The organism is Tahibacter harae, assembly GCF_024437735.1.
Taxonomy (GTDB): Bacteria; Pseudomonadota; Gammaproteobacteria; order Xanthomonadales; family Rhodanobacteraceae; genus Tahibacter; species Tahibacter harae.
The window spans coordinates 57,672-173,014 of record NZ_JANFQO010000004.1; the positions used below are offsets into that span (position 1 = coordinate 57,672).

The 115,343-nt window shown below is 68.6% G+C and carries 90 protein-coding genes, 1 tRNA gene and 1 pseudogene (2 of these 92 cut by a window edge); 48 read left to right on the plus strand and 44 right to left on the minus strand.

The window, feature by feature from the left end:
* Together NM961_RS05300 and NM961_RS05305 are read right to left on the minus strand one after the other, a co-directional pair.
* Positions 1-374: the beginning of a sigma-54-dependent transcriptional regulator gene (locus NM961_RS05300; RefSeq protein WP_255912370.1), read on the minus strand. It extends 1,012 nt beyond the left edge of the window; 374 of the gene's 1,386 nt are visible here — the first part of the coding sequence; its start codon is at positions 372-374; its stop codon lies beyond the left edge, outside the window.
* 119 nt (positions 375-493) lie between these two features.
* Complete coding sequence (locus NM961_RS05305) at positions 494-985, minus strand: hypothetical protein (RefSeq protein ID WP_255912373.1); 492 nt, start codon at positions 983-985, stop codon at positions 494-496.
* Positions 986-1,222: 237 nt separating this feature from the next.
* On the opposite strand from NM961_RS05305, the gene NM961_RS05310 reads away from it, so the two are divergent.
* Positions 1,223-2,632, plus strand: coding sequence for a hypothetical protein (locus NM961_RS05310; protein WP_255912375.1), 1,410 nt, complete (start codon positions 1,223-1,225; stop codon positions 2,630-2,632).
* A 353-nt stretch (positions 2,633-2,985) separates the two neighbouring features.
* Here the strand turns inward: NM961_RS05310 and NM961_RS05315 are convergent, their stop codons facing one another.
* Positions 2,986-4,665 carry an ArnT family glycosyltransferase gene (locus NM961_RS05315; protein ID WP_255912378.1) on the minus strand — a complete coding sequence of 560 codons (1,680 nt, stop codon included), beginning with the start codon at positions 4,663-4,665 and terminating at the stop codon, positions 2,986-2,988.
* 140 nt (positions 4,666-4,805) lie between these two features.
* On the opposite strand from NM961_RS05315, the gene NM961_RS05320 reads away from it, so the two are divergent.
* A complete protein-coding gene (locus tag NM961_RS05320) occupies positions 4,806-5,582 on the plus strand; it encodes a glycosyltransferase family 2 protein (RefSeq protein WP_255912380.1) in 777 nt (258 codons plus the stop codon).
* A 121-nt stretch (positions 5,583-5,703) separates the two neighbouring features.
* Here NM961_RS05320 and NM961_RS05325 read toward each other — a convergent pair whose 3' ends face one another.
* The 8 genes from NM961_RS05325 to def all read right to left on the minus strand — a co-directional run bounded on the left by NM961_RS05325 (position 5,704) and on the right by def (position 15,563).
* Positions 5,704-6,177, minus strand: coding sequence for a hypothetical protein (locus NM961_RS05325; RefSeq protein WP_255912382.1), 474 nt, complete (start codon positions 6,175-6,177; stop codon positions 5,704-5,706).
* 249 nt (positions 6,178-6,426) lie between these two features.
* Positions 6,427-8,142, minus strand: coding sequence for an ArnT family glycosyltransferase (locus tag NM961_RS05330; protein WP_255912393.1), 1,716 nt, complete (start codon positions 8,140-8,142; stop codon positions 6,427-6,429).
* Positions 8,143-8,212: 70 nt separating this feature from the next.
* Positions 8,213-10,012, minus strand: coding sequence for a DUF885 domain-containing protein (locus tag NM961_RS05335; RefSeq protein ID WP_255912395.1), 1,800 nt, complete (start codon positions 10,010-10,012; stop codon positions 8,213-8,215).
* 107 nt (positions 10,013-10,119) lie between these two features.
* On the minus strand, positions 10,120-12,282 hold the full coding sequence (locus NM961_RS05340; RefSeq protein WP_255912397.1) for a sensor histidine kinase: 2,163 nt from the start codon (positions 12,280-12,282) through the stop codon (positions 10,120-10,122).
* Positions 12,258-12,836, minus strand: coding sequence for a DUF4390 domain-containing protein (locus NM961_RS05345; protein ID WP_255912399.1), 579 nt, complete (start codon positions 12,834-12,836; stop codon positions 12,258-12,260). Before NM961_RS05345 ends, NM961_RS05340 begins: the two co-directional genes overlap by 25 nt.
* A complete protein-coding gene (gene rsmB / locus NM961_RS05350; protein ID WP_255912401.1) occupies positions 12,811-14,115 on the minus strand; it encodes a 16S rRNA (cytosine(967)-C(5))-methyltransferase RsmB in 1,305 nt (434 codons plus the stop codon). The genes NM961_RS05345 and rsmB overlap by 26 nt, the downstream gene beginning before the upstream one ends.
* Positions 14,112-15,056, minus strand: a complete 945-nt coding sequence (gene fmt, locus NM961_RS05355) for a methionyl-tRNA formyltransferase (protein ID WP_255912403.1) — start codon at positions 15,054-15,056, stop codon at positions 14,112-14,114. The genes rsmB and fmt overlap by 4 nt, the downstream gene beginning before the upstream one ends.
* Before the next feature lie 6 nt (positions 15,057-15,062).
* The gene (gene def / locus NM961_RS05360; protein WP_255912406.1) at positions 15,063-15,563 is read right to left on the minus strand and encodes a peptide deformylase; all 501 of its coding nucleotides are present in this window, start codon (positions 15,561-15,563) and stop codon (positions 15,063-15,065) included.
* Between the two features lie 215 nt (positions 15,564-15,778).
* On the opposite strand from def, the gene NM961_RS05365 reads away from it, so the two are divergent.
* The 5 genes from NM961_RS05365 to NM961_RS05385 all read left to right on the plus strand — a co-directional run bounded on the left by NM961_RS05365 (position 15,779) and on the right by NM961_RS05385 (position 23,158).
* Positions 15,779-16,936: a LysM peptidoglycan-binding domain-containing protein gene (locus tag NM961_RS05365; protein WP_255912409.1), complete on the plus strand. Its 1,158-nt coding sequence runs from the start codon at positions 15,779-15,781 to the stop codon at positions 16,934-16,936.
* Between the two features lie 104 nt (positions 16,937-17,040).
* Entirely contained in the window at positions 17,041-18,183 is a 1,143-nt protein-coding gene (gene dprA / locus NM961_RS05370; RefSeq protein WP_255912412.1) for a DNA-processing protein DprA, read from the plus strand.
* 496 nt (positions 18,184-18,679) lie between these two features.
* Positions 18,680-21,235, plus strand: a complete 2,556-nt coding sequence (locus NM961_RS05375; RefSeq protein ID WP_255912415.1) for a DNA topoisomerase I — start codon at positions 18,680-18,682, stop codon at positions 21,233-21,235.
* Between the two features lie 9 nt (positions 21,236-21,244).
* Positions 21,245-21,805: an L-threonylcarbamoyladenylate synthase type 1 TsaC gene (tsaC, locus tag NM961_RS05380; RefSeq protein ID WP_255912417.1), complete on the plus strand. Its 561-nt coding sequence runs from the start codon at positions 21,245-21,247 to the stop codon at positions 21,803-21,805.
* Positions 21,806-21,817: 12 nt separating this feature from the next.
* The gene (locus NM961_RS05385; protein WP_255912429.1) at positions 21,818-23,158 is read left to right on the plus strand and encodes an AMP-binding protein; all 1,341 of its coding nucleotides are present in this window, start codon (positions 21,818-21,820) and stop codon (positions 23,156-23,158) included.
* Between the two features lie 339 nt (positions 23,159-23,497).
* On the opposite strand, the gene NM961_RS05390 is transcribed toward NM961_RS05385, so the two are convergent.
* A complete protein-coding gene (locus tag NM961_RS05390; RefSeq protein ID WP_255912431.1) occupies positions 23,498-25,300 on the minus strand; it encodes a glucan ABC transporter ATP-binding protein/ permease in 1,803 nt (600 codons plus the stop codon).
* A 269-nt stretch (positions 25,301-25,569) separates the two neighbouring features.
* Between NM961_RS05390 and purD the strand changes: the two genes are divergently transcribed.
* Together purD and NM961_RS05400 are read left to right on the plus strand one after the other, a co-directional pair.
* On the plus strand, positions 25,570-26,850 hold the full coding sequence (purD, locus tag NM961_RS05395; RefSeq protein WP_255912433.1) for a phosphoribosylamine--glycine ligase: 1,281 nt from the start codon (positions 25,570-25,572) through the stop codon (positions 26,848-26,850).
* 77 nt (positions 26,851-26,927) lie between these two features.
* Positions 26,928-27,440 carry a DUF4124 domain-containing protein gene (locus tag NM961_RS05400; protein WP_255912435.1) on the plus strand — a complete coding sequence of 171 codons (513 nt, stop codon included), beginning with the start codon at positions 26,928-26,930 and terminating at the stop codon, positions 27,438-27,440.
* A gap of 141 nt (positions 27,441-27,581) precedes the next feature.
* Here the strand turns inward: NM961_RS05400 and NM961_RS05405 are convergent, their stop codons facing one another.
* Entirely contained in the window at positions 27,582-29,246 is a 1,665-nt protein-coding gene (locus NM961_RS05405; RefSeq protein ID WP_255912437.1) for a tetratricopeptide repeat protein, read from the minus strand.
* 270 nt (positions 29,247-29,516) lie between these two features.
* Here NM961_RS05405 and NM961_RS05410 point away from each other — a divergent pair, with 270 nt between their 5' ends.
* The 3 genes from NM961_RS05410 (at position 29,517) to NM961_RS24120 (ending at position 35,057) form a co-directional block, all read left to right on the plus strand.
* Positions 29,517-31,406, plus strand: coding sequence for an MFS transporter (locus NM961_RS05410; RefSeq protein WP_255912439.1), 1,890 nt, complete (start codon positions 29,517-29,519; stop codon positions 31,404-31,406).
* Positions 31,399-32,529, plus strand: coding sequence for an MGDG synthase family glycosyltransferase (locus tag NM961_RS05415; protein ID WP_255912441.1), 1,131 nt, complete (start codon positions 31,399-31,401; stop codon positions 32,527-32,529). The genes NM961_RS05410 and NM961_RS05415 overlap by 8 nt, the downstream gene beginning before the upstream one ends.
* Before the next feature lie 356 nt (positions 32,530-32,885).
* Positions 32,886-35,057 (plus strand): HzsA-related protein, encoded by a 2,172-nt coding sequence (locus tag NM961_RS24120; protein ID WP_255912443.1) that lies wholly within the window; start codon positions 32,886-32,888, stop codon positions 35,055-35,057.
* 90 nt (positions 35,058-35,147) lie between these two features.
* Here the strand turns inward: NM961_RS24120 and NM961_RS05425 are convergent, their stop codons facing one another.
* The 5 genes from NM961_RS05425 to NM961_RS05445 form a co-directional block, all read right to left on the minus strand.
* A complete protein-coding gene (locus NM961_RS05425) occupies positions 35,148-36,020 on the minus strand; it encodes a cobalamin biosynthesis protein (RefSeq protein ID WP_255912445.1) in 873 nt (290 codons plus the stop codon).
* Between the two features lie 71 nt (positions 36,021-36,091).
* The gene (gene nudC / locus NM961_RS05430) at positions 36,092-37,066 is read right to left on the minus strand and encodes an NAD(+) diphosphatase (RefSeq protein ID WP_255912456.1); all 975 of its coding nucleotides are present in this window, start codon (positions 37,064-37,066) and stop codon (positions 36,092-36,094) included.
* A gap of 7 nt (positions 37,067-37,073) precedes the next feature.
* The gene (gene erpA / locus NM961_RS05435) at positions 37,074-37,436 is read right to left on the minus strand and encodes an iron-sulfur cluster insertion protein ErpA (protein ID WP_255912458.1); all 363 of its coding nucleotides are present in this window, start codon (positions 37,434-37,436) and stop codon (positions 37,074-37,076) included.
* Between the two features lie 55 nt (positions 37,437-37,491).
* Positions 37,492-37,914 carry a bactofilin family protein gene (locus NM961_RS05440; RefSeq protein WP_255912460.1) on the minus strand — a complete coding sequence of 141 codons (423 nt, stop codon included), beginning with the start codon at positions 37,912-37,914 and terminating at the stop codon, positions 37,492-37,494.
* Positions 37,904-38,611 (minus strand): DUF6776 family protein, encoded by a 708-nt coding sequence (locus NM961_RS05445; RefSeq protein ID WP_255912462.1) that lies wholly within the window; start codon positions 38,609-38,611, stop codon positions 37,904-37,906. Before NM961_RS05445 ends, NM961_RS05440 begins: the two co-directional genes overlap by 11 nt.
* 190 nt (positions 38,612-38,801) lie before the next feature.
* Here NM961_RS05445 and NM961_RS05450 point away from each other — a divergent pair, with 190 nt between their 5' ends.
* The 3 genes from NM961_RS05450 (at position 38,802) to NM961_RS05460 (ending at position 44,482) form a co-directional block, all read left to right on the plus strand.
* Positions 38,802-39,233: a CopD family protein gene (locus NM961_RS05450; protein WP_255912464.1), complete on the plus strand. Its 432-nt coding sequence runs from the start codon at positions 38,802-38,804 to the stop codon at positions 39,231-39,233.
* Between the two features lie 91 nt (positions 39,234-39,324).
* Complete coding sequence (locus tag NM961_RS05455) at positions 39,325-41,994, plus strand: EAL domain-containing protein (RefSeq protein ID WP_255912466.1); 2,670 nt, start codon at positions 39,325-39,327, stop codon at positions 41,992-41,994.
* A 64-nt stretch (positions 41,995-42,058) separates the two neighbouring features.
* On the plus strand, positions 42,059-44,482 hold the full coding sequence (locus tag NM961_RS05460; protein ID WP_255912468.1) for an ATP-binding protein: 2,424 nt from the start codon (positions 42,059-42,061) through the stop codon (positions 44,480-44,482).
* Between the two features lie 72 nt (positions 44,483-44,554).
* On the opposite strand, the gene bfr is transcribed toward NM961_RS05460, so the two are convergent.
* From bfr to NM961_RS05475, 3 genes are all read right to left on the minus strand, one after another.
* Positions 44,555-45,025 (minus strand): bacterioferritin, encoded by a 471-nt coding sequence (gene bfr, locus NM961_RS05465; protein WP_255912470.1) that lies wholly within the window; start codon positions 45,023-45,025, stop codon positions 44,555-44,557.
* Between the two features lie 174 nt (positions 45,026-45,199).
* Complete coding sequence (locus NM961_RS05470; protein WP_255912472.1) at positions 45,200-45,406, minus strand: (2Fe-2S)-binding protein; 207 nt, start codon at positions 45,404-45,406, stop codon at positions 45,200-45,202.
* Between the two features lie 65 nt (positions 45,407-45,471).
* On the minus strand, positions 45,472-46,023 hold the full coding sequence (locus tag NM961_RS05475) for an RNA pyrophosphohydrolase (protein ID WP_255912474.1): 552 nt from the start codon (positions 46,021-46,023) through the stop codon (positions 45,472-45,474).
* Between the two features lie 144 nt (positions 46,024-46,167).
* On the opposite strand from NM961_RS05475, the gene NM961_RS05480 reads away from it, so the two are divergent.
* The 4 genes from NM961_RS05480 (at position 46,168) to NM961_RS05495 (ending at position 47,920) form a co-directional block, all read left to right on the plus strand.
* Positions 46,168-46,244, plus strand: a tRNA-Met gene (locus NM961_RS05480).
* Positions 46,245-46,293: 49 nt separating this feature from the next.
* Positions 46,294-46,650: a 6-carboxytetrahydropterin synthase QueD gene (gene queD / locus NM961_RS05485; protein ID WP_255912484.1), complete on the plus strand. Its 357-nt coding sequence runs from the start codon at positions 46,294-46,296 to the stop codon at positions 46,648-46,650.
* A 130-nt stretch (positions 46,651-46,780) separates the two neighbouring features.
* Positions 46,781-47,353: a chalcone isomerase family protein gene (locus NM961_RS05490; protein ID WP_255912486.1), complete on the plus strand. Its 573-nt coding sequence runs from the start codon at positions 46,781-46,783 to the stop codon at positions 47,351-47,353.
* 168 nt (positions 47,354-47,521) lie between these two features.
* The gene (locus NM961_RS05495) at positions 47,522-47,920 is read left to right on the plus strand and encodes a phasin family protein (RefSeq protein ID WP_255912488.1); all 399 of its coding nucleotides are present in this window, start codon (positions 47,522-47,524) and stop codon (positions 47,918-47,920) included.
* Between the two features lie 105 nt (positions 47,921-48,025).
* Here NM961_RS05495 and NM961_RS05500 read toward each other — a convergent pair whose 3' ends face one another.
* The 4 genes from NM961_RS05500 to NM961_RS05515 form a co-directional block, all read right to left on the minus strand.
* Entirely contained in the window at positions 48,026-48,415 is a 390-nt protein-coding gene (locus NM961_RS05500) for an MAPEG family protein (RefSeq protein WP_255912498.1), read from the minus strand.
* 204 nt (positions 48,416-48,619) lie between these two features.
* On the minus strand, positions 48,620-49,231 hold the full coding sequence (locus NM961_RS05505) for an STAS domain-containing protein (protein ID WP_255912500.1): 612 nt from the start codon (positions 49,229-49,231) through the stop codon (positions 48,620-48,622).
* A 4-nt stretch (positions 49,232-49,235) separates the two neighbouring features.
* Entirely contained in the window at positions 49,236-50,402 is a 1,167-nt protein-coding gene (locus tag NM961_RS05510) for an FHA domain-containing protein (RefSeq protein ID WP_255912502.1), read from the minus strand.
* Between the two features lie 18 nt (positions 50,403-50,420).
* A complete protein-coding gene (locus tag NM961_RS05515) occupies positions 50,421-51,431 on the minus strand; it encodes a cyclic nucleotide-binding domain-containing protein (protein ID WP_255912504.1) in 1,011 nt (336 codons plus the stop codon).
* Between the two features lie 190 nt (positions 51,432-51,621).
* On the opposite strand from NM961_RS05515, the gene NM961_RS05520 reads away from it, so the two are divergent.
* From NM961_RS05520 to NM961_RS05570, 11 genes are all read left to right on the plus strand, one after another.
* Positions 51,622-52,539, plus strand: coding sequence for a CE1 family esterase (locus NM961_RS05520; RefSeq protein WP_255912506.1), 918 nt, complete (start codon positions 51,622-51,624; stop codon positions 52,537-52,539).
* Between the two features lie 169 nt (positions 52,540-52,708).
* A complete protein-coding gene (locus NM961_RS05525; protein ID WP_255913091.1) occupies positions 52,709-53,047 on the plus strand; it encodes an ATP synthase subunit I in 339 nt (112 codons plus the stop codon).
* An 11-nt stretch (positions 53,048-53,058) separates the two neighbouring features.
* Positions 53,059-53,880, plus strand: a complete 822-nt coding sequence (atpB, locus tag NM961_RS05530; RefSeq protein WP_255912508.1) for a F0F1 ATP synthase subunit A — start codon at positions 53,059-53,061, stop codon at positions 53,878-53,880.
* Between the two features lie 69 nt (positions 53,881-53,949).
* The gene (atpE, locus tag NM961_RS05535) at positions 53,950-54,216 is read left to right on the plus strand and encodes a F0F1 ATP synthase subunit C (RefSeq protein ID WP_255912510.1); all 267 of its coding nucleotides are present in this window, start codon (positions 53,950-53,952) and stop codon (positions 54,214-54,216) included.
* A 100-nt stretch (positions 54,217-54,316) separates the two neighbouring features.
* Positions 54,317-54,787 (plus strand): F0F1 ATP synthase subunit B, encoded by a 471-nt coding sequence (locus NM961_RS05540; protein WP_255912512.1) that lies wholly within the window; start codon positions 54,317-54,319, stop codon positions 54,785-54,787.
* Positions 54,788-54,790: 3 nt separating this feature from the next.
* Complete coding sequence (locus NM961_RS05545; protein WP_255912522.1) at positions 54,791-55,324, plus strand: F0F1 ATP synthase subunit delta; 534 nt, start codon at positions 54,791-54,793, stop codon at positions 55,322-55,324.
* A 54-nt stretch (positions 55,325-55,378) separates the two neighbouring features.
* Complete coding sequence (gene atpA, locus NM961_RS05550) at positions 55,379-56,926, plus strand: F0F1 ATP synthase subunit alpha (protein WP_255912524.1); 1,548 nt, start codon at positions 55,379-55,381, stop codon at positions 56,924-56,926.
* An 82-nt stretch (positions 56,927-57,008) separates the two neighbouring features.
* On the plus strand, positions 57,009-57,872 hold the full coding sequence (gene atpG, locus NM961_RS05555) for a F0F1 ATP synthase subunit gamma (protein ID WP_255912526.1): 864 nt from the start codon (positions 57,009-57,011) through the stop codon (positions 57,870-57,872).
* A 154-nt stretch (positions 57,873-58,026) separates the two neighbouring features.
* Entirely contained in the window at positions 58,027-59,433 is a 1,407-nt protein-coding gene (gene atpD / locus NM961_RS05560; RefSeq protein WP_255912528.1) for a F0F1 ATP synthase subunit beta, read from the plus strand.
* A gap of 182 nt (positions 59,434-59,615) precedes the next feature.
* A complete protein-coding gene (locus NM961_RS05565; RefSeq protein ID WP_255912530.1) occupies positions 59,616-60,038 on the plus strand; it encodes a F0F1 ATP synthase subunit epsilon in 423 nt (140 codons plus the stop codon).
* A 296-nt stretch (positions 60,039-60,334) separates the two neighbouring features.
* Entirely contained in the window at positions 60,335-62,086 is a 1,752-nt protein-coding gene (locus NM961_RS05570) for a carboxypeptidase regulatory-like domain-containing protein (protein ID WP_255912532.1), read from the plus strand.
* Here the strand turns inward: NM961_RS05570 and NM961_RS05575 are convergent.
* The 3 genes from NM961_RS05575 to NM961_RS05585 are packed head-to-tail and all read right to left on the minus strand — an operon-like array spanning position 62,078 to position 63,836.
* The gene (locus NM961_RS05575) at positions 62,078-62,332 is read right to left on the minus strand and encodes a hypothetical protein (RefSeq protein WP_255912534.1); all 255 of its coding nucleotides are present in this window, start codon (positions 62,330-62,332) and stop codon (positions 62,078-62,080) included. The two genes, NM961_RS05570 and NM961_RS05575, sit on opposite strands and share 9 nt — an antisense overlap.
* Positions 62,333-62,386: 54 nt before the next feature.
* Positions 62,387-63,073, minus strand: coding sequence for an ABC transporter ATP-binding protein (locus NM961_RS05580; protein WP_255912536.1), 687 nt, complete (start codon positions 63,071-63,073; stop codon positions 62,387-62,389).
* 1 nt (position 63,074) lies between these two features.
* Positions 63,075-63,836, minus strand: a complete 762-nt coding sequence (locus NM961_RS05585; RefSeq protein ID WP_255912538.1) for an ABC transporter permease — start codon at positions 63,834-63,836, stop codon at positions 63,075-63,077.
* Positions 63,837-63,955: 119 nt separating this feature from the next.
* Here NM961_RS05585 and NM961_RS24125 point away from each other — a divergent pair, with 119 nt between their 5' ends.
* The 11 genes from NM961_RS24125 (at position 63,956) to NM961_RS05640 (ending at position 79,588) form a co-directional block, all read left to right on the plus strand.
* Positions 63,956-66,535 (plus strand): glycosyltransferase family 4 protein, encoded by a 2,580-nt coding sequence (locus NM961_RS24125; protein WP_255912546.1) that lies wholly within the window; start codon positions 63,956-63,958, stop codon positions 66,533-66,535.
* Positions 66,536-66,563: 28 nt separating this feature from the next.
* Positions 66,564-67,931 carry a bifunctional UDP-N-acetylglucosamine diphosphorylase/glucosamine-1-phosphate N-acetyltransferase GlmU gene (glmU, locus tag NM961_RS05595; RefSeq protein ID WP_255912548.1) on the plus strand — a complete coding sequence of 456 codons (1,368 nt, stop codon included), beginning with the start codon at positions 66,564-66,566 and terminating at the stop codon, positions 67,929-67,931.
* Between the two features lie 14 nt (positions 67,932-67,945).
* Positions 67,946-68,326 (plus strand): thioredoxin family protein, encoded by a 381-nt coding sequence (locus NM961_RS05600; RefSeq protein ID WP_255912550.1) that lies wholly within the window; start codon positions 67,946-67,948, stop codon positions 68,324-68,326.
* A gap of 155 nt (positions 68,327-68,481) precedes the next feature.
* Positions 68,482-71,472, plus strand: coding sequence for an ExeM/NucH family extracellular endonuclease (locus NM961_RS05605; protein ID WP_255912559.1), 2,991 nt, complete (start codon positions 68,482-68,484; stop codon positions 71,470-71,472).
* A 155-nt stretch (positions 71,473-71,627) separates the two neighbouring features.
* Complete coding sequence (locus NM961_RS05610) at positions 71,628-72,191, plus strand: ECF-type sigma factor (RefSeq protein ID WP_255912561.1); 564 nt, start codon at positions 71,628-71,630, stop codon at positions 72,189-72,191.
* Positions 72,188-75,088, plus strand: coding sequence for a tetratricopeptide repeat protein (locus tag NM961_RS05615; RefSeq protein WP_255912563.1), 2,901 nt, complete (start codon positions 72,188-72,190; stop codon positions 75,086-75,088). The genes NM961_RS05610 and NM961_RS05615 overlap by 4 nt, the downstream gene beginning before the upstream one ends.
* Positions 75,089-75,279: 191 nt before the next feature.
* Positions 75,280-77,346: a DUF7452 domain-containing protein gene (locus NM961_RS05620; RefSeq protein ID WP_255912565.1), complete on the plus strand. Its 2,067-nt coding sequence runs from the start codon at positions 75,280-75,282 to the stop codon at positions 77,344-77,346.
* Positions 77,347-77,440: 94 nt separating this feature from the next.
* Positions 77,441-77,992 (plus strand): hypothetical protein, encoded by a 552-nt coding sequence (locus tag NM961_RS05625; RefSeq protein WP_255912567.1) that lies wholly within the window; start codon positions 77,441-77,443, stop codon positions 77,990-77,992.
* 124 nt (positions 77,993-78,116) lie between these two features.
* Complete coding sequence (locus NM961_RS05630; RefSeq protein ID WP_255912569.1) at positions 78,117-78,695, plus strand: LOG family protein; 579 nt, start codon at positions 78,117-78,119, stop codon at positions 78,693-78,695.
* 3 nt (positions 78,696-78,698) lie between these two features.
* Positions 78,699-79,136 (plus strand): hypothetical protein, encoded by a 438-nt coding sequence (locus tag NM961_RS05635; protein WP_255912571.1) that lies wholly within the window; start codon positions 78,699-78,701, stop codon positions 79,134-79,136.
* Between the two features lie 227 nt (positions 79,137-79,363).
* On the plus strand, positions 79,364-79,588 hold the full coding sequence (locus NM961_RS05640; RefSeq protein WP_255912573.1) for a hypothetical protein: 225 nt from the start codon (positions 79,364-79,366) through the stop codon (positions 79,586-79,588).
* Positions 79,589-79,743: 155 nt separating this feature from the next.
* Here the strand turns inward: NM961_RS05640 and NM961_RS05645 are convergent, their stop codons facing one another.
* On the minus strand, positions 79,744-80,397 hold the full coding sequence (locus NM961_RS05645; RefSeq protein ID WP_255912575.1) for an NAD(P)-dependent oxidoreductase: 654 nt from the start codon (positions 80,395-80,397) through the stop codon (positions 79,744-79,746).
* Between the two features lie 113 nt (positions 80,398-80,510).
* Between NM961_RS05645 and NM961_RS05650 the strand changes: the two genes are divergently transcribed.
* Positions 80,511-81,425 (plus strand): LysR family transcriptional regulator, encoded by a 915-nt coding sequence (locus NM961_RS05650; protein WP_255912584.1) that lies wholly within the window; start codon positions 80,511-80,513, stop codon positions 81,423-81,425.
* Between the two features lie 123 nt (positions 81,426-81,548).
* Here the strand turns inward: NM961_RS05650 and NM961_RS05655 are convergent, their stop codons facing one another.
* On the minus strand, positions 81,549-82,883 hold the full coding sequence (locus NM961_RS05655; protein WP_255912586.1) for a delta-60 repeat domain-containing protein: 1,335 nt from the start codon (positions 82,881-82,883) through the stop codon (positions 81,549-81,551).
* Between the two features lie 155 nt (positions 82,884-83,038).
* On the minus strand, positions 83,039-83,926 hold the full coding sequence (locus NM961_RS05660; protein ID WP_255912588.1) for a phosphate/phosphite/phosphonate ABC transporter substrate-binding protein: 888 nt from the start codon (positions 83,924-83,926) through the stop codon (positions 83,039-83,041).
* Positions 83,927-84,154: 228 nt separating this feature from the next.
* Between NM961_RS05660 and NM961_RS05665 the strand changes: the two genes are divergently transcribed.
* Entirely contained in the window at positions 84,155-84,538 is a 384-nt protein-coding gene (locus tag NM961_RS05665) for a YciI family protein (RefSeq protein ID WP_255912590.1), read from the plus strand.
* A 16-nt stretch (positions 84,539-84,554) separates the two neighbouring features.
* Here NM961_RS05665 and rarD read toward each other — a convergent pair whose 3' ends face one another.
* From rarD to aceE, 7 genes are all read right to left on the minus strand, one after another.
* The gene (rarD, locus tag NM961_RS05670; RefSeq protein ID WP_255912592.1) at positions 84,555-85,442 is read right to left on the minus strand and encodes an EamA family transporter RarD; all 888 of its coding nucleotides are present in this window, start codon (positions 85,440-85,442) and stop codon (positions 84,555-84,557) included.
* Positions 85,443-85,527: 85 nt separating this feature from the next.
* A complete protein-coding gene (locus tag NM961_RS05675; protein WP_255912594.1) occupies positions 85,528-85,872 on the minus strand; it encodes a hypothetical protein in 345 nt (114 codons plus the stop codon).
* Between the two features lie 21 nt (positions 85,873-85,893).
* Positions 85,894-87,324 (minus strand): MFS transporter, encoded by a 1,431-nt coding sequence (locus tag NM961_RS05680; RefSeq protein ID WP_255912596.1) that lies wholly within the window; start codon positions 87,322-87,324, stop codon positions 85,894-85,896.
* Positions 87,325-87,469: 145 nt separating this feature from the next.
* A complete protein-coding gene (locus NM961_RS05685; protein ID WP_255912605.1) occupies positions 87,470-90,106 on the minus strand; it encodes a hypothetical protein in 2,637 nt (878 codons plus the stop codon).
* 89 nt (positions 90,107-90,195) lie between these two features.
* Positions 90,196-91,395: a PQQ-dependent sugar dehydrogenase gene (locus tag NM961_RS05690; RefSeq protein WP_255912615.1), complete on the minus strand. Its 1,200-nt coding sequence runs from the start codon at positions 91,393-91,395 to the stop codon at positions 90,196-90,198.
* Positions 91,396-91,639: 244 nt separating this feature from the next.
* A complete protein-coding gene (locus NM961_RS05695; RefSeq protein WP_255912626.1) occupies positions 91,640-92,296 on the minus strand; it encodes a TonB family protein in 657 nt (218 codons plus the stop codon).
* A gap of 237 nt (positions 92,297-92,533) precedes the next feature.
* A complete protein-coding gene (gene aceE, locus NM961_RS05700) occupies positions 92,534-95,221 on the minus strand; it encodes a pyruvate dehydrogenase (acetyl-transferring), homodimeric type (RefSeq protein WP_255912636.1) in 2,688 nt (895 codons plus the stop codon).
* Between the two features lie 387 nt (positions 95,222-95,608).
* Here aceE and NM961_RS05705 point away from each other — a divergent pair, with 387 nt between their 5' ends.
* Together NM961_RS05705 and NM961_RS05710 are read left to right on the plus strand one after the other, a co-directional pair.
* On the plus strand, positions 95,609-97,672 hold the full coding sequence (locus tag NM961_RS05705) for a hypothetical protein (protein ID WP_255912638.1): 2,064 nt from the start codon (positions 95,609-95,611) through the stop codon (positions 97,670-97,672).
* 89 nt (positions 97,673-97,761) lie between these two features.
* The gene (locus NM961_RS05710) at positions 97,762-98,373 is read left to right on the plus strand and encodes a hypothetical protein (RefSeq protein ID WP_255912647.1); all 612 of its coding nucleotides are present in this window, start codon (positions 97,762-97,764) and stop codon (positions 98,371-98,373) included.
* Positions 98,374-98,561: 188 nt separating this feature from the next.
* Here the strand turns inward: NM961_RS05710 and NM961_RS05715 are convergent, their stop codons facing one another.
* Together NM961_RS05715 and NM961_RS05720 are read right to left on the minus strand one after the other, a co-directional pair.
* Positions 98,562-100,472, minus strand: coding sequence for a tetratricopeptide repeat protein (locus NM961_RS05715; protein WP_255912649.1), 1,911 nt, complete (start codon positions 100,470-100,472; stop codon positions 98,562-98,564).
* A 4-nt stretch (positions 100,473-100,476) separates the two neighbouring features.
* Positions 100,477-101,670, minus strand: a complete 1,194-nt coding sequence (locus NM961_RS05720) for a zinc metalloprotease (RefSeq protein ID WP_255912654.1) — start codon at positions 101,668-101,670, stop codon at positions 100,477-100,479.
* A 774-nt stretch (positions 101,671-102,444) separates the two neighbouring features.
* Between NM961_RS05720 and NM961_RS24280 the strand changes: the two are divergent.
* A pseudogene (locus tag NM961_RS24280) lies at positions 102,445-103,134 on the plus strand (alpha/beta hydrolase); the annotation flags it as partial.
* Between the two features lie 293 nt (positions 103,135-103,427).
* Here the strand turns inward: NM961_RS24280 and NM961_RS05730 are convergent.
* Positions 103,428-105,734 (minus strand): NADP-dependent malic enzyme, encoded by a 2,307-nt coding sequence (locus NM961_RS05730; protein ID WP_255912666.1) that lies wholly within the window; start codon positions 105,732-105,734, stop codon positions 103,428-103,430.
* A 1,269-nt stretch (positions 105,735-107,003) separates the two neighbouring features.
* On the opposite strand from NM961_RS05730, the gene NM961_RS05735 reads away from it, so the two are divergent.
* A complete protein-coding gene (locus tag NM961_RS05735; RefSeq protein ID WP_255912668.1) occupies positions 107,004-111,056 on the plus strand; it encodes a S8 family serine peptidase in 4,053 nt (1,350 codons plus the stop codon).
* A gap of 528 nt (positions 111,057-111,584) precedes the next feature.
* Here NM961_RS05735 and NM961_RS05740 read toward each other — a convergent pair.
* Complete coding sequence (locus tag NM961_RS05740) at positions 111,585-112,196, minus strand: YceI family protein (protein ID WP_439334196.1); 612 nt, start codon at positions 112,194-112,196, stop codon at positions 111,585-111,587.
* The gene (locus NM961_RS05745; RefSeq protein ID WP_255912673.1) at positions 112,196-112,801 is read right to left on the minus strand and encodes a malonic semialdehyde reductase; all 606 of its coding nucleotides are present in this window, start codon (positions 112,799-112,801) and stop codon (positions 112,196-112,198) included. The genes NM961_RS05740 and NM961_RS05745 overlap by 1 nt, the downstream gene beginning before the upstream one ends.
* 140 nt (positions 112,802-112,941) lie before the next feature.
* Here NM961_RS05745 and NM961_RS05750 point away from each other — a divergent pair, with 140 nt between their 5' ends.
* Positions 112,942-113,955 (plus strand): mitochondrial fission ELM1 family protein, encoded by a 1,014-nt coding sequence (locus NM961_RS05750; protein WP_255912680.1) that lies wholly within the window; start codon positions 112,942-112,944, stop codon positions 113,953-113,955.
* A 171-nt stretch (positions 113,956-114,126) separates the two neighbouring features.
* Here the strand turns inward: NM961_RS05750 and hydA are convergent, their stop codons facing one another.
* A protein-coding gene (hydA, locus tag NM961_RS05755; protein WP_255912682.1) for a dihydropyrimidinase crosses the window boundary here: on the minus strand, positions 114,127-115,343 show its 3' portion. It continues 202 nt past the right edge of the window; only the last 1,217 of its 1,419 coding nucleotides appear in the window; the start codon falls outside the window, past its right edge; it ends in the stop codon at positions 114,127-114,129.

Genomic DNA, 115,343 nt, shown 5'->3' on the forward strand with positions numbered 1-115,343 from the left:
AGCCGGCTGGCTTCCAGCGCGCGCTCCACCGTCAGCAGCAGCTTGGCCAGGGACAGCGGTTTCTCTACGAAATCGTAGGCGCCCAGGCGGGTGGCCTCGACCGCGGTTTCCACCGTGCCGTGGCCGGAAATCATGATGACCGGGCAGCTCAGGCCGCCGCGCTCGGACCATTCGCGCAGCAGGCTGATGCCGTCGGTATCGGGCATCCAGATATCCAGCAGGATGGCGTCCGGACGGATCTGCCGGCGCAGCTCCCGCGCCGCCGCGGCGTTCTCGGCCACGCTGACCTGATAGCCCTCGTCCTGCAGGATGTCCTGCACCAGACTGCGGATATCCGGCTCGTCGTCGACGACCAGGATGTGACCGGATGCCATGTTCGCTCCCCTGTTGCGAAAATGCGACGGCGCAGCATACTCCAACTGGGTGTTCATTCCGCTAGGTGTCTGATCGAGCCCGCGCAGCACCTGTGCCATTGCGCGTGCGCGGTGTGCTGCTACATTGCGGAGCCTGCGACAGGGCCGCTGCCGCGGCCGACCTGCCGCAGGACCAGCGCGACGAAACAGGCCCAGCCGGCGACGAAAATCCAGCTCAAATCCAGGTGAAAGAGCAGCTCGCAGCTGCTGCCCTGCTGCATTGCGCAGATGACCATGTCCGCGCCGCACAATACGGCGATCGTGGTGGTTGCAAGTGCCAGGATCGGGGCGAAGCAACGGAAGCGCGACCACAGGCCCAGGGCCGACACGATCATCGCCGTGAGCAGCAACGCGCCGAACACAGTCCATGCCATCTCCGATCCGGTCAGCGGACCGTAGGTCGGGCCATCGAGGACGAGATGAGCGGGCGGTGGCGATGGCGGGTAGTAGCTCTGATACGTGCTTATGGTTAGGCCGAACAGGAGCAAAGCCGGCAACGCCACGCTGACCAGCGTGATCAACCCCAGGGCGCTGCGTAGGCCGAGGCCGCTGCGCCGCACCTGCATGTCCATGGCTCCCCCGTGCCATCACCGCGAATGGCTACGACTGTAACCGCAGGGCCCGGCATCACGACAGCGGCCGACCGGCAAAGCAGCGGCGGGCAACCGGCGCTGCCCTCGATAGGCGGCATCGATGGAATTCATCGACAGCAGCAATTGGCATACATCTGCACACAGGACCATGCTCAACCAGGCCGCGGTGACGCGGCTTCAGGGGACTTCCGCTTTTCACCACTCGGGAGCACCACCATGAACAGGTCCGCGCAATTCCACCGGATAGCCAGTCTGACCCTGTTTTTAGCCCTGGGCAGCAGCGCCCAGGCGCAATCCACCGAAGATGCCAGGCCCGCGAGCAGGCCCAGCAGCTACATGCCCGTGGTCGAGGAAGATTTCGCCACCGTCATGAACCGCATGCGTGCGCAGAAGCCGGGTATACAGCAGCGCCACGCCAACCTGCTGCGCGAACGCTACGACCTCGCCGACCGTCCCGCCGCCGGCGTGACCATGAGCCGCGGCAAGCCGGTGCAGGAAGGCGTGCGCGTGAAGCTCAGGAACGGCAGCAGCTGGGACAGCCTGGCCGCGCTGAGTCCAGAGGAAATCAAGAACCGCAACCTCTGGCCGGAAGGCTTTTTCCCGCTGCCGCATCCCAACCAGGCCGAAGGCGGCATGCTGTTCCCGCAGTTCCAGATCAACGAGGTCAAGCAGCAGACCCTGCGCGATCTGACACGCTTCGATCTGGACTTCGATTTTCCCGATCACCTGCTGCCCGAGTTCCCCGCGCCGATCTACCTGACCACGCGGCCGGATCTGGGCGACGTGTCGCGCGGCAAGCTGGTCACCTCGGACAATTTCTATGAACTGTTCAACGGCATCCTCAACCCCAAGCAGCTCGAAGGCCTGCGCCTGCTGGTGGTGCCGTTCCCGCAGCAGCAGTTCAACCTCACGGCGGACCGCCGCTCGGCCAAGGCCAGCTTCGGCGTCGCCTGTTTCGACTGCCATGCCAACGGCCATACCAACGCCGCCACCCATCTCGTCGGCGACATAAGGCCGCAGGAGCACCGCCACCGCATAGACACACCCAGCCTGCGCGGGGTGAACGTGCAGCGCCTGTTCGGCTCGCAGCGCGCGCTCAAGACCGTCGAGGATTTCACCGAATTCGAGCAGCGCGCCGCCTATTTCGACGGCGATCCGGTGATCGCGACCAAGAAAGGCGTGAACATCCTCGAACGCGGCAGCCAGGTGCATTTCATGGCCGAATTCCAGGCCCTGCTCGACTTCCCGCCCGCGCCCAAGCTCGCGGTCGACGGAAAACTCGACCCGAAGAAAGCCAGCGAAGCCGAGCTGCGCGGACAGGAGGTATTTTTCGGCAAAGGCAAATGTTCCACCTGCCACACGCCGCCGTACTACACCGACAACCTGATGCACAACCTGCAAGTGGAACGCTTCTTCAAGGAGAAGACCATCAACGGCCGCCTCGCCAGCGCCGACGGCCCGATCAAGACCTTCCCGCTGCGCGGCATCAAGGATTCACCGCCCTACCTGCACGACGACCGGCTGCTGACGCTGGATGACACCGTGGAGTTCTTCAACCTGGTGCTGGAGACCAGGCTCAGCGGGGAAGAGAAGAAGGATCTGGTGAGTTTTCTGCGGGCGTTGTAATTCGGGGATTCGAGGATTCGGGGTTGGTCTTGGCTCGTTGGCGGCGCGGGTGCGCCGCATGAAGCAAAAGCCCTCTCCCCAAGCGCGTTTACGCGCTTGGGGAGAGGGTTGGGCGAGGGGCGACGCTTCCGTCGCGAGGGACTCCGGGTTTCGCCGGCGCTTCGCGTGTTGAAGGTTTTGGCGAAAATCCAACGGGCGAGGCGCGTTGATCGTTGCCCCCAGCCCTCTCCCCAAACGCTGCTGGGGAGAGGGAGCTTCCGCTTCTTCTCGAAGAAATCCGGCAAATTTCACGTGCCAGAAACCTCGGATTCCGCCGCGCACTCCCTGCGAATCCCGAATCCTGAGATCCCAGCTCAATCCCCATCCCTCTCCACCGGCTCCCCATACCGCCAGTAATCCGGCGGATACAAGGCCGTCCGCTGCGCCGGCTCCGCCGGCGTCTGGCCGGCCTCGACGGCGGCCACGGTGGTCGCGTCCCATACTTCCAGCCAGCGCGAGCGGAACGGCTGGATCAGCAGGGCGAAGCGCCGGGCGCGCGGGTCCAGCCTGGCCGGATAGCGCACCACTACGCCATCGGGATGGGCCTTGGCCCAGGCGCCGATGTCGTCGTTGCGGATTTCCGCGATGCTGCCGCTGAGCCGCGCGTGGTAGTGGAACTGGCCTTCGTAGGCGCCGACATTGGCGATGGGCCGGCCCGCCGCCTGCAGGCGCTGCAGCAGGTCGGCAGTCGGGGTCAGGTCGTAGTTGTGGAACAGGGCCTGGGCGAACAGCGAATGCGCCAGCGCGACGCCGAGCAGGCTGGCACCGGCGATGCGGTGCAGTTCCTTTTCGCCTTCGCCGGGCAACAGCAGCAACAGGCCCAGGGCGACGAAGCCGACCGCGAACCAGGGACTCAACGCGGCCGCGTCGTGCAGCCAGTGCGAATGCATGCGGCCGCTGGCTTGCCACACCGGCAGCAGGAACAGGACCGCGGCGAAGGCCAGCGCGGCCAGGGCCAGCGGCCAGGCTCCCCAGCGCCAGCCCTTGCCGCTGCCGGCGGCCTGCTGCCGCGCGATCAGGCAGGCCAGGGCCATGGCGGCACCGGGCAACAGGGGCAGCAGGTAGTACACCTGCTTGCCGGAAATCAGGGAGAAAACGGCGAAGGTCGGCACCAGCCAGGCAATCAGGAAGCGCTCGCCGTCGCCCAGCGGGCGGCGCAGGGTGAAACCCGCATGCCACAGGCGCAGCCAGCCTATCCACGGGAACAGCAGCACGCCGAGCATGGGCAGGTACCACAGCAGCGGACGCGCATGGTCGAAGCTGTCGACCACGCGGCCGGCGGTCTGCATGAACAGCAGTTCGTGGCGGTATTCCTCGCCGCCGACGATCGCCGCCGGGATCACCCACGCCAGCAATATGGCCAGGCCGCCAAGCACGGCCAGCAGGCCGCGGCGGTACCAGCCGGCACGGTCGGCGCGGGCGTATTCGCTCCACCAGGGGCCCAGCAGCAGCGGAAAGGCCACGTGCAGCAGCATCACCGGGCCCTTGGTCATCAGGCCCGCGCCCACGGCCACGGCGAACCAGCCCCAGCGCGGCCGTCCCGCCAGCGCGGCCAGGGCCAGCGCGACCCACAGCGCCAGCAGTACCTCGTACATGATCTGCAGGCCGAACAGGAAGGAATACGCCAGCGCGATCAGGAACCACGGCGTGAACCGCGCCACCGCCGGGCGCAGCGCATAGACGCGGCGCGCCAGCGCCGTCGCGGCGAGCAGCCAGGCCGCGCCGATCAGCACCTGCAGCACGCGCGGCCAGACATCGTTGACGCCGGCCACCGCCCAGCCGGCGTGGATCAGCCAGAACAGCAGCGGCACCTTGTGGCTGTAGGCATGGCCGTTGATGTGGGGAACCAGGAAACCGTGCTGATTCCACATTTCCCAGGCCACGCCCAGGGTACGGGTGGAATACAGCGGCAGCGGGCCATGCTGGAAAATCGCAAACAGGGCGACGGCGAACCAAAGCAACAACCAGGCCGGCGGAACCAGGTTCGGACGCATCGTTGGCGGCATGTGCAAGCGGCTGGGAGAAATTCGCCGCATTCTAGCAGCGCCCTCCATGACCGTCCGTTAGGCGCGCCTGAGATTCCCCGCACCGACAGGTTTGGGCCGGCGCCGCGCGGCTGCTACTCTCGCCCGCCATGTCCGATCTCGCCCGCCCCGGCCTCACGGCCTGCATCATCACCTTCAACGAAGCCGACCGCATCGAGGCCTGCCTGGCTTCGCTGGATTTCTGCGACGAGATTGTCGTGGTGGATTCCGGCTCCAGCGACGGCACGGCCGAACGCGCCGCGGCGCTGGGCGCGCGCGTACTCACGCGCGCCTTCGACGGCTACCGCCGGCAGAAGGATTTCGCCGTGCAGCAGGCCGCCCACGACTGGGTGCTGTGCCTGGACGCGGACGAGCGCGTGACACCGGAACTGCGCGCCGCGATCCTGGCCGCGCGCGCCGCGGGCTTTGCCGCCGCCGGCTACCGCTTCGCCCGCTGCACCGAATATTTCGGCGCCTTCCTGCGCCACGGCAACGCCTATCCCGACCGCGTGCTGCGCCTGTTCGACCGCCGCCGCGGCGGCTGGCGCGGCGAGCGCGAGATCCATGAACACGTCAGCGTGGACGGCCCGGTCGAACGCCTGGCCGGCGATCTGGAACACCGCGCCTACCGTTCCCTGGCCGACCAGCTGCGCCGGCTGGAACGCTACGCCCAGCTCATGGCCGAACACGACCAGGCGCGCGGCCGGCGCGCGCGGCTGCTCAACCTTGTCGTGAATCCGGGCTGGCGCTTCGTGCGCGGCTTCGTGCTGCGCGCGGGCTTTCTCGACGGCTGGCGCGGGCTGATCTACGCCTGGGTCGAGGCCAACTACGTGCGCCAGAAATTCATCAAGCTGTGGCTGCTCAACCGCGGCCAGCGCATCGCCTGAGCGCGATTTCCCCGGCCGCGCCGCGCGGCCAATCCGGCGTGCAGTCCGGACGCGCGCCCCACTCGCGCCGCCCGGCGCGCACGAGCCGGCGCGCCAGGTCCGCCGTATGCCGCCGCGACGCTCAGGCCCGCGCCAGGATGCGCTGCGCCCGCGCCGTCATGCCGGCGGCGAATTCCTCGCCCTTGGCCTTGGCCAGCACACGCTGGTATTCGGGCAGAAGTTCGGTGAGTTCGGCCTTGGTATAGCAGCGCTCGAGCTTCAGCGTGAAGAGGAAGGCGCGCAAGCCCAGCGCGGCGACTGCGGTTTCGTTGATGAAGGCGCGCGCCAGCTGCAGCGGCGGCAGTTCGGCCTCGGCCGGCGCCGCGGCAGCGGCGGCGGACTGGGCCTGCAGCGTAATCAGGTTCAGCCCGGTCAGTTCGGCCAGGATGCCGCCCACGTCGCCCAGCGCGGCGAACTGGCGCTTGAGATCGGCCACGCTGTGCTCACCGTTCACCGCGATCAGCAGCGAACGCGAGCGTGCATGCAGCTTGTGCTGACGATCAACGAGTTCGCGCTGACCCTGCGGGGTCTTGCGCGGAATTGCCTGGTCCTGCATGGCCCTGCTCCCGAGGTCCGCAACGTAGGCCTGAGCATAATTCGGCGCGGCCGGAATTGACCAACCAGCCGCCGCGCGACGCCGCGGATTGCAAAACGCGGGAGAGCCACGATCGCCGCTCGGCCGCCTCCGCGGCTGCAAGGGGCGATTGCAAGGCGCGGGCGTGGCCACAGCGGCGCAGGCGGCGCATCGTCCGCGCCGGGAAACCGCCATACGGCGCAACCGGAGCCGGCGCGCCGCGGCGGCGCGCTACTCGGCGTCGGGATCGCCGCCGTCGTCCGCCTTGGCCGTGGCCGGATCGCAGCCGGGCCGGAACGCATCGGCCTTGAACACATGCCATTCGCGCCGGTTGGCATGGCCGGCGTAGACGGTCTTGTCCGCGTCCACGCAGGGGCCGAAGGCGTCGCGCAGCACGAACAGCCAGCGCCGCTGCGGCTGCTCGGCCTGCCAGAGCCGGGCTTCGGCCAGCTGCTGCGGCCAGCGCTTGACGAAGCCGAAGTCCTTGGCCGGCCGGTCCGCGTGCAGCAGGTTCTGTTCCTTCCAGGCGACCAGGCCGAGTTCCGCGTCCTTGCCGATCAGTTCACCGGCGCGGCGCATCACCGCCGAGGCCGAGGTCGAATCGTTCAGCACCGGATAGGCCCAGAAGCTGCTGCCCAGCCAGATCGCGGCCAGGCTGATCGCCAGCGCAAGCAGGGCGCGCCGCGTGCGCAGCCACAATGCCGCAACCAGCGATACCGCGCCGACCGCGATCACGAAGCCCCACAGCACCGCGCCGCCGGCGCCCAGTCCGCGCTGCTCGACCAGGCGGTTGGCCGCAGCCAGATGCCCGCTCCAGGCGAGGATGCCGCCGACGAGGAACAGTGCGCCCAGCGCGGCGACGAAGCCCAGCACGACGCGGCGCAGCCAGGGCCGCTGTGCGATGTCTTCCAGCTGCGCACCCAGCAGCAGCGCGAACAGCGGCAGCGCCGGCATGATGTAGACATCGCGCTTGCCGCGCGGAAAAGTGAAGAACAGCACAATCAGTACGATCCAGGCCAACGGCAGCAACACGCGCGCATCGCGGGCGCGCAGCGCGTCGCGCCAGCGCGGCACCGCCCAGGGCAGGGCCAGGGACAGCGGCAGCCAGGCGAACGCGATCACCTGGACGTAGTACCAGGGCGGCTGGTGGTGATCCCAGGATCTGGCGTAGCGGCCGGCGGTCTGGCGGAACAGGATGTCGTCCATGTAGGCGCGGTATTCCGGCGCGTTCTGCGCCAGCACCGCATACAGCATCGGCCCCAGCCACAGCGAGATCGCGGCGAGGAAGGCGACGGCGCCGAGCAGCCAGCGTCCGGCGCTGCCCTGGGTGCGGCTGACACCGGGCCAGTCCTTCCAGCGCGCGAACAGATAGGGCAGGAACATCAGCAGCGCGAGCACGCCGACGCCCTTGGTGATTACGCCCAGGCCGGCAGCGAAGCAGCCCAGCCAGTAGGCGCGCCAGTCCGGCCCGAGCAGGAAATGGCGCAGCAGGCCGTAATTGGCCAGGGTGATGAAGAAGCAGACCGTGGGGTCGATCTGCGCCCGCTTGGCCTGGTAGACGAACTGGAAGGCGCACAGCAGCGCAGCGGCGGCGTAGAGGCCGACCTTGTGGTTCCACAGGCGCCGGCCCAGGTCGTAGACCAGGCCCAGCATGCCCAGCCCGGCCAGCAGCGACGGCAGCAGGAAGGCGATGCGCCAGTTGCCGGTCAGCGTGTAGAAAAACGCCTGGCTGGCCATGAACAGCGGCGGCTTGTCCGAATACAGCTCGCTGCCGCGGTGCGGGATCAGCCAGTTGCCGGATTCGACCATGTACTTGGCGACCAGGGCGAAGCGCGGCTCGTCCGCCGGCCAGGGATCGCGCAGGCCCATGCCCGCGGCGAGTACGACCAGGGCGACGGCGAAAAACAGCCACAACTGCTGGCGCGGCGTCAGCGGGGACTGGAACATGGTCAGGCAGGCTTGGGGCAACGGGGCGCGCAGTATAGCGGCCCCGTGTTAAGCCCTTCTCGGCCGCCGCTCAGCGTATGGGTTCGCCCAGGTACAACGCGCGGGTGAAGCGCACCGGCGGCGCGCCGTAGGACAGCACGGCGTCGTGGTAGCGCTTGAGATCGAAGCCGCCGCCCGCGCGCTGCTGCGCCTCGCGCCGCAGCGCGATCCATTCCTCAGCGCCGACGAAATAGGTCGACAGCTGTACCGCTTCCAGCTGTGCCCGGGTCCATTTCTCGGCCGCCTCGCGTTCTTCCTGAAAAGTTTCCTCGATCATGAAGCGCACCGTGTCCTCGCGGCTGGCGCCGTCCACATGGACCAGCTGGTCGACGATGGCGTTGCTGATGCCGCGCAACAGCCATTTCAGATGCACCAGGCGGAACAGCGGATCGTCGCCGCGGTAGCCTTCCTCCACCATCATGTTCTGCGTATACCAGGCCCAGCCCTCGACGAACGGCCCCGACCACAGCACCGCGCGCAGCGGCGAGGCATAACCGTTGCTGTGCCACATCTGCACGTAATGGCCGGGCATGGCCTCGTGCACGGTCAGTTCGCGGATGGAGCGCGTGTTGTACTCGCGCAGGTAGGAATCGGCCTGCGCAGCGGTCCATTCCTCGGGCACCGGCGAGATCAGGTAGAAGGTGGGCAGGTGCCGTTCCAGCGGTCCCGGCGGCTCGCAGGTGGCCAGGGCCACGCCGCGCTGGAATTTCGGCGTCAATGCGATCTTGAGCGGCGCGTCGGGCAGCGTGATGAGGTCTTTCTGCTGCACGAAGGCGGTGGTCTCGGCGAGGGCGGCTTCGGCTTCGGCGATCTGGCCTTCGCGGCCCGGCCGCTCGGCCGCGGCCAGCGCCAGCGCAGCGCTGATGACCTGGCGTTCCTGGGCGCGGCCGACCGGCGCGGCGGGATACGAAGCGGCACCGCCGCGCGCGGCCAGGATGGCGCGCGACAAGGTATACATTTCCGAGCGCACGCGGCGCAGCTCGGCTTCGGCGCGGCGGCGGATCTCGGCACGCGACAGCGGCGAATTCAGGGCGAAGGCCAGCTTCTCGTCGAACGCGCGCGCGCCGGCGCGGTAGTCGCCGCGCGCATTCGGCACCAGCACCTCGTCCAGCCAGCGCTGCTGCTCGGCGACGGCAGCACGCAGGCCGGCGACCGCGGCCTCCAGGCGCGCACGCTCCTTCGTATCGAGCACGCCGGCTTCGGGCAGGATCAGCTCATCGACGATGGTCAGCACGCCGGCGTTCTGCTGCGCGGCGATGCGCGCATGCACCGGCGGCACGCGCGCCGGATCGAGGTTGGCGCGCGCAGCGCGCAGCAGCTGGGGCAGTTTTTCCATGCGTGCGGCGGCGCTGCGCAGGCGCTGGGACAGCGGCGCGAAATCGCGCGCCATCAGCAGATAGAGCGCATTGCCGGCGAGCTGGGAATAGAGCAGCGGATTCCACGCCCAGGGCTGGGAGGAAGCCGCGTTCCAGGCGTCGTAGCCGGCCTGGTTCTTCAAGATGTGGTAGTCGACCTGGTTGGCCCGCGACAGCTGCGCGAGGTCGATGCGGGCGAGCTGTTCCAGGGTGCGCCGCGCCAGCGCCTCGGAAGCGGCCCGGCCCGCCGCGGAAAGATCGTCGATCTCGCCATCGTAGCGGTGTTCGCCGCTCAGCGTCGCGCCGACCGGCCCGAGGCGGAACGATTCGGCCAGCCACTGCGCCGACAGCGCGGCGAAGGCGCGGTCGGCCTCGCTCGCATTTTCCGCTGCGGCAGCAGCCGGCGGACGGACGGCCTGGGGCTGGCAGGCGGCGACACAGGCGAGCAGGCAGGCGACGGCAATCGCGCGCAGCATGGCATTCTCCGGCGGCGGTGGTCGCCCGAGACTAGCGGCCTGCGCAAAAGTCGAACTGTCCCGAAAGGCACGAATGCAGCGCTGTCGCCACCGCGGCAACCTGGCGGCTAATCCAGCGGCAGGCGCAGGCGGAAGCTGGCGCCGCCGCCGGCGCGGTTGTCGGCGCGGATGCTGCCGCCGTGTTCCTCGACGATCTTCTTCACCACGGCCAGGCCCAGGCCGGTGCCGCGCGACTTGCTGCTGGTATACGGCTCGTACCAGCGGTCGCCGAAGCCATCGGGCAGGCCGGGGCCGTTGTCGGTGATGGTCAGCTCGGCCCAGTGGCGGCCGCCGTCCTCGACCCGCGCCGTAATCACCTCGATGCGCGGCTTGGCGTGGTCGCCGATGGCTTCCAGCGCGTTCTTGAGCAGGTTGTGCAGCAGCTGGCGCAGGCGGCCGGTGTCGGCGCGCACCATCAGCTCGGCGTCGGCGAAGCGGCGGCTGATCTGCAGGCGCTGGTCGTTCTCGTACAGGTCCAGCACTTCGCCGATCAGCGCATGCAGGGCCAGCGGACGGGTCGACAGCTGCGGCGGGCGCGCATAGTCGCCGAAGGCATTGACCAGGGCCTTGAGCGCCTCGACCTGGTTGACGATGGTGCGCGTGGCGCGGTCCATCACTTCGGTGTCGTCGGCCGGCAGGCGGCCGATGAAGCGCCGGCGCAGGCGTTCGGCGGCGAGCTGGATCGGCGTCAGCGGATTCTTCACCTCGTGGGCGAGGCGCCGTGCCACCTCGGCCCAGGCCGCATCGCGCTGGGCGCGGTTGAGCAGGGTGAGATCGTCGAACACGGCCACATAGCCCGCATGCTCCGGACCGCCGCCGACCAGCTCGGTGCCGTGCAGCAGCAGTACGCGGCGTTCGCCCTCGCCTTCCAGCACGATTTCCTCGCGCCATTCGCGCGCGTTCTCGCGCAGGTGGCGCAGCAGCGGGTCGATCAGCGGGGCGAGATCGGGCTGCGCCTGGCGCACCAGGGCCAGCGGCTGGCCCAGCTGGCGCGACAGGGCCACGCCGAGGATGGTGTCGGCGGAACGGTTGGCGGTGCGCAGCACGCCGTCGCGGTCGACGCCGAGCACGCCGGCGCTCAGGTGTTCCAGCACGGCGCGCAGGTAGGCGCGCTGGGCCTCGGATTCCTGCGTGCTGCGCTGGGCGCGCACGCCGGCGCGTTCCAGCTCGCGCTGCATCTGGTTGAAGGAGTTGAGCAGGAAGCCGAGTTCGTCGCGGCTGGCCACCGGCAGCGGCGTGTCGTAGCGGCCGGCGCTGACCGCGCGCGTGGCCGCAGCCAGGCGGCCTATGGGCGCGACCAGGCGCCGCGCCACGCCGAAGGCGGTGAGCAGGGCGAACAGCACGGACAGCAGCAGCACGAAGGTCAGCACCAGGCTGAAGGTGAGCTTGAGCGAGCCGCGCAGGAATTTCAGGCGGCGGAAATCGAAACTGGCCGCCTCCACGCGCTGGGTCAGCGGGCGCAGCCGCGGCGGCAGCGGGAACAGGGTCTGCAACAGGCGCGGCTGCGCGCCGGCGTGGCCGAAGCGGCGCAGCACGCGCAGCACCAGTTGCTCCCCCATGGGCTCGGCCGCGGCATAGCCGTCGCCGCCGGACAGGCGCATCAGCGTGGCCGCATCCGGATAGGACGGCGTGAGGAAGCGCGGATCCGAACTCGCCGTGGCGATCACCGTCGCGTTGTCGCCGAACACGGTGAGCTGGGTGGCGCCGAGTTCGTCGATCACGTCGTCCAGCGCGCCCTGCATCTCGTCGTCGGCCTGCGTCTCCAGCTTCGCGGCCAGGCCGGCGCTGGCCTGCTGGCTGATGCGCAGGCGCTCGTCCACGTACAGGCGGCCGATTTCCAGCGCATCGTCCAGCGACTGTTCCAGGCGCACGTTGAACCAGGCGTCGATGGTGGCGTTGAGGAAATTCAGCGCGAAGCCGTACACCACCAGCACCGGCGGCACCGCCAGCAGCATCAGCATCAGCAGCAGGCGCCGGGTCAGGCGCGCGCCGGGCACCTCGCGCCGCGCATCGGCGACCAGGCGCAGCAGGCGCAGCACGATGACGACGATCAACGTGAGCAGGGCCGCGCTGGCGAACACCAGCATCCACGGATACAGGCGGCCAAGGCGGTTGCTGCCGCTGGCCGCGTCGCCGGCCAGCAGCAGCGCGCAGCCGAGCAGGGCCAGCACCGCCAGGGCCGGCAGCAGGCGTCGCGTGATCCAGGTCAGGCCGCCGGAGTACCAGGCCATAGGCGTTCCACCACGGCCTGGCGCCAGGCCGGATCCACCAGCGCCGGCAGGCGCAGCGCGCCCGGCAGGGCGGTCGTGTCGAGTTCGATGCGCACGCTCTGGCGCTCGTCGGCGCCGGCGCGGATGGAGGCCTGGTCCAGCGGCAGCTCGATGCGGCTGAGCGCGGCGATGGCCGCGGCGCGCACGCCGAAGCTGCGCACCAGCTCGCGGCCGAGGTCGCGCAGCTGGTAGTTGCGCGTGAGCGGGAAATAGCGCAGCTCCAGGCGGTGCGTCTCGCGCTGCTGCACGCGCCAGCCCAGCGCGCCGCGGCGTTCGCGCGACAGTTCGAACTGCAGGGTCAGCGGGATGCCGTGGTCCAGCGCGTCGAGCATTTCCGGGCTGGGTCGCCAGTCGCATTCCAGTACCAGCAGGCCGGTGCCGGCGCGGGTGTCGATGCGCGCGGCGCCGAGATCCAGGCTGGACTGCGGCGCGGCGCAGCCCTGCAGCAGCAAGGCCAGCAGCAACGCCGGCCCGCGCAGGCGGCGCAGATCAGGCCTGTTTTTCCACAATGGCATAAAAGAATCCGTCCATGCCATCGCCGCCGGGAAGATTCTGCCGCCCCGCCCCCGCCGCCCGGCCGAAGCGCGGCGGCACCGCTGCGCGCGCGGCCGCCTGCGGCGTGCGCGCGAGAAACGCCTCGATCTGCTGCTGGTTCTCGCGCCGCAGCACCGAACAGGTGGCATACACCAGGCGGCCGCCCGGACGCAGCAGCGGCCACAGCGCATCGAGCAGGCGCTGCTGCTCGGCGGCCAGACGGGCGATGTCGCCGCCGCGCCGGTGCAGGCGGATGTCGGGCTGGCGCCGGATCACGCCGGTGGCGCTGCAGGGCGCGTCGAGCAGGATGCGGTCGAACGGACGGCCGTCCCACCAGGCCTGGGGCTCGGCCGCGTCGCCGGCGGCCAGCGTGGCCTGCAGGCCGAGCCGGGCGAGATTGTCGCGCACCTGGTTCAGGCGCTCGGGATCGCGGTCCAGGGCGAGCAGGTCCAGCGCATGGTGTTCCAGGCAGTGGGCCGTCTTGCCGCCGGGCGCGGCGCAGGCGTCGAGCACGCGCTGGCCGTCGGCCAAGTCCAGCAGTTCCGGCGCCAGCTGGGCGGCGCCGTCCTGTACCGAGAAATGTCCTTGGGCATAGCCGGGCAGCGCGGTGACGTCGGTGCTTTCCTCCAGCACGACCGCATCGGCCAGCCAGGCATGCGGCGCGGCGGCGTGGCCGGCGGCGAGGAGGCGTTCGACCAGGTCGGCGCGGCTGGCGCGGCGGCGGTTCACGCGCAAGGTCAGCGCGGCGGCGGCGTTGTTGGCGGCGAGCACGGCGTCGATATCGTCCGGCCAGTCGGCGGCGAGTTCCTGTACCAGCCAGGGCGGGTGCGCGCTGTGCGCGACGCGGTCGCGGCCGACGGCGGCATCCAGCGCCGCGCGCTCGCGCAGGAAGCGGCGCAGCACCGCGTTGACCAGGCCGGCCAGCTGCGGCCGCTTGAGCGCGCGCGCGGCCTCCACCGTACCGGCGACCGCGGCGTATTCGGGCAGGCCGAGCACGGCCAACTGCACCAGGCCCAGCACCAGCAGCGCGTGGACCACCGGTTCGCGTCCGCGCAGCGGCTTCTGCAGCAGTCTGTCCAGCACGGCATCGTAACGCAGCCACCAGCGCGCGCCTTCGTGCAGCAGGGCCGACAGCAGGGCGCGGTCGCGCGCATCCGCCAGCCGCGGCGCGGCCTGGGCGAAGGCGCTGCGCAGCGAGACGCCGCCGCGGGCGATCTGGTCCAGGGCCTGTGCCGCGACGGCGCGCACGTCGGTGTTCATGCGGGCGCGGAACGCAGCTCGGGGCGGGCGTTGAGGTAATCGCGCACCGGCAGGCGGCGGCCGCCGGCGCGCTGCACTTCAGTGATGCGCAGCAGGCCGGCGCCGGTGGCCACGTCCAGGCCGTCGCGGCCGGCGGCGACCAGGCTGCCCGGTGCGGCAGCGCCGCCGCCCGGCAGGGCCTGGGCGGCCCAGATGCGTAGGCGTTCGCCGGCGATCTCGGCCTCGGCCACGGGCCAGGGATCGAAGGCGCGCACCTGACGTTCGATGGCGACGGCGGGGTCGCTCCAGCGGATCACCGCCTCGGCCTTGTCCAGCTTGGCGGCGTATTCCACGCCGTCCGCGGGCTGGACCTCGCTGGCCGGCCGCAGGCGCGTGCGCGCCAGGGTCGCCAGTTCCGTGCCCAGCAATTCGGCGCCCAGCGCGGAGAGACGATCGTGCAGCGAGCCGCCGGTCTCATCCGGCGCCAGCGGCGTGGCGCTGCAGGCGATGACCGGACCAGTGTCCAGGCCCTTTTCCATCTGCATCAGGCAGACGCCGCTCTGCGCATCGCCGGCCAGCACCGCGCGCTGGATGGGCGCGGCGCCGCGCCAGCGCGGCAACAACGAGGCGTGCACGTTCCAGCAGCCGAAGCGCGGGATATCCAGCACACGCTGGGACAGGATCAGACCGTAGGCGACCACGACCAGCAGATCCGGTGCGTAGCCGGCCAGCGCCGCGCGCGCTTCGGCGCTGCGGAAATTTTCCGGCTGCTCCACGCGGAAACCGCGTTCCAGCGCAGCCTGCTTGACCGGGCTGGGGGTGAGCTTGCGGCCGCGCCCGGCCGGACGGTCGGGCTGGGTATAGACCGCGGCGATCTCCACGCCGGGCTGCGCGCAGGCGGCCAGGCAGGGCACGGCGAACTCCGGTGTCCCCGCGAACACCACGCGCAACGGTGAATTCATGGGCGGTCAGGCGCTGCGGCGCTGCTTTTCCAGCTTCTTGCGCACCATTTCGCGCTTGAGCGGCGAGAGGTAGTCGACGAAGAGGCGGCCGGCGAGGTGGTCCATCTCGTGCTGTATGCACACCGCGAGCAGGCCGTCGGCCTGCAGGGTGAAGGTCTTGCCGCCGGCGTCCTCGGCCTCGACCGTGATCTGGTTGGCCCGCTCCACGTCGGCGTAGATGCCGGGCACGGACAGGCAGCCTTCCTGGTAGACCTGGATCCCGTCCTTGGCCTGGATGCGCGGATTGATCAGCACCAGCGGCTGGTTCTTTTCCTCGGAGACATCCAGCACCAGCAACTGGCGGTGCACATTGACCTGGGTTGCGGCCAGGCCTATGCCCGGCGCCTCGTACATGGTCTCGAACATGTCGGCGACCAGACGCGCCAGTTCGGGACCGAATTCGGTCACCGGCTGGGCCTTGGTCCGCAGGCGCGCATCGGGAAATTCAAGAATCGTCAGCTTGGCCATGCCACTTACCTCGGAAGAATTTGCGCGGAAGTTGGCGGAAGCGAGTTCCGCTGCGCGCGTAACATGCGGAAATTCTACGCGGATTTGTCCGCGTCGGGGGGAGCCGCAGCCCCGCCGCCCGGGCCGCCCGCAGCGGCCTCCGCCGGCACGGCTTGCGTGCATATTTACTTAGGCTACACTCACGTTGCCCTTGGGGAATCAGGTAATTGGCGGCCATGCTTAAAAAACTACCTGCAGTTTTTGCCGGATTGCTCGTCGCGCTCACGGCTTTTGCCGTCGGCGAATCGGAGCTGCGCAGCGATCACCCCGACACCTATACGGTGAAACGCGGCGACACCTTGTGGGACATTTCCGCCCGCTTCCTCAAGAAACCCTGGCTGTGGCCGGAGATCTGGCAGGCCAATCCCCAGGTCGAGAACCCGCACCTGATCTACCCCGGCGACGTGCTCAACCTGAGCTATCTGGGCGGCGGCGGCGGGGTCAAGCTCGGCACCAACGGCCCGCGGGTCCGCCGCGAACCGCTGGACGAGGCGATCAAACCCATTCCGCTCAAGGACCTGGAGCAATTCCTCAAGAACATGCGGGTGGTCGACGCAGACACCTTCAAGGCCCTGCCACATGTGGTGGGAACCGAGGAAAACAAGCTGCGCGCGGTCAACGGCAACCTGATCTACGTGCGCAACCTGGATGCCCGCGCCGGCGACGCTTTCGTCGTGGTGCGGCCGACCAACCTCTATTACTCCATCGAAGGCAAGCGCGGCGAGCCGCCGACCACGCACGTGCGCCCGCTGGATCCGCTCCGCGGCGAAAACAAGATGTTGTGGCGCAACAACCCGGTCAAGGACCTGTTCGGCCGCAACGCCCGCGTGCTGGGTTATGAAGTGCAGGTCATCGGCAGTGTCCAGGTCACGCGCAGCGGCAACCCGGCCTCGCTGCTGGTCACCTATTCGGACTTCGAGATCCGCGCCAGCGACCTCATCATGCCGGTCGAGGACAAGCCCTACGATTCGCAGTACCTGCCGCACGCCCCCGACGCCGTGCCGACCAGCTTCAACGTGCTGGCCGCCACCGACGCCGTGAAAGTGGTCGGCCCGCGCCAGGTCGTGGCCCTGTCGCGCGGCGCCTCCGACGGCGTGGAAAACGGCGAGGTGTACAGCATCTACCACCCCGGCGACACCGTCACCGACCACTACAAGTATCCGGAAAGCAGCGCGCGCAAGTTCTTCAATCCCAACGACTCCAAGGTCACCCTGCCGGAGGAGTTCGTAGGCCATGTGATGATCTTCCGCACCTTCGACCGGGTCAGCTACGGCCTTATCATGGACGGGCTCAAGCCGGTCACCCTGGACGACACGCTGCGCGGACCGGAATAAGCCGGACGGAAGCGGCACATCTGGCACCGCTTCGCAAACTCCACAGTTGAAAAAACGGCGCGGCAGGTCCGCGCCGTTTTTCTTTTGCTGCCTATACTGCGGCCATGAGTGCCGACCCGCGCAGCGATGCAGAAACCCACGCCTGGCTGGTATTGCTGCGCGCGCCGCTGGGCGGCGCCAGCGTACGCGGCCTGGTCGACCGCGCCGGCTCCGCCGCCGCAGCCCTGCAGCAGCTGGAAACGCTGCGCCACGAATTCCGCCTGGGCGACGAGGCCCTGGCCTGGCTGCGCCGGCCTGATCCGGCGCGCATCGCCGCCGACCGGCGCTGGTTGGAAGATCCCGCCCACAGCCTGCTGACCTGGCATGACGCCGACTACCCGGTCCTGCTGCGCGAGACCGGCGCGGCCCCGCCCGGGCTGTTCGTGGTCGGCGATGCGGCCCTGCTGTGGCTGCCCCAGGTCGCCGTGGTCGGCGCGCGCAGCGCCACCGCCGGCGGCCTGGCCAATGCGCGCAGCTTTGCCCAGCATCTGGCCGCGGCCGGCTTCGCCGTCACCAGCGGCCTGGCCGACGGCGTCGACGCCGCCGCGCATGCGGCCACCCTGGACGCCGGCGGCACCACGCTGGCCGTGATGGGCACCGGGCCGGATCTGGTGTATCCGCGCAAGCACCGCGCCCTGGCCGCGCGCATCGCCGCCGGCGGTGCCCTGGTCAGCGAGTTTCCGCCTGGCGTGGAGGCGCGCCCGGCTCATTTCCCGCGGCGCAACCGCATCATTGCCGGGCTGTCGCTGGGCGTGCTGGTGGTCGAGGCCAGCGTCCAGTCCGGCTCGCTGATTACCGCGCGCCTGGCCGGCGAGCAGGGCCGCGAGGTGTTCGCCCTGCCCGGCTCCATCCACAACCCGCTGGCACGCGGCTGCCATCAGCTGATTCGCCAGGGCGCCCGCCTGGTGGAGACCAGCGCCGAGATCGTCGAGGAACTGGCCCCGCTGGCCCGTGCCTTGGGCGAACGCCTGCGCCACCGGCTGGCCGTCGCCGAGCCCGCGGGCGCCGTGCCTTCGCCCGCCGCCGCGGCGCGCGATCCGGACTACGCCGCCGTACTGGACGCCCTGGGCCACGACCCGGTCAGCGTGGACGAGCTGGCGCTGCGCTGCGCCCAGCCCGTGGCCGCACTGTCGTCGATGTTGCTGCTGCTGGAACTGGACGGCGCGGTGCACAGCCTGGGCGGCGGACGCTACCAGCGCAGCCGCTGAGGCCGCCGTGCGCGGCACGCGCCGGCGCCGCAACCGTCGCCGCGCCACCCGTCGCCGCGGGACGGCACGGCGGGCTCTGCACACCGCCGCCCGGCGCGCGACACCCCGTCCGTCACCGCCTCGCCGATCCCCCGCCAGCTGCCGCCGATCCGGCAATCCTCACACTGCCTTGCCGCGCCGGTTGCAAACCGCGGGGCTTGCCAGCATTGTCCGCGCCGCGGCACCCGCGCCGCCCCGGCCGTGTCCGGCAGTCAGCAGCGCGGAGGTTGTACTTCTCATTGGCAAAGTGCTTGAACGTGCTGCCAAATCGCCCCATGGTCGCGGACGCCGCGGCGGCGCGCCCGGCGGGCGCGGCCGGCCGGCGGCTACTTGACAGCGGCCGGTGCGCTATGGGCACGATGAAAAATAACGGCGCGCCGGACTAGCGCCACCTGGACCACCTGTTTCCGCGGCCGCCGGCAAGCGCCGGCACCACGCAGAGGACGCGCCACCCGTAATGGCCAAGAACCTACTCATCGTCGAATCGCCGGCCAAGGCCAAGACGATCAACAAATACCTGGGCAAGGACTTCACCGTCCTCGCGTCCTACGGCCATGTGCGCGATCTCGTGCCCAAGGAAGGCGCCGTCAACCCCGACCAGCAGTTCGCCATGAACTACGCGGTCATCGACAAGAACGAGAAACACGTCGACGCCATCGCCAAGGCCGCCGCCAAGGCCGAGGCCCTGTACCTGGCGACCGACTTGGATCGCGAAGGCGAGGCGATCAGCTGGCACATCAGCGAGATCCTGCGCGAGCGCGGCCTGCTCAAGGGCAAGGACGTGCACCGCGTGGTGTTCTCGGAAATCACGCCCAAGGCGATCAAGGACGCGGTGGACCACCCGCGCGAACTGTCGCTGGACCTGGTCAACGCCCAGCAGGCGCGCCGCGCGCTGGACTACCTGGTCGGCTTCAACCTCTCGCCGGTGCTGTGGCGCAAGGTGCAGCGCGGCCTGTCCGCCGGCCGCGTGCAGTCGCCGGCCCTGCGCATGATCGTGGAGCGCGAGGAAGAGATCGAAGCGTTCAAGCCGCGCGAATACTGGAGCATGGACGCCGAGCTGGCCCATGCCGCCACGCCGTTCCGCGCCCGCCTGCTGCGCTACAACGGCAAGAAATTCGAGCAGTTCGACCTGACCGAGGCCGGTAGCGCCTACGCCGCCCGCGACGCGCTGTACGCCGCCGCCGGCGCCACCCGCATCGCCGGCGACGATACGCCCTTCGACACCGGCCAGCCGGCCTGGCGCGGCGGCCAGCTGGTCGTCGCCGATGTGCAGTCCAAGGAGCGCAAGCGCCGCCCGGCCGCACCGTTCACCACCTCGACCTTGCAGCAGGAAGCCGCGCGCAAGCTCGGCTTCACCACCAGCCGCACCATGCGCCTGGCGCAGCAGCTGTACGAAGGCATCGCCATCGGCGACGAGGGCGTGGTCGGCCTGATTACCTACATGCGTACCGACTCCACCAGCCTGTCCGACGACGCGGTGCAGGAGCTGCGCGATGTGATCCGGCGCGACTACGGCGCCAAGGCACTGCCCGACGCGCCCAACGTCTACAAGACCAAGTCCAAGAACGCCCAGGAAGCGCACGAGGCGATCCGTCCCACCGCCGCGATGCGCCGGCCGTCCAGCATCGCCAGCGCGCTGTCGGACGAGCAGCGCAAGCTGTACGAACTGATCTGGAAGCGCACCGTCGCCAGCCAGATGCAACACGCCACCCTCAACACCGTGTCGGTGGACCTGGCCTGCGGCAAGGATTCCGCCTTCCGCGCCAGCGGCACCACCGTGATCGACCCGGGCTTCCTCGCCGTCTACGAGGAAGGCAAGGACCAGAAGGCCGCCGAGGATGAGGACGAAGGCCGCAAGCTGCCGCGCCTGAGCGTCGGCGACAAGGTCCCGCTGGGCGCCATCCTGGCCGAGCAGCATTTCACCGAGCCGCCGCCGCGCTATTCCGAAGCCAGCCTGGTCAAGGCGCTGGAAGAATTCGGCATAGGCCGGCCGTCGACCTACGCCAGCATCATCCAGACCCTGCTCTCGCGCGAATACGTCAACCTCGACGCGCGCCGCTTCCGTCCCACCGACGTGGGCCGCGCGGTGAGCAAGTTCCTCAGCGGACATTTCACCCGCTACGTCGACTACGACTTCACCGCCAAGCTCGAAGACGAACTCGACGCGGTCAGCCGCGGCGAGGAAGACTGGGTGCCGCTGATGCAGCGCTTCTGGTCGCCGTTCAAAGAGCTGGTGGAGGAAAAGAACGAGACGGTGGACCGCTCCGAGGCCAGCGGCTCGCGCGTGCTCGGCGACGATCCGGTCAGCGGCAAGCCGGTCTCGGTGCGCCTGGGCCGCTTCGGGCCGTTCGCCCAGATCGGCACCAAGGAAGACGACGACAAGCCGCGCTTCGCCAGCCTGCGCGCGAACCAGAGCATCCACACCATCACCCTGGCCGAGGCGCTGGAGCTGTTCAAGCTGCCGCGCAAGCTGGGGGCACATCCGGACGGCACGGAAATCTCGGTCGGCATCGGCCGCTTCGGGCCCTTCGTCAAGCACGGCTCGGTCTACGCCTCGCTCAAGGCCGAGGACGATCCCTACACCATCGAACTGCCGCGCGCGCTGCAGCTGCTGCAGGACAAGGCCGAGGCCGCCGCCAACCGCGTCATCAAGAGCTTCCAGGACGGCGCCATCCAGGTGCTGCGCGGCCGCTACGGCCCCTACATCACCGACGGCAGCAAGAACGGCCGCATCCCCAAGGACCGCGAGCCGGAAACCCTGACCGAGGCCGAATGCGTCGCCCTGCTCGCCGCCGCGCCGGACAAGCCGGCCCGCGGCGGCCGCTTCGGCAAGGGCAAGACCAAGGCCGAGCCCAAGGCAGCGGCGAAGAAGACGGCCGAGCCCAAGCCGGCCGCGGCCAAGAAAACCGCCGTGAAGAAGACGGCCGCCAAGAAGACGGCCGCAAAGAAAACCGCGGCGAAGAAGGCACCGGCCAAGAAAGCGGCGGCGAAGAAAATCCCGGGCAAGGCCTGAGCGCCGGTCATGGGTGAGCTGCTGCTGGAACCCGCCGTCGCGGCCCTGCGCCGCGGCGGCGTCGTGGCCTATCCCACCGAGGCCGTCTACGGCCTGGGCTGCGATCCGCACGACGCCGCCGCGCTGGCGCGCCTGTTTGCGCTCAAACGGCGGCCGCTGCAGCAGGGCGTTCTGCTGATCGCGGCCGATTTCGACCAGGTGCGGCGCTACATCGCCCTGGACCAGCTGCCGGCCGCGGCGCTGGAGCGCGTGCGGGCCAGCTGGCCCGGTCCGCACACCTGGGTAGTGCCGCGCTCGGCGGAGGTGCCGGAATGGATCGCCGGCGGCCATGCCGGCATCGCCCTGCGCGTAACCGCGCATGCACCGGCAGCCGCCCTCTGCCGTGCCTTCGGCGGCGCCCTGGTCTCCACCAGCGCCAATCGCCATGGCGAACCGCCGGCAGTTTCCGCGGCGGAAATACGTACTGTGTTCGCAGACGAGCTTGATGCGCTTGTCGACGCCCCGGTCGGGGGGCTTGAGCGTCCGACCACGATCCGCGACGCTATCAGCGGAGAATTCATACGACATTGAGGCCGGGGGGCTATGTCCGCAGTCATTCAGGAAGAACGTTTTGCGGTCGCAGGCCTGCCGCTGGTCGTGGGAGACGCCCAGCGCATCATCGCCTGGCGCCGCGGCCGGCCGGTGCGCCAGGCCGAATTCCTAGGCCATGTCGCTGCGATCGCCGCGCGCCTGCCCACCGCCCCTGCGGCGGTGAACCTGTGCGAGGACCGCTACCATTTCCTGGTCGTTTTCGCCGCCGTCGCCCTGGCCGGGCAGACCAACCTGCTGCCGCCCTCGCGCGCGCGCCAGGCCGTGGACGAGGTCATGGGCGCACATCCGGGCTGCTATGCCATCAGCGACCAGCAGCTGGAATCCGAGCCGCCGCACCTGTGGCAGCTGCCGGCGCTGGATGACGCCGCGTACAGCGAGCAGATCCCCTGCCTGCCGGCGCAGCAGATCGTTGCCATCGGCTATACCTCGGGCTCTACCGGCACGCCCAAGGCCAATCCCAAGAGCTGGGCCAGCTTCAGCGCCAGCACCGCGCTCAACGCCGGCCTGCTGCAGGACTACTGCGGCGCGCCGCTGAGCCTGGTCGCGACCGTGCCGCCGCAGCATATGTACGGCATGGAAATGTCCGTCCTGCTGCCGCTGCTGGGCGCCGCCGGCGTGGACACCGGCAAGCCGCTGATGCCTGCTGACATCGCCGCGGCGCTGGCCGCCCTGCCTGCGCCGCGCGTGCTGGTCACCACGCCGGTACACCTGCGCGCGCTGGTCCAGGCCGGGCTGGAACTGCCGCCGCTGGCCAGCATCGTCTGCGCCACCGCGCCGCTGTGCCGCGAACTGGCCGCCGCCGCGCAGCAGCGCTTCGCCGCGCCGGTGATCGAAGTGTTCGGCTCCACCGAGACCTGCGTCATCGGCCACCGCCTCAGCGCCACCGAAGAGGACTGGCGCCACTATCCCGGCGTCAGCCTGCGCCCGCAGCCCGACGGCACCCAGGTCGACGCGGCCTGGTTCGGCGCGCCGGTCGCGCTGCAGGACATCGTCGAATTGCTGCCCGAACGCGGCTTCCGCCTGCGCGGCCGCAATTCGGACCTGCTGGAAATCGCGGGCAAGCGCGCTTCGCTGGCCGACCTCAACCGCCGCCTGCTCGCCATTCCCGGCGTCATCGACGGCGCCATCTTCCAGCGCGACTGCGACAGCGGCGGCGTGCAGCGCCTGGCCGCCCTGGTCGTCGCGCCCGGACTGGACGAAGCCGACCTGCTCGAAGCCCTGCGCTCGGCCATGGACCCGGCCTTCCTGCCGCGGCCTTTGCGCAAAGTGGACAAGCTGCCGCGCAACGAGACCGGCAAGCTGCCGCGGGCGGCGTTGCTGGCGGCGCTATGAAGCCCGCTCCGCCGAGCGCGTTCACGCGCTCGGCGGAGCGGGTTGGGCGAGGGAGCGGCGCATCCGTCGCGAGGAACTTCGGTTTTCGCCAGCGCACCGTGCGTTGAAGTTTGCAGAGAAAATTCAAAGGCGAGGCGCGTTGATCGTCGCCCCCTCACCCGGCCCTCTCCCCCGAGCAAGCCCGGGGGAGAGGGAGCGGCTACGTTCCGGCGTTCGGGAAAACCGTTAAAGAGCCATCAAATCCGGGGTCGCAGATACCCCGGCGGGCCCAACCCAGCCGGGAACTCCAGCCCGCGAGTCCGAATCACCAGCCCCGGATCACCAGGCTGCCGCTGCACCTCACGCCGCCACCGCCAATTCCGCTCCCGCCTCCGCTTCCGCACCGGCTTCCTCCACCGCATCCGGCGCAAACTTGCCCTGGTCGGCCAGTTCGGCGAACAGGCCGCCGCGGGCGATGAGTTCGTCGAAGCGGCCGCTTTCGACCAGGCGCCCCTGGTCCAGCACCAGGATCAGGTCGGCGTTGCGCACGGTCGACAGGCGGTGGGCAATGACGAAGGTGGTGCGGCCCTGGGCGACGTTCTTCAGCGCTTTCTGGATGCGCGCCTCGGTGCCGTTGTCCAGCGCGCTGGTGGCCTCGTCCAGGATCAGGATGGGCGCATCCTTGAGCATGGCGCGGGCGATGGCCAGGCGCTGGCGTTCGCCGCCGGACAGGGAGCGGCCGCGCTCGGCCACCAGCGTGTCATAGCCTTCCGGCTTGGCGCTGATGAAGCCATGCGCCTCGGCCGCGCGCGCGGCGGCTTCGATGCGCTCCTGGCTGGCGTCGGGATCGGCCACGCGCAGGTTGTCGCGGATCGAGCGGTAGAACAGGCCCGGCTCCTGGAACACCACGCCGATAGCGCGGCGCAGGGAATCCAGCGTGAGGTCGCGCAGATCGTGCCCGTCGATGCGGATGCGGCCGGACTGCGGATCGTACGCGCGGTAGAGCAGGCTCAGCGCCGTGGTCTTGCCCGCGCCGGTGGGGCCGACCAAAGCGACAGTGCTGCCGGCGGCGGCGCGGAAGCTCAGGTTGCGCACAGCCTGCACCACCTCGCCGTTGCCCGGCGCGTAGCTGAAGCTCACGTCGTCGAACACGACTTCGCCGCGGGCGTGTTCCAGCGGCTGCGCATCGGCCGCGTCGGCGATGGCCGGCCTGGTATCCAGCACCTCGAAGAAGTTGCGCAGCGAATGAGTCTGGAAGAACAGCCCGGAAATGAAGCCGGCGAATTGCTCCATGCGCCCGATCAACATGAGCGAGAAGCCGACGAAGCTCACGATATTGCCGACGCTGACCTCGCCCCTCGCATGCAGGCTGGCGCCCAGCGCGAAGATCGCGACGACGGTGAGCGTGGACGCGGCGCGATTGAGCACCGACAGCACGGCCCAGCCCTTGAGTACCGGATACTGCGCCTGCAGCACGCGCGCCATCATCTGGCGCAGCGCACCGATTTCCTCGCCCAGGCGGGTGAAGCTCTGCACCACGCCGACATGGCCGAACACGTCGCTGGCGCGCGTGGAAATCTCGTGGTGCAGCTCTTCCACCTCGGCCTGGGCCTTGTGCGTGCGGCGGATCGCGATGGCGTTGAACACGGCGAAGCTGGTCATCAGCACGACCATCAGCGCGGCCAGCTTCCAGTTCATGTACAGCGCGATCGGCACCATCACCAGGATGGAGAGCAAGGTCGCCAGGTGCTCGCGGAAGAAGCCCAGCCACAAGCCGAACAGATTGCTGATGCCGCCGTGCATCACGCGCGACAGGCGGCCGGTGTGGTTCTCGCCGTGGAACGACAGCGGCAGCGAGGCGCCGTGCACGAAGAATTGTTCGATCGCCGCAAGACGGCGCCGGTGCGCCAGGCGATCCGCGTGCAGCGAAACCCAGACGCTGGCGACCACGCCGCCGAAACCGGCCAGCGCCCACAGTGCGATCAGGCGCGGCGCCTCCTTGGCGCCGGGCGCGCCCAGCGCGTCGACCACCTGGCCGAACAGCATGGGTTCGAGGAAATACACGCCGGCCAGGGCAAGGTTGGCCAGGGTCAGGGTGACGGCCAGCTTGGCTTCGGGCGCAAGCAATCCGATGACGCGCAGATACAGGCGCAGAATGTTCACCGACGTAGGAAATCCCCAGGTGCGCGGGAGTGCGCGGCGCGCATTGATGCATCGCGGCGCCTTCGCCAAGCTGAATGAAATCGCCTGCGGGGGCTGTGGGGGCCGGCGGAAACAGAACGTAACTATCGGGATTGGAGATTCGGGATTCGGGATTCGCAAAAGCGGGGACGGCGGGCTTCATCAATGCCGAATCACCAATCCCGGCCCGGCAGCGCCGGGCCCCGCCTTCTCCTACAATCCACGTTTCGCTGTAACCCTCCAAGGCTCCCATGAAAATCCTCGTCATCGGTTCGGGCGGGCGCGAGCACGCGCTGGCCTGGAAACTCAAGCAGTCGCCGCGGGTGTCCGAGATCATCGTCGCGCCGGGCAATGCCGGCACGGCGCGGGAACCGGGCGTGCGCAATGCCGCGGTGGCCATGACCGATCTGGACGGACTGCTGGCCCTGGCCCAGCGCGAGCAGGTCGCCCTGACCGTGGTCGGCCCGGAGGCGCCGCTGGTGGCCGGCGTGGTCGACAAGTTCCGCGCCGCCGGCCTGCGCTGCTTTGGGCCGCGCCGCATTGCCGCGCAACTGGAAGGCTCCAAGGCCTTCGCCAAGGATTTCCTCGCCCGGCGCAGCATTCCCACCGCGCGCTACGCGGTGTTCACCGAGTTGGCGCCGGCCCTGGCCTACGTGCGCCAGCACGGCGCGCCCATCGTGATCAAGGCCGACGGCCTGGCCGCCGGCAAGGGCGTGGTGGTGGCGCTGACCCTCGCCGACGCCGAGCAGGCCCTGCACGACATGCTGGGCGCGCATTCCCTGGGCGACGCCTCGGCCCGCGTGGTGATCGAGGAATTCCTCGACGGCGAGGAAGCCAGCTACATCGTCATCAGCGACGGCCAGCACTTCCTGCCCATGGCCACCAGCCAGGACCACAAGCGCCGCGACGAGGGCGACCACGGCCCCAACACCGGCGGCATGGGTGCCTATTCGCCCGCACCGGTGGTCACGCCCGAGGTGGACCAGCGCATACGCCGCGAGGTCATCGAACCCACCCTGGCCGGCATGGCGGCCGAAGGCGCGCCCTTCATCGGCTTCCTCTACGCCGGCCTGATGATCGACAAGAGCGGCGCACCCAAGGTGATCGAATTCAACGTGCGCTTCGGCGATCCGGAAACCCAGCCCATCATGCTGCGGCTGAAGTCCGACCTGGTCGAGCTGATCGAAGCCGCGCTGGACGGCCGCCTCGACCGCGTCGAGGCCGAATGGGATGCGCGCCCGGCCCTGGGCGTGGTGATGGCCGCGCAGGGCTATCCGGGCACCGTGCGGCTCAACGATCCGATCGACGGCCTGGACACCGCCCACGACGCCGACACCAAGGTGTTCCAGGCCGGCACCCGGCTGGATGAACAGGGCCGCGCGGTCAGCGCCGGCGGCCGCGTGCTGACGGTCTGCGCACTGGGCCGCGACATCGCCGAGGCGCGCGACCGCGCCTACGCCGCGGCGCGCCAGGTGCGCTTCGAGGGCATGTTCTTCCGCCGCGATATCGGCCACCGCGCGCTCAAGCGCTGAGCGCTGGACAAAACGGCCACGACCGCAGCCTGCCCGTTCAGGCAGGCTGCGGTCTCCTCTCCCTCCGGATCACCGCCATGAAGTTCCATTTCGCTGCCGCCGCGCTGCTGTGCCTCGCCGTTCCGGCCCAGGCTGCCGTGTACAAATGCACCAACGCCGCCGGCACGGTGGAATTCAAGGACAAGCCCTGCGCGCCGGGCAGCGGCGGCGAGATCACGGTCAAGGGCATGGAGCCGGCGCGCGCGGCCGGCGACGGCGGCAGTGATGGCAAGCGCGGCGGCGGCGCGAAGAAGCTGGAAGGCCTCTGGTGCGAATACGCCGTATCGCTGGAAATCGACGGCGAAAAGGACGAAGGCACGCCGGCCGAATGGAATTTCAACGGCGACAAGGTCGAATACAAGGTCAAGGGTGCGCCAATGCCGATCAAGGCGCAGCTGCAGCAGGGCGCGGACGGCGGCTTCGCGGTCGATCACCCGATTTTCGGCGGCGCCGAGGCCGAATGGCAGATCGTGCGGGTGCGCGGCGGCGAAGCCGTGATGCAAAGCCCCGTCATCGGCTATTACCACCTGCGCAAGGGCAGCTGCCGGTAACAGCGGGCGGCCCGGGAATGCTTCCGTAGTGCAGGGCCGTGCCGGGTGCGCGTTGCGCAGGCGCCGACAGAACAGCGGCGCACGCAGCCTCCCTGATCCGCCGCCGCAGGCCGTTCGCGGCCGGCGGCGGCAATTCCGGCCTCAGCCCGCCGGCTTGGGCGCCGGCGCCTCGGCCGCACGCGCCGGCTGCGGCTGCAGGCGGGCCGGCTTGAACAGCGGATTGTCCGCCGGCCAGGGGCGGTCCGGCAGCTGCTTGGCGCCGAACTGCTTGAAGAACACACGGAACGGTTCGGCGGCCTCATTGCCGCCGTCGCGCACGGCCGCGAACATGGCCGAGCCCTGCAGCTCCGAGGCAGCGGTGAAATTGCCCTCGGCGGCGTTGATCAGGGCCACGGCTTCGCTGACCTGCGGCGTCAGGTTGCTCTTGTACAGCAGGCCGGCGTATTCGCTGGCTGTCTTGCGCTGTTCCTTGGTGGCGGCGCGGCAGGTCGCGGCCAGACGCACATAGACCTGCAGCAGCGGCCCCATGCGCGGATATTCCTTGGCCGCGGCCTCGGTCTCGCGCAGGGCGTCGGCGCAGCGGCCATCGGCGACCTGGGCCGCGGCGAGGCGGGCATAGCCGTCGGGCTGGCGCGGGTCCAGCTTGACCAGCTGGCGGTACTGCTCGGCGGCCTGGGCGTAGCGGCCCTGGCGCATGTAGCGGTTGCCCAGCAACAGGCGCGGCTCGGCCAGCTTGCCGTCCATGCCGATGGCTTTTTCGTAGTCGGACTGGGCCGCGCGCTCGTCGCCGCCGGTCTCGGCCACCACGCCGCGGGTGACCAGGACCAGGGCGTCCTTGGGCGCCAGGCGCACGGCCTCGGCGGCCTGCGTGCTGGCCGTGGCGTGGCCGCCGAGCATGGCTTCCAGGCGCGCCGACAGGCCGAGCAGGCCGACGTTGCCGGGCTCGCTCTTGAGCACCTTGGCCAGATGCTCCCGGGCGGAGGCGTACTGGCCGACCTCGATCAGGAAGCGCGCCTGGGTCAGCGGGTCGTCCGGCTTGGCCGCGGCGCCGCCGGCCTGGGCGGGGGCCTGGGAGCGGATGCCGAGGAAACCGTCGCCAAGCGGGTCCAGCGTGCGCGCTGCGGTGTTGCCGGCGCGGGCACGGGCGGAATTGGCGGCGGCGGCGTTGCCCTGGGCGGTGTAGATCTCGGCCTGCAGGGCGTAGAGCTGGTTGGCCGTCGGATCCTGCTTGAGCGCGGCTTCCACTGCGCTCAATGCCTCCGGATAGCGCTTCTGCAGCAGGGCGGCGCGGGCGCGCAGTGCGGCCAGCCGGGCGTCGTCCTTGCCCGCTTCGCCGGCCTGGTCGATCAGCTGGCGGGCGCTGTCGGTTTCGCCGGCGGCCAGGCGCGACTCGATCACGGCCAGGCGTATCGGCAGGTATTCGCGATCCAGGCGGAAAGCCTGTTCAAAGTAGTCGCGCGCCTGGGCCGGCTGATTGCGCTTGCCGGCCAGCAGGCCGCGCAGATAGATCCAGCGTGCATCTTCCGGGCTGACCAGGATGGCATTGGCCAGGGCCACATCGGCCTCGTCGGCGAAGCCGGCCTGCTGGTAGTTCGCGGCCAGGGTCGCATAGGCCTGGGACAGCGGCGGGCCGACCAGGGTGGTCTTGGCCTTGTCGAACTGCTGCCGCATTTCGACCAGCTGCGCGGCGCGGCTCTTGTCGAGCTTGCTCATGTCCGGGATGGGCACGGGGCGGATGGTGTCGGCCGCGGCGGCCAGCGCGGCCAGGGCCAGCACACAGGCAAGGGCGATGCGGGTGAATTTCATGGAACTCCGGCGCCAGACTCGGCGGTTGCTGCGGGGGAAAGGCGGGAGTTTAAGCGACGGGATTGGGGATTCGGGATTCGGGAGTGCTGAAACGCGCATCGGTGCCGGGTGCGGTTCAGGTGGGTGGGGCCGGGATTCGGGATGTCGGGATTGGTAAAGCCGCCGGCCGCTGCCCGCGGCGTCCCGGCTACGGAAACTGCTGTGTCCAATCCCGAATCACCAATCCCGGCTCCTCTGCTAGGCTCGCCACGACTTTCCAAGGTCCCCGCCATGTCGAGCAGCAACCAGTTTGCCCTGCTGAAATCCCGCCGCTTCGCGCCGTTCTTCTGGACCCAGGCCCTGGGCGCGTTCAATGACAACGTGTTCAAGAACGCCCTGGTCATCATGGCCGTGTTCCAGATCGCCGCGCACGATCCGGCCCGCGCCGCCAGCTATACCAACATGGCCGCGGCGCTGTTCATCGCACCGTTCCTGCTGTTCTCGGCCACCAGCGGCCAGCTCTCGGACAAGTACGACAAGGCGCGCCTGGCCCAGCTGGTCAAGCTGTTTGAAATCGGCATCATGGTGGTAGCCCTGTTCGGCTTCCTGGCCAAGAGCATTCCGCTGCTCATGACCCTGCTGTTCCTGATGGGCCTGCATTCGACCCTGTTCGGGCCGCTCAAGTACGGCCTGCTGCCGCAGGTGCTGGACTCGCGCGAACTGGTTGGCGGCAACGGCCTGATCGAGATGGCTACCTTCCTCGCTATCCTGCTGGGACAGGTCCTGGGCGCCGAGCTGATCAGCTTTCCCGATCACGGCACCTGGATGGTCGGCGCCGCCTGCATCACGACGGCGCTGATCGGCCTGGCCTGCGCCCTGCGCATACCGCCGGTGCCGGCGCCGGATCCGCAGCTGAAGATCAACTGGAATCCCTTCAGCGAGACCTGGAACAATCTGGGCTACATCCGCGGCAACCGCGCGGTGCTGCTGTCCTGCCTGGGCATTTCCTGGTTCTGGTTTTTCGGCTCGGTCTTCATCACCCAACTGCCGACCTACGCGCAGAACGTGATCGGCGGCAATGCCGCGGTGTATACCTTCCTGCTGACCCTCTTCTCGCTGGGCATAGGCATAGGCTCGCTGCTGTGCGAGCGCCTGTCCGGCCACAAGGTGGAGATCGGCCTGGTGCCGTTCGGTTCCATCGGCATGACCCTGTTCGGCGCCGACCTGTATTTCGCCAAGCCCGACGCCTCCGGCGCACTGGGGCTCACCGTCGCCGCGCTGCTGCAGCAGCCGTGGATCTGGCGCGTACTGATCGACCTGCTGCTGATGGCGGTGTTCTCCGGCTTCTTCATCGTGCCGCTGTTCGCGCTGATCCAGACCCGCTCCGACCCGGCGCGGCGCTCGCGCGTGATCGCGGCAAACAACATCCTCAATTCGCTGTTCATGGTGGTCGCAGCCGGGCTTTCCACCGTACTGCTCAACGTCGCCGGACTGTCGATCCCGCAGTTACTGCTCACCACGGCCCTGCTCAACGCCGTGGTCGCGATCTACATCTACTGCCTGGTACCCGAATTCCTGATGCGCTTCCTGAGCTGGATCCTGGTCAACACCTTGTACCGGATCAAACTCGAAGGGCTGGACCGTATTCCCGAGGAAGGCCCGGCCCTGCTGGTGTGCAACCACGTCAGCTACATGGATGCGCTGATCATCGGCGGCAGCGTGCGCCGGCCGGTGCGCTTCGTGATGTATTACAAGATCTTCAACATCCCGCTGCTCAGCTTCATCTTCCGCACCGCCAAGGCCATACCCATCGCCGGCTACAAGGAAGACCCGCAGTTGCTGGCCAAGGCCTTCGACGAAGTCGACCAGGAGCTGGCCGAAGGCAATGTGGTGTGCATCTTCCCCGAAGGCGGGCTGACCAAGGACGGCGAGATCGCCGAGTTCAAGTCCGGCGTGGAGAAAATCCTCGAACGCCGCCCGGTGCCGGTGGTGCCGCTGGCGTTGCGCGGACTGTGGGGCTCCATCTTCAGCCGGCGCGACAGCGCGCTGGGCCGCTCGCGCCTGCCGCGGCGCTTCTGGTCGCGCATCGGCCTGGCCGCGGCCGCGCCGGTACCGCCGGAGCAGGCCAGCGCCGACTACCTCGAAGCGCAGGTGCGCGCATTGCGGGGCGCCGATGCCTGAGGCCGCCCGCCCGCGCCGCGTGCTGCTGCTCAGCGTCTCCGCCGGCGCCGGCCACGGCCGTGCGGCAGAGGCCCTGGCCGCCGTCGCGACGGCGGCGTTCGGCGCGCAGGCGCAGCACTGGGACGTGATGGACTATGTCCCGTCCGCGTTCCGCAAACTCTATACAGATTTCTATTTGCGCCTGGTGGACAAATTCCCCGCACTGTGGGCGCAGCTCTACCGCATTACCGACGAGACGCCGCCGGATGCGGCCACGGCGCGGCTGCGCCGGGCGGTGGAGCGGCTGAATGCACGGGGCCTGCAGCAGGCCATCGCCGACTACGCGCCGGACGTGATCATCTGCACCCATTTCCTGCCGGCCGAGCTGCTGGCGCGGGCGCAGCAGCGCGGGCGCGTGTCCTGCCCCATCCATGTGCAGGTGACGGATTTCGACCTGCACGCGCTGTGGGTGGTGCAGGACCTGGCCGGCTATTTCGCCGCCAGCGAGGAAGTCGCGGCGCGCATGCGCGCGCGCGGCCTGCCGGCGCAGCGCATCCACGTCAGCGGCATTCCCATCATGCCGGCCTTTGCCCAGCCGCTGGACCGCGCCGCCTGCGCGGCCGAGGCCGGCCTGGATCCGCAGCGCCCGGTACTGCTGCTGATGGGCGGCGGCGCCGGCGTCGGCGCACTGGACGAGGCCGCCGCCGGCCTGCTCGCGCTGGAGGCGGATTTCCAGCTCGTCGCCCTGGCCGGACGCAACGAAACCATGCTGGCGCGGCTGCGCGAACTGGCCGCGCGCCATCCGGGCCGGCTGTTTCCGCAGGGCTTCACCCGCACCATAGAGCGGCTGATGGCCTGCGCCGACCTCGCCATCAGCAAGCCCGGCGGCCTGACCACCTCCGAATGCCTGGCTCTGGGCCTGCCCATGATCGTGTTCGCGCCGATACCCGGCCAGGAAGAGCGCAACTGCGACTACCTGCTGGAGAACGGCGCCGGCCTCAAGGCGGTGGACGCGACCGCACTGGAATACCGCGTACGCGCCCTGCTGGCCGACCCGGCACGGCTGGCCGCGATGCGCGCGAATGCGCGCCGGCTGGGCCGGCCCGAGGCGGCGCGCGCGGTGTTGCGCCAGGTTTTCGCCTAGCGCATCCCTCCCCGGCGCTGTGCGCCGCCGTCGCACGCTGCAAGATGCTTCCGCCGGCCACCGCCGGCGTGCGCGGCCGGGCTGCGCCGAAGCTCTGCGCCGCTGCCGCCGGCGCGCAAGGGCACACCGCCGCCGGCCGGCGTTCGCTTATTCCTCTGAACCGCGTTGTCGTCCTGGAAAGGCTTGCGCGGAACCTGACCCTTGGCCGGGGCTTCCTGCGTGTGCAGAGCAAGCCTTGACGGCAATTCCCGCGCCGCGGGGGAACGGGCGCCGCCGCCCGCACGGGCGGGAAACGTGTCACAACAAACGGACCGGAGTTTGACCAAGCTCCGCGCCGACACCGGGGAGGATCTCACGTGCTTATCCGCATCAACCGCCTGGCCGCCGCGCTGGCCCTGATCGCCTGCGGCGCGAATGCCCAGACGCTGCCCAATCCCATCCTGTTCGTGACCCAGTTTCCGGTCAGCGACGACTTCGCCACCATAGGCGCGGTCTTCGCCAACCACCGCGGCGGCAGCAACCTAGTCGGCCGCGGCGGCGATCTGTACATCCGCTATCCCGACGGCAGCCTGCGCAATCTCACCGCCGAAGCCGGCTACGGCAACGCCGGTCCGCAGCGCGCGAACTCCATTGCCGTGCGCGACCCGGCGGTTTCCTGGGACGGCACGAAAGCCATCTTCAGCATGGTGGTAGGCGCGCCGCCGCAGCAGTACCAGTGGACCGATTCGTACTGGCAGCTGTACGAAGTCACCGGCCTGGGCCAGGGCCAGACGGTGACGATCACCAAGGTGGCCAACCAGCCGGCCAATCGCAACAACATCAGCCCGGTCTATCTCAGCGACAACAGCATCGCCTTCGTCAGCGACCGCACCCGCAACGGCGCGGCGCATCTTTATCCACAACTGGACGAATACGAATCCACGCCGACCCCGACCGGCCTGTGGCGGCTGCAGCCGGCCAGCGGCCGGCTCGACCTGCTGCAGGTGTCGGTATCCGGCGCGTTCAATCCCATCGTCGACAGCTACGGCCGCCTGCTGTTCACGCGCTGGGATCATCTGCAGCGCGACCAGCAGAACGACGCCGCCGGCACGACTGCCTTCAACTGGAGCAGCGAGGCAGCCGATTCCGTCGCCACCGCCGACCGCAGCGAAGTGTTCCCGGAGCCGCGCATCGAAGTACCCGGCTCCAACGTCTACGGCTACACCATCAACCACTTCTTCCCGTGGATGGTGAACCAGGACGGCACCGAGGAAGAAACCCTGAACCATGTCGGCCGGCACGAGCTGCACAGCTATTTCGGCCGCTCCTTCAACGACCCGGCCCTGGTCGATTTCAGTCCGCCGGGTCCGCGCCAGGCCATACTGAATTTCCTGCAGATGCGCGAGGACCCGACCACGCCGGGCCGCTACTACGGCATCGACGCGCCGGAGTTCTACACCCACGCCTCGGGCCAGCTGGTGCGCATCGACGCCGCGCCCAGCGTGAACCCGGACACGATCGCGGCAACGTGGCTCAATCCGCGGGTGAACATCAATTTCAGCCCGGACTACGATCCGCAGCCGCAGCCGGCGGATTTCACCGGCCGCTTCCGCAATCCGCTGCCGCTCAGCGACGGCCAGCTCATCGCCGCGCACGCGACCGAGTGGCGCGAAGCCGGCAACGACGGAACCCGCGCCAATCCGCAGCCGCGCTACCAGTTCCGGCTCAAGCGCGTGGTCGCCGGGCCGGGCGGCTATCTGGTCGCGGCGGGCAATCTCACGCCGGGCATCAGCAAGAGCGTGAGCTACTGGGACCCGGATGTGGAAGTCAGCTACAACGGGCCGCTGTGGGAGCTTTCGCCGGTGGAAGTGCGCGCCCGCCCGGTGCCGCCGGGCACGGCCTTCCAGCTGCGCGCGCCGGAGCAGGCCGCGTTCACGGCGGAAAATGTCGATGTGAATGCATTCCGCAGCTATCTGCGTGCGAACGGCCTGGCCGTGCTGGTGGTGCGCAATGCCACCACGCGCGACCGCGCCGACCGCCAGCAGCCCTACAACCTGCGCGTACCCGGCGGCGTACAGACCACCGGTGCCGGCGGCGGCCAGCTCTACGACATCGCCCATATGCAGTTCTTCCAGGGCGACCAGATCCGCGGCATGAACCTGGACGGCGGCCGCCGCGTGCTGGCGCAGCCCCTGCACGACAAGCCCGCGCTGGCGGCGAATGCGCCGAATCCCTCCGGGCCGGCCGGCAGCACGGCGATTGCCGCGGATGGATCGGTCGCGCTGTTCGTGCCGGCCCAGCGCGCGCTGGCCTGGCAGTCCACCGCGCCCAACGGCACGCCGGTGGTGCGCGAGCGCTACTGGATCGGCTTCCAGCCCGGCGAGATCCGCAGCTGCGACGGCTGCCACGGCGTCAACCAGCAGAACCAGGCCACGCCGTCCGCGCCGGCAGCAACGAACACGCCGCAGGCACTGCGCCAGTTGCTGGCGCGCTGGCGCGACAGGCAGGTCGATCTGATCTTCAGCAATGGCGTGGAAGAGCGCCGCTGAAGCAGGTACGGAAAGGCGGATCCGCCCGGCGGGCTTCCTGCGCTGCTGTTTGGCTTCGGCGGTTCCGCGCGACAGCGGATCCGCCGCGCCTCAGACCAATCCGCCCAGCACCAGCAGGCTGCTGACGGCGAGCCAGACGATGAGCACGCGCACCAGCAGATGGCGCGCGTCGGTCAGTTCGATCAGCGGGTCGTTGACGTCTTCGGCATAACCGTCGCCGGCGATCACGTCGGCATCGACGCTGGCGCGGGCGATGGCGGAGAGAAAGCCCAGGTCCAGGCTGAAATAGCCCTTGCCCATGCGGTCATGCCAGGTCTTCCAGGTGTGGAAAACCGCGTCGAAATCGGAAGCGACGGCCAGGGCCAGGGCCATCAGATGCGCCGGCGCCCAGTCCAGCACCAGGGCGAAACGGCGTGCGAGCGAACGGCCGGATTCGTGCTGCACCTCGGCCAGGCCGGGCGACCAGGCCAGGAGCTGGGTGAGCCGGTACAGCAGCGCGCCGCAGGGCCCCAGCAACAGAAACCAGAACAGCACGCCGAACCAGCGCCGCAGCGCCGACTGGAAGGTGGCATCGACCACGGCCGGCGCCTCGAACGGCAGCGGCGCCTCGTCGCCGTCCGGACGCAGCAACTGGGCGGCGGCGACGCGGCGCTCGCTGTCGGGCGCCTTGATTACGCCGTCGACATCCTCGGACAGGTCGCGCGGCCCCCAGCTGTACCACAGCACGCTGACCGCAAAGGCGAAGGACAGCAGGCCGAACAGCCAGCCGTCCAGGGCGTACTGGATCAGTGCACAAAGCAAGACCGGTACAAGTACCCCGACCGCCGAGCGCGTGCCGCCGCCGAGCCGGTCCAGCACGCCCAGCCACACCCGCAGGCGGCTGAAATCGCGCACCCGCGACAGATCCGGCAGGCCCTGGGCCAGGGCGAACACGACGAGGACGGCAAGCAGATGGATGGCCATGGCTCAGGCGCTGGGGAGGTTGGCCCGATTGTAGCGGGCGCGGGCTTGCGCGCCAGCAGCGGCGGACCGGCTCAGCGGCGCGGCTTGAGCCAGGGTTCGTCGTGCATGAGGCTGGCCAGCTCCAGGCCGCCGGTCTCGCGCAGCCAGTGCTCGATCAGGCGGTAGGACACCGACAGCGGCGGCGGCAGCACCAGGCTGCGCTCGGCCAGGCCGCGCACGATGTCGTCGACCTCGAACCAGCGCGCATCGGCCAGTTCCGTACCAACCTGGATGGACGGATCGCTGGCGCGGGCGGAAAAGCCCAGCATCAGCGAAGCCGGGAAGGGCCAGGGCTGGGAGGAGTGGTAGTCGCTCTCGTCCACGCGCACGCCAGCTTCCTCAAACACCTCGCGGCGCACGGCGTCTTCCAGCGATTCGCCGGGCTCCACGAAACCGGCCAGGGTGGACCAGCGCCCTTCCGGCCAGCCGGGCTGGCGACCGAGCAGGCAGGCGTCGCGCCAGCCGACGATGACGATGATGGCGGGGTCGGTGCGGGGGAAATGCTCCAGCGCGCAGTCGGCGTTGGTGCACAGCGCCTTGTGCCCGGCGGAAACCAGCCGGGTCGCGCCGCCGCAGGCGCCGCAATAGCGCACCCGGCTCTGCCAGAACAGCAGCGCGCGGGCATAGGCGAACAGGCCGGCGTCGAAGGCCGGCAGGCTCAGGCCCGCCGCGCGCAGGTCCATCCACTTTCCTTCCAGCGCGGCGGCGATGGCATCGGCCTCGGCCGCCGCAGCGGCGACCACGAAGTAGTTGGCGATGTCGGTGGCGCCGAGGAAGGTAGCTTCGGCCCCGGGCCAGTACAGCTGGCGCGCGGCTTCGCCGAAATAGCCCAGGCCGCGGCGGTCCGCCGTGACCAGGCCGCGGCCGTCCGGGTGCAGCACGATGTAGCGCGTGGCGGCGTCGCCGCGGCGCGCCGCCAGCCATTCCGCGTCGTCGCGGCGCTCGGCCGCGCGCTCCAGCGCCAGGGCCGCGAAGACATTGGCGCGGCTGCGCAGGCTGGCGCTCACGGCGGGCTCAGACGGTGAAGGACGAGCCGCAGCCGCAGGTCGTCTTCGCATTCGGGTTGCGGATGACGAACTGGGCGCCGGTCAGGGATTCGGTGTAGTCGATCTCCGCACCGGCCAGGTATTGCAGGGACAGCGGATCGACCACCAGGGTGACGCCGCCGTTGTCGATGGCCAGGTCGTCCTCAGCGCATTCCTCGTCGAAGCTGAACCCGTACTGGAAGCCGGAACAGCCGCCGCCACTGATCGCCACGCGCAGCTTGAGCTGCGGATTGCCTTCCTCGGCAATGAGTTCGCGCACCTTGTGCGCGGCGGCGTCGCTGAAGATCAGCGGCTGGTCCAGCGCGTTCTGGTAATTCGGAGTGTCGCTCATGGGACGTTCGCCGGATGGCACGGGTACGGTTAGATCGGGGCGGGCGCGGCGGCTATCAAGCCGGCTCGGCTGCCGCGGCGTCGGGCGCCGGCAGGCGCTTGGGCGCCTCGGCCTGGTGCACCATCTTGCCGTTGATCTGGGCGCCGGCCAGCATCTCCAGCACCTTGTAGTAGATATTGCCCTCGATGCGCGCGGCCTCGGCCAGCTCCAGCCGTTCGGCAGCGTGCACATCGCCCTTGACCTGGCCGTTCAGGGCCACCTGCGGGGCGTGGATCTCGCCGATGACGCTGCCTTCCTCGCTCAGGGTGAGGCGGGCGTTGTCGCTCTCGGCGCGCAGGGTGCCTTCGACCCGGCCCTGCACGATGATGATGCCGTTGAAGCTCACGTCGCCGCGGATCACCGTGCCCGGCGCGATGATGGTGGTGGCGCCCTGCACCGGCTTGCCGCCGCCGTTGGACTTCTTGCTGCTACTGAACATTGCTGCTGCTCTCCTCGGCTGCCTGGGCTTCGCTCCAGGCAAATCCCTGTTCGACCCGGCCGCCGCCCCCCGCCGCCTCGGCAACCACCTTGATGCGATTTGGCGCGAAACCGTCGGGCAGCATCACGGTACCCGACACACGTTGAAAGTATTTGAAGGCGAACGGCAGGCCGGCGCTGTCGCCGCTGCCGGCCAGCTCCGACCAGGGCAGGCTCTTGAGCTGGCCATTGGACACGCCCTCGATGGAAAGCTGGAGACGGCCTTCGCTGGACTGGGAGCGCTTCATGTTCTGGGTCAGGGTGACGACCACGTTCCAGGCGGCGGAATCCTTGACCGGACTGACGTGGACCGAATGCACGGCCAGGCCCTCGCGCCGCGCGCCGCCGCCGACCAGGCGGCTGTAGAAGGCCAGGTCGGTGCGCAGGCCGGCGATTTCTTCCTCGCGCTCGCGCAGGGTCTGCTGCAGGTCGGAGCTGGCAACGCGGTCGACCTGGTCGGCCCGTTCGAGTATGGCCACGCGCTGCTTGAGGCCTTCGTTTTCCTGCTGCGCGCGGGCGAATTCGGCCGGATCCGGCCCGCTGTGCGGCGCCTTGGCATAGATCCACACGCCCGCCGCAACCAGCGCCAGGCTCGCCAGCCACAGCGCCGCCAGCAGCAGCAGGCGGCGCCGCGCGGCGCGCGGGTCGTGTTGCTGCACGACGAATTGCGGAAACGCATTACGCGCCATAAGGAAAAGACCGGAGAGCCTTCCGCGGGCGGAAAGCGGACTCATCATGGGAAAAACAGGGTGCCGGGCCTTATAGCCCCCCACCCCGGCGCGGTCAAGCCGAGGCCGCCGGCGCCAGCCGCTATACTGCGCGCCCCGCAGCCGCCGCCGCTACCTGCCCATGCTCTGGCTCAAGGCCTTCCACGTCGTCGCCGTCGTCACCTGGTTCGCCGGGATGTTCTATCTGCCGCGCCTGTTCGTCTATCACGTGGAGGCCACCGAGCCCGTGGTGCGCGAGCGCTTCAAGATCATGGAACGGCGCCTGCTGGTGATGACCAACATCGGCGCCGTGCTCACCGCCGTGTTCGGCTTCGCCACACTGGGCTGGTGGCTGTATCACGCGCCGGGCTACATGGCCGCGAACCACTGGCTGCATGCCAAGCTGACCCTGGTGTTCCTGCTGTACGGCTACCACGGCATGCTGTCGCGGCTCACCCGCGAGCTGGCGCAGGACCGCTGCACGCGCAGCTCGCGCTGGCTGCGCCTCTTCAACGAAGTGCCGGCGCTGCTGCTGATCGGCATTGTGGTGCTGGTGATCGTCAAGCCATTCTGAGCCGGCACGCCGGAGCGCCACCGCGCGGCCAAGGCCGCGCGGCCTGCATGGTATATTCCGGCGCACTTCCAATGAGCCACGGGTCTCGCGAATGCAGAAGCAGGACGACTCCCAGCAGAGCGCGGAACTGCGGCAAGCTTTCCTGCGCCACCTGCCCAAGCGGCTGGATACGCTGACCCGCCGCGGTCTGCGCCAGGCGCGGGACGGCTGGGACATCAACAGCCTGAGCCTGATCTTCCGCGAAGTGCAGACCCTGGCCGGCGCCTGCGGCCGCTACGGCCTGCTGGACCTGGCCGAGAAGCTGTTCGCGATCGAGTCCGCGCTGGCCGGCCCGCTGGAGCAGGTCAGCATTCCCGATGTACAGATTTCCGCACAGGTGGCCGAGCTGTTCGACGAAGTCCGCGAGATCGCCAGCACGCGCGAAGCCTCCGCGCCCGGCAGCGCCGCCCGCCCGCTGGTGACGGCGGCCGACCTGGACCGCAGCGAGAACGGCTATCCGCTGCAGCTGGTGCCGCCGCCCGACTACTGGAGCCGCTTCCCCGCGCCGCCGCCGGCCCCGGTCGCGGCCGCAATTCCTGCTGCCGCGCCCGCTGCCGCGGAAGTGGAAAAAGCCGCAACGCCGGTGCCTGCGGCGGCCGCGGGCCCGGCGCCAACCCCGGCGCCCGCCGCGCCGATCATGGCGGAGGCGGCGGCCGTGCCGCGTCCCGCGCGCGGCGCGCGCAAGGTCTACCACCTGACCGACGGCAGTTCGCTGGCCTGCGAGATCGACCAGAAGCTGGAACTGTCCGGCTACGAGCTTTCCCTGCTCGATCACGCCGACGAACTGATCGAGATGACGGGCACCTTCCCGCCGCACCTGATCGTGGTCGACGCCGCCTTCCAGGGCGAGCTGGACCGGCTGGGCGAGGCGCTCAAGGCCGCCCGCGGCCGCGCCAGCCACCGCGTCGCCATGCTGGCGCTGTCCGAACAGAGCGACCTGGACGTGCGCCTGCGCGCCATGCGCGCCGGCGCCGACGCTTTCATCCCGCTGCCGGCGCAGACCGCCGACGTGATGACGCGCATCGCCGAGCTGACCGAATCGGACCAGACCGATCCCTACCGCATCCTCATCGTCGAGGACGACCGTTCCCAGGCCATGTTCGCCGAGTCCATCCTGCGCAAGACCGGGATGCAGACCATGATGGTCACGGACCCGCTCGCCGCCCTCAACGACATCGACGAATTCAATCCGGACCTGATCCTGATGGATCTGTACATGCCCGGCTGCTCGGGCATGGAGCTGACCGCGATCATCCGCGAGCGCGAGGCCTTCGTTTCCACGCCCATCGTGTTCCTGTCCGGCGAAAGCGATACCGACAAGCATTTCGAGGCGCTCAACGCCGGCGGCGACGATTTCCTGTCCAAGCCGATACGGCCCAAGCACCTGATCTCGGCGGTGACCAACCGCCTGCGCCGCGCCCGCCATATCCGCCGCCGCGCGCAGAACCAGAATCCGCGCGATCCGATCACCGGCATGTACGAGCGCGCCCATGTGCTGGACCGCATCAACGCCAAGCTCGCCGCCGACGAGACAGTCGCCCAGCGCGGCGGTCTGCTCTATGTCGACCTGGATGACGCGACCAACCTGCGCGAGCAGGTTGGCCTGATCGGCTTCGACAAGCTGCTGGGACAGATCGGCGCCTTCCTCGCTTCGCACCTGGATGTGAGCGAGCTGGTCACGCGCTTCGGCGACACCAGTTTCGTCGTGCTCAGCCCCGAACGCGGCGCCGCCGACCTGGCCGAAGGCAGCCGCGAACTGCTGCGGCACGTCGCCGCCGGGCGCTTCGATGTGGATGGGCAAAGCTATGCGGTGCGGCTGCGCATCGGCATCTGTCCGTTCGCGGCCAACCTCGGCGACGCCGGCGCCATGCTCACCGCGGCCGAGCGTTCCCTGGCCGACTCGGGCAAGGCCGACGCCGGCGACGCGGTCGGCCTGTTCGCGGCCAAGCCCAGCGGCGATTCGGCCCTGGTCGAGAACATCCGCAGCGCGCTGCGCAGCGACGGCTTCCACCTGGTATTCCAGCCCATCGCCGCCCTGAGCAGCGAGGACGAGGGCGAGGCCGAGGAACAGTTCCAGGCTCTGCTGCGCCTGCACGGCGACGACGGCAAGGTGCTCACCGCCAGCCATATCGTGCCGCTGGCCGAGCAGGCCGGGCTGATCGACGACCTGGACCGCTGGGTGCTGGGCCGCTGCCTGATGGTACTGTCCGAGCGCGACCGCCAGGGCCGGCCGGTGCGCCTGTTCGCCAGCCAGTCCGCCAGCGCGGCGCGGGATCCGGGCCGCGCGGCCTGGCTGCGCCAGCAGCTGGAGACGCGCCGCCTCGCCGGCAACCGTCTGGTGCTGGAGATGCGCCTGCCGCAGGACGCCGCCGACCGCGACCGCCTGGCCGGCTTCGCCACGGCCATGCATCAGTTCGGCGTGGGCCTGTGCATCGCCGGCGTGGTGCCGGGCGACGGCGCCGAGGCCGCCATCGAGCACCTGATGGTCGACTTCATCAAGATCGCGCCGGACTGCATCGCCGATCGCGGCCCGCGCATGCGCGACGAGCTGCGCCGCCTGGTGCACTACGCCCACGAACACGGCCGCAAGGTGATCGCGCCGCGCATCGAGGACGCGCAGAGCGCCGCCACCCTGTGGACCGTGGGCGTGGACTTCATCCAGGGCAATTTCGTGCAGCACGAAGCGCAGAATCTCGATTACGATTTTCGGGCAGCCGGCTAGCGCGGCTGTGGACTGGACTACCCGGCCGGATCCGCCCGGAAACGGCCGCTGACGAGAGACGAGAATGGCGGACTGGAAACGACTGGCCGGTGCGATGCGCTGGAGTGGCCTTGCGGTCGTGGTCAGCGCCAGCCTGGTCGGGCTGATCCTGCTGCCGCCGCCGCACAACTACTGGATGGCACCGCTGCTGCTGGTTGGCGGCCTGCTGCTGTTCCTCGGCGGCGGAAGCGGAAATACCGAAGCCCCCGCGGAAACCCGGCCCCCGGCGCGGCTGCCGGCGATGGATACGCCCGGCATCAGCGCGGCCGGCAACAATGCGCCGGCACTGCAGGCCGAGGTCGACGAGCTGCGCCAGGTGCAGCAGGACCTGATGAAGGCCAAGCACGACGCCGAAGCGGCGATGATGGCCAAGAGCGAATTCCTCGCCACCATGAGCCACGAGATCCGCACCCCGCTCAACGGCGTGATCCCGCTGCTGGACCTGGTGCTGTCGACCAAGCTCGCGCCGGACCAGCGCGACTACCTGCTCACTGCCTACCGCTCCGCACGCGAGCTGCTGCGCATCGTCGACGACATCCTCGACTATTCCAAGATCGAGGCGAACAAGCTCGAACTCGAAGCCGTGGGCATGAACCTGCGCGAGCTGCTGGACGCGGTCAAGCGGCTGATGGAGAAAAGTGCAGAAAGCAAAGGCCTCGCCTTTTCCATCGCGATAGACCCCTCCGTGCGCCTGGCCGTGCGCGGCGACCCGGTGCGCCTGCGCCAGGTGCTGACCAACCTGGTCAGCAACGCGATCAAGTTCACCGAGCGCGGCAGCATCGCCGTGCGCGTGTCGCGCCGCGGCGAGACGCGCACGCATAACGAGATCCTGTTCCAGGTCACCGATTCCGGCGTGGGCATTCCGGCCGATGCGGCGGAAAAACTGTTCCAGCCCTTTTCCCAGGCCGATGCCTCGACCACGCGCATCCACGGCGGCACCGGCCTGGGCCTGGTGATCTGCAAGCGCATCATCGACCTGATGGGCGGCAAGATCGGCGTCAAATCGGAACTGGGCAAGGGCTCCACCTTTTGGTTCAGCGTGCCCTTCCTCAAGGCCGTCGGCGACGGCCCCGGCGCGCGCACCGACCTGGGCGGCGCGCGCGCGCTGGTCGTGGTCGACGACACCGCCACGCAGCGCCGCCTCAGCGGCCAGCTGTCCGCCTGGGGCATGCAGCTGACCCTGACCAATGTCGCGGCGGAAGCGCTGGCCAAGCTGCGCAGCGCGACGCAGATGGGCGACAGCTGGGCCATAGACGTGCTCGTGGTGGACCTGGCCAGCATGCGCGGCAATCCCGCCGCCCTGCTGCGCAATGTGCTGCGCGAGCCGACCCTGGAACGTGTGCGCCTGCTGTTCCTGGCCGGCAAGGAAGAGCCGCCGGCGGAGATCCGCCAGGAAAGCCGCGCCCAGGTCGTACCGCACCACTACAGCGAGGCGGAGCTGCGCGCCGCGCTGAATACCCTGCTGGATGTGCAGCAGGGCCCCGGCCACGCGCGCGAGGAACCGGCGGAAATGCTGGCCGGGAATCTGGACCCGGGCGTGCATATCACCCCGGCCGCGACCAGCAGCGCGCCGCTGCGCGGCCATGTGCTGCTGGTCGAGGACAACCCGGTCAACCGCCAGGTCGCCCAGCGCATACTCACCCTGCTCGGACTGAGCCTGGAACTGGCCGAAAACGGCAAGGAAGCGCTGGAAAAGCTCGACAACGACAGCTTCGACCTGGTGTTGATGGACTGCCAGATGCCGGTCATGGACGGCTATACCGCCACCCGCATCCGGCGCAGCCGCGAAGCGGAGAACCGCCTGCCGCGCATCCCCATCATCGCGATGACCGCCAACGCCATGGCCGGCGACCGCGAGAAATGCCTGGGCGCCGGCATGGATGAATACCTGTCCAAACCGATGAACCGCGGCCTGCTGGAAACCACGCTGCGCAAATGGCTGCCCAGGCAGGCGCAGAGCCGCGGCACCGTAGCCACTGAAACCGCGGCTGCGGCCAGGCCGCCGGCCGCCGCACCGCCCGTCAGCGCGCCTGCGGCCGCCGTTGCCGCGGTCGCGCTGGGCGAAGGCATAGCGCCGGCCAGTCCCGCGGCCGCGCGCGACGGCGCCGCGCTGGATCAGGAAATCGTGCGCGATCTGCTCGATGTGATGGGCGAGGAATTCACCGAACTGGTCGGCGTCTACCTGGAAGACACGCCCAAGAACCTGGCTCTGCTGGAAAGCGCGGCCGCGCGCCAGGACATCAACGGCCTGATCGCGCCTTCGCACTCGCTGAAATCGACCAGCGCCAACCTGGGCGCGATGACGCTGGCGGAAATCGCCAAGCGCATAGAACACGAATCCCGCGCCGGCAGCCTGACCGATCCGGCGGCACTGGTGCGCGAGCTGAGCCAGGAATATGGCCGCGTCGCGGCGGAACTGCGCAACCTGCTGGCACGCAGCGGCGCCTGAGGCGCGCAGCGGCGGGGAATCTTGCGCACGCAAAAAAGCGGCGCGGGTTTCAGGAGCCCGCGCCGCCGGCGATCAGCTGCCGATCTTCTTCTGCAGGTAGCTCGCCTCGCCCAGCTGCTGGATCAGGTTGAGCTGGGTTTCGAGCCAGTCGATATGCTCTTCCTCGGATTCGAGGATGTGTTCGAACAGCTCGCGGCTGATGTAATCGCCGCTCTGCTCGGACTGGGCGATAGCCGCGCGCAGATCGGGCACGGCGGCGTATTCAAGCTTGAGATCGCATTCCAGGCATTCGCGCGGCGTCTCGCCAATCAGGATCTTGCCCAGGTTCTGCAGGTTGGGCAGGCCTTCGAGGAACAGGATGCGCTCGATCAGCTTGTCCGCATGCTTCATCTCGTCGATGGATTCCTTGTACTCGTGCTCGGCGAGTTCCTTGAATCCCCAGTTCTTGAACATGCGCGCATGCAGGAAATACTGGTTGATCGCGGTGAGTTCGTTGTAGAGCGCCTTGTTGAGGTGCTCGATGACTTTGGGATCGCCTTTCATGGCCTGTCCTCCGGCTGGAAACGGCGGCGACTATAGCGCCGGGCGCCGCGCCGCGAAGAAATGCGAATTGGATGCAGTAGCCGTGCGAGGCGCGCAGGCGCCGCCGCCGGGAACGCGGCGCGGCAACTCAGCGCGGCCGGAGGAAGCCGGGAAAGATGGAGAAGTGCAGCGGGATCAGGCGGCCGCGAGTACGGGCAGCGCGAACATCCGGGCATTGCTGGGGATGGATTCCTGCAGCACCTGCTCGGCGAAGCCGGCACAGGCGCCGCAGCTGCCGGCGCAGCCCGTGCGCATGGTCAGCTCGCTCAAGGTGGAGACGCCGTCAGCGGCCGCCTTGCGGATTGCGGTATCGGTCACGCCGTTGCAGATGCAGACATACATGATTTGCAGTCCTCCAATGGCCGGCATTGGACTGCAAATGCGAATGAGTGTCAACAAGTTTCCAATCAGCCCGCTTCTGCCAGCACATTCAGGGGCGGCCGCGCGTCGGCCGGCGCGGCCAACGAGCCCAGTCGCACGCGGCAGGCCGTTTCCACCACGGGGGCGAACTGGCGCAGGGCGCGCTCGTAGACCTGGCGCTTGAACATGACCACATTCTGCGCCGGGTACCAGAAATCCACCCAGCGCCAGAGGTCGAACTCGGGCTTTTCGTTCGCGTCCAGGCGCAGATGGCGTTCTTCGCCGAGGAAGCGCAGCAGGAACCAGACCTGCTTCTGCCCTATGCAGACCGGCCGCTCGTTGCGCCGCAGATAGCGCCGCGGCAGGCGGTAGCGCAGCCAGCCCGGCGTGGCGCCCAGCACTTCGACATGTTCGGGGAACAGGCCGGTTTCTTCCTGCAGCTCGCGGTACATGGCCTCCAGCGGCGTTTCATCGCTGCGCATGCCACCCTGCGGGAACTGCCAGCCGTCGCGATTGATGCGGCGGGCCCAGAACAGCCGGCCGTCGTCCCGCAATAGGACGATGCCGACATTGGGCCTGTAGCCATCGGGATCGATCACCGGCCGACTCCAGAAATACGTGCTGGCCAGGATTCAACCACAGGCCAAGCGCGGCCGACAAGGCGGGACGGCATTCATGTGCTTGACAGCAGGCCCGCCACCGCTACAATCCCCGCCCTTCTGTTTGGGCAAGTTCGCCCATGTGGCTAGGTAGCTCAGCCGGTCAGAGCGCGGCACTCATAATGCTGAGGTCGGCGGTTCGATCCCGCCTCTAGCCACCACCTTTATTCTCCGGCCCGCGCCTTCGGCGCGGCCCAAGCGGCGGCGCCGATGGATCTGTTCAAGGTTTTCCAGATCGAGGCCGCGCACCGCCTGCCCGCGGTTCCGCCGGGCCACAAGTGCTCCCGTCTGCACGGGCACTCGTTCCGCATCGAAGTGCATGTGTCCGGCCCGGTCGACCCGCAGTTCGGCTGGGTCATGGATTTCGCCGACATCAAGCAGGCCTTCGCCCCGGTGTTCGAGGCGCTGGACCATCATTATCTGAACGAAGTGCCAGGGTTGGAGAATCCGACCAGCGAAAACCTGGCCGCCTGGATCTGGACCCGGCTCAAGCCCGGTCTGCCGCTGCTCAGCCGCATCGTCGTGCACGAGACCTGTACGTCGGGCTGCAGCTACAGCGGCGGCTGAGGCGGCCGGAAGCCCGCGTCTCCCGCGTTCGTCCGCCGGCGCCGCCGATGCCGCGATCCGGAACTTGGTCGCCTGCCAGCCGGCACGGAAATCGCTAAGATCCGCGCAGCCTCCATACGGTGTAGTCCGAATGCCTGTCCTGCGCGCGCTGGTGCTTTCCCTGCTGACGACTGTCGCCGCCGCCGCGACCGTAGGCGGGCATGAATTCGCCGAGCGCATCGACGTACCCGGCGTGGGCAACAATCTGCGCCTGTCCGGCGCGGCGGTGCTGGACCGCAATTTCGTGCCGTTCTACGCCGCCGCCCTGTACCTGCCCTCGGCCGTGCGCAGCGAGGAACAGCTGCTGTCGGGCCTGAGCCCTTACCGCGTCGTCGTGGTCTGGCAGATTCCCGCATTGGATGACGCCCATGTCGACGAATACTGGCGCAAGGCCTTTGCCGAAGCCGCCGGTTCGCCCGGCAAGCTGGAGCGGGTCAAGGCCGGCGTCGACCGTTTTCTTGCCGTATTCGGCGAGGCCAGTCACGGCCAGGTCATCCTGTTCGACTACATACCCGATGCCGGCATGCGCATCTTCGTCGACAACAAGCCGGCCGGGCAGTTGGCCGGCATGGAATTCAATTCGGTGCTGCTGTCGATCTGGCTGGGCGAGAAGGCACCGCGCGACTTCCGCCGCGCACTTTCCGCCGGGATCCAGGCGAATTGACGCGCCGCGGCAAGGTTTGGCCGGCAATTTTAGTTCATTGAAAATCAGATACTTAATCTGATTTCATTGCCTCACCATCGAATTTCTCCAAAATTCCTGTTGCATCGCAACAAAACCTCCCTTAGAGTGCGCCCCGTCATCCCCACACCGCCTGACGAGGGCAAGCCCATGATCGAGCAGTACAACAACCAGGTGCTGGCTTTCAGCAAGAGCTTTGCCGAAGCCGCGTTCAAGGTGCAGGGTCTGGCCCTGCAGAATTTCGAAAAGATCGCCGACCTGCAGCTCAAGACCATCGAGAACCGCGCCAATGCGACCGCGGCTTTCGTGACCGAAGCGCTGGAAGTGCGTGATTTCGACGGCCTCAAGGCCATCTGGCCGAAGGGCGTGACCCTGGCCAAGGAATCCGCCGAGAAGGCCTATGCCACCACGCAGGAAGTCTTCGGTATCAGCGTCAAGACCAGCGAAGCGCTGGGCGAGCTGGCCAAGACCAACTTCGCTGCGACCAACGAAACCATCAAGAGCAACGTGGATTCGTTCAAGAAGGCGGCCACCGCCGCCGTCAAGTAAGACGAGCATCAAGCCGCGCTACGGCGACCCTCCCCCTCCCCGTAGCCGTAGCGCCGCTTTGGACCGGATGACGCAAGTCGTCCGGTCTTTTTCTTTGGGCGCCGTTCAGCCCAGCGCCGCGACCACGAACAGGCCGACCACGCACAGCAGCCCCAAGAACCAGGTCAGGCTGCGCAGCGGCGCACGGTCGGCCAGATAGAAGCCGGCGTAGACCAGGCGCAGGCCGATGAACAGCAGCGCGAGCAGGTCGATACGGCCCTGCGGCGCATGCAGCATCTGCGCAGTGAGCACCGCGGCGGCGAACGGCGGGAAGGCCTCGATCGAATTCAGGTGCGCCCAGTGCGCGCGGGCGCGGTAGCCGGTGAGCTGGGCCTGGAATTCCCGCGGCTTGCGGTTGAGGCGATGGATGCCGGCCTCATGCCCGTACTTGGCGACCGCGGTCAGCACCAGCGGCAGCAGCGCCGCGACCAATACACACCACAACGCAATCGTCATGCGCCTGCTCCTCATGAATGCCTGAACGACAGGCACCGACGCTACGCGGATCGGCCGCCAGCGTCACGTGCGGCAGCCGCCACGACAGCGCTTTTTCCGACAGGCCGGCGAGGCAGCGCCACCGCCGCAACTGCGCCGGCACCATTCCCCTCGATGCCGGCTCCGGCGCCGCCCTGCCCGCGGACTGCCGCCCCGCCAGCAGGATCAGGGCTGCTTGGGCCCCAGCAGACGGCGCAGCTTTCCACCCAGGCCGGTATCCGGCTCGGGCTCGGGATCGCGTTCCGGCTCCCGCGACGGCGGCAGCGGCGTGCGCGCCCGTGGCGGCCTGGGTACTTCGGGCTGGCCCGGCACGGCCTTGGCGTCGAGCAGGCGCTCGGCAGCCTGGCCCAATTCACTGCGCTCGGCCACCGCCGGCAATCCGGCCTCGGCCCCCATCAGCCGCGAGGCTGCCTGCAACAGGTCGGGAGCGAGCCCGGTCGCCGGATGGGCGGCCAGCGCGCCGCTGCGGTCGGCATAGGTGGGAATCTGCCGCGGCAAGCCCTCCTTGAAGGCCGCCTGCAGCGCGGGTGGTACGCCGGCCAGACGCACCGAACCCCGTTGCGCGGCCACGCGCGCGGCGAACGCCGCCAGGGTCTTCAATCCGGCGCTGGAGACATAGATCAGGCCGGCCGCATCGACCACGAAATGCCGCGCACCGCCGGCCTCCAGCTCCTGCAGGCCCAGCTCCAGATCGACCGCGCCGTCGGCGTCCAGACGCCCGCCGACCGCCACGATATGCACCTGTCCCTGCTGCCCGCAGGCCAGTTCCAGCGCCACGGCTTCAGCCCTCGCGGAACACCCAGCGCGCCGCGCCGATCTGGATGACGTCCTGATCGCGCAGCAGGCGTTCGCGGATCTTCTCCGCATTGACCCGGGTTCCGTGCGGCGAGCCCAGGTCGACCACGGTATAGCCGGCCATGCTGACGGTGAGCTGGGCGTGCCTGGCGTCCACGCCCGGGCCGCCCACACGCACCTCATTGTTGCCGTCGGCGCCGATGCTGACGGAATTGAGTCCCAGCACCACGCTGTTCTTGCCGGCTTCGGGGTTTTGCGGCACCAGGCGCGCGGCGCGCACCACCACGGTGGCGCCGGAGGCCGCCGCCGGCGTGGCGCTGTTGCGCGCGGGCAGCGGGATATCCAGCACCGGCATTATCTGCGTCTCGCTGGGCGGCCGCGACGGCTTGGCGGCCGGCACGGCCGCCGGCGGAGGAACCGGCGGCGCCGGCGGCACGGGAGGCAGCGGCGGCAGGGCCGACAGCGGCGGCAGTACCTGGGTCTGGTCGCTGGCCAGGTCGGCTTCCAACGTACGCAGGCCGGACGGCACGGTGGCCGCACTGGCGGCGGGCGGGATCGGCGGCAGCGGTGCGGCCACGGTCGCGGCGGAAGCAGCGGCTGGCGGCGCGGCAGGCGCTGCCGCCGCGGGTGCGGCCGGTGGCGCCGGCGGTGCGGCAGCAACCGGCGCAGCGACGGCGGCGGCCGGCGCCTGCAACTCTTCCTCGGAATGGAACGCTTCGAGGAAGCGCGCCTTCAGCTCCCGCGCGCGCTCGAGCGCCTCGGAGCGCGCCGCCAGCTCGCTTTCCAGCTTGGCAATGCGCTGCTCGAATTCGCCCTTGTCGAATTCGCCGAGCTGGTGGCGCAACTCGATCTCCTGGCGGTCCAGCGTGATCGCCTCGTGGTCGCCGGTATAGCGCTCCAGCAGGCTGCTCAGCTCGGCGTAGCGGCTGCGCGCCTGCTGCTTGAGCGGCTGCGCCTTCTGCTCCAGTTCGCGGCTGCGCGTCTCGTAGTCGCCGCGCACGCGCAGGTAGACCGGTTCGGCCACGGCGCCGCGCTTTTCCTCCAGCTGCTGCAGGCGCTCGCCCAGCACGTCCTGCTCGGCCTTCAGGGCTTTCAGCGCGTCGACCGCGGTGACGTCGATGGCCTCCAGCGCCGCGATGCGTTCGTTGCTCATAGGTTCTCCTTGGCGCGCTCAGAGCGCGATCAGCTCGATTTCGATAGTACCGAAACGCAGCCGGTCGCCGGGTTTCACCCCGACCGCCGCGCCGGTAGCCAGGCGCTGGCCGTTGAGAAAGGTGCCGTTGGCCGTGCCGACTTCCTCGCGCAGGAACAGCAGCGCCCCCTGGCGCAGCAGCTTGGCGTGGCGCCGGCTCAGGCTGCGCGCCGTGTCCAGCGGGCCCAGATTGATTTCCGGCGTTATGCCGGTGACCGGATCGATGCGCCCGACCAGGAATTCGCTGCGGCCGGGCTCCAGCACGAAGCGCTCGCCCGTGGCGGCATGCAGCAGGGCCAGACCGGCAGATTCGCGCGCGGCAGGCGCCGGCGCAGCAACCGGCGGCGCTGCCGCGGGCGGGGACGGTGCGGGCGGCGTTGGTGCAACTGCGGGTGGTGCCGATGGCGGCGCTGGCACTGGCGCACCCGCGAAAGCCGGTGCCTGGGCCGCTGCAGACGGCCTTGCAACCGCCGCGGAATCCGCGGGCGCAGGGACTACTACAGGCGCGACTGGCACAGCAGCCGGCGCCGGTGCCGAACCGGCCGCAGCGCGCTCCACGGCAGCCTGCCCCGCAGCCCCTGGCGCAACCGCCGCCTGCCCCGCCGGATCCCGCAACTGCTGCAGCGCCTTCTGCAATTCATTCACGCGCAGCTCGGTGCGGCGCTGACGCAGCACCAGCTTGCGCATGATGCGGATGGCAATTTCCACATTTTGCCGCAGCAGTTCGGCGAACGCGCCGCGCTCTATGCGCAGCAGGCGGGTATCGGCCTGGGCCAGGGCGGAGGCGAAGCGCGGCTGGTCTTCAAGTATGGCCATCTCGCCGAGGAAATCGCCGGGCTCCAGCAGGGCCAGCGGTTCGCTGCCGCGGGCAGCGCGCAGAATGGCGATGCGGCCGGACTCGATGATGTACATCTCGGCCCCGGCATCGCCTTCGCGGAACAGGTACTGCCCTGCCGCGACATCCACATAGAGGTCATTAGCCTTGGCCATGCTGCCTTCCGTGCCCTGCCGCGAGGTCGCCGCGATTATGCCGAGCGCCGGATTGCCGCGCCAACGCCGCAGTGCGCTTTCGCGCCAGGCTGCGCAACCCGTCACGCCGGCACTGCGCAATGCTTCGCGATTGAAGCGGGCGCGCGCGGCCCATACTTCCTCATCGACGCCACGGCAAACGCCCATCGCCATGTCGCTGCCGCGCAATCTGCTCCCGCTGCTGCTCGCCTTCGCCCCTGCGCTGCAGGCCGCCCAGACCGTCGTATTGCCCGCCTGGGCCTGCAACGCGAGCAACGACCGCATTTTCCGCAGCGGCCTGCAGTTCAACGAATGGGTGCCGTCCACGCCCAGCCTGGGCAGCGGCGGCGCCGCGCCGGGACGGCAGGTGCGCAACTACGCCATCGCCGGGCTGGGCAGCGGCACGCAGACGGTCCATCTCTACATTCCGCCTGGCTACAACCCGGCGTACCCGGCGCCGCTGGTGGTGGCCCTGCACGGCACCGCCGGCAGCATGGCCGACGGCTACGCCCAGGATGTGCGCAACACCTGGCAGACCGTCGCCAGCACGCGCGGCTTTATCGTCGCCGCGCCGGTGGCCAACGGCGCGTCCGGCTCGTGGACCAATCCCTGGGCCGCGCCGCCGAACGACTACACCTTCCTCGCCGCGCTCATGGCCGACCTGCGCGCCGCCTACAACATCGACGACAGCCGCATTCTGCTGTGGGGCTTTTCCGCCGGCGGCCACATCGCCCATGACCTGCTGGTCAACGGCGCGGTGCCGGCGCTGGACGAAAACCACCTGGCCAGCTACGCCGTCAGCGCCGGCCGCCTGTTCGCCGCGGCCTGCCTGGGCGACAGCGAGGCCACCTGCCAGAACCGCCTGAACACTCAGGCGCGCAAGCTGCCGCTGGACATACACCTGGGCAACAGCGATCCGATGGGCTTCCCGCCCTACAGCGCCGATCTCGATCCCGGCCGCTTCCAGGCCGCCGGCTGGACGCTCGACGGCGACCTGAACTACCGCGTTTTCGTCGGTGGACACACCTACACCGCCAGCCATCTGACCGAGATCTGGAACTTCTCCTGCCGCTTCGCCCTGAGTCCCTGAAAAGGGTCCGGCGCGGGGCGGAAACAGCGGCCATTTTGGTTGCGACGCTTCAAAACTGGCTGTTATAATTCCGCTGCTTAGTGACTGGTGCGCGTACCGCACGGTGCGTGGGGCCGGTCAACCGCCAGGGCAGTTCCCAGTGAGAAATTCCATCGCCGCCGGCCGGCGTATGGCCACTCGGATCGTGTTCGCCCAGGCGGGAGTTTCCCTTCTGATGGCATTGCTGTTTCTGGCGCAGGGATGGCGTCCGGCGACAGGCGCCCTTGCGGGCGGCGTGCTGGTGGCGCTGGGGACGGCCCTGCTGGCCGCGCGCATGTTCCGCGGCAACGCAATCAGCGGTGCCGCAGCGTTCTGGGGGCTGCTGCTGGGCACGTTGTTGAAATGGGCTTTGCTGGTCGGCGGGCTTTTCGGCCTGCTCGCAGTTTGGAGGTTGCCGCCCCTGGCGGTGATCACGGGTTTCACGGCAGCCCTGCTGATGCATCTGGCGGGACTGCGGTTCAAGGAATAGTGGAGTTTCTTGTGGCCACCGAGGCAGCGACAGGCGGTTTGAACGAATACATCACCCATCACCTGACCCACCACGTTATCAGTGTGGGCAGCGGGTTCAACCTCGACTCCTGGCTGGTGTCGCTGTTGCTGGGTCTGGTGTTCGTGATCTGGTTTGGTCTGAAAGCGCGCAAGGCAACGGCCGGCGTGCCGAGCAAGGGCCAGGCCTTCGTCGAGATCATCGTCGAGTTCGTCGACGGCCAGGTGAAAGACACTTTCCACGGCGACCGCCGCTCGGTCACTCCGCTGGCGCTGACCATCTTCATGTGGATCGTCTTCATGAACGCGATGGACCTGCTGCCGCTGGACCTGCCCGGCTGGCTCGTCCATACCACGGCCGGCGCCGAAACCGCGCATCACACCTATTGGCGCCTGGTGCCGACCGCCGACCTCAACACCACGCTCGGCATCTCCGTCTCGGTCTTCTTCATCCTCCTGGGGCATGCAATCTCCGCGAAGGGCGGCTTCGGCTTCGGCAAAGAGCTGCTGACCGCGCCGTTCCATGCCCATGGTCCGGCTGCCATCGCGCTTGCACCGGTCAACCTCTTCATGAACATCGTCGAGTGGCTGGTCAAGCCGGTTTCGCTGGCGATGCGACTGTTCGGCAACATGTATGGCGGCGAACTCGTGTTCATGTTGATCGCCGGCATGCTCGCCAGCAGCGTCACGCTGGTGCCGGGCATCATCGCGAACGCCGCCTGGGCGATCTTCCACATCCTGATCGTCCTGCTGCAGGCCTTCATCTTCATGATCCTCACGGTCGTCTACATCGCCGGCGCCCGCGAAGGCCATTGATCGGTTTTGACGCTGCACCCTTTTCGTTCCTGACTATCCGTTTCTGACTTTTCTTCGAGGAGATTCACCATGGAATTCATCGCCAACGTTCAGGGCCTGACCGCCATCGCCATCGGCATCATCATCGGCCTCGGCGCCCTGGGCGCCTGCTTGGGCATCGCGATCATGGGTTCCAAGTTCCTGGAATCGGCCGCCCGCCAGCCGGAACTGGTGCCGATGCTGCAGGGCCGCATGTTCCTGCTGGCCGGCCTGATCGACGCGGCGTTCATTATCGGTCTGGCCGTGGCCCTGTTCTTCGGCATCGCCAACCCGCTGCTCAGCGCGCTGCCGAAGTAATAGCGCGAATCGCCTGCAGATCGCGCGCCTTCACCGGCGCGCGCCCTGCGTTCGCCACGCCGTCCGGCGTGTCCGTAGCGATTGCCTGAGGAGTCATACGATGAATATCAACTTGACCTTCTTCGGCCAGATGATCTCCTTCGGGATCCTCGTCTGGTTCACGATGAAGTTCATCTGGCCGCCGCTGAATGCAGCGATCGAATCGCGCCAGAAGACCATTGCCGACGGCCTTGCCGCCGCCGAGCGCGCCCGCCAGGAACTCAAGGACGCCGATTCGCGCGTCGCCGACGAGATCCGCAAGGCCCGCGAGGAAGCGACCCAGATCGTCGAGCGCGCCAACCAGCAGTACAACCAGATCGTCGACAAGGCCAAGGCCGATGCGGTCGCCGAAGGCGCGCGCCAGAAGGCCATCGCCCAGGCGGAGATCGACTCGCTCTCGCACCAGGCCCGCGAAGTCCTGCGCCAGCAGGTCGCTGCGCTGGCCGTTTCCGGCGCGGAGAAGATCCTCAAGCGCGAGATCGACCAGGCCCGCCACCGCGACCTGCTCGACGCCCTGGCCAAAGAGATCTGATCCATGAGCAGCGCCGAAAGCCTTGCCCGTCCGTATGCCCGCGCCGCGTTCGACCTGGCGCGCGAGTCCAACGCGCTGGCCGAGTGGTCGTCCAAGCTGCAGTTCGCCGCCTCCGTCGCCCGCGACGCGCAGGTGCAGACCCTGATCGGCAATCCCGCCTTCGGCGGCGAGAAGCTGGTCGGCCTGTTCCTGCCCCAGGGCGAGAAGGCCGATTCGGCCTTCGCCAACTTCATCGCCACCCTCGCCGCCAACCGCCGTCTGCCGATCCTCGCCGACGTCGCCGACGGCTTCGCCGCGCTCAAGCGCGCCGACGAGGGTGTGCTGAAGGTGACCGTGCGCGCCGCCGTGGCGCTGGAAGCCGCCCAGGCCGACGCGCTCAAGGCGTCGCTGGCCAGGCGCTTCGGCCGCCAGATCGAGCTGACCAGCGTGATCGACGAATCGGTCATCGGCGGCGCGATCATCGACGCCGGCGAAACCGTCATCGACGGCTCGGTGCGCGGCCGCCTGGAACGTCTGGCGCAAACGCTGACTCACTAAAAAATTGTCGTCATGTCGGCGGATCCGTGCGATCCGCCTCAAGCGAGAAAACCCATGCAAACCACGCTCAACCCGTCCGAAGTCAGCGAGCTTATTAAAAGCCGCATCCAGCAGTTCCAGGCCACGGCCGAAGCGCGCAACGAAGGCACCATCACCTCGGTGTCCGACGGCATCGTGCGCATCCACGGTCTCGCCGACGTGATGTCGGGCGAAATGATCGAGCTGCCGGGCAACTCCTTCGCCCTGGCGCTGAACCTCGAGCGCGACTCGGTCGGCGCGGTGGTGCTGGGCGAGTACCTGCACCTGCGCGAAGGCGACACCGTCAAGACCACCGGCCGCATCCTCGAAGTGCCGACCGGTCCGGAACTGCTCGGCCGCGTCGTCGACGCGCTGGGCAATCCCATCGACGGCAAGGGTCCGCTCAACGCCAAGATCCTCTCGCCGATCGAAAAGGTCGCCCCGGGCGTGATCTGGCGCAAGTCGGTCGACGAGCCGGTGCAGACCGGCTACAAGTCCGTCGACTCGATGATCCCGATTGGCCGCGGCCAGCGCGAGCTGATCATCGGCGACCGCCAGACCGGCAAGACCGCCCTGGCGATCGACGCGATCATCAACCAGAAGGGCACCGGCATTAAGTGCATCTACGTCGCGATCGGCCAGAAGCAAAGCTCGATCGCCAACGTCGTGCGCAAGCTGGAAGAAAACGGCGCGCTGGACCACACCATCGTCGTCGCCGCCTCGGCCTCCGAATCCGCCGCGCTGCAGTACATCGCGCCGTACTCGGGCTGCGCCATGGGCGAATACTTCCGCGACCGCGGCCAGGACGCCCTGATTATCTATGACGACCTCTCCAAGCAGGCCGTCGCCTACCGCCAGATCTCGCTGCTGCTGCGCCGTCCGCCGGGCCGCGAAGCCTATCCGGGCGACGTGTTCTATCTGCACTCGCGCCTGCTGGAACGCGCTTCCCGCGTCTCCGAGGACTATGTGGAACAGTTCACCAAGGGCGAGGTGAAGGGCAAGACCGGCTCGCTGACCGCGCTGCCGATCATCGAGACCCAGGCCGGCGACGTGTCCGCGTTCGTGCCGACCAACGTCATCTCGATCACCGACGGCCAGATCTTCCTGGAAACCGACCTGTTCAACGCCGGCATCCGTCCGGCCGTGAACGCCGGTATCTCGGTGTCCCGCGTCGGCGGCGCCGCCCAGACCAAGATCGTGAAGAAGCTGTCCGGCGGCGTGAAGCTGGCCCTGGCGCAGTACCGCGAGCTGGCTGCGTTCGCGCAGTTCGCCTCGGACCTCGACGCCGCCACCCGCGCCCAGCTGGAACGCGGCCAGCGCGTGACCGAGCTGATGAAGCAGAACCAGTACGCGCCGCTGTCCATCGCGGAACTGGCCCTGTCCGTCTACGCCGCCGAAAAGGGCTTCCTGGACGACCTGCCGGTCAACAAGATCCTCGCGTTCGAGAAGGGCCTGCATGCGTTCTTCCACCAGAATCACGGCGAGCTGATGAACAAGATCGTCGCTTCGGGTGACTGGAACAACGATATCGAGTCCACCTTCAAGGCCGGCATCGCCGAGTTCAAGAAGACGGGCAGCTGGTGATTTCCCGCGGGACGCGCCGCCCGGCGCGTCCCGCGACACCTGCACCACCCCGTACTACTGAACCAGCATAGCGAGCGAAACAATGGCAGGCGGCAGAGAAATCAAAACCAAGATCAAGAGCGTGCAGAACACCCGCAAGGTGACGCGCGCGCTCGAAATGGTCTCGGCCTCGAAGATCCGCAAGGCGCAGGACCTGATGAAGGCCTCGCGCCCGTACGCGCGCCTGATGCGGCAGGTGATCGGCCACATCGCCAAGGCGAACACCGAATACCAGCACCCGTTCATGGTGGCGCGCCCGGAAATCAAGCGTGTCGGCTACATCGTCGTGTCCACCGACCGCGGTCTCTGCGGCGGCCTGAACTCGAACCTGTTCCGGCGCATGATCCCCGAGATCCGCGAACTCAGCGACCGCGGCGTGGAGATCGACGTCGTCGCCATCGGCTCCAAGGCGAACGCATTCTTCAAGCGTTTCAAGGTCAACTTGGTCGGCAGCGCCACGCACCTGGGCGAGAAGCCCCAGCTCAACGCGCTGATCGGCGTGATCAAGGTCATGCTCGACGCCTATACGGAAGGCCGTATCGACCAGCTCAAGCTGGTCTACAACGACTTCGTCAACACCATGACGCAGAAGCCGACCGTGGACACCCTGCTGCCGCTGCCGCCGTCCAACGGCCTGAGCACGACGCACGAATGGGACTACATCTACGAACCGGGTCCGGAAGTGGTGCTCGACCACGTGCTCACGCGCTACATCGAGTCCCTGGTCTACCAGGCCACGCTGGAAAACCTCGCCAGCGAGCATGCCGCGCGCATGGTCGCGATGAAGGCCGCCAGCGACAACGCATCCAAGGCAATCGAAACCCTGTCGCTGATCTACAACAAGGCGCGCCAGGCGGCGATCACCCAGGAAATCTCGGAAATCGTCGGCGGCGCTGCGGCGGTGTAAGCGAGGAAAAGAGCGGCGGCAAACGGGAAAACAGCGAGCGCGAGCAAGTCCGCAGTCCCTGGTTTTCCGCCTGGCGCCACTCTCCACTGAAAATTCAAGCGGTGCGGCTGCAGTGGCCTCGCCGTAAAACAGTTCAAAGCATCGGAGTTTCCCTATGAGCCAGGGCAAAGTTGTTCAGATCATCGGCGCCGTGGTCGACGTCGAATTCCCGCGCGACCAGGTACCGAAGGTGTACGACGCACTCAAGGTCGACGGCACCGAAATCACGCTGGAAGTGCAGCAGCAGCTCGGCGACGGCATCGTGCGTTCGATCGCCCTGGGCTCGACCGACGGCCTCAAGCGCAACCTGATCGCGCGCAACACCGGCGAAGGCATCAAGGTGCCGGTCGGCGTGAAGACGCTGGGCCGCATCATGGACGTGCTGGGCAACCCCATCGACGAAGCCGGCCCGATCGGCGAGCAGGACCGCTGGGTCATCCACCGCGAAGCCCCGAGCTACGCCGAGCAGGCGTCCAGCAACGAGCTGCTGGAAACCGGCATCAAGGTCATCGACCTGGTCTGCCCGTTCGCCAAGGGCGGCAAGGTCGGCCTGTTCGGCGGCGCCGGCGTGGGCAAGACCGTGAACATGATGGAACTCATCAACAACATCGCCAAGGAACACTCGGGTCTGTCCGTGTTCGCCGGCGTCGGTGAGCGTACCCGCGAGGGCAACGACTTCTATCATGAAATGAAAGACTCCAACGTGCTCGACAAGGTCGCGATGGTGTACGGCCAGATGAACGAGCCGCCGGGCAACCGTCTGCGCGTGGCGCTGACCGGCCTGACCATGGCCGAGTACTTCCGCGACGAGAAGGACGCCTCGGGCAAGGGCCGCGACGTGCTGCTGTTCGTCGACAACATCTACCGCTACACCCTGGCCGGTACCGAAGTGTCGGCGCTGCTGGGCCGCATGCCGTCGGCCGTGGGCTACCAGCCGACGCTGGCGCAGGAAATGGGCGTGCTGCAGGAACGCATCACCTCGACCAAGACCGGTTCGATCACCTCGATCCAGGCCGTGTACGTGCCCGCGGACGACCTGACCGACCCGTCGCCGGCGACCACCTTCGCCCACCTCGACGCCACCGTCGTGCTGAGCCGCAACATCGCCTCGCTGGGTATCTACCCGGCCGTGGACCCGCTGGATTCCACCAGCCGCCAGCTCGACCCGAACGTGATCGGCAGCGATCACTACGAAGTCGCGCGCAAGGTGCAGGGCACGCTGCAGCGCTACAAGGAACTCAAGGACATCATCGCCATTCTCGGCATGGATGAACTGAGCGAAGAGGACAAGCAGGTCGTGGCGCGCGCGCGCAAGTGCGAGCGCTTCTTCTCGCAGCCCTTCCACGTGGCGGAAGTCTTCACCGGCTCGCCGGGCAAGTACGTCTCGCTGAAGGAAACCATCCGCGGCTTCAAGATGATCGTGGACGGCGAATGCGATCACCTGCCGGAACAGGCGTTCTACATGGTCGGCGGCATCGACGAGGCCATCGAGAAGGCCAAGAAGATGGCCGAGAAGGCGTAAGAGCCGGTATTGGTGATTTGGGATTCGGGATTCGCGACGGCGGGAGAGCCGGCGGATCCCGGATTGAAGCCGGGATTGGAGATCTGGAGTTTCGGGACACGCAAAGCTGCCTAGCCGCACGTTGACGAACCCCGGAACCCCAATACCCAATCCCGCGAACGAGCAAAGCGAGAGAAGCACCAATGTCCACCATCCGTTGCGACATCGTCAGTGCCGAGGAAGAGATCTTCCACGGTTCCGCGCAGATGATCGTGGCCACCGGCGAAATGGGCGAACTCGGCATCGCGCCGCGCCATGCGCCGCTGATCACGCGGCTGAAGCCGGGCCAGGTCCGCGTGATCCTGGAAAACGGCGAAGAGCAGTTCTTCTACGTTTCCGGCGGCATCCTCGAAGTGCAGCCCCAGGTCGTCACCGTGCTGGCCGACACGGCCATCCGCGCCAAGGACCTGGACGAAGCCGCGGCCAACAAGGCCAAGGAAGCCGCCGAACGCGCCCTGGCCAACCGCACCGACGCGCTGGAAATCGCCCAGGCCCAGGCCGAACTGGCCCAGGCCCTGGCCCAGCTGCAGGCGCTGGAGCGGCTGCGCAAGGCGCTCAAGCACTAAGACGGATCAGGCGCGGGAACGCGAGAAAAGAGCTGCTGCGGCATGCAAGGCCACTCCGGTCCCGGCAGCAACACGCGCCGGCAACTGCCCGGCCCGTTTTCCGCCACGCCTGACCCGACACCGTTTCATGCGTCACTCCAACGCCGGCTCATGCCGGCGTTTTTTTTGCCTTGGCACAACGAAATCCAAGCCTGCCCCACACCGCCCGGTCAGGCCTGGCAATCCAATGCCACTTGGGGGACAGGAAGCGCGGCCGCGTCTCAGCGAGTACAAACTCCCCCCGCCAAGGCAGGCCCATGTACCGATTCCTGATCCCGCTGCTGCTCGCCGCTGCTGCAGCTCCCGTATCCGCCGCCACCATCCAGGGACAGGTCCTGGACGAAGCCACGCAGCAGCCGCTGGCCGGCGCGACGGTCACGCTCTATACACAGCCGGTCAGCCTGGGTTGGGAAACCTTCCTGGGCAGCACGCAGACCGACAAGAACGGCCGTTACGTCATCGAGCGGGGTTTCACCGGCAACGTCGTCGCCATCGCCAGCAGCCAGACACACGCTGCGCGTACACAGGCTGGTATACCGTGCAACGGCATTTCCCGCTGCCTTTACGTGAGCCCGGGATTTGCAGTCGGTGCAGGCACACTCAGCACGGCGGATTTCAGCCTGCCGCACGGCGTGCGGCTGCAGATTCGCGCGCGCGATGCCGATGCACAGTTGCCCGCGCGGAACGCGCAACTGTTCCTGTCCTGGGCCGGCGCGCCGGGCGCAGCCCATCATCTGAGCCTGACCATACGGGCCAATGAGACCACCGGCGAGTTCCCGCTGGGGATCCTGCATCCAGGCAACTATCAGCTGCGCGCGCGCGGCGCGCAGTCGGATACGCCGCAGCTGCCGCTGCTTGACTACTACTGGCCGGACCTGCATTGCGACAACCTGCAAGTGGCCTGCGACGCGCTGGCGTCTACTGCGCTGGCCCTGACGCCGGGCCAGCAGAGCCTGCAGCTGGACCTGCGCCGCGGCAGCTTCCTGCGCACACGAATGATCAGCAACGGCAACGGCAGTAACGTCCGGCACTTCACCCAGGGACATACGGCCGACCGTTTTCTCAGCCGGAATACCGTCGACGAACTGGGCCGTAAATATCTCGGCCCCCTGCTGCCAGGCACGGTCCGCGTCTTGCTGAGGCCGCTTTCCGGGATTGACTACACGGCGGTGATCTACCCCGGACTGCCGTGCACGACGGCTTCCTGCGACATCGCTGCCGGCGCCCCGGTCGAGGTGGGGCGAACGCCCGGGGTCTACGATCTCGACACGATCCGTGTCGATCCGCTACGCAGCATTCGCGGTCGCGTCGTCGCCGCCGGCAGCAATGCACCCATCGCCGGCATGCGCGTATCGGCCGGCATCATGCGGTACCCGATTCCGCCCGAGACCGGCTTTTTTCCAACAAGCACTGTGCTCACCGACAGCAACGGCTACTACAACATAGAAGCCATGGAAACCTACGACTTCGTGCTACGCACCGAACAGGACGGTCAGCCGTGGATCGACCTGGCCTGGCAGGATAGGCCCTGCGACAGCAGCAATCTGTTCTGCAGCCTATATACGGCAACCTACCCGACGCTGTACGTGCCACCTGGCGAGCACCTCAGCGGCATCGACTTCGCCTTGCAGCCCGGCGCGCGCCTGCGCGGCCGCGTCGTCTTCGAAGGCAGCGGCACGCCCGCAGCCGGCTACGCCGTGGTCCCGATACCGGCCTCCAATGGCAAGGTCGGCAAGCCCGTCTTTGCCGACGAAAACGGCGCGTTCACGATCGACGGCCTGGACTCTGCCGGTTACTACCTGTTCGCCGCGCAGCCCCCCCGCAGCGATGGTTTCCTGCATCCGAGCCAGCACTGCCAGATCGGCAACACGGGCGGCGAGACCAACTGTAACCTCAACGCCGGCACCCTGCTGACACCGCCCGCGGGCGGCCTTATCGACGACGTGACGATTGTGATTCCGGTTGAGGATCTGATTTTCCGCGACAGATTCAGCGGCAACTCAGGCTGAATCCGCACCAGCCGGAACGGCAACAGAACCGCCGCGCGCCGCATTGAGCGCGCGGCGGTTCAGCAGCAGGCCTGTCTGGTGAGCTTCGTCGAAAGCCAGCAGAATTGCGATCTGAGCGCCGGCACGCTGTTGGCGCCTCCGGCGGACGGCGTGATCGACGATCTCGCCATCACCGTGCCGCAACCGAACCCGATTTTCCTGGACGGATCCGACTCCATCGAATTTGGGCAGGCAGCCCTGATCCACGCCATCCGGCGCGCGGCGAAATCCCGTGCCGGAAAACTCCCGTTTCGCCGCCGCTCAGCGCGCGGCAGCGCGATACGCCTTGAGCACCGTATCGCAATCCCCGTACAGCACGCTGCGTCCCTGCTCCATCCACAGCACGCTGTCGCAGAGATCCGCGATCTTGTCTTCGTCGTGGCTGACCAGCACCACCGTGGTGCCGGCGTGGATGCGTTCGTTGATCGCCAGCGAGGATTTCTGCTGGAACGCCGCATCGCCGACCGCGAGCAGTTCGTCCAGCAGCAGCACATCGGGCTGTACCTGTATCGCCACGGCGAAGCCCAGGCGCAGGATCATGCCGTTGGAATAGCTGGTCACCGGCTGCTCGAAGAAGTCGCCCAGTTCGGCGTAGTCGCAGATCGCGGCGAGCTGGGCGTCGATCTCGCGCCGGCGCAGGCCCAGGCGCAGGCCGCAGAGCACGGCGTTGTCGCGGCCGGAAAGATGCGGCACGAAGCCCAGCGACAGCGACAGCAGCTGGCAGGACACATCGGCCCGCCGCAGGCGGCCGCGGTCGGGCTGCAGGATGCCGGCCAGCACGCGCAGCAAGGTGCTCTTGCCCGCGCCGTTGCGCCCGACCACGCCCAGGCGCTGGCCCCGCGCCAGTTCCAGGCTCACGTCCTCAAGCGCCCAGTACGGCGCGCTGCGCAGGCGGCGCTGGGCGTGGAAGGCGACGCCGACCTGCTGCAGGCTGATCACACTGTCCATCTCAGACCGCCAGCTTGGGATAGCGCGGCGCCAGCCGCTGTACCGCGGCCAGACCCACGCCGGCCAGCAGCACGGCGAGCAGGCTGATGCGCCCCAGCATGGCCCAGTCCGGCCACTGCCCCTGCAGCAGCACGCCGCGCAGGGCCTCCAGCAGCAGCAGCACGGGGTTCCACGCCAGCCAGTCGCTGTACGGCGCCGGCACGCGCTGCAGCGAGAACACCACGCCGGACAGGAACATCAGCACCGTCAGCAGCTGTTCGATCACGAAGCGCAGGTCCGGCAGCAGCGGCATCAGCGCCGCCAGCAGCAGGCCACAGCCGCCGGCGCAGGCGAGCAGGCAGGCCAGCAGCAGCGGCAGGCTCAGCCAGGCCGCGCTGGGCGGATAGCCGGCCAGCCACAGCACCGCCAGCAGCAGCACAAAGACGAAGGCGAATTTCAGCGCATCGGACAATAGATGCACAAATGGAAAAACCAGCACCGGCATGCGTACCTGGTGGATCAGCGCCAGGTTCATCCAGATCGCGAGTCCCGCGTGGACGATGCTCGACTTGAACCACTGCCACACCACCAGGCCGACCAGCAGGAAAGGCAGGTAGTCCGGCCCGCCGGTACCCAGGATGCGGTCGAACACCAGCCAGAACGCGGCCATCATCAGCGCCGGCTCCACCAGCCACCAGGCCAGGCCCAGGTAGCTGCGCGAACGCTCGGCGCGCAGCTCGGCGTAGGTGCTGAACCAGACCAGCTCGAAGAAGTGCAGGCGCATGCGCGCTCGGATAGCCAGGGCGGCGCGAGCATAGCGCAGCGCGCCGGCCTGAACTATTCCGCCTGCCGGAAGGCCGCAGTATCCTGCGCGGGGGCGGCGCCAGGGACAGCGAACTGACAGTGATCTTCTTCACCATCGTATCGCGCAACTACCTGGCCTATGCCCTCACCCTGATGCAGTCGCTGGCGGCGCAGCACCCGCACAGCCGGCGCTATCTGGCGCTGGCCGACGGCGGCGCCGACGATCCCGCGCTGGCCGATCCGCTGTTCGAGCTGATTCCGATTCAGGCGCTGGACCTGCCGGATTTCGACGCCTTCGTCTTCCGCTACGACATCCTCGAACTGAATACCGCGATCAAGCCCTACGTGTTCCGCTGGCTGCGCCGGCGCCACGCGCAGGAAAGCCTGGTCTACCTCGATCCGGATACCTACGTGCTGGCGCCGCTGGACGCCGTGCAGCAGGCGCTGGAGCGCGGTGCGCTGGCGGTGCTGACGCCGCATCTGAATGCGCCGGTCAGCGACGACCGCCATCCGGGCGAGCTGGCCATCCTCTCCAGCGGCACCTACAACCTGGGCTTCATCGCGCTCGGCCCGCATGCGCAGACCGACGACCTGATCGGCTGGTGGGCGGACAAGCTCGAATTCGGCTGCGTCGCCGATCCCGCCGCCGGGCTGTTCACTGACCAGAAATGGATGGACCTGGTGCCCGGCCTGTTCCCCGACGTGCACATCCTGCGCGACGACGGCTACAACCTGGCCTACTGGAACCTAGCCCAGCGCCGCGTCACGCACGAGCAGGGCGTCTGGATGGCCAATGCCCGGCCGCTGGTCTTCGTGCATTTCAGCGGCGTGGACCTGGATCAGCCGCAGTTGTTCTCGCGTCACCAGGACCGCTACCGCGCCGGCAGTCTCGGCGCGCTGCGACCGCTGTACGAGGAATACCTGGGCCGCCTCGCCGCCAATGGCCATGTCCGCCACCGCGGCCGGCCCTATGCCTTTGCCAGCTTTCCCGACGGCGAAATCATCAGCCGTCCCATGCGCGCGGTGTACCGGCGCTATTTCGACAAGGGCCGCGCCCAGGCGGAGCTGCAGCCGCTGCAGATGCGGCGCGAGCGCTACGACGAACCCTGCGAGGAACTGCCCCAGCGCGCCGATGCGCCGGTCACGCGGCTGATGTACGCCGCCTGGCGCCTGCGCGGCGATCTGCACGCGGCCTTCGACCTGGGCGAGCGCGAAGGACGCGAAGGCTTCATCCGCTGGTACCTGCGCTCGGCCGCGCGCGAATTCGGCATCGCCGCGCGCCATATAGAACCCGTGCGCGCCGCCTTCAGCCAGGCCGGCGCCGGCGGCGGCCCGGCCTTCGACGTCCACGGCGACCGCCGCCGCGCCGCCGGCGCGTTTCCGCACGCCAGCGCGCTGCTGCTGCAGCTGATCGACTGGAGCTGCCGCCACCGCTGGGCCCTGGCCGCGTACAGCCGCCTGCCGGCGAGCTGGCGCCATCGCCTGCGCCGCCGGCTGGAACGCCAGGCCTTCGTGCCCACAGCACCGCAGCCCGCCGCCGCGCCGGCACCGCCGGCGCCGCCCAGCGCGCACGACGGCCTCAATCTGATCGGCTACGCCCGCGGCGAATTCGGCGTGGCCGAGATCCTGCGCAACTACGCCGCGGTGCTGCAGCACGCCGGCATTCCGTTCACGGTACGCAATTTCGAGATCGGCGTGGCCAGCCGGCAGCAGGACCGGCGCCTGGAAGCCTTCCTCGACCCGCGCCTGCCGCAGGACATCAACCTGTTCTGCATCAACGCCGACCAGATGCCGGTGGTGCACGAACACCTGGGCGCGCAGGCCTTCGCCGGGCGCTACAACATCGGCTGCTGGTTCTGGGAGCTGGAGCGCTTCCCGCAGCGCTGGCTGGGCTCGTTCGCCCTGGTCGACGAGATCTGGGTGCTGTCGCAGTTCGTGCGCGACGCGGTCGCCGCCTGCACCGGCAAACCCGTGCACGTCATCCCGCTCGCCCTGCAGCAGCCGCGCGTACCGCCGCCGCCGCGGCACGCGCTGGGCCTGCCCGACGACGAATTCGTCATACTGGCCAGCTTCGATTTCAATTCCTGGATCACGCGCAAGAACCCGCAGGCCGCCGTGGCCGCGTTCCGCGCCGCGTTCCCGCGCGAGCGCCGCGACGTACGCCTGGTGCTCAAGACCATCAACGGCCAGCGCCTGCCGCAGGCGCTGCGCACACTGCAGGAAGCCATCGCCGGCGACGAGCGCATAGAACTGCGCGACGGCTTCCTCGACCGCGACGGCATGTGGGCGCTGCAGGCCTGCTGCGACGCCTATCTCTCGCTGCACCGCTCCGAAGGCTTCGGCCTGGGCCTGGCCGAATGCATGATGCTGGGCAAGCCGGTGGTGGCGACGGCGTATTCCGGGAATATGCAATTCATGGACGAATCCACCAGTTGCCTTGTTCCCTATACGCTGATCGCAGTCGGCCAGGACGAATACCCGGACTGGCGCGGCCAGCACTGGGCCGACCCCGACATCGAAGCCGCCGCGCGCCAGCTGCGCCGCCTGGCCGACGACCCGGCACATGCCCGGCGCCTGGGCCAGGCCGCGCGGCTGAGCCTGGAACAGCGCTTCGGCGCTGCCGCCAGCGCTGCCGCGATAGCCGCGCGCTTGGCCGAAATCCGCCGCGGGCTGCGATAATCCGGCCAGCTCCGCAACCAGGCCGCCCATGTCCGCTCCCCTGCACGTCATCGTCCTCGCCGCCGGCGAGGGCAAGCGCATGAAATCCGCCCGCTCCAAGGTGCTGCTGCCGCTGGCCGGACGGCCCATGCTGGCGCATGTGATCGACACCGCACGCGCGCTGGCACCGGCGGCGATACACCTGGTCTACGGCCACCGCGGCGAGCAGCTGCGCGAGGCTTTCGCCGGGTCCGCCGACCTGAGCTGGGTGCTGCAGGCCGAGCAGCACGGCACCGGCCACGCGGTCAGCTTGGCCCTGCCGCAGATTCCCGACGCGGCGCGCGTGCTGGTGCTCTACGGCGACGTGCCGCTGATCCTTCCCGCCACCCTGCGCCCGCTGGCCGATGCCGACGCCAGCCTCGCCGTGCTCGCCGCCGATCTGATCGAGCCCGCCGGCTACGGCCGCATCGTGCGCGACGGCCTGGGCCAGGTGCGCGCCATCGTCGAGGAGAAGGATGCCAGCCACGAGCAGCGCGCCATCACCCTGGTCAACACCGGCATCGTCGCCGCCGACGCCGCGCGCCTGCGCGGCTGGCTGGGCCGCATCGGCAATGACAACGCCCAGGGCGAGTACTACCTCACCGACGTCTTCGCCCTGGCCGCGGCCGACGGCGAGCCCGCTGCCTGCGCCCTGTGCAGCGATGCGCACGAAGCCTTCGGCGCCAACGATGCCTGGCAGCTGGCCGCGCTGGAGCGCCGCTACCAGCAGCGCCAGGCGCGCGCGCTGTGCAGCGCCGGCGTGCGCCTGGCCGATCCGCAGCGCTTCGACCTGCGCGGCGGCGTGACCGTAGGCCAGGATGTGGAGATCGATGTCGACGTGATCCTCGAAGGCAATGTGCAGCTCGGCGATGCAGTCACGATAGGCCCGTTCAGCCGCATCAAGGATTCCACGCTGGCACCGGGCACGCGCGTGCTCGCCCACTGCGATCTCGACGGCGTGGTCACCCACGGCGCCTGCGTCATAGGCCCGTATGCGCGTCTGCGCCCCGGCACCGAACTCGCCGCCGGCGTGCACATCGGCAACTTCGTCGAGACCAAGAAGACCGTGCTCGGCGCCGGCAGCAAGGCCAATCACCTGAGCTACCTCGGCGACGCGGTAGTCGGTTCCGGCGTCAACATCGGCGCGGGCACCATCACCTGCAACTACGACGGCGTGAACAAATCCACCACGCACATCGGCGACGGCGCCTTCATCGGTTCCAACAGCGCCCTGGTCGCGCCGGTGAGCATAGGCGCCGGCGCCACCATAGGCGCCGGTTCGGTCATTACCCGCGACGCGCCGGAAAAGGAGCTGACCGTGGCCCGCGCGCGCCAGCTCAGCCTGCCCGGCTGGAAGCGGCCGCAGAAAAAATCCTGAAGCAGGAGCCAGCCATGGGCGACAGCGCGGTGCCGGATTTCTTCCAGCGTTTTCCCATGCAGCTCGTCCACAGCAGCACGCTGGACAGCGTGCTCGCCGAGAGCGGCGCCGCGCTGGATCTGCTGTTCCTGTGGGGCCGCGACTGCCCCAACTGCGATATCGCCAAGCGCGCCATGCTGGCCCAGCCCGCGCAGATGAACTGGCCGCAGGTGCGCTGGCTGCACTGCAACGTATACGAGGACGAAGCCATGGCCACGCGCTTCGGCCTGCACGGCATTCCCACCTTCTTCGTGTTCCGCAACGGCCGGCGCCTGGGCCGCATCACCAGCTGGCCCGGCATCGATGCCTTCCGCACCGCCGTGGCGAACGCGCTGCAGTCCGCAGGGCCAGGCTGAGCTTTTTGCATCACCGCGCGATCATCGCGATGTAACCGCGGTGTCGCGCGCCGTCCGCATGCTCGGACGCATGGCGCTCTCACTGCTCAGGCACCGCGCAGACCCGCGCGCGGCGGCGCCATGGATCGTCGTCCACTTTCAGGGGTAGTCACGTCATGATTTTTGCAACGCACCCGCTGCGGCGGGCTTACGGCGCCTGCGCCCTTCTTCTGCTGGCCGCGGCGCCGGCTTCGGCGCAGGTGGCGCTGAACGCGCTGGATACTGCGTATACGCAGAACTTCAATGCGCTGCCGGCCAGCGGCAGCAGCGCCTGGTCGAACAACACCACGCTGGCCGGCTGGTATCACGCGCGCACCGGCAGCGGCGGCAGCATCGTCGCCGATACCGGCGCAGGCAACGCCGGCAACCTGTACAGCTACGGCGCCGCCGGTGCGAACGAACGCGCATTGGGGTCGGTGGGCTCGGGTAATGCGGCGGTCGGCGATATTTACTACGGCCTGCGCCTGCGCAACGCCACCGGCAGCACCATCACCTCGCTGGACGTGGCCTATACCGTGGAGCAGTGGCGCAACAGCGGCGCAGCCGCGCAGACTGCCACGTTCTCCTATCTGATCGCGCCGGCGGTCACCGGCTCGCTGACGGAATTCCAGAGCAGCGGCACCGCGGTGACCAGCCTGGACATGACCAGTCCGGTCAGTGGCGGCGCGGCCGCCGCGCTGAACGGCAACCTCGCGGCCAACCGCGTCGCGCGCAACTTCACCCTCAGCGGCATCAGCCTGCCCGACGGCAGCGAGATCATGCTGCGCTGGGCCGATCCGGACCACGGCGGCGCCGACCACGGCCTGGCCATGGACGATCTCTCGGTCACGCCCCACGGCAGCGGTCCGCAGCCGCTGTCCCTGAGCATCGCCGACGCCGGCCGCGCCGAAGGCAACAGCGGCACGTCGGTCCTGAGCTTCACCGTCAACCTGAACCAGCCGGCTCCGGCCGGCGGCGTCACGTTCGACATCGCCACCAGCAACGGCGCCGCCACAGCCGGCAGCGACTACGTCGCCAGCGCACTGACGGCGCAAACCATCGCCGCGGGCAGCAGCAGCTACACCTTCGATGTCGTCATCAATGGCGACACCGATGCCGAACCCGACGAGACCTTCCTGGTCAGCGTCGGCAATGTCGTCAATGCCCTCGTCGCCGACGGCCAGGCCACAGGTACGATCATCAACGACGACGCCCTGCCGCTGGCGAAAATCCACGACGTCCAGGGCAACGGCGCCGCCACGACCATCGGCAGCAACGTGGAAGTCTCGGTCGAAGGCATAGTCACCGCGAGCTATCAGGGCGCGGGCAAGCTGTCGGGCTTCTTCCTGCAGGAAGAGGACGCCGATGCCGACGCCGACCCGAACACCTCCGAAGGCATCTTCATCTACTGCGGCGCCTGCCCGACGCCAGTCGGCGAAGGCCAGCGGGTGCGCGCCACCGGCCTGGTCAGCGAATTCTTCGGCCTGACCGAGATCAGCGCCAGCACGGCCGCCGCCGTCGTCGTCACCGACGCAGGCAACAACCTCGGCGCGATCACGCCGGCCACTGTCGCCCTGCCCGTGGCCGGCGATCTGAATGCCTACTACGAAGCGCGCGAAAGCATGCTGGTGCGCTTCAGCGACAGCCTGTTCGTGGCGGAATATTTCGAACTCGCCCGCTACGGCCAGATCGAGCTGTACCAGGGCGCTCGTCCGCGCCAGTTCACCGAGGACAACGCGCCCAGTGCCAGCGGCAACGCCGCGCATCTGCAGGCGCTGGCGCGCCGCCGCGTCCTCCTCGATGACGAGAACAATGTCGAGAACTGGCCACTGACCTTGCCTGAAGGCGCGCAGTATTTCTTCCATCCCCAGGCCAACGGCGGCTTCTCCGCCGGCGTGCACGGCACGGATTTCTTCCGCGGCGGCGACCGCGTGGACAATCTCACCGGCGTGCTGCATTGGTCCTTCAACGGCACCAGCGGCAGCGATGCCTGGCGCATCCGTCCCACGCGCAGCACGCCGGTGGCGTTCACGCCGGTCAATGTGCGGCCGGCGCAGGCACCGGTGGTCGGCGGCGCGATCAAGGCGGCCGGCGTCAACGTGCTGAACTACTTCACCACGCTGGATACCACGTCTAGCTCCAACTCCGGCCCCTGCGGCCCCAGCGGCGGCCAGGACTGCCGCGGCGCCGACAGCGCGGCCGAGCTGGACCGCCAGCGCGAACGCACTGCCATCGTGCTGTGCGGCCTCGACGCCGACGTGTTCGGCCTGGTGGAAATCGAGAACGGCGCAACTGCCGCCGCCATCAACGACCTGCTCGGCGCGGTGAACGCGCGCTGCGGCGGCGCGCAGCCGTATGTCGCGGTGAACACCGGCGGCGCGCTCGGCACGGATGCGATCCGCGTGCTGCTGATCTACCGCAGCGGCGTACTCGCACCGGTGGGTTCCGCACTGACCGATATGAACAGCATCCACAACCGTCCGCCGACGGCGCAGACCTTCGACGTGGTCGATGCGGCCAATCCGGCGCGGGGCCAGCGCTTCACCGTGATCGCCAGCCATTTCAAGTCCAAGGGCTGCGGCTCGGCCAGCGGCGGCGACAGCGACAGCGGCGACGGCCAGGCCTGCTACGCCGCGCGCCGCACCCAGCAGGCCGCGCGCCTGCTGAGCTGGATCGACGCAACGGTGATCCCGGCCGCCAACGATCCCGACGTGCTGTTGCTGGGCGACTACAACGCCTATGCGAAAGAAACGCCGATCACCACCCTGACCGGCGCAGGCTATGTCGACCTGCTCGCCGCATTGGGCGGTGCGCAGGCGTATTCCTACCTGTTCGACGGCCAGCTCGGCCATCTCGACTATGCACTTGCCAGCGCCAGCCTGGCCGGCCAGATCGTCGGCATCGCGCCCTGGCATATCAATGCCGACGAGCTGCCGCAGTTCGACTACAACGACGACGTCAAGGACACCGGCGAACCGGCCTACCAGGAAGAACCCAACGGTTCCGCGCTGAAGCCGCCGCGCAGTCTGGTACTGGATGCCGCGCCCTATCGCGCTTCCGACCACGATCCGGTGCTGGTCGGCCTGTTCGGCGGCGACATCCTGTTCCAGGACGGCTTCGAGGAATGAGGCCGCCTTGCACGCCACATTACGTCTCTTTAACCGCGCGCGTTAAATCGCCCGAAACTGCGACCTGGTCGATGTTGCCGCTGCGCGCCAGGTCCGCGCGGCCTGCGATGCAGACAGCGCCACGGCGCCGGCGGCGGCGCTACCATGGCCGCGTCATGCTAGCGACCACCGACATCACCGCGCTGCTCGCGCAGGCCCGCTCCGGCGACGAGCGCGCTGTCGATCATCTGCTGCCGCAGGTCTACGAACGCCTGCGCCAGCTGGCCCATCGCTACCTCGCCGGCAATGCCAGCCATACGCTGAGCACTACGGCGCTGGTGCACGAGGCGTATCTGAGCCTGGTCAACCAGCGCGACGCCGTATGGCAGGACCGCGCGCATTTCCTCGGCTACGCCGCCACCGCCATGCGCCATATCCTGGTCGATCACGCCCGGCGCAAGGGCGCGCAGAAACGCGGCGGCGGCCAGTTCGCGCTGGACTGGCAGGCCGCAGAAATCCCCATCGAATGCATCGCCGGCGAGATGGTCGCGCTGGACGCCGCACTCGCGCGCCTGGCCTTGCTCGACCAGCGTCTGGGCAAGGTGGTGGAGCTGCGCTTCTTCGCCGGGCTTTCGGTGGAGGAAGTCGCCGCCGTGCTCGGCATCACCTCGCGCAGCGTGGTGCGCGACTGGAACAAGGCGCGCCTGTTCCTGCACCACGCGCTGGAAACCCCGCCGTGAATGCGGCCGTCGCGGCGCGCTGGAAGGAACTGGCGCCGCTGCTGGACGACCTGCTGGAACTGGACGCCGCGGCGCGCGCGCCCTTCCTCGCCGGCGTCGCCGACAGCGAGCTGCGCGGCCTGCTCGAAGACCTGCTCGCGCGCGAATCGCGCCGCGGCTTCCTCGACGGCAACAGCGCCGACTACGCCGAAACCCTGATCGGCACGCCGCCGCCGGCGCAGCCGCAGCGCATAGGCGAGTACCGCATCCTCGACCTGATCGGCGAAGGCGGCAGCGGCAGCGTCTACCGCGCCGAGCGCGAAGTCGACGGCTATACGCAGCAGGTCGCGCTGAAGCTGCTGCGCACCGGCCTGCGCGATCCGGCCGAGCAGGCGCGCTTCCGGCGCGAGCGGCGCATCCTCGCGCGGCTGGAACACCCGGCCATCGCACGCCTGATCGACGGCGGCTTCACCGCCGAAGGCGTGCCCTGGTTCGCGCTGGAATATGTCGAAGGCGAGCCCATCACGCGCTGGTGCGATGCGCGCCGGCTGGACGTGAATGCGCGCCTGCGCCTGTTCTGCCAGGTGTGCGAAGCGGTGGAGGCCGCGCACCGCGCGCTGATCGTGCATCGCGACATCAAGCCGGCCAATATCCTGGTCGATACCCAGGGCCGGCCGCGCCTGCTGGATTTCGGCATCGCCAAGCTGCTCGACGATTCCGAGCGCGAGGACGACACCCGCACCGGCCTGCGCCGCCTCACGCCGGCCTATGCCGCGCCGGAGCAGTTCAGCGGCGGCGTCATCACCACCGCCACCGATGTCTATGCGCTGGGCGTGCTGCTGCACGAACTGCTCGGCGGCCAACGCCCCGGCGTGGCCGGCGTGGCGGACACGCGCAATCTGTCGCAGAAAATAGGTACGCAATCCGCCGAGGCGGCCCAGGCGCGCGGGCTGACGCCGCGCCAGCTGGCCCAGCGCCTGCGCGGCGAGCTGGACCTGATCGTGGCTACGGCGCTGGCCGCCGATCCGGCGCGGCGCTATCCCAGCGTGGCCGCGCTGGCCGCCGACCTGCAGGCACATCTGCACGGCCGCCCGGTCAGCGCCCGCCCGGCCAGCGCCATCTACAAAACCAAGAAATTCCTTTTGCGCCATCGCGCCGGCGTGGCCGCCGCGGTGCTGGTGCTGCTCACCGGCGTCGCCGGGGTCGCCGCGACCTGGCGCGAATCCGCCCGCGCCAACGCCGCGGCCGCCGAGGCGCTGCAGCAGGCCCAGCGCACGGCCGCGGTGAAGGACTTCCTGCTCGCCTTGTTCGCCGGCGTCAGCCCGGACGAGAGCAAGGGCCGCGCCGTCGGCGCGCGCGAGCTGATCGAACGCGGCGAAGCACGCCTGGCGGAAACCCTGGCCACGCATCCCGAACTCAAATCCGAACTGTCCACCGCATTGGCCGGCGCCTATCGTCAGCTCGGCGCGCTGGAGCGCGCGTTCCAGCTGGCCGACCAGGCCGTGGCGGCCGGGGCCGGCGGCGACCTCGCCGCCGCGGCGCGCCTGGAACGCGCCCGCGTGCAGCAGGCCCAGGGCCTGTTCGACGGCGCCGAGTCCGATCTGCGCCGGGTCCTCGGCGACAGCGCCGCCGCGGACAGCCACACCGCTGCGCGCCTGCAACTGGTCGACCTGCTGGTGGAAAAAGGCCAGCCCGCCGCCGCGCGCCAGGCGCTGGACGAAGCCCTGGCCGGCGCCGCGGCCGGCGCCGCGGCCGGCACCGCGCCGGCGGCGCGCCTGCGCATGCTGGCCGCGCTGGGGCCGGTGCAGTTCAGCGCCGGCGATGTGGCCGGCGCCGAAACCAGCCTGCGCGAGGCGCTGCAGCTGGCCCGCACCGCCCACGGCGAGAAGCACACCCAGACCGCGCGCATTGAACATGACCTCGCCGTAATCCTGCTGCAGCGCGGCGCCACGGAAGAAGCCGCCCAGCTGCTGGCCGGCGCCGAGGCCACGCGCCAGCAGCTGCTGGGCGAACATCATCCCGACCTGGCCCAAACCCGCTTCAATCTCGCCGTCGCGCGCCAGCGCCTGGGCGATGTCGCCGCGGCCACCGCGCTGTACCAGCGCGCGCTGGAGAACCAGCGCCGCAGCCTGGGCCCGGATCATCCCGACGTGGCCAACAGCCTGAACTCGCTGGCCCTGCTGGCCTGGTCCCAGGGCGATGCTGACACCGCCATCGCGCGCCTGCAGGAGGCGCTGGACGTGGCCCAGCGCAGCCAGGGCGGTGCCCACCCCAGCGTCGCGACCATGCTGGGCACGCTGAGCGGCTTCGAGCGCTACGCCGGCCGCCTGGACGCGGCCCTGTCGCACGCCCGCCAGGGCCTGGCCCTGGCCCGTACCGGACTGGGCGAGACGCACTATCTCGTCGGTGTGGCCCTGGTCGGCCTGGCCTCCAGCCAGAACGAACTCGGCGACGGCGAAGCCGCGGCGGCCAGCTACCGCGAAGGCCTGCCCATACTCGATGCCGCGCTGGGAAATCGCCATCCGGACACCTTGCAGGCGCGCGCCGCCTACGCCGACCTGCTGCTCAGCCTGGGCGACCGCGCCGGCGCGCAGCGCGAAAGCGATCAGGTGCAGGCCGCGCTGGGCGAGCTGCCGGCCGGCCATCCGCGCCGCGCGCGGCTGGAACTCGTCGCCCTGCGTCTGCACGTGGCCGCGCACGAATGCGCCCAGGCCGAAGACGGCCTCGCCGCCGCCGCGGCAAGCCTGGCCAAGGGCGGCAGCGCCCTGCTGCCCGACCTGGCCAGCGCACAGCTGCTGCTGGCCCGCTGCCAGACCGAAACCGGCAACAGCGCCGCGGCGCAGACCCGTTCCGCGGCGCAGGCCACATTGGCGCGGCTGCCGTATCTGCCGCGGCGGCTGCGCGCCGAGCGCGGCTGAAAAATACACGCCGCGGCCTGCCGGCTGGCGGAATACCCAGGCTGCGCGTGCGCCAGCATCCTCGCGCCTGCGATGCCTGGCGGCCGTCATGAAACCGCTGGCAGCGACCCGCACACGTTCCGCCGGCGTTGCTTGTCCTGCACGCTCGCGCAAATGCGCTTACTGCTCCGTCAATGCCACGGAGTCCCCGCATGTCCTCTGCCATCCGCCTGATCGTTCTCCCGCTCTGCCTGCTGCCCGGCCTGGCCGGTGCCGGCGTTGCCGCCTCGGTCTGGCCCGGCGCCGCGCCGTGCAACACAACCTTGCAGGCCTGCGTCGACGCGACGCCGAACGGCAGCGGCGTGGTCATCGTCACCGACACGCCGATTGCAGAAAACATCAATCTGTACAACCGCAGCATTTCGCTGGTCGCCGGCACCGGCCGGAAACCGAATTTCGCGCCGGGCCACTGGATCTCGGTCACCGCCGCTGCCATCCATGGCAACCAGGACGTCACCCTGCGCGGGCTGCGCCTGACCAATGCCTATGTCAACGCCAGCTACGGCGGCGTGGGCACGGCGCGCTACGATTTCTCCGGCCTGGTGCTGGAGCAGGATTCCGGCGCACCGACCTACCTGCGCGTGGAAGCCCGCAACGGCGCGACGGTGGAAGCGCGCGTCTACGACAACCGGGTGCGCGCCCAGCCGTCCGGCCTCAACGCCGGCCTGATCGAACTGGCGGCCACCGGCGGCACCTTGAACGCCGAGGCCTACTACAACCAGATCGACAACACCTCCGCCGTCGCCACCGACGGCGCCGGCCTCTTCGTCGACGTGACCTCGGCCGGCGCCGGCCGCTACAAACTGCACGGCAACCGCGTGCGCGGCGGCTTTTTCCGCTCCGGTATCTTCGTCTCCGAAGGGCTGTTCTCCAGCACCACCAGCAGTTTCGAGGCGCGCGTCTACAGCAACGTGGTGGTCTGCGCCGACCCCGGCGGCAGCGGCAGCGGCGGATCGGGCATAGGCTTCACCGTGAACAACGGCAGTATCAGCGCACAGGCCCTGAATAACACGCTGACGCGCTGCAATTTCGGCATCTCCGCCAATAACTGGTCCGGCGGCGGCGGCGCCGACGCGACGATCAGCGGCGTGGTGAAAAACAACCTCATCGTCGGCACGCGCGGCCTGACCTTCACGGCGGCGCTGACTCCATCGCTCAGCAACGACTACAACCTGCTCAATGTGGCCAGCAACACCGCGCCGCTGGGCGCGAACACGATCACCGCCGATGCACGCCTGATCGCATTGACCGCGCCGCGCCTGCGCGCCGACTCGCCGGCCATAGATGCCGCCGACAACGCCGCGCTGGGCCTGGGCCTGATCTTCAACGCGCTGCCGACCAACGACGCCGACGGCCTGCGCCGCTTCAAGGGCAGCACTTCCGACAACGCCGATATCGGCGCCTACGAATACGGCGACCAGCATCTGCTGCACGTGGCGCGCAGCGGCAACATCAGCGGCCATATCACCACCATCGACAGCCCGCTGCTCAATGACCGGCCCGCCGCCAATCCCGTCGTCACCCCGCACTGGAATGGCTCGGGCGCCGGCGTGCCCAACGATGCGGCGCTGGGCATCTACTACAGCGGCGGCCGCTGGCGCCTGTTCAACGAGGATGTCGCCATCGACATGCCGCCGAACGCCGCCTTCAACACCTTCGTGCCGGCGGGCGGCGGCGGTTCCTTCCGCCATGTGAGCAGTGCCGGCAACAGCAGCGCCTTCGTCACCCAGCTCGACGACAGCTCGGTCAACAACCAGCCCGAGCGCATCATCCTGGTCACGCAGAACTGGAGCGCCGGCAGCGGTATCTACAACCCGCATCCCATAGGCCTGGACTACCTGCCTGGCTCCGGCGGCGGCCGCTGGCGCATCGTCAATATCGACCTGGCCGGCAGCATGCCGCTGAGTGCCGGCTTCAACGTCTATGCGCAGCAAGCCAGCCCGAATGCGTTCCGCGTCAGCCGCAGCGTGAGCGGCAACACCATCGAGCTGGATCATCCGCTGCTCAACGACACCGCCTGCGCCCGGCCCCAGGTCACGCGCATCTACGGCGGGGCCGCCGTGCCGCGCCATTTCGACGTGTACTACGGCAGCGGCAACGGGCGCTGGCGCATCTACAGCTATTCCGCGCTCAACGCCGCCGATGCGTTCAATGTGCTGGTCGATCCGGCCCAGGTAGCCGACTGCACCGACCGCATCTTCGCCTACGGCTTCCAATAAGCCGTGTTGCCGGCTGCGCCCGTCCGCGCCTGTGCGCGGCGGGCCGCGGCCGGCTGGCGTGGAGCTTGCTGGTTCAGGTGCACGGAGGTGCGCCATGACCGCGATACTCACCGACACTGCCGCCGTCGCCCTGTGGCAGGACCTGATCCGCGAAGCCGGCCGCAACGGTGCCGCGCCGCTGGATGAGGACAGCGAGGCTTATCTCGTCTTCCTGCTCATGCGCCATCTGCGCGACGCCGGCCTTGCTGGCCATGTGCTCGCGCTGGACTACCTCAACGCGCGGCAGGAAACGCCGCGGCGCGAGGCACTGCGCGATGTGGGCGACCGCTGCCTGCTGATCGCCGGCCTGTATCCGCACCAAGCCCAGCGCCGCCTGGTCGGGCTGGATTATTTCCTCAACCTCGGCACCCAGGCCTATGCCGAACTCGCCGCGGGTGCCCGCGCCGCCTGGGCCGAACTCTACCGCAGCCTCGCCGCGGGCTTCGCCCGGCTGGTGCGCGTACTGGTCGAAGTGCGACGCCTCGGGTCCGGACATGACGCGATCAGCGCCCTGGACCGGCACAGCCTGGCCCTGGCCGACCCGGCCGCGGCCGCACTGGAATTCCCCGGCGCCATCGTCATCGCCGGCAGCCGGCACAGCTGCTGAAGCAGGCGGCTGCACCGGCCCCTGGCCGCAGTGCGGGCGCGACTGCGGCAGTACGGACAAGCGCCGGGCCGCCGCAAGCGGACTGGGCGTAGAATCCCCTCCTTTCCGCCCGGGGAAACCGACCATGCGCATCTGCGTCTACTGCGCCTCCAGCGACGGCGCCGATCCCGTCTACCGCGAAACCGCCTACCGCCTCGGCGAAGCCATCGCCCAGGCCGGCGCCACCGTCGTCTACGGCGGCGGCGGCAAGGGCCTGATGGCCGCCGTGGCCGATGGCGCCTTGTCCAAAGGTGGAGAAGTCATCGGCATCATCCCGCGCTTCATGATCGAAGTGGAATGGCAGCACCCCGGCCTGGCCAACCTCGAAATCGTCGAGGACATGCGCGAACGCAAGCACCGCCTGCTCACCGGCTCGGACGCCGTGATCGCCCTGCCCGGCGGCAGCGGTACGCTGGAGGAACTGTTCGAGGCCATCACCCTCAAGCGCCTGGCGCTGTACTTCAACCCCATCATCCTGCTCAACACGAAGAACTTCTACGCGCCGCTGCACGCCTTCATGCAGCAGACCGTGCGCGAGCGCTTCATGAACCCGCAGCACATCGATATGTGGTCCATGGTGGATGAAGTCGACGACGTGATCCCGCGCATCCGCGCCACGCCGCGCTGGAGCGAAGATGCGCGAAGTTTTGCGGGCGTGCGCTGAATCATGTCCGCGCCCATCCCGCTGCAGACCAATGCCTACGGCATGCTGCAGAGCGGCCATCCCCACGATGCCGCGCTCGACAGGCTCGAATTCCGCGACGGCACGCTGAGGCTGGGCTGGAAGAAGGAGGACGGTGCGCGATACCGGCTGGAACTTGGCGCGATACATCACCAGTGCCTGACCCATTTTCTCGGCGTGCAGATCCTCTCGGAAATCTATATCTGGCCGCTGGCCGACGCGAGCAAGGCCGCCACCATACCGGCCGCCGCCTGGGGCACGCTGCTCTCATCGACCTGCCGCGCAGAGAAAATTCCCGCCGAGGCCACCCGCATCACGGTACAGCACCCCGGCGCCAGCTTCGTGCTGTGCGAATTTTCCTACGGCGGGGACATGGCGGTGATCTGCGAAACCGTAGCGCTGGTCCAGGAAGGCACGATCTGACCACAGCCACCTGAGGTTCGCCGCAGCCGCCGCATTGCTGGAGAAGCAGGGTTCCGTAGCTGGCCACCGTCGCGAGGGCCGTCGCACAGCGCTGCTTCGCCGGCATTCATTGGCGTCCCGGGTTCAGCCTGGACGCGGGCCTCACGCCCCTCGGCGGCAATAGCGATACCGTCATCTACCGCGCACCGGGCGAAATCCAGCGCGGCACGCTGGAGACCCTCTATCTCATGCCCTATGGCCAGTTCTTCATACTCGGCTGCACCGATGCGGATGAACTGACCACGCGGCTGCCCTCGCTGACGGATCTCGATAGCTGCATAAGCCTGTTGCACGATCATCTGGTCTGGGCCATCGGCTACTACAATGAAATCGGCGGGCAGGTGACGTTCGCGCGCGAGCGCGAGATCGCCTGGCGCCAGGTCCTCGACGCACTGGATGACGAATTGCGTTGAGCCGATGCAGGCTTGGCTTCGGGGGCCCGGCAGTTGCATCGCCCACGGCGTCAAACTGATGTCGCTTGCGATACCGGCTTTACTTGGAAAACCTGGGCCGGGATGCCGCCCAGGCTTCCGCATGGCTGTGCCGGACAGCCCCATTGCGCCCAACGTCAGGACGCGACCGTAAACCGCCTTCTCACCTGCTGCGGCCGCTCGATCTCATCCACGATCGCCACCGCGAGGTCGGCGACGCTGATACCCGCCGGCTTGTCGCCATCCATCGGCACGTCGTCTCCGCCGACCCGGTAGTTGCCGCTGCGCGCACCCGGCGCTAGTCCCACCGGCGGCGAAACAAACGTCCAGTCGAGTTCCTGCTCTTCGCGCAGCCCCGTCAGCGCTTCCCGTGCGGCCTGCGCGCCCGGGACGATATTCGGCGGTACGTGGTCGAGGAATTGCGGCGTATCGACCAGTTGCACGCCCGGCGCGACCTGGAGACTGCCGGCGCCGCCGACGACAAGCAGCCGCTTCACGCCCGCCTGCTTCACGCCGGCAACGATGGCGTTATGGCCACGCAGGAACTGGTTGTACAGGTCCGGCGCGTCCCAGCCGGGGTTGTAGGCGCTGATCACGGCGTTCTGGCCGCGCACGGCGGCGGCGACCTGGGTGGCGTCCTGAGCGTCGGCCTGGACCACGTTCAGGCCAGTGCGGGCAGCGAGCTTGGCGGGGTCGCGCACCAGTGCGGTGACGCTGTGGCCACGCTGCAGCAGTTCTTCGAGCACGGCACCACCGACGAAGCCGGTGGCGCCGATCAGGGCGATATTCATGGGTTCTCCTGCGGTATGGATCTGGTCGGAAATTCGACCGGCGCAGGTTATCGGCTTCACAATCGGCGGATTAGCCCGGAAAATCGCGAAACATTCTTAAGCTGGACTTCACAGTGGATGACTGGAAGGCCCTGGCCGTCTTCGCCAGCGTGGTGCGCCACGGCTCCATGAGCGCGGCCGCGCGCCAGCTCGGGCTGAGCACTTCGGCGATCAGCCAGCAGGTGCGTGCGCTGGAGCAATCGCACGGCGTGACCCTGCTGCACCGCTCCACGCGCAAGCTGGCGCTGACCGACGCGGGCGAGCGCGTCTACGCCGAATGCGCGCGCATGGTCGAGGCCGCGGAACGCGCGCAGCAGCAATTGCGTACGACGCGCGATGCGCCTTCGGGCGAATTGCGCCTGGCCGCGCCGATCGGCTTCGGCCCGTATATCGCACCGGCGCTGACGCCGCTGCTCGCGGCGCATCCGGCGCTGACGCTGCGCCTGCTGGTGGACGACGCGATGATCGACCTGATCGATGCGCGCATAGACCTGGCCGTGCGTGTAGGCCGCCTGCCGGATTCCAGCTGGGTCGCGCGGCGCCTGTGCGCGATCGAGCTGTGGCTGTGCGCGGCGCCGGCTTATCTGCAGCAGCACGGCCAGCCGCGCACGCCGGAGGAATTGCTGGGCCGGCACTGGCTCAGCCAGGGCGGCGCGCGCGGCAACGAAGGCATGGGCCTGCTGCTGCACTTGCAGCACGACGGCGGCCAGCAGCGCACGCTGCGCGTGGAGCCGCGCGTCAGCAGCAACAATCAGCTGCTGTTGCAGCAGATGTGCCTGGCCGGACTGGGCCTGGCCCTGCTCGGCAGTCCGGACGCCCATGCGGATATACAGGCGGGACGCCTGCAGCGTGTACTGCCGGAGTGGCGCCTGCCGGTGCTCGATGTCTGGGCGCTGACGCCGCAGCGTGATGCGCAGCCGGCCAAGGTGCGCCATGCGACGGAAGCCCTGGCCGATTATCTGCGCAGCCTGCCGGGCATGCTGCCCTGAAGCGCGCGTTGAAATTTCGGATACTATTTCACTTTTCAACGACGCCCCAGGATTACCGATCTTGGGGCGCGTCATGAACGGGATCGGCGCCGATGCGCGCAACCGGCGCGCATCGGCACCAGCTCACTTGATGAATCCGTCCGCAAAGATCACATCCGTATCCAGCCGCGCCGCCACGAAGTCATAGCCCTGCCCGGGCGCCGTCAGCGCATGCCCGACGACGACGGGGCGGCCGTTCTGCAGCACCATCGCGGCGGCCTGCTCGGCCTCGCCGGGCAGGCCGAAGTCGATGCTGCGCTGGCCGGAGGTGCCGAAGCTGGCCTGCAGCACGCCGGCCGTGGTCATGGCGACCACATGCAGATCGGTTTCGTCGTCAGCGCGGGTGCCCAGCACTACCGGACTGCCGTCGGCGCGCAGTTTTACATCGTTGATGATGAAGTGGCCGCTGCCGTCGATGATCAGCCCGCCGCCGGCAAAGTTCGCCATAGGCGAACCGCCCGGCGAGACCGCCTTGATCGCGCCCTTGCTCACGCCGCCGACCGTGGTCTGCCCGGCGATGAAGAAAACGCCGTCGCTCTTGCGCACGGCCATCGCATTGCAGATCTCGGAATTCTGCTCGGCGTCGAAGGTGTAGGCGGCCCAGCCGTCGAGGCTGAAGCTGGTATCGAGCGCGCCGTTGTCGCTGCGCAGACGCGCGGCGAGCATGTCGGTCTGGAGAACGCCGGGTGCGCGCACCGAGCCGCACAGCAGGATGCTGCCGCCGTTCTGGGTGGTCCAGGCGACCGCATGCGGCAGGGTCGCATCGCCGAGGTCGATGAAGGCAATGCCGTCGCCGGAGAAGGTGTTGTCCACCGTGCCATTGCTGTTGAGACGCACGACCGTGCCTATGTATTTCTGCGCGAGGTTGCGCGAGTAACCGACCAGCACGATCTTGCCGTCGGGCTGCACCAGGATGTCCTGGACGAAGTCGTTGCCGTTCACGATGGGATTGATGAAAACGCAGGCGACGTTGTTGCCCTCGAACAACACGGTGGTACCAGTCTCTGGGCTGTGGTTGCACACACTGAAATAAGCATCGTCGCCGAAGTCGCGCCGCGCAGCGACGAGAATGTAGCCGTTGCTGGCGAAGGCCGCGCCGGCCGGCGACTTGGACCAACTCGACGTCGTTACGCTGCGGCCGCCTACGCCGAAGCTCTGGTCGATGTGGCCGTTGGGCAGCAGGCGCGTCATGCCGGTCTGGAACAGGCCGTCGGCGGTCTTGACCTGGCCGACGATGTAGGTGCGGTTGTCGCTGTCGATCAGGGCGTCGACGGCCTGCTCGGTCGGCGGCGAACCCAGATCGAACGGGACGATCACGCGGCCGTCGGCCTGGGGGCCGTAAGAAGGATCGAGATTGCCGTTGGCCGAAGCCAGGGCGCTGAAGGCGAAGGTGCAGGCGGCAAGCAGGCGCAGTTTCATGGGATTCCCGGCAGCAAGAATGGACTTGCTGGGGCATACGCAGGCTTGACGGTGCAGGGATCAGGCGGCGGCTTCTGGCCGCCGCGGGATTCGGGATTCGCTGGCGGTTCGCCGCACTTTCGCTTTTACGAATCCCCCATCCCCAATCCCGGCTCTCAAAGCAATTTCTCCAGCGCCGCGCGACCCGCCGCAGGATCGGCAAAGCCCGCCGTCAGCGCGTCGTACGGCGCGGCCTGCACCGGCACCAGGCGCGTGGCGCCGGCGGCTTCGGACCAGGCCTTGACCAGGCCCTGCAGCGCCGCCGAATCGGCCTCCAGCGATTGCAGCAGCGCGGCGACGCGGGCGCAGGGCAGCTGGCCGTCGTCGCGGCAGACGACGGGACCCGGCGGAATCGGCGGCGAGCGCCACAGCGCGACCAGATCGGTACCTCCGCCCTGCTTGTGCAGCGCCTGCCAGGGCGCGTCGGCGAGCGCAGCCAGGTCGGCGCTGCCATCGGCGAGGCTGGCCAGGGCCGCGTCATGCGTCCCCGCGTATTTCACCGAGCCGAAGCCGGCGCGATCCAGCCCCTGCGCGGCCAGAAACAGGTCCTGCACCAACCCGCCGGAGGTCGAACCCGGAATCACCTGGGCGTAGCGCAGCGCGCCCGCATTGCGCTTCAGCGCGGCCAGGTCGGCGGCCTTGCCGTCGCGCCGCGCCAGCAGCACGCCACGGTAGGCGTCCAGTGTCGCGGCCGGCACCTCGAACACGGCCGCGGCCTGCAGCCGCGGCTGCGCGCGCACGGCGAGATAGACGAACGTGTTGGTCACCGCCACATCGACCGTACCTTCGCGCAGGGCCTGGGCCAGCGCGCGCGGCGATTCCAGCAGGCGCACCGTCACCGGTTGGCCCAGCTCCGCGGCGAGCCGGTCGGCCAGCGGCTGCAGGGCCGCGGCGCGGTCGTACTTGGCGTACGCATAGGTGGCGACCACGGCAGTGCGCGGCGTCTGGGCCGGCGCGGTCGCGGATAGGCCCAACGCGGCAAGCAGCAGCAAAAAGCGATTCATGCAACATTCCCCGATCTGGCCGGCGCTTCGCACCGGATCATCGCTCAGACGCGAAACGCCGCGCCTTCCCTTCATCCTGCGCCATTGCGCGCGGCGCCGCCGGCGCCTCGCACTGGCAGCGCCGCGCGCGCCGGCTTATCGTCCGGGGTTCCGCCGCGGCGGCGTGTCTCGATCGGCGAGATCCTAGCGCGCTCTGCTGTCGGCCCTTCGTCCCTGGAGCCCGCCCCGATGAAATTCCTGATGCTGGTCTATACCGACGACGCCCTGATCGAAGCCCTGCCGCCCGGCGAATACGACCGCATGATGCGCGAATGCCTGCTGCACGCCGACGAACTGCGCGCCGAAGGCAAGCTGCTGGATTCGCAGCAGCTGGAACTGCCGCGCACAGCCAAGTCCATACGCAAGCGCGGCGACAAGGTCTCGGTGCTGGACGGCCCCTTTGCCGAGACCAAGGAAATCCTCGGCGGCTTCAACCTGCTGGAAGCGGCCGATCTGGACGAGGCCCTGCGCATCGCCGAGCAATTCCCCTGGACCCGTACCGGCAGCATCGAAGTGCGGCCGGTGCGCGATATCGACCTGGTGCGCGACTGCGTCGGCGCGCAGCGCGCCTGAGGCGCGCCGACGCAACTCAGACGGCGGGTGCCTTCTGCGCCCGCCAGGCGTCCCAGCTGAACAGCAGCAGCCCCAGCCAGATCAGGCCGAAGGTGATCGCGCGCGCCTGGCCGAAATGCTCGCCGTAAAAGCCCACGGCGAGCACGATGGCCAGCGATGGACTGATGTATTGCAGGAAACCGATCGTCGTATACGGCAGGCGCTGCGCACCGGCGGCGAACAGCGCCAGCGGTATCGTGGTGACCACGCCGGCGGCCATCAGCAGCAGGTCCAGCCGCAGCGACACATGGCCGAACTGGGCCGTGCCGCTGCTCCACAGATAGACCAGATAGGCCAGCGCCAACGGCACCATCAGCGCGGTTTCCACGCCCAGGCCGTTGAGCGCATCCAGCAGCACGCGCTTGCGCAGCAGGCCGTAGAAACCGAAGGTCAGCGCCAGCGCCAGCGACACCCACGGCAGCCGGCCCAGCTCATACACCTGATAGGCCACGCCCAGGCAGGCCAGCAGCACCGCGGCCAGCTGCAGCAGGCGCAGGCGCTCGCCCAGGAACAGCACGGCCAGCAGCACGTTGATGATGGGATTGATGTAGTAGCCCAGGCTCGCATCCAGCAGATGGCCGCTGTTGACCGCGAACACGAAGATCAGCCAGTTGGCCGTAATCAGGCTGGAACTCAGCGCCAGTGTGGCGAGCAGGCGCGGATTGTCGCGGTAGTGGCGCCAGCCCACGAAACGCCGGCTCAGCAGCAGCACCAGCGCGATCAGCACGGCCGACCAGATCACCCGGTGCACGATGATCTCCGCCGCCGGCACCTGCTGGATCAGCTTGAAATAAGCCGGCGCCACGCCCCAGAGCACGAAGGCGCCCAGCGCGTAGAACAGGCCGCGACGGTAGTTCGGATCCACGGATGGCTCGCGACGCAGGGCGGCCGCACAGTCTAGGCCGCAGGCGCTGCCTTGTATGCGGCATATGGCTAGCTTTTGGTCGAACTCAGCAGACCAGCATGCCCAGATCGATGCGGTCGCCGGGCTGCAGCGGGAAGTCCAGGTCCTGCTTGGGACAGATTTCCTCCGCACCGCGGATGACGTGGATATCGACGGGGAATCCCGCCTCCTCCGGCGGATCGCAGAACTCGAAGAACTTGCGCTCGCCCGGCTGGTAGCCCAGGTGGGAAATGTCCGTCATCGGCACCACGCGCACGCCGAAATGCGCCGCGTAGGCGTCCAGCGCAGCGCCCAGCGTGGCGGCCTCGGTGAAGAACGCGTTGGCGCCCTGCTCGGCATCCGGCTCCAGGCCGAAGAACCAGGGATTGGGTGGACCATGGATCTGTATCACGTTGAAATCTCCTGGATTTATTCAAGTAGCCGGCCGCTGCGCCACCTTGGGCTCGGCGATCTCGCCGCCGGGTTTCGCCTTGCCGGCCATTTCCGCGCCGGCGTCGGCCGGCAGCCGCCACAGCGCCCAGGCCGATGTCGCCGAAAGCAGGCCGACCACGGCGAAGGCGATGGTGAAGCTGGCCGGCGCGGTTTCCGCATGACCGCCGGCCATGGCCGCCAGCTGCAGCGCGTAGCCGCCTATGGCCACGCCCAGGCTCAGCGACAGCTGCTGCATCATGCCCGCCAGGCTGCTGGCCTGTCCCATGCGCGCGGGGTCGACCTCGGCATAGCTGATGGCATTGAGGCTGGTGAACTGCAGCGAGCGGAAGCAGCCGGCGAGCAGCAGCACGCCGGTGATGAACAGGTGCGGCGTATCGGCGCGGAACAGGCCGTAGCCGGCCAGCAGGGCCGAGGCGATCAGCGCATTGAACAGCAGCACGCGGCGGAAACCGTAGCGGCGCAGGATGCTGGCCGCCAGCGTCTTCATGAACATGGCGCCCGCGGCGGAGGCGAAGGTAATCAGCCCCGACTGCAGCGGATTCAGGCCGAAGCCCAGCTGCAGCATCAGCGGCAGCAGGAACGGCGTCGCGCCCACGCCGATGCGGAACAGCGAGCCGCCGAGCACGCCGGCGCGGAACGTGGGCAGGCGAAAGAGTTGCAGATCCAGCAGCGGCCGCGGATGGCTCAGCGCGTGGCGCACATAGGCGGCCAGTGCGGCCAGGCCCAGCGCCAGACAGCCCAGCGCCACCCACAGCGGCACCAGATGGCGGCCCACGGTGGAGAAGCCGAACAGGGCCAGCGCCAGGCCCACGCCGGAGAGCAGGAAGCCGTTCCAGTCCAGCGGCCCCGGCGGCTCGCGCAGATTGGGCACATAGCGCAATCCCAGGGCGATGCCGAGCAGGCCCATCGGAATATTGATCAGGAAGATCCAGCGCCAGTCGAACCAGGTCACGATCAGCCCGCCCAGCGGCGGCCCCAGCATGGGCCCGACCAGGGCCGGTATGGTCAGCCAGCTCAGCGCAACGACCAGCTCGCTCTTGGGCACCGTGCGCAGCAGCACCAGCCGCCCCACCGGCACCATCAGCGCGCCGCCCATGCCCTGGACGAAGCGCGCCGCCACCAGCGTAGGCAGCGAAACGCTCGCGGCGCAGCCGACGGAGCCCAGCAGGAACACGCCTATGGCCAGCACAAAGGTGGTGCGCGCGCCGAAGCGGTCGGCGATCCAGCCGCTGACCGGGATGAACACGGCCAGCGCGACCAGATAGGTGGTCAGCGCGAGCTTGAGCGCGACCGGCGCAGTGCCCAGGTCGGCCGCTATCGCCGGCAGCGCGGTGGCGATCGCGGTGGAGTCCATGTTCTCGATGAACAGCGCGCAGGCGATGATCAGCGGAAGCAGGCGCTCTTGCCTCATGCGGCGCCTTCCGTGGCGGTGATCGTCAGACGGCGCAGCGCGGCGGTGCCCATGGGCGCATTATCGCCGCGGCGCGTGATCCAGGCGTGTGCCAGGATTCACAGGACCTTGGTCCATGCGCCGGCGCCGCGAAACGCGTACGCGATCACTCGAAGCCGGCAGCGAACAGCGCGTCGCCGACCCTGGCCACACGCCACAGCTCGCGGCCGTGACGACCGTCGTCGGCGGCCAGGTAGGCGGCATCCGTTGTACGTCCGAGGTAACCGGGCAAGGAACTGCCCGGCCCGGGGAACAAGTCGCGCAGCAGCCGCACGTCGCTGCCGTCGGCAGTGATGACGCAGGGCTCATGCCCGATCGCGGCGGACATGCAGATAAACAACACGCGCTCCTCATCCAGCGCACCGAGCAGACTGTATGGCGTCAGGCCCGGCGGCAGTGCCACGGTGCGCGTACCCGCCGGCGTGCCGTCAGTGACGAAATAGCGCGTGGAGGTCCAGCCGACTACGACGAAGTGGGCGTAGCCGCCGGCTGCGGCCAGCCCGTGCACGACATCGCCGGACGCCGCCGGGAACAGCACGGCGGTGCCTGCCGCCGTGCCGTCGCTGCTGTACACCTCGGCAGAGTTGGCCAGGATCAGCCGTGACCCCAGGCGCAACACATCGCTGGCGGCCGGCGGGTACGGTGCAATACGCGCCGTACCCGCCGTCGTGCCGTCGCTCGCGTACAGGCCGCAATCCTGCGGCTGGCCCGACACGCACGCGCCGAATACCAGGCGGCCGCCGAGTTCAGGTACGGGCGGACTATACGCCCCCGGATATACGCTGACTCCGGCGACGCGGAAGGTGCCGGGCGCTGTGCCGTCGCTGCGCCACAGCCCACGCGCCGGCTCGCGATTTTCGGTATCGCCGAAGAACAGCACCACATTGCCGATGCTGCCGATCATCCGGTAGTAGCCGTTGAAACCCGGCCAGATCAGGCTTGCCGCCGGATCGCCGTCACGATAGGCGCAGAGGCTGTCCGGAGCGCCAGCCAGGTCGCAGCCGAACACCGCACCGCTGCTGCCCAGCGCCAGCATTTCTGAATACGTGGAATCATTCCACAGCGGCGTGGCGGCACTAAGTGCGGCATCGACGCGGTAGACCGCCCCGTACGGCGGTGAATCGGCGCTGGTGCGGAACAGCAGGCCGTCGCCGGCGCGCAGGATCTGCTGCGCCTGCAATCCATCGTACGCGCTGCGCGGAAGCCCCCAGGTGCCGGCTGCGGTGCCGTCGGTGCGCCACAGCGTCGATGCGTCGCCGCCGGCCGCCGGCGTGGCAGCTACATGGCTGAAGTACAGCACGTTGCCGATCGCAGGCTGCTGTATCCCGGTATAGCCGACACCGTGGGCGGTGGACTGGCGGATGTCAGCAATGCGATAACTGCCCGCGGCCGTACCGTCGCTGCGCCAGAGCTCTGCGCCGTATTCGTCGTAGCCAACGCCCACGGCGATGTCGCCGAGCACGGCTGGAAGGCCTTCGCGGAACTGGAAACCGGAAATCGTGCTGGTATCGCCGAACCCGGCGATGGTGCCGGTGGCGGTGTCGAGCCGGTAGTTCTTGAAATCGGCGGAGAAGACCAGGTTCGCGCCGATGCTGACCAGCTCCGGCTCCCAGCGCAGCACCTGTCCGGCCTGGACCGGGAATACGCTGCGCGTCCCTGCCGCGGTGCCGTCGCTGAGCACGACGCGATAAGTGCGATCGTTCACGCTGGCCTGCGCTGTCGGCGCAATCAGGACGAGCTTGCCGCCAATCGCACGCAGGCGCGAGTCGACCGCGAACGGCGCGGGCCAGCTCGCCAGCGGCTGTGCCTCGCCGGCGCGCCACAGGCGCTGCTGATCGGCGCTGCGATCGGTCAGGTAAGCCGTATCGGCCAGGGTCGCAAGGCCCGCGGGGACACCGTCGCCCTGGACCACGACACCGGTGCCGGCGACCGAGCCGTCGCTGCGCCAGAGCCGCCAGCCCGGCTGCCCCGCCGGCGATGGCTGCAGGAAATAGCAGTAGTTGGTACTGCGCGCGACGAAGGTGGTGGTGCCACCGTAGCTGCTGCTGTTGACCAGCTCCAGCGGCGTATTGGCGCTGCCGTCCAGCAGCAGCAGCGACTGCAGCGCATAGTTCCCGCTCGCTGCGAGCACGAGCCTGCCATCGGGCAGGGCGCAGAACCGGGTCATCTCCTGCCAGTTGGATGCGCCCGGCAAGACCGTGAGTTTGTGCGTGCCCGCGACGGTGCCGTCCGTCGTCCACAGGCTGTGATCGTGCTGCATGGAGAAATAGCTGTGCGTGCGGGTGGACTCGCGCGCTTCGACCACAGGTCCCAGGCCGTAGGTCTCGGGATAGTCGACCAGCAACTGCACCTCGCGTGTGCCGGTGTGCAGCGACCAGACGCGTTCGCGCTGGTTTTCACGGCCGGCGACGATGAGGTAGTCACCCGCCTGCCCGACCACCACCGCCCCGGAAGACGCCGGCCCCGGCACGATGTCGCCGAACAGTTCAGCCGAACCCGGTGTGCCGTTGCTGACGAAGATCTCCGCACCGCTCAGCGGCGTGGACGCGGTGAAATAGACCTTGCCGCCCTGGCTGTGGAAGGTGTGCAGCCACGAGCCTTCTTTCAGCGGCGCGGTATTGAAATCGCGAACCAGCTCCAGACTCACGGGACCGATCTCGGCAGCAGCGGCGGCGCCGGCCAGCAGCAGCGCGGCCACTGCACAACGACGAGCCCGGGTGGTCAGCGGTGCGGCAATGTTCATGAAACTTCCTGGGAAACTTGTTTATGTCGGTCCTGCGCACAGGCCGCGAATCATCGCCTCCAGTCCCGCGCAGGGCAATGTACGCCCGGTCAGAATTGGCCGGGCGAAGCCTGGAAACCGTCGCTGAAGATCGCATCCACGACCACGGCGCGGTAGAGCACCGCATCGTTGACGCCATAGCTGCCGACCCAGAGTTCGCCCTGGGCGGTCTGGCCGAAGGCGGTGGGATTGCGCGGCAGCGCACCGACCTGGGCCACGTCCCAGACCAGTTCGTCGGCGCTGCTGGCGGCGAATACGCGGTTGGAACAGAAATCCGCGTAGACGTAGCTGCCTTCGAGCTGGCTCAGCACCGTATTGCGCAGGCGCAGCCCGCCGATCACGGCGCAGCCGTCGTTGTGCGAATACTCGATCAGCGGCAGCCACAGCCCGCTGCTGTCGCAGCCCGCATTCGGATAGCAATGCGTGCCTTCCATGCGGTTCCAGCCGAAATTCACCCCGGCCGGTGTGGCCGCAGGCACCAGGCTGACCTCCTCCCACAGCGACTGGCCCACATCGCTGACCCACAGATCACCGGTGAGCGCATCGAAACTGAAACGGTAGGGATTGCGCAGCCCCAGCGCCCAGATCTCCGGCCGCGCGCCCATCGTGGCCAGGAACGGATTGTCGGCCGGGATGCCGTAGGGCTGGCCGGACGGAACATTGTTCACATCAATGCGAAGTATCTTTCCGTACAACTCCGCCAGCGACTGCGGATCGTGCACCGGCGTGAACGGCGGCCCGCCGTCGCCGCAGCCGATGTAGAGAAACCCGTCCGGCCCGAAGCGCACCTCGTTGCAGTTGTGGGTGGGGTGGGGCTCACTCAGGGTCAGCAGTTCCGTTTCCGACGCCGGATCCGCCGCCAGCACCGGCCCCGGCAGCAGGCGGAAGCGCGCGATACGCGAGGAATCGTCGCTGCGGATGTAGTGCAGATAGACATAGGGATTGGCCGGAAACGCCGGCGCCAGCGCGAACCCGGTCAGTCCCTGCTCGAAGCCGACCGAGCGCGTGCGGTCGGTGATATCGAGGAACGGTGTGGCCCGCAGCACACCGTTCTCCACCAGCCGCACCCGGCCGGACTGCTCGGCCACCCAGACCTTGTCTGGATAGAACGGCGTGGCGGTGATCGTGGTGAGGCGGTCCAGGCCGGTGGCTACGGGCTGGAATTGCAGCAGATTGGCGGCGCCGGCCATGCACAGCGGCGCCGCGGCGAGTACAGCGATGACGGCAATGCGCAAAGCCTGAGCGTTCACGCCGCCTCCCCCGAAAGCGGATACCAGCCGCCATTCTATAGCGTATGAAAACCGGCACGGATGCGGCCTGCGCGCGGCATACGGCGACGGCGCGCAGCACGTAGCGGCTGGCGCGCGACGCGGGCCTTTCGCACCCGGTGTTCGGGATTCGGGATGAAGGGATACGGAATTCAGAGCGAAAGGCGCGTTTACAAGTCCCGAACCATCAAACCCGCTCACCCATCGACCGCACGCTGCGGCAGCACTATTCGATGCTGTCTTCGATCAGCTGCAGCGGCGAATCCAGTGTCTGCACGCCGCCGCGTTCTTCTTCCGAGCACAGCTCGCGCTGCAGCGGCGTCGCGGCGAAGCAGAATGGCACCAGGATCCAGCCCGTACTCGGCCGGCCGGCGACCAGCTCGGGCAGGAAGCGCCAGTCCTCCAGCGCACGCCGCGCCGCGCGCACCAGCTTGTCCGGCGCGCCGGCGGATTCCACCGAAACCTGGCCGCAGCTGCCATCGTTGCGCACCCGGCAGCGCAGCAGCACGCCGCCGGCCTGGCCGCGTTCGCCGGCGTTGACGGTGTAGTCGGGCATGACCGTGCGCACGGCCTCCAGGCCGCTGTGCACGGCATCGACGACCGGCACCAGGCTCACGCCCTGCCGCTCCAGATGCAGCGCAATGCTCAGCGTGGTCTCGGTGACCAGCTCGTCGTGGGCGCCCTCGACCGGCTCGAAGCGCCAGTCTTCCATGCGCCGGCGCAGCTCGGTTTCGAGTTCGGGCGCAGGCGGGTTGCGGAATTCGGCGGCGATGATCGCACCGTCGGCGGAAACGCGTACGCGCGCGAACAGCATGGGCAGCGAGGTGTCGGCAGGCGCCGCCACCGTAGCGGTGGCCAGGGTCAGCAGCAGGGCCGGCAGCATGGGAATTCCTCCGCGCTGCCGCCGCCTGCGGCCAGGCGGCGGCTCAAGGGACGCTCATGGTGTAGCGGACGGCGGCGCGGCTCAAGGGATCAGGGCAGCTCCAAGCCGCTGGAGAACATCCTTCCGCCGCTGTGACGATTCGCCGGCGCCCAGGCCCATGAAGCCGTTGCCGATGAAGTAGTAGAGCACGATAGAAACCTGGGCCCGCATTCCAGCCGGAATGCGGGCCTGCGAACATCACACCGTGGTCGGATTGGCCTTGTCCGGATCGATCTTCCACTCCTTGATCGCCCGCGCCACGTCCTTGGCGTGCATCTTTCCTTCCGCGGCCAGCGCGGCAATCGCGGCCTGGGCGATGTAGTAGCGGTCGACTTCAAAGAAGCGGCGCAGGTTGGCGCGGGTGTCGCTGCGGCCGAAGCCGTCGGTGCCCAGCACGGTGTAGCGCATGCCGTCGGGCAGGAAGGCACGGATCGAATCGGCGTGCTGGCGCACGTAGTCGGTGGCGACGATGGCCGGGCCGGCGCGGCCTTCCAGGCACTGGGTGACATAGGCCTTGCGCGGCTTGTCTTCCGGATGCAGGCGGTTCCAGCGCTCGGCGTCGTGGCCGTCGCGGCGCAGCTCGGTGAAGCTGGGGCAGCTCCAGATGTCGCTGCTGACGCCGAATTCCTTCTCCAGCAGCTCCGCCGCGGCAATGACTTCGCGCAGGATGGTGCCCGAGCCCAGCAGTTGCACGTGCGGCGCGTTCTTCTTCGGCTTGCCGCCATCCTTGAACAGGTACATGCCCTTGATGATGCCTTCCTCGACGCCGGCGGGCAGGTCGGGATGGGTGTAGTTCTCGTTCATCACGGTGATGTAGTAGTACACATCTTCCTGTTCCGTGAGCATGCGGCGGGTACCGTCCTGCAGGATCACGGCGACTTCGTAGGAGAAGGTCGGATCGTAGGCCTTGCAGTTGGGGATGGAACCGGCCAGCAGGTGGCTGTGGCCGTCCTCGTGCTGCAGGCCTTCGCCGTTGAGCGTGGTACGGCCGGCGGTGCCGCCGATCAGGAAGCCGCGTGCGCGCATGTCGCCGGCGGCCCAGCACAGGTCGCCCACGCGCTGCATACCGAACATCGAGTAGAAGATGAACACCGGCAGCATGGGCAGGTTGTTGGTGCTGTAGCTGGTCGCCGCGGCGATCCAGCTGCAGGTGGCCCCGGCTTCGGTGATGCCTTCCTGCAGCACCTGGCCGGCTTGGTCCTCGCGGTAGTACAGCAGCTGGTCGGAATCCTGCGGCTTGTACTTCTGGCCGAACGGCGCGTAGATGCCGATCTGGCGGAACATGCCTTCCATGCCGAAGGTGCGCGCCTCGTCGGCGACGATGGGCACGATGCGCGGGCCTATGGCCTTGTCGCGCAGCAGCAGGTTGAGGCCGCGCACGAAGGCCATGGTGGTGGAGATTTCGCGCTCGCCGCTGCCCTTGGTGATCTGCTCCAGCGCGGCCAGCGCCGGCGTCGGCAGCGATTCGGATTTCTGCCGCCGCTGCGGCAGCGAACCGCCCAGCGCCGCGCGGCGTTCCAGCATGTACTGCACTTCCGGCGAATCCTTGCCCGGGTGGTAGTACGGCACTTCGGCCAGCTTGTCGTCGGCCACCGGGATGTTGAAGCGGTCGCGGAAGGCGCGGATCGCCTCGTCGTCCATCTTCTTCTGCTGGTGGGTGATGTTCATGGACTCGCCGGCGCCGCCCATGCCGTAGCCCTTGACCGTCTTGGCCAGGATCACGGTGGGACGGCCGTTGGCGTTGGTCATGGCTTCGGCATAGGCCGCATAGACCTTGTGCGGGTCATGGCCGCCGCGGTTGAGGCGCCAGATGTCCTCGTCGCTGAGGTTGGCGACCATCTCGCGCAGCTCCGGATACTTGCCGAAGAAGTGCTCGCGCGTATACGCGCCGCCGAAGGCCTTGCAAGCCTGGTATTCGCCGTCGACGGTTTCCATCATCAGCTTGCGCAACAGGCCCTTGGTGTCGCGCGCCAGCAGCGGATCCCAGTACGAGCCCCACACCACCTTGATGACGTTCCAGCCGGCGCCGCGGAACACGCCTTCGAGTTCCTGGATGATCTTGCCGTTGCCGCGCACCGGGCCATCGAGGCGCTGCAGATTGCAATTGATGACAAAAATCAGATTGTCCAGATTTTCACGGCCGGCCAGGGAAATCGCGCCCAGCGATTCGGGCTCGTCGGTCTCGCCGTCGCCCATGAAGCACCACACCTTGCGGTCGGACTTGGGCGTGAGGTCGCGGTGTTCCAGGTATTTCCAGAAGCGCGCCTGGTAGATCGCCATGATCGGGCCCAGGCCCATGGACACCGTCGGGGTCTGCCAGAAATCCGGCATCAGCCAGGGATGCGGATAGGAGGACAGGCCGCCGCCGTCGACTTCCATGCGGTAGCGGTCGAGCTGGGCTTCGCTGATGCGGCCTTCCAGGAAGGCGCGGGCGTAGATGCCGGGGCTGGAGTGGCCCTGCACGTAGAGCAGGTCGCCCGGATGGTTCTCGCTGGGGGCGCGCCAGAAGTGATTGAAGCCGACGTCGTACAGCGTGGCCGAGGAGGCGAAGCTGGCGATATGGCCGCCGAGTTCGCCCGGCTTGCGGTTGGCGCGCACCACCGTGGCCAGCGCATTCCAGCGGATCAGCGAGCGGATGCGCCATTCCAGCGCTGCATTGCCCGGGTTGCGCTGCTCGGCATGGCTGGGCACGGTGTTGACGTATTCGGTGGTCGGCTGGAACGGCAGGTGGCCGCCGGCGCGGCGCGTGGCGTCGACCATGCGCTCCAGCAGGTAGTGCGCGCGCTCCGCCCCGTCGGCGCCGATCACGGCGTTGAGGGCGTCGATCCATTCCTGGGTTTCGGTCGGATCGAGGTCCTGGTTGAGGATGTCCTGCAGCATGTTCATGGGTGTCCCTCCACGAACGCCTGGGCCTGGGGAGGAGCGGCGTTCTATTGCTGTTGTCGTTGGCATGAAAGCGGGCGCCAGGCAGCGGCGCATCAGCCGAAGTCTACCGGGTTGGCGGGACGGGCTGTATGCCGAACGGATGTTTGATTTGCCGGCCGCGGCCGGCGCGGCCCGCGGGCGCGCTCAGCGGCGGCGTGCCGGCGCGGCGGATTCCGACGAAAGTCGCGCCCCGGCGTGCCCGCGCCGGCCCCGGCCGAGGGCGGTGCGGGCGGCCTGGACCCGGCCGTAGCGGCGTATGCTTGCGGCCTGCCGCTGTCACCTGCCCGCGCCTTGCCGCGTAAGCGTCCTGGCGCCGGGATCGCCCGCGCAGCGCCTGCGGAGAGGATTATGTGCAAGTGGACTATGGCCGTACTGCTGCTGGCCGGCGCCGGCGCGGCGCCGGCCGCGAATCTGGTGATTTACGACGAAGCCCTGCAGAACGGCTTCCAGGACTACTCCTACGGCGGCGGCGCGCTGTTCGGCAGCAATGCCCAGGCTCATGCGGGCAGCCTGTCCATACGCTTCACCGGCGGCGCGGCGCCGGACAATTTCAACGCCCTGTCGTTCTGGCGCGCCAGCGACCTCGGCACCGCCGCCTATCCGCAGCTGCGCTTCTGGGTGCACGGCGGCACCGCCGGCGGCCAGCAGCTGCGCCTGTTCCTGCAGCATGACGACAGCATCGTCGCCCAGGCCGAGATCGACGCCTACATCGCCGGCGGCGCGATCGCGGCCAATGCCTGGCGCGAGGTGGTGATCCCGCTGGGCGCCGGCGGCGTCGGCTATAGCGGCCCGTTCGACCGCATCGACCTGCAGAGCGATTCCGCTGCGGCCCAGCCCGCGCTGTATATCGACGACCTGCTCCTGGCCGAGGCCGCCACGCCGCAACCCGATCCGATCTTCCGCAACGGCTTCGAGGACAGCGGCCTGCCGCCGGCCGCCAACGGCCTGGTGCAGGAGCCCGGCGTCAGCGTGCAGGGCATGGCCAGCGACCGCTTCACCTGGCGCGACAGTGCCGGCCAGCCGCGCGCGGCCGTACTCGCCCACAATACCGGCCAGGTCGGCCCCGGCGGCACGCGCGGCGGCGAGCTGCGCGAGTTCCGCTATCAGGCCGGTGCCGGCACGCGCGTGGTGGCGGCGTCCTCCAGCGGCGCGGCCGGCTTCGGCTATGTCGTCAGCCACCGCAGCGAAGGCAGCGACGGCATTGGCACCGACGATTCGCCGCTGGGCCACGGCTTCAGCGGCCAGTTCCAGCGCCTGTGGACCGGCCGCCACCACGCCATCTTCCGCTTCACCCAGAACTATCCGCGCTGGGCACGCACCGATGCCGCCGCGCCGAATGTGCGCTACGACGTGCCGGTGACGCTGGACTGGGTCTTCGCCACCGGCCGCGATCATCCGCTGTGGTCCATCAGCTGGGATCTCAGCGCCGTGCCGGCCAACGCGGTCGAGGCCGATTCCCGCGCACCCTACGGCGAGCTGCTGTTCGACGGCGCCGCGACCGAAGGCGCGCACAGCGTGATCGCCGGCATAGGCTGGGGCGACGGCTACAAGTTCCAGACCACCAGCAGCCCGGCGACGTATTCGTCCAGCTGGAGCTGGAACACGCCGAACACGATTCCCTATGTGAAACTGTGGACAACCGCAGTGGACGCGACCATGGGCACGGTGCAGACCGACAGCCTCGCCCACCAGGACGCCGGCGGCTATTTCGGCACCGCACGCTGGAACACCACCAGCGCCGCCGGCAATGCCTGCACCGCGCCGGCCTCGCTGATGCCCTGCGACTACAACTGGCCCTACCAGTCGATCAACTATTCCTTCGGCGGCGTCGCCACGCCGACCAACAACACGCGCCTGGCCTGGGGCACGAATTTCGGTTTCCTCGGCCAGACGGCCTACTACCGCCATGGCAGCGCCTACTGGGGCGGGCCGCTGCCGAACGCCACCGCGGCCGGCTGGCCGCGGCAGAGCTATTCCACGCATATCGTGTTCGGCACGCACAGCGGCGACCCGGTCGGTGCCCAGGTGGGCCAGGTCGAGGCGCTGCAGTCGGTGAGCCTGAGCGCCGCCGTCGGCAGCATCGCGACCAGCGGCCCGGCCGGCATCAACCGCCCCGACAGCCGGACCTATGCGCCGGCCGGTTACGATCCGGTGTATGCGGCACTGACCTTCGTCGCCGCGGGCAATGCGCTGGACGCGAACATCGGCGTCGGCGCTGGCAGAACGCTACGCAAGCCCTTGCTCGTGGTGCGCGGCGTCACGGCCTATCCCGCCACCGTGCGGCTCAACGGCGCGACGCTGGTGCGCGATACCGACTATTTCCCGTCGCTGCGCGCCGGTGCGAACGAGCTGTGGCTTACGCTGAACCGCGATCTCGCGGCCGGCGCGAACCGGCTCGAACTCCTGCCCTGAAGCTGTCCCCGCCGCCGTTGCGGTAACTGCCGCGCGGCGGCTGCGGCGCCCGGCACGCTCGTGGCATGCTGGCGTTTTCGGGGGATGGCATGGCCTGGTATTCGTATCCGCTCGGCGCCGCGCTGACGCCGGAGCACGTTGCGCAGGGCGCCCGGCCGCGGGAACTGCTGGGCGCCCTGCCGCCGGAGGCGCCGCACGTATTCGCCGCATCGCGCCGCGGCCTGCTGCTGCACCGCTTGCGTCAGCTGCTCGCAGCCGCGGGTGCCGATGTGGACGGACTGTATCTGCTGCAGGACCAGGCCGTGCTCGCCGGCGCGGAGCTGACGCAGCAGCGGGCGCGCATCGAGGCCCTGCTCGACGCGGTCGGCAGGAATCCGCGGCTCGCGATCGAAGCGACCCGCGAAGCGCACACGCCCGCCGCCACGGTGCAATGCGAAGGCTTCGAGCCGCTGGCCTGCGAAGTCGTGTATGCGCCGGACTGCCGCATCGAGGAGGGCTGGGTCTATTACTGCACCGAAGACCAGGTGCGCGCCATGCTCGCGGCGGCGATCTGCGGCCCGGATCCCAGGCCGCCGGCAGACGACGAAGGCGAAAGCCTGCAATACCTGTTCGGCTTTCTCCAATCGCAGGCGGCACTGCTGCGCACGGCAGAAGAGGCCGGCTTGTGCGTGATCTATGCCGAGATGAATCCGGCCGACTGAGCAACAGCCCCTGCGTGCGTCGCCTGCGTTGCCGCAGCATTGCCCGCTGCAGCATCGCGCGCCGGAGCGTTGTCCGCCAGCGGGCAGCGCACAGCCGTGAGCCAGCTGACGATCGCCGTGCAGGCGTGCATCCGCTACGCCATGCTCCCGCGGCGCCGCCACTCACGGCACCGCGGTAGACGCCCGGCTCAGGCAGCCGACAGCAGGCGCGACGCTTCTGCGCGGTCGCGCAGCGCCTCGTCGTGGCGCTGCAGCGCCGCCAGCGCCACGGCGCGGTTCTCGTACAGCTCGGCCATGCCGGGCGCGCGGCGCACGGCTTCGTCGAGATCGTGCAGGGCTTCGTCGATGCGGCCGTTCTCGAACAGCAGCACGGCGCGGTTGGACCACAGCTGCGCATCGCGCGGATCGCGCGCCAGCGCCGCGCCGTAGTCGGCGATGGCGGCGTCGGCATGGCCCAGCTGTTCGTGCGCCTGGGCGCGGCCGACCAGGGCCAGGCCGGCGTTGGGTTCTATGTCCAGCGCCTGGTTATAGGCCTGTACCGCCGCAGCGTAATCGCCGGCGCGGCGAAGGGCCTGGCCGAGATTGGTCCAGACTTCGAAATACGGCGCGCTCAGGCCTATTGCCGTGCGGAAATCCGCGACGGCCTCGTCCAGCCGGCCGACCTTGAGGAATACGCTGCCGCGGTCGTTGTAGTACTCCGAGTAGCGCGGGTCGATCTCCATGGCCGCGCTGAAATAAGTGATGGCCTCGTCGTAGGAGCGCATGCCCGCATGCACCTGGGCGATGTTGTACAGCAGCACCGAACGGTGCAGGCGGTACTGGCTGTCGGACAGGTGTTGCTGCAGCCGGTCGTAGCCATCGCGGCACAGCTGTATGGCTTCCTGCAGGCGGCCCTGCTGGAAGCGGATGAAGGCGATGCCGTTGAGATTGAACACGGCCAGGTAGTGCCGCTCGGGCTCGCCCAGCGAAGTCTGGTCGAGTATGTCCATGGCGCGCTGCAGGTAGTCCTCGGCCAGCGCGAAATCGCGCTGCGGCAGGAAGCGGCAGTGCAGCATGGCCATGGTGTAGTAGATGCTGACCAGGTCGTCCGGGTCGCTGACCTTGGCCAGGGCTTCGTCGCGCACCACGCGCAGGGCCTGCTCGGGCTGGCCCATGGCCGCGTGCGCGTTGAACAGGCCGGAGACGATATGCCAGCGGCTGAAGCGGCGTTCGCCGTAGTCGATCTCGTCGAGATCGGCGAGCACGGGCTCGCCGAAGAACAGCGCGTCCTCGTACAGGCCGAAATGGTTGTAGACCGCCAGCGCGGCGGCACGCCAGCGCTGGGCGCGGGCGTGTTCGCCGAGCTGGTCGTAGGCGTCGATCAGGCGCGGGATCAGGTTGTCCTGGCCCAGGGAAGCGGACAGGCGCTGTTCCCATTCCAGCGTCGCCGCGCGCAGCGCGGCCAGATCCGGCGCCGGCGCGCCGGCCGCCAGCGCGAGGTTGACGCGGTCCATGGGATAGCCGTCGAACAGCGCTTCGGCCGCCGCCGCCTGCTGCGGTTCCACCGCGATCACCAGATCCAGCGGCAGCGCCGCGAGCCGCCGCCGCGCCAGGTCGTGGAAGAAGCGCCGCATCAGCGCGCCGGCCTGGTCGAAGTCATGCAGCACCAGCACTGTGCGGCGCGGGCTGCGCGGCAGCCACGCAGCGAGCAGGTCGATCAGTCCGTGCAGCAGGCGGTAGGCGCGGTCCACCGGATAGCTGCGCACGCGCTCCTTCACCGGCGAGGCATCGGTCAGGCTGGCATCGGTCAGCGGGAAGCGGCTGCGCAGACTGGGCAGGGCCAGCGCGAGTTCGTAGTGGTGCTGCTGCAGCAGCGCCGGATCCTGCGCATCGATCTGCGGCACCAGCGCGGCCAGGTAATCGGTCAGCCCGGCCCAGGGGCCGCCGCAGCGCAGGCGGCAATCCAGGTGATGCACCTGCGCGGACGCCGGCGCGGCCGCGGCGGCCTGTTCGTGCAGCCAGTGCGTACGCGCCGCACCGGCGGCGGCGCTGACCAGGGTCAGCGTGCCGGCACCGGCGGCCGGCAGGGAGAGAGCGGGAGCGACAGTCATTGCGTGCATGGCTTCATCCTTTGCGCGGCCAGAGTTGACGCGCCCATAGCGCCAGCCCGGCGATCAGCAGGGTGGAAAACAGCAGGCCCGACAGCCAGGTGGTGACGGCAACGGGCTGGGCCGGACCGGGCGCGGTAAGCGTTTCCCAGAACAGGAACAGGTAGCTCGCAAACAGCGGCAGCTGCACGAACAGCAGCAGGCCCAGGGCCAGGCCGCGGCCGCCCAGCCAGATTGCGGCATAGGCGGGAATCAGGCGGCGCTCGTGCGGCGGCAGGGCGGACTGGTCCACGGGTTCGGCGCGGCCGCGCCAGCGCGCCCAGCGGTTGCGCAGCCAGTCCTCGGTGTCCTGCAGCAGGCGCTTGCAGCCAAGCAGGTTGGATGCCGCATAGTAGAAATCGGTACGCAGGAAGAAATAGCACTGCCACAGGATGCGCAGCAGATAGACGAACAGCAGCGCCGACAGCAGGCTCACCGTCAGCGGCGCAAAGCCCCAGTGCCAGTGCCGCGCGGCCGCGAGCACCAGCACGATCAGCGCCGCGGAAACCAGATCCACGATGGGCCCGGCCAGTATGGGCAGATAGCGGCGTTCGCGCGGCAGCGCCCAGATCCCGCTCATGTCGGTATACCAGACGACGAACCAGAGCTGGTTGCCTATGCTGAAACGGCAGGACACGCCGGCGGCGCGCGCGGCGCTGAGGTGGGCCATCTCGTGCACGAAGGTCGAGGCCATGCCCAGCAGCATGACGCCGAGCAGCTGCAGTGCGGTCTCGTTGGGGAAATACAGCGCGCGCCAGCCCGGCAGCAGCGACGGCTCGCGCCACAGCACGACGACGGCGGCGAGAACGACGGCGGCCATCGCCGCGAGGGTGAAACGGTTCCACAGCAGCCGGCCCAGCGCCGGCGTGACCAGGCGGTCGAAATGGCCGCGGCGCGGCGCTGTCGCGGACGGCGCCTCGGCGCCGGTGGCGAGAATGCCGTAGCCCGTCAGCACGGCGATCAGGTCGTCCAGGTCCGGCGCCTCGCCGTGGCGCTGCAGATAGTCCGCATGGACCGCAGCCGGGCTGCGGCCGGCCTTGAACGCGGCCAGGATCTCGACCACGTCGCCGGGCACCGAAAGGAATTTGCCGCTGCGCGGCGAGCCGATGATGAAACCCTCGCCATCCGGCTGGACGGAATACGGCAGCACCTGCAACGGCGTGTCCTGCATGGCCGGGCCCGTGGTATGCGCGCAAGCGGGAGAAGGAATCCGGCAACGCCGGAGCCAGAATCCGCGACCGCCCGGCAACAGCCGGCCGCCGGCGCCCACCGCGGGCGCGCGCACGGCCTGCCGGCACCGCGGCAGTCAGGATTGCCCTACACGAAAAGAGGACGGGGGAAACCCGTCCTCTTCAGATTGCTGCCGGCTCAGTTCGACGCCGGACCTTCGATGATTGCGCACAGCCATTCCGGGAAGCAGACGCGACACTCGTACATCGCGGCCGTGGTCTTGACGGTTTCCACCTCACGAACGACGAACTTCTTCATTGTCTTTCCCCATTGAGTGAATGCTGTTTGTATAAACAGCAAATAAGCACTCTACACACTTTTTCCATATCATCAAGCAGTATCGGAATATGCACGACACGCATCCGCCGCCATCCTCAGGCGCCGCGGCAATACATGCCGCAAGAAGTTGATTTTTGTCAGCTTGAAAAATATTCACTGGCCTGCGCGCATCACGATAGCGGCGAAAGGCCGCTGCCTGTGCACGAAACGACGATGCCATGGCCGCTGGCGGCATAAGCCGGAGCGGTGCGACCGCGGCGGGCCCGGTTCTCGCGAACCGGAAACGCCGCCCGCAGTTCCGGCAGCGGTGCCGCACATCGAAGTCGGCAATAGCCGCGCAACGGAGCAGTCCGCATCGCTCACGTCCGGCTTGCTTGATTTCCCGACCGTCCGAATCAATTCAGCCCAGGTGTTCCGCCGCCGACGGAGGCCCATCATGCAGAGCCTGGTTTCGCACAAGCGCCTGCAACTCGGTGCAACGGCCGTGTTCTATCGCGAAGCCGGCCCGGCCGATGCCGAGGTCCTGCTGCTGCCGCACGGCTATCCCTGCTCTTCTTATGCCTATCGCAACCTGCTGCCGCGCCTGGCCGACCGCTGGCGCCTGCTCGCGCCGGATTTTCCCGGCTGCGGCTACAGCGGCACGCCGCAGAATTTCGCCTACGACTTCGACGGCTACGCCGATTTCCTGGAGCAGTTCTGCCAGCGTCTGGAAGTGACGCGCTTCGCCCTGTATCTGCACGATTTCGGCTCGCAGATCGGCCTGCGCCTGGCGCTGCGGCAGCCCGCGCGCGTCCGTGCGCTGATCATCCAGAACGGCGACATCTACGAAGACACGCTGGGCCCGAAGTACGAGGCGCTCAAGGCTTACTTCCGCCATCCCACCGCGGAAGCCGAGGCCACGCTGGCTGAAGCCATTTCCGAGGCGGGCTTCCGCGACGAGTTCCTCAACGGCACCCGCCCGGAACTGGCCCAGGCGATACCGCCCGACCTGTGGAAGCTGCACTGGTCGCTGATGACGCCGCGGCGCCGGCAGATCGCGCTGGCGGTGATCACCGGCCTCAAGGACAACCTGGCCTGGTTCCCGCGCTACCAGGCTTACCTGCGTGAGCAGCGGCCGCCGACCCTGATCGTCTGGGGTCCCTGGGACGGCTACATGCCCGAGGGCGGCGGCCCGCGCCTATCTGCGCGACCTGCCCGAAGCCGAACTGCACCTGCTGGACGGCGGACACTGGCTGCTGGAGACGCATCTGGACGAGGTGGCCGCACTGATGCGCGGCTTCCTGCAGCGCACGCCGTGAAAACCGCGGCCAGCGGCCAGCCTCCAATCCGCAATGAAAAATGCCAGTCAGTTTCAACTGACTGGCATTGCCCGGAACAGCGATTTTTCAGACCGCGGGCGCGTTGCGGCGATACCGCCGCTCAGCCGCCCTGCGACGCCAGCGCGCGCGACTGGCCGCGGATCTGCGCCTCGACCGTCGCGATCGCCGTCATGTTGACCACGCGCCGCACCGTCGCCGACGGCGTCAGCACGTGGGCCGGCTTGGCCACGCCCATCAGGATGGGGCCCAGCACCACGCCGTCGGTCATCGCGCGCAGCATGTTGAAGCTGATGTTGGCCGAGTCCAGATTGGGGAAGACGAACACATTCGCCGCACCGCTGAGCTGGGAATTCGGGAACAGGCGTTCGCGTATCTCCGGAATCAGCGCCGCATCGGCCTGCATCTCGCCCTCGACCTCCAGCTTGGGCGAACGCTGGCGGATGATTTCCAGCACGCGGCGCATCTTGCAGGCCGAGGCCGATTCCGAGCTGCCGAAATTGCTATGCGACAGCAGCGCGATCTTGGGATGGATGCCGAACAGCTTGAGGCGTATCGCCGCCTGCATGGTGGCTTCGGCGATTTCCTCGGCGCAGGGCTCGTGCTGCACGTGCGTGTCCAGATAGAAGAACACGCCTTTCTCGTTGAACACCGCGGACATGGCCGAGGGCTGCTGCACGCCCTGGTCCAGGCCGATGATGTCGCGGATGTAGTTGAGCTTCTTGCCGTAGCGGCCGACCACGCCGCAGATCAGCGCATCGGCTTCGCCGCGCTGGACCATCAGCGCCGCGATCACGGTGGAACGCGAGCGCACCACCGCCTTGGCCAGCGCCGGCGACACGCCGCGGCGTTCCATCAGGCGGTGATAGTGCTGCCAGTAGTCGTTGAAGCGCGGGTCGTCGTTGATGTTGCACAGCTCGAAATCGACGCCAGCCTGCAGGCGCAGGCCTATGCGCTGGATGCGTTTCTCTATCACTTCCGGACGGCCGATCAGGATGGGCCGGCAGAAGCCTTCGTCGACCACTACCTGCACCGCGCGCAGCACGGTTTCTTCCTCGCCCTCGGCGTAGACCACGCGCTTGGGGTCGGCCTTGGCGCGGTCGAATACCGGCTTCATGATCAGGCCGGTGCGGAACACGAAGCTGGTCAGCTTTTCGCGGTAGGCGTTCAGATCCGCCAGCGGCCGCGTGGCCACGCCGGAGATCGTTGCCGCGTGCGCGACGGCGGGCGCGAGTTCCACCAGCAGGCGCGGATCGAAGGGCTGCGGGATCAGGTATTCCGGGCCGAAGGACAGCGGCTTGCCGCCGTAGGCGCGGGCGGCCACGTCGCTGACCTCGCGCCGCGCCAGCGCGGCGATGGCGTGCACGCAGGCGACTTTCATGGATTCGTTGATCGTGGTCGCGCCCACATCCAGCGCGCCGCGGAAGATGTAGGGGAAGCACAGCGCGTTGTTGACCTGGTTCGGGTAGTCCGAACGGCCGGTCGCGATGATGGCGTCGGGGCGCACCGACTTGGCCTGCTCGGGCAGGATTTCCGGATTCGGATTGGCCAGGGCCAGGATGATCGGCCGCTCGGCCATGGTCGCGACCATCTCGGGCTTGAGCACGCCGCCGGCGGAAAGGCCGAGGAAGATGTCGGCACCGGCGACGATCTCGCCCAGGCTGCGCGCCGCGGTGTCGCGGGCGTAGCGCGCCTTGTCCGCGTCCATGTCCTCGGCGCGGCCGGCATAGACCACGCCGAGGCGGTCGGCGACGGTAATGTGCTCGGGCTTCACGCCCAGCTGCACCAGCATGTCGAGGCAGGCGATGCCGGCGGCGCCGGCGCCGGAGGCGGCCACGCGCACCTTGCCGATATCCTTGCCGACGACCTTGAGCGCGTTGATGACGGCCGAGCCGACAATGATCGCGGTACCGTGCTGGTCATCGTGGAAAACCGGGATTTTTACTCTTTCGCGCAATTTGCGCTCGACGGTGAAGCACTCCGGCGCCTTGATATCTTCGAGATTGATGCCGCCGAAGGTCGGCTCCAGGCTGGCAATGATGTCGACCAGCTTGTCCGGGTCGAGTTCGTTGATCTCGATGTCGAACACGTCGATGCCGGCGAACTTCTGGAACAGCACGCCCTTGCCTTCCATCACCGGCTTGGCCGCGAGCGGACCTATCGGCCCCAGGCCCAGCACCGCCGTACCGTTGGTGATCACCGCGACCAGGTTGCCGCGGGCCGTGACGGTGGAGACTTCGTTCGGATCCTCGACGATGGCATCGCAGGCCGCGGCCACACCCGGCGAATAGGCCAGGGCGAGATCGCGCTGGGTCAGCATCGGCTTGGTGGGCGCCACCTTGATCTTTCCGGCGGGCGCGAGGCGGTGGTATTCGAGAGCGGCTTTCTTCAGTTCGTCGGCGTTGGACATGGAAGACCGTATGCGGGCTGCTGCGCGGAAACGATTGCTGCGCAAGGAAATTCTTTCGGGCGCCGACTATAGCACAGGGCCTGCGCACAGCCGTGACGCATAGCGGCGCGGTGAAGCGCGGATCGGTTATGTGCGGTTCGCGCCGCGCCGCGGCGATGCTCGAACGTGTGTTTGAGCACACCGGAACCGATGCGGCCACGGGATGTGGTCACGGTTGCGGAGGACTGAGCCGGTGAGCGCGCCTCGCATCGCGCCGCATGCAGCGAGCGCCGGATGCTTGCGCGCATGAAGGCCTTACGCCGTGTCGCGGCATGGATCTGGCGGAGGCGCCGTGCACACGTAGCCCGCGCATCGTGCGGCAATGGCCTTGGTCACTGCTTGAACGCCCTGCATGCACCAGCCCCATCGCGGCGAGGCACTGCGCCCGCCCCGGCTTGTCGGCTTCGCGTACCCGCCACGCTCGCGGCGACGCAAGACAATGTCCGCATTCGCACAGCAACTGCGCCGCCGCGGATGCGGCAAACGCTACGAGTATTCCCGCGCACCAGCCGATACGACCGCTGGACAAGGCCGTCGAACAGGCCCGCGCAAAGTATCCCCGCGCAAGAGCCAGCACCGCAGACAAGCTATACCCACGCCAGCAACCCATGCGGTGCGGCGCCAGGAGCACAGGGATGAGGAACAGCGGGACAGAGGAACAGCGAACGCCATCCGCCCCGGCAACGGACCTGTGCCGCACGCCCGCATCGGTACAGCGGACGCTGCGCAGCCGCCGCCTCCACGCCACCGCCGCGTCCGGCAGCCGCCGAAACCGGAGTGGCGGATCGCTGCGCCGGCCGAGGCGGCCACGCGATGCCGCGCCTGCGCTTGCCTACGGAGTAACCAGGCCCCGCGCCGCCTGGCGGCACTGTACAGAAGTCGCCTGTTGTACCAACGCGCATTGATGCTCCGCAGCAAATGTTGCGGCGCGATCCATCGCCCATCGGAGCCCGGGCGCGCCGGTCCTGGCTCAGTCAAATTTGTGCACCGCCACAAGGCCGGCGACAAAAAATCGTGAAATGCGCACAGCACAGGCAGTTGCGGCAGCAGCCGGGCCTCGGCGCGGATTGACATGTGACAGGCATCGCAGTACCTAGCCTATTCCCCTGCGGCGTTTTTCTGTCGCGGGCGGTTGCACTTCTATCCGGGGAATTCATCACTATGGCTCGCTCACGATACCGTTCTGCGTTAGCTGTATCCATTGCACTAGGCCTTGCCGCCGGCGGCTCCATGATCGCCCAGGCGGACATCAAATCGGCCGCGATTACCGGCACGCTGGTCCACGAAGACCAGGGCGAACTCGTCAACGACGACGGCACCGTCGCCGTCATGATCACGCTGCAGGGCGATCCTGCGGTGTTCGACTACGCGCAGGCGCTGCGCGCCGGCGGCGGCTCTGGGCCCGTTGCCGAGCGAGCGGCGGGCAACGCCTCCCGCGCGGCCGTGGCTGCGCTGGAATCGCGCCAGGCCGAATTCTCCACGCGCCTGCTGGCCAGCGGCATTCCGCACACGGAACTGTTCCGCACCACCCGCGTGCTCAACGGCATCGCCGTGAACATGAATGCGTCGGACATGGCGCAGGTCGCCAAGATGGCCGGCGTCAAGCATGTACGCCTCCTGCCGCGCCACTGGCCGACCAACGGCAGCAGCGTGCCCTTCGTCGGCGCGCCGCAGTTCTGGGAAGGCACGCCGCTGGGCATGGCCGGCCTCAAGGGCGAAGGCATGCGCATCGGTATCATCGATACCGGTATCGACTACCAGCACCCGGATTTCGGCGGCAGCGGCCTGCTCGCCGACTACCAGGCGAATGACACCACCGTCATCACCGACCCGGCCGTCTTCCCGACGGCGAAAGTGGTCGGCGGCTGGGACTTCGTCGGCAACGCCTACACCGGCTCCAACACCCCGGCGCCGGACCCGGACCCGATGGACTGCAACGGCCACGGCAGCCACGTGGCCGGCTCCGCCGCCGGCCTGGGCGTGAAGCCCGACAACACCGCCTACAACGGTCCGTGGGACACGACCGTCAACTACGGCAACCTCAAGATCGGCCCGGGCGTAGCCCCGCGTGCCAGCCTCTACGCCCTGCGCGTATTCGGCTGCGGCGGCAGCACCAACGTCACCGTGGCGGCCATCGAGCGCGCCACCGATCCGAACAACGACGGCGATCTGTCCGACCGTCTGGACGTGATCAACATGTCGCTGGGCTCCAACTTCGGCCTGCCCGAGGACGACAGCGCGGCGGCCTCGGACAACGCCACCCTGTCCGGCATGATCGTGGTGACCTCGGCCGGCAACGCCGGCGACACCTTCTTCATCAGCGGCAGCCCGGGTTCGGCCAAGTCGGCCATCTCCACCGCCAACGTGCTCGACAGCGGCCTGCCCGGTCCGCTGCTGGTCAATGCGCCGGCCGCGATCGCCGGCTATCGCACCACCGGCAGCGCGTCCTTCGGCACGGCGCCGCCGCTCAGCGGCCTGACCGCCGACGTGGTGCGCGTGGATGACGGCTCCACCGCCGTAGTCCCGCCGACCACCGGCACCGGCACCGTCAACGACGGCTGCCAGACGCCGTTCGTGAACGCCGCCGCCGTCGCCGGCAAGATCGCCTTCGTCGACCGCGGCGCCTGCGGCTTCAAGCTCAAGGCCTACAACGCGATCCAGAACGGCGCCATCGGCGTGATCATCGGCAACCTGCCGACCAGCGGTACGCCGGGCACGGCGCCGGGCATGGCCGACGATCCGGCGGTGCCGGCCGTCAACGGCCCCGTCGTCAGCCTCAACCTGGCCGATGCCGACGGCCTGCGCGCGCAGTTCGCCACCTCCACCACGGTCAACGTGACGCTGAACGTCGGCGCCGATACGCCGTCGGCCTCGACCTCGCGCGGCCCCGGCGGTGTTGCCGGCCAGATCTACCTCAAGCCGGAAATCGCCGCACCGGGCAGCAGCATCACCTCGGCCCAGACCGGTATCACCTGCAACGGCACCACCACCACCGGCTGCCAGGTGGCCAACGCCTCGGGCTTCATCCCGGCCGGCGCGCCGCTGGTGCTCGGCGGTACCTCGATGGCTTCGCCGCACGTGGCCGGCTTCACCGCCCTGCTGCGCCAGCAGAACCCGGGTGCGTCGGTGGAGCAGATCAAGGCGATCGCCATGAACAGCGCCGCCCACGACATCACCGTCGGTCCGAACGGTGCGCTGGATACCTTCCCGGCCAGCCGCGTCGGCTCCGGCCGCATCGACATTCCGCACTCGGTCTCGCCGATCTCGGCAGGCAATGCGGATGAAACGGAACAGGTCGCCGTTACCTTCAACGACTACGTGATCGGCACGGCCAGCCAGACCAAGCAGGTCCGCCTGCAGAACCGCACCGCCACCGTGCAGAACGTGACCCTGGAACTGGACACCCTGCTCGACTCTCCGGGCGTGGCGTTCTCGCTGACCGGTCCGACCACCGTCAGCGTTCCGCCCAGCGGTTCGATCACCGTGCCGGTGCAGCTGACCGCCACTGCCAACGAAATGGACCGCTCGCGCGATCCGACCCTGGCGGCCACGCAGTCGCAGGGCGCGCCGGCCTCTATCGCCGCCCTGGGCGCACTGCCGCGTCACTACCTGGGTGAAGAATCGGCCAACCTGATCGTCAAGAAGGCCGGCAATGAAATTGCCCGCGTGCCGGTGTACATGGCCCACCGTCCGCATTCGGACATGGCCGGTCCGGACGTGGTCTCGCCCAGCGGCGCCACCATCGACCTGCCGCTGTCGGGCACGGGCGTCTGCACGGGTACGCTGGCCGGTTCCAACTGCACGGGCAACTTCGGCACGACCGACCAGGTCTCGCTGGTGTCGCCGTTCGAGCTGCAGTACACCGGTGCGGAAGACGACAAGCTGCCGGGCTACGCCAACATCCACTACCTGGGTGTCAACCACGATTCGTCCAACGATGCCTACCTGTTCGGTATCGCCACGCACGGTCCGTGGGGTTCGCCGACCAATGTCGCGTTCAACATCTGCGTCGACAACGACGAAGACGGCAACTACGACCGCGTCATCGCCAGCACCAACCTCGGCGGCCTGGCCCGCCTGATGGTCAATGCGACCATCTACGGGCAGGACGTGTTCGTGAACACCGTGTTCACGCCGCCCTCCAATCTGTCCTTCGCGGGTCCGACGACCTACGTGAACCAGCTCAGCGCCGCGCAGGCGGATACCGCCCTGCTGGCGAACAACGTCGCCGTGGTCAGCGCCACCGGCACCCAGCTGGGCCTCACCGGCGGCAACACCAACTTCCGCTACGCGGTCGCGGTGTGCCCGGGCTTCAACCCGCTCTGCGTGCGTCTGACCACGCCGAACCAGTGCGCAGCCCCCGGCAGCACCTACGCTACTGTGCCGGGCCCGTTCAGCTACGACTCGGCCAACAAGGGCATCACCTCCAGCGGCGGCGCTGCCGGCGCGATCATGTTCCAGGATCTGCCGGGCGCCGAACTGTCGCTGGGCTACAGCCAGGCCAACATGACCGCCAACGGCTCCACCGGCGTGCTGCTGCTGCACCACCACAATGCCCCGGGCAACACGGCCCAGGTCGTTGCGACGGACGGCATCTTCGCCGATGGCTTCGACCGCGTGTTCACGGTTCCTGGCGTCACGGTCAACGAAGGCTTCGAGGACTTCTCTGCGCTTGCAGGCGAAGGCTGGACCGTGCAGAACAACAGCGATGACATCGGTCCGTTCAGCTGGGGCCAGGGCGTGTGGGATGGCAAGGATGTGTTCCAGGCTCACCAGGGTCCGGACGACTCCTATGCCTCGGTGAACTACCAGAGCACCGACGGCTCCACGATCGACAACTGGTTCGTGAGCCCGCCGATCACGTTCAACAGCAACACGTCCTTCAGCTTCTGGACGCGCGTACCGACGGGATCGGCCTACCCCGATCGCATGGAAATCCGCCTGTGCGCGGCCGAGCCCTGCACTGCGCTGTCGCCGGCCGCCACCGCACTGGCGACCTTCCCGACCGTGCTGACCTCGATCAACCCGAACCTGGAAGAAGGCGGCTATCCGGACACCTGGACCCAGTTCACGGTGACCAACGCCAGCGGCATTCCGACTTCGGGCACCGGCCGCATCGCGTTCCGCTACTGGGTGACTGATGGCGGTCCGCTGGGTTCGAACTCGAACTTCGTCGGCATCGACACCCTGAGCATCACGGCGGCGGCGGTCGGCAATCGTCCGGCCAACGTGGGCACGGGCTTCCCGCCCCGCGGCGCCGAACGCAGCAAGGGCCGCCAGTAAAAATCGTCCGGGCCATTGCCGGACCACGGTCCGGCAATGCCAGCGACGCTTCAGCAGGGCCTCCCGCGAGGGAGGCCCTTTTCTTTTGTGCCTTGTCCGCGCAGCAGGCGATCGTGCACAAGCGGCGGCGGTGTCGTCAGATGGATAGCGGCTCCGGTCCGACCTGTTTCGAAGGCTTCTGCGATGGCACGGGCGATGATGTCCACGATGCCGCCGACAGCAGCTGCGTCGGGCAGCACGTTGCTGGCGGCTGCCGCCTGTCCCTTGACGTCTGGGCGCCCGCAGGGAGTCGTTGTCCGTCGTGCGCTGCGGCAGCGCCGGCATCGAACGCGAATCCGGTACCTGTGGAGATTGCCGTCCGCGACCGCAACGCATCCGGTCTGCCGGCATCAGCCATACCCAGACACGGGGAGCGGCCAGACAGGCGCACCGCGCCGCCCGCCAGACAATAAAAAACCCTCCGTCGCCGGAGGGTTTTTCGTGACCGGAACCGGCGCCGCTACGGCGGCGAACCGGCAACTGCGCGGATCAGGCGCCGGCCTTGCGCAGCTCGGTGGTGATCTGGATTTTCACGTCGTCGCTGACATTGGGCGCGAACTTGCCCAGGCCGAAATCCGAACGCTTGACCGTGATGCTGGCATCGAAACCGGCGGCCGGCTTCTTGCTCATCGGATGGTCGCCGACGGCGTTCACGGTGACGTCGAGCACGACCGGCTTGGTCACACCGTGGATGGTGAGATCGCCGCTGACCTTGAGCTTCTTGTCGCCGGCCTTCTCGACCTTGGTGCTCTTGAAGGTGGCGGTGGGGAACTTGGCCAGGTCGAAGAAATCGGCGCTGCGCAGATGTTCGTCGAACTTGGGCACGTCGGTGGCAAGGCCGTCGACCGGCAGGGTGACGTTGACCGAGGACTTGGTCAGGTCGGCCGTATCCAGCAGCACTTCGCCTTCGAACTTGGTGAAGCGGGCCTGGGGATTGGAGAAGCCCAGGTGGTTCCAGGAGAACACGACGTTGGTATGGCCGCCGTCGAATTCATACTTGTCCGCGGCAGCGGCGGAGAACGAGGCAGCCGCCAGGGCGGCGGCAAGAACGAGCTTGCGAAACATGGGAATTCCTCCGTTGTATACGACGTTGCAGGGCATCAGGCGATGCGGCAGGCCTGTGCGAAAGAGAATCGCGGATTACGCGGTTTCAGGACATCCGGATTGCCATAACCGATGTTCACAAGGAAATTCGACTTCACCTGGGTGCCGGGGAAGAACAGCTCGTCGGCCAGTGCGTTGTTGAAGCCGGACATGGGACCGCAGTCCAGACCCAGAGTTCGCGCCGCCAGGATCAGATAGCCGCCCTGCAGCGAGGCATTGCGGAAGGCGGTGTTGTGGATCACCTCGGGCTTGCCTTCGAACCAGGAGCGGGCGCCGGTGTTCGGGAACAGGAAATCCATGTGCTCGTAGAAGGCGTAGTCGCTGCCGATCAGCGCAGTCACCGGCGCGGCCATGGTCTGGGCCATGTTGCCCGCGTCCAGCGTGCGCGCCAGCAGCGCCTTGGCTTCGGGCGAGCGGATGAACACGATGCGGGCCGGCGAGCAGTTCGCGCTGGTCGGCGCCAGCTTGGCCAGGTCGTAGATCTGCTCCAGCTGCGCGTCGGTGACCGGACGGTCCAGCCAGGCGCGGTCGGAGCCGCGGAAGGTGCGGGCGGAATGGAACAACTGGTCTATGGCGGCGTCGGCGATGGGCGTGTGCGACATTGGGGGTTTCCTGGCAGTCAATCGCGACATCCTGAGGATGCGCAGTGTATGAAGGGGCCAACAGCCGGTCATTGTGCCCGGCGAAAACAGATTGGTGAACAGAGCTTTACAATGTGCGGAATTTTCAGCAGATACGGACAATGCCGGAAACAGCCAACTCCTGCTGGGTGATCAGCGACGGCGCCGCCGGCAACGAACGCCAGGCATTGGCCCTGGCCGCGAGATTGGGCCTGGGCGCCCGCGTATGGCAACTGGACCCGGCCCCGCCCTGGTCCTGGCTGGCGCCGCGCCTGCTGCCCGGCGCGCGCCTGGCCCTGCCGGCCGGGCAGCGCAGCCAGTTCGCGCCGCCCTGGCCGGCCCTGGCCATAGGCTGCGGCCGCGCCGCCGCGCTGTATACGCGCGGCCTGCGCCGCTGGAGCGGCGGCCGCACCTTCAGCGTGCAGATCCTCGATCCCCGTATCGCACCCAGCCATTACGATCTGGTGATCGCGCCCCGGCACGACCGCCTGCACGGCGCCAACGTGCTCAATCCGCTGGGCTCGCTCAATCCTATCGACGATGCCTGGCTGGCCGACGGCGCCGCCGCCTTCCCCGACCTGGCCCAGCTGCCCTCGCCGCGCCGCGTGGTGCTGTTCGGCGCCAGCCACCGCGAGGTCGCCGTCGACACCCAGTACTGCGTCAGCCTGGTCGAAGCCTTGGCGCGGCAGCAGGAACGCCACGGCGGCAGCTTCCTGGTCAGCACCTCGCGGCGCACGCCAGGCGTGCTGGCCGGCTTCCTGCGCAGCGCCTTCGCGCGCTTCCCCGGCGTGTTCTGGCGCGGCCCCGAAGACGGACCGAATCCCTATGCGGGCTTCCTCGCCCATGCCGACGCGATCTTCGTCACGCCCGACTCGGTCAACATGCTCTCGGAAGCCTGCGCCGTCGGCGTGCCCGTGACCACTTGGCTGCCGCAGCCGGCGCGCGGCAAGCTGGCGCGGTTCCACCAGGCGCTGATCGAAAGCGGGCATCTGCGCCTGCTGGGCGAAGCGCGCAACGCCGAGCGGCCGGCGCCGCTGCGGGAGACGGAGGCGGTGGCCGCGGAGGTGCGGCGAAGAGCCGGGATGCGAGAAGCGGGATCGGCAATCCGGGACCCGGGATCCGGGATCCGGGATTAGCGCCGGGTTCCCGGAATTTTCGCAGCAAGCGCTGCAAGTTCCGCGCGGCAACGAGCGGCCAGATGGCCGCTCCTTCCATTGCAAATCGCGCGTTAGTTACAAATCAACAAATTCCCACCCGGCGCCCGCTGCGGAACCGCGGAATCGCCGCTGTTTTGAACCCCGAACCAGTCACGAATCCCGGCTTCTGCGCACATTGGCCTCGAAATACGCCGGAAACGCCGCCCGCGGCAGATAGCGGCCCGCGCCGCGCACGGCGCGCAGGTCGCCATCGGCCCAGACCAGCTTGCCGGCGGCGATGGTGTGGCGCGCCAGGCCTCGTACAGTGCGGCCTTCGAAGATATTGAAATCCACGTTCTGGTGATGGGTCGCGGCGGAGATGGTGCGCGTGGCTTCCGGATCCCACAGCACCAGATCCGCATCGGCGCCGGCTTCGACCGCGCCCTTGCGCGGGTACAGATTGAAAATGCGCGCGGCATTGGTCGAGGTGACCGCGACGAACTCGCTCGGCGTGAGGCGGCCACTGTTCACGCCGTAGTGCCACAGCACGCCCATGCGGTCCTCGATGCCGCCGCAGCCGTTGGGAATGCGGGTGAAGTCGTCTTTGCCGGCGGCTTTCTGCGGCGCGCAGAAGGTGCAGTGGTCGGTGGCCGTGGTGTGCAGGTGGCCGGCCTGCAGCGCCTGCCACAGGGCTTCCTGGTGATGCCTGGGCCGGAACGGCGGGCTCATGACATGGGCCGCGGCGCGGGTGAAATCGGCGTCGCGATAGACCGAATCGTCGATCAGCAGATGGCCGCCCAGCACTTCGCCGAATACGCGCTGGCCCTCGCCGCGGGCGCGGGCGATCTCCTGCACGGCTTCGCGCGCCGACACGTGCACGATGTACAGCGGCACGCCTATCACTTCGGCAATGCGTATCGCGCGGTTGGCCGCCTCGCCTTCCACCGCCGCCGGGCGCGACAGCGGATGCGCCGCCGGGCCGGTCTTGCCTTCGGCCAGCAGCTGCTTCTGCAGCTGGAACACCAGCTCGCCGTTCTCCGCGTGCACCGTCGGCAGCGCGCCCAGCTCCAGCGCGCGGCGGAAGCTGTTCACGAGGATTTCGTCGTCGGCCATGATGGCGCCCTTGTACGCCATGAAATGCTTGAAGCTGGCCACGCCGTGCTGCTGCACCAGCTCGCCCATTTCGCGGTGCACCGATTCGTCCCACCAGGTCACGGCGACATGGAAGGCGTAGTCGGAAGCGGCTTTTTCCGCCCAGCCGCGCCAAGCATGGAAGGCTTCCAGCAGCGACTGGCGCGGGTTGGGTATGACGAAATCAATGATGCTGGTCGTGCCGCCGGCCAGACCCGCCGCCGTGCCCGAATAGAAATCGTCGCTGGCTACCGTGC

Coding starts and splice junctions, on each gene's coding strand:
- NM961_RS05305 (WP_255912373.1), bottom strand. CDS start 985: ATGGACATGCAGGTGCGGCGCAGCGGCCTCGGCCTACGCAGCGCCCTG.
- NM961_RS05310 (WP_255912375.1), top strand. CDS start 1,223: ATGAACAGGTCCGCGCAATTCCACCGGATAGCCAGTCTGACCCTGTTT.
- NM961_RS05315 (WP_255912378.1), bottom strand. CDS start 4,665: ATGCGTCCGAACCTGGTTCCGCCGGCCTGGTTGTTGCTTTGGTTCGCC.
- NM961_RS05320 (WP_255912380.1), top strand. CDS start 4,806: ATGTCCGATCTCGCCCGCCCCGGCCTCACGGCCTGCATCATCACCTTC.
- NM961_RS05325 (WP_255912382.1), bottom strand. CDS start 6,177: ATGCAGGACCAGGCAATTCCGCGCAAGACCCCGCAGGGTCAGCGCGAA.
- NM961_RS05330 (WP_255912393.1), bottom strand. CDS start 8,142: ATGTTCCAGTCCCCGCTGACGCCGCGCCAGCAGTTGTGGCTGTTTTTC.
- NM961_RS05335 (WP_255912395.1), bottom strand. CDS start 10,012: ATGCTGCGCGCGATTGCCGTCGCCTGCCTGCTCGCCTGTGTCGCCGCC.
- NM961_RS05340 (WP_255912397.1), bottom strand. CDS start 12,282: ATGGCCTGGTACTCCGGCGGCCTGACCTGGATCACGCGACGCCTGCTG.
- NM961_RS05345 (WP_255912399.1), bottom strand. CDS start 12,836: ATGCCATTGTGGAAAAACAGGCCTGATCTGCGCCGCCTGCGCGGGCCG.
- rsmB (WP_255912401.1), bottom strand. CDS start 14,115: ATGAACACCGACGTGCGCGCCGTCGCGGCACAGGCCCTGGACCAGATC.
- fmt (WP_255912403.1), bottom strand. CDS start 15,056: ATGAATTCACCGTTGCGCGTGGTGTTCGCGGGGACACCGGAGTTCGCC.
- def (WP_255912406.1), bottom strand. CDS start 15,563: ATGGCCAAGCTGACGATTCTTGAATTTCCCGATGCGCGCCTGCGGACC.
- NM961_RS05365 (WP_255912409.1), top strand. CDS start 15,779: ATGCTTAAAAAACTACCTGCAGTTTTTGCCGGATTGCTCGTCGCGCTC.
- dprA (WP_255912412.1), top strand. CDS start 17,041: ATGAGTGCCGACCCGCGCAGCGATGCAGAAACCCACGCCTGGCTGGTA.
- NM961_RS05375 (WP_255912415.1), top strand. CDS start 18,680: ATGGCCAAGAACCTACTCATCGTCGAATCGCCGGCCAAGGCCAAGACG.
- tsaC (WP_255912417.1), top strand. CDS start 21,245: ATGGGTGAGCTGCTGCTGGAACCCGCCGTCGCGGCCCTGCGCCGCGGC.
- NM961_RS05385 (WP_255912429.1), top strand. CDS start 21,818: ATGTCCGCAGTCATTCAGGAAGAACGTTTTGCGGTCGCAGGCCTGCCG.
- purD (WP_255912433.1), top strand. CDS start 25,570: ATGAAAATCCTCGTCATCGGTTCGGGCGGGCGCGAGCACGCGCTGGCC.
- NM961_RS05400 (WP_255912435.1), top strand. CDS start 26,928: ATGAAGTTCCATTTCGCTGCCGCCGCGCTGCTGTGCCTCGCCGTTCCG.
- NM961_RS05405 (WP_255912437.1), bottom strand. CDS start 29,246: ATGAAATTCACCCGCATCGCCCTTGCCTGTGTGCTGGCCCTGGCCGCG.
- NM961_RS05410 (WP_255912439.1), top strand. CDS start 29,517: ATGTCGAGCAGCAACCAGTTTGCCCTGCTGAAATCCCGCCGCTTCGCG.
- NM961_RS05415 (WP_255912441.1), top strand. CDS start 31,399: ATGCCTGAGGCCGCCCGCCCGCGCCGCGTGCTGCTGCTCAGCGTCTCC.
- NM961_RS05425 (WP_255912445.1), bottom strand. CDS start 36,020: ATGGCCATCCATCTGCTTGCCGTCCTCGTCGTGTTCGCCCTGGCCCAG.
- erpA (WP_255912458.1), bottom strand. CDS start 37,436: ATGAGCGACACTCCGAATTACCAGAACGCGCTGGACCAGCCGCTGATC.
- NM961_RS05440 (WP_255912460.1), bottom strand. CDS start 37,914: ATGTTCAGTAGCAGCAAGAAGTCCAACGGCGGCGGCAAGCCGGTGCAG.
- NM961_RS05450 (WP_255912464.1), top strand. CDS start 38,802: ATGCTCTGGCTCAAGGCCTTCCACGTCGTCGCCGTCGTCACCTGGTTC.
- NM961_RS05455 (WP_255912466.1), top strand. CDS start 39,325: ATGCAGAAGCAGGACGACTCCCAGCAGAGCGCGGAACTGCGGCAAGCT.
- NM961_RS05460 (WP_255912468.1), top strand. CDS start 42,059: ATGGCGGACTGGAAACGACTGGCCGGTGCGATGCGCTGGAGTGGCCTT.
- bfr (WP_255912470.1), bottom strand. CDS start 45,025: ATGAAAGGCGATCCCAAAGTCATCGAGCACCTCAACAAGGCGCTCTAC.
- NM961_RS05470 (WP_255912472.1), bottom strand. CDS start 45,406: ATGTATGTCTGCATCTGCAACGGCGTGACCGATACCGCAATCCGCAAG.
- queD (WP_255912484.1), top strand. CDS start 46,294: ATGGATCTGTTCAAGGTTTTCCAGATCGAGGCCGCGCACCGCCTGCCC.
- NM961_RS05490 (WP_255912486.1), top strand. CDS start 46,781: ATGCCTGTCCTGCGCGCGCTGGTGCTTTCCCTGCTGACGACTGTCGCC.
- NM961_RS05495 (WP_255912488.1), top strand. CDS start 47,522: ATGATCGAGCAGTACAACAACCAGGTGCTGGCTTTCAGCAAGAGCTTT.
- NM961_RS05500 (WP_255912498.1), bottom strand. CDS start 48,415: ATGACGATTGCGTTGTGGTGTGTATTGGTCGCGGCGCTGCTGCCGCTG.
- NM961_RS05510 (WP_255912502.1), bottom strand. CDS start 50,402: ATGAGCAACGAACGCATCGCGGCGCTGGAGGCCATCGACGTCACCGCG.
- NM961_RS05515 (WP_255912504.1), bottom strand. CDS start 51,431: ATGGCCAAGGCTAATGACCTCTATGTGGATGTCGCGGCAGGGCAGTAC.
- NM961_RS05520 (WP_255912506.1), top strand. CDS start 51,622: ATGTCGCTGCCGCGCAATCTGCTCCCGCTGCTGCTCGCCTTCGCCCCT.
- NM961_RS05525 (WP_255913091.1), top strand. CDS start 52,709: ATGGCCACTCGGATCGTGTTCGCCCAGGCGGGAGTTTCCCTTCTGATG.
- atpE (WP_255912510.1), top strand. CDS start 53,950: ATGGAATTCATCGCCAACGTTCAGGGCCTGACCGCCATCGCCATCGGC.
- NM961_RS05540 (WP_255912512.1), top strand. CDS start 54,317: ATGAATATCAACTTGACCTTCTTCGGCCAGATGATCTCCTTCGGGATC.
- NM961_RS05545 (WP_255912522.1), top strand. CDS start 54,791: ATGAGCAGCGCCGAAAGCCTTGCCCGTCCGTATGCCCGCGCCGCGTTC.
- atpA (WP_255912524.1), top strand. CDS start 55,379: ATGCAAACCACGCTCAACCCGTCCGAAGTCAGCGAGCTTATTAAAAGC.
- atpG (WP_255912526.1), top strand. CDS start 57,009: ATGGCAGGCGGCAGAGAAATCAAAACCAAGATCAAGAGCGTGCAGAAC.
- atpD (WP_255912528.1), top strand. CDS start 58,027: ATGAGCCAGGGCAAAGTTGTTCAGATCATCGGCGCCGTGGTCGACGTC.
- NM961_RS05565 (WP_255912530.1), top strand. CDS start 59,616: ATGTCCACCATCCGTTGCGACATCGTCAGTGCCGAGGAAGAGATCTTC.
- NM961_RS05570 (WP_255912532.1), top strand. CDS start 60,335: ATGTACCGATTCCTGATCCCGCTGCTGCTCGCCGCTGCTGCAGCTCCC.
- NM961_RS05580 (WP_255912536.1), bottom strand. CDS start 63,073: ATGGACAGTGTGATCAGCCTGCAGCAGGTCGGCGTCGCCTTCCACGCC.
- NM961_RS05585 (WP_255912538.1), bottom strand. CDS start 63,836: ATGCGCCTGCACTTCTTCGAGCTGGTCTGGTTCAGCACCTACGCCGAG.
- glmU (WP_255912548.1), top strand. CDS start 66,564: ATGTCCGCTCCCCTGCACGTCATCGTCCTCGCCGCCGGCGAGGGCAAG.
- NM961_RS05600 (WP_255912550.1), top strand. CDS start 67,946: ATGGGCGACAGCGCGGTGCCGGATTTCTTCCAGCGTTTTCCCATGCAG.
- NM961_RS05605 (WP_255912559.1), top strand. CDS start 68,482: ATGATTTTTGCAACGCACCCGCTGCGGCGGGCTTACGGCGCCTGCGCC.
- NM961_RS05610 (WP_255912561.1), top strand. CDS start 71,628: ATGCTAGCGACCACCGACATCACCGCGCTGCTCGCGCAGGCCCGCTCC.
- NM961_RS05620 (WP_255912565.1), top strand. CDS start 75,280: ATGTCCTCTGCCATCCGCCTGATCGTTCTCCCGCTCTGCCTGCTGCCC.
- NM961_RS05625 (WP_255912567.1), top strand. CDS start 77,441: ATGACCGCGATACTCACCGACACTGCCGCCGTCGCCCTGTGGCAGGAC.
- NM961_RS05630 (WP_255912569.1), top strand. CDS start 78,117: ATGCGCATCTGCGTCTACTGCGCCTCCAGCGACGGCGCCGATCCCGTC.
- NM961_RS05635 (WP_255912571.1), top strand. CDS start 78,699: ATGTCCGCGCCCATCCCGCTGCAGACCAATGCCTACGGCATGCTGCAG.
- NM961_RS05640 (WP_255912573.1), top strand. CDS start 79,364: ATGCCCTATGGCCAGTTCTTCATACTCGGCTGCACCGATGCGGATGAA.
- NM961_RS05645 (WP_255912575.1), bottom strand. CDS start 80,397: ATGAATATCGCCCTGATCGGCGCCACCGGCTTCGTCGGTGGTGCCGTG.
- NM961_RS05655 (WP_255912586.1), bottom strand. CDS start 82,883: ATGAAACTGCGCCTGCTTGCCGCCTGCACCTTCGCCTTCAGCGCCCTG.
- NM961_RS05660 (WP_255912588.1), bottom strand. CDS start 83,926: ATGAATCGCTTTTTGCTGCTGCTTGCCGCGTTGGGCCTATCCGCGACC.
- NM961_RS05665 (WP_255912590.1), top strand. CDS start 84,155: ATGAAATTCCTGATGCTGGTCTATACCGACGACGCCCTGATCGAAGCC.
- NM961_RS05680 (WP_255912596.1), bottom strand. CDS start 87,324: ATGAGGCAAGAGCGCCTGCTTCCGCTGATCATCGCCTGCGCGCTGTTC.
- NM961_RS05685 (WP_255912605.1), bottom strand. CDS start 90,106: ATGAACATTGCCGCACCGCTGACCACCCGGGCTCGTCGTTGTGCAGTG.
- NM961_RS05695 (WP_255912626.1), bottom strand. CDS start 92,296: ATGCTGCCGGCCCTGCTGCTGACCCTGGCCACCGCTACGGTGGCGGCG.
- aceE (WP_255912636.1), bottom strand. CDS start 95,221: ATGAACATGCTGCAGGACATCCTCAACCAGGACCTCGATCCGACCGAA.
- NM961_RS05705 (WP_255912638.1), top strand. CDS start 95,609: ATGTGCAAGTGGACTATGGCCGTACTGCTGCTGGCCGGCGCCGGCGCG.
- NM961_RS05710 (WP_255912647.1), top strand. CDS start 97,762: ATGGCCTGGTATTCGTATCCGCTCGGCGCCGCGCTGACGCCGGAGCAC.
- NM961_RS05715 (WP_255912649.1), bottom strand. CDS start 100,472: ATGCACGCAATGACTGTCGCTCCCGCTCTCTCCCTGCCGGCCGCCGGT.
- NM961_RS05720 (WP_255912654.1), bottom strand. CDS start 101,670: ATGCAGGACACGCCGTTGCAGGTGCTGCCGTATTCCGTCCAGCCGGAT.
- NM961_RS05730 (WP_255912666.1), bottom strand. CDS start 105,734: ATGTCCAACGCCGACGAACTGAAGAAAGCCGCTCTCGAATACCACCGC.
- NM961_RS05735 (WP_255912668.1), top strand. CDS start 107,004: ATGATCGCCCAGGCGGACATCAAATCGGCCGCGATTACCGGCACGCTG.
- NM961_RS05740 (WP_439334196.1), bottom strand. CDS start 112,196: ATGCCCTGCAACGTCGTATACAACGGAGGAATTCCCATGTTTCGCAAG.
- NM961_RS05745 (WP_255912673.1), bottom strand. CDS start 112,801: ATGTCGCACACGCCCATCGCCGACGCCGCCATAGACCAGTTGTTCCAT.
- NM961_RS05750 (WP_255912680.1), top strand. CDS start 112,942: ATGCCGGAAACAGCCAACTCCTGCTGGGTGATCAGCGACGGCGCCGCC.